The sequence below is a fragment of the Arthrobacter sp. CAN_A2 genome (genome assembly GCF_015752045.1).
Lineage (GTDB): Bacteria > Actinomycetota > Actinomycetes > Actinomycetales > Micrococcaceae > Arthrobacter_D.
The window spans coordinates 1-115,343 of record NZ_JADOUS010000009.1 but is presented as its reverse complement, the minus strand read 5'-3'; the positions used below and the strand labels follow the sequence as shown (position 1 = coordinate 115,343).

General features: G+C 69.7%; 102 protein-coding genes, 1 tRNA gene and 3 pseudogenes (1 of these 106 running past the window's edge). 38 read left to right on the top strand and 68 right to left on the bottom strand.

All coding sequences use genetic code 11. The features are described from left to right. From IWX63_RS13035 to IWX63_RS13020, 4 genes are all read left to right on the top strand, one after another. A protein-coding gene (locus tag IWX63_RS13035; RefSeq protein WP_199278591.1) for a putative RNA methyltransferase crosses the window boundary here: on the top strand, positions 1-112 show its 3' end. It extends 779 nt beyond the left edge of the window; only the last 112 of its 891 coding nucleotides appear in the window; its start codon lies off the left edge, out of view; its stop codon occupies positions 110-112. Positions 113-213: 101 nt separating this feature from the next. Beyond that, entirely contained in the window at positions 214-690 is a 477-nt protein-coding gene (locus IWX63_RS13030) for an NfeD family protein (protein WP_199278590.1), read from the top strand. 73 nt (positions 691-763) lie between these two features. Next, a complete protein-coding gene (locus IWX63_RS13025; protein ID WP_199278589.1) occupies positions 764-1,696 on the top strand; it encodes an SPFH domain-containing protein in 933 nt (310 codons plus the stop codon). A 264-nt stretch (positions 1,697-1,960) separates the two neighbouring features. Beyond that, on the top strand, positions 1,961-2,308 hold the full coding sequence (locus IWX63_RS13020) for an RNA polymerase-binding protein RbpA (RefSeq protein ID WP_104179673.1): 348 nt from the start codon (positions 1,961-1,963) through the stop codon (positions 2,306-2,308). 69 nt (positions 2,309-2,377) lie between these two features. Here the strand turns inward: IWX63_RS13020 and IWX63_RS13015 are convergent, their stop codons facing one another. The 18 genes and pseudogenes from IWX63_RS13015 to IWX63_RS12930 all read right to left on the bottom strand — a co-directional run bounded on the left by IWX63_RS13015 (position 2,378) and on the right by IWX63_RS12930 (position 23,425). Further along, positions 2,378-3,103, bottom strand: a complete 726-nt coding sequence (locus IWX63_RS13015) for a polyprenol monophosphomannose synthase (protein WP_199278588.1) — start codon at positions 3,101-3,103, stop codon at positions 2,378-2,380. 416 nt (positions 3,104-3,519) lie between these two features. Next, positions 3,520-5,160, bottom strand: a complete 1,641-nt coding sequence (locus tag IWX63_RS13010) for an amidohydrolase (protein WP_199278587.1) — start codon at positions 5,158-5,160, stop codon at positions 3,520-3,522. 47 nt (positions 5,161-5,207) lie between these two features. Next, complete coding sequence (locus IWX63_RS13005) at positions 5,208-8,036, bottom strand: DEAD/DEAH box helicase (RefSeq protein WP_199278586.1); 2,829 nt, start codon at positions 8,034-8,036, stop codon at positions 5,208-5,210. A gap of 102 nt (positions 8,037-8,138) precedes the next feature. Continuing rightward, positions 8,139-8,924 (bottom strand): twin-arginine translocase subunit TatC, encoded by a 786-nt coding sequence (tatC, locus tag IWX63_RS13000; RefSeq protein WP_199278652.1) that lies wholly within the window; start codon positions 8,922-8,924, stop codon positions 8,139-8,141. Positions 8,925-8,992: 68 nt separating this feature from the next. Further along, a complete protein-coding gene (gene tatA / locus IWX63_RS12995) occupies positions 8,993-9,355 on the bottom strand; it encodes a Sec-independent protein translocase subunit TatA (RefSeq protein ID WP_199278585.1) in 363 nt (120 codons plus the stop codon). Positions 9,356-9,392: 37 nt separating this feature from the next. Further along, a complete protein-coding gene (locus IWX63_RS12990) occupies positions 9,393-9,755 on the bottom strand; it encodes a hypothetical protein (protein ID WP_199278584.1) in 363 nt (120 codons plus the stop codon). A gap of 9 nt (positions 9,756-9,764) precedes the next feature. Continuing rightward, entirely contained in the window at positions 9,765-11,753 is a 1,989-nt protein-coding gene (locus IWX63_RS12985) for a helix-turn-helix transcriptional regulator (RefSeq protein ID WP_199278583.1), read from the bottom strand. Positions 11,754-11,862: 109 nt separating this feature from the next. Continuing rightward, positions 11,863-12,258, bottom strand: coding sequence for an FKBP-type peptidyl-prolyl cis-trans isomerase (locus IWX63_RS12980; protein ID WP_199278582.1), 396 nt, complete (start codon positions 12,256-12,258; stop codon positions 11,863-11,865). Between the two features lie 44 nt (positions 12,259-12,302). Further along, a complete protein-coding gene (locus tag IWX63_RS12975; RefSeq protein WP_199278581.1) occupies positions 12,303-13,265 on the bottom strand; it encodes an FKBP-type peptidyl-prolyl cis-trans isomerase in 963 nt (320 codons plus the stop codon). Positions 13,266-13,455: 190 nt separating this feature from the next. Continuing rightward, positions 13,456-14,817: a Pup--protein ligase gene (gene pafA, locus IWX63_RS12970; protein ID WP_199278580.1), complete on the bottom strand. Its 1,362-nt coding sequence runs from the start codon at positions 14,815-14,817 to the stop codon at positions 13,456-13,458. Continuing rightward, positions 14,817-15,560 (bottom strand): proteasome subunit alpha, encoded by a 744-nt coding sequence (gene prcA / locus IWX63_RS12965; RefSeq protein ID WP_199278579.1) that lies wholly within the window; start codon positions 15,558-15,560, stop codon positions 14,817-14,819. Before prcA ends, pafA begins: the two co-directional genes overlap by 1 nt. Before the next feature lie 3 nt (positions 15,561-15,563). Beyond that, entirely contained in the window at positions 15,564-16,391 is an 828-nt protein-coding gene (prcB, locus tag IWX63_RS12960) for a proteasome subunit beta (RefSeq protein ID WP_199278578.1), read from the bottom strand. A gap of 3 nt (positions 16,392-16,394) precedes the next feature. Then, positions 16,395-16,604 carry a ubiquitin-like protein Pup gene (locus IWX63_RS12955; RefSeq protein WP_199278577.1) on the bottom strand — a complete coding sequence of 70 codons (210 nt, stop codon included), beginning with the start codon at positions 16,602-16,604 and terminating at the stop codon, positions 16,395-16,397. A gap of 46 nt (positions 16,605-16,650) precedes the next feature. Beyond that, entirely contained in the window at positions 16,651-18,216 is a 1,566-nt protein-coding gene (dop, locus tag IWX63_RS12950) for a depupylase/deamidase Dop (RefSeq protein ID WP_199278651.1), read from the bottom strand. Positions 18,217-18,293: 77 nt separating this feature from the next. After that, positions 18,294-19,976, bottom strand: a pseudogene (gene arc / locus IWX63_RS12945) (proteasome ATPase); the annotation flags it as partial. A gap of 298 nt (positions 19,977-20,274) precedes the next feature. Further along, positions 20,275-21,345: a tRNA (adenine-N1)-methyltransferase gene (locus IWX63_RS12940; protein WP_199278575.1), complete on the bottom strand. Its 1,071-nt coding sequence runs from the start codon at positions 21,343-21,345 to the stop codon at positions 20,275-20,277. Between the two features lie 107 nt (positions 21,346-21,452). Next, positions 21,453-22,619 carry a site-2 protease family protein gene (locus tag IWX63_RS12935; RefSeq protein WP_199278574.1) on the bottom strand — a complete coding sequence of 389 codons (1,167 nt, stop codon included), beginning with the start codon at positions 22,617-22,619 and terminating at the stop codon, positions 21,453-21,455. Continuing rightward, complete coding sequence (locus tag IWX63_RS12930; protein WP_334685858.1) at positions 22,616-23,425, bottom strand: HAD family hydrolase; 810 nt, start codon at positions 23,423-23,425, stop codon at positions 22,616-22,618. The genes IWX63_RS12935 and IWX63_RS12930 overlap by 4 nt, the downstream gene beginning before the upstream one ends. Positions 23,426-23,529: 104 nt before the next feature. Between IWX63_RS12930 and IWX63_RS12925 the strand changes: the two genes are divergently transcribed. Next, positions 23,530-24,420 (top strand): PAC2 family protein, encoded by an 891-nt coding sequence (locus IWX63_RS12925; protein ID WP_442859130.1) that lies wholly within the window; start codon positions 23,530-23,532, stop codon positions 24,418-24,420. 15 nt (positions 24,421-24,435) lie between these two features. Here IWX63_RS12925 and mshC read toward each other — a convergent pair whose 3' ends face one another. Beyond that, the gene (gene mshC / locus IWX63_RS12920) at positions 24,436-25,701 is read right to left on the bottom strand and encodes a cysteine--1-D-myo-inosityl 2-amino-2-deoxy-alpha-D-glucopyranoside ligase (protein ID WP_199278573.1); all 1,266 of its coding nucleotides are present in this window, start codon (positions 25,699-25,701) and stop codon (positions 24,436-24,438) included. 23 nt (positions 25,702-25,724) lie between these two features. After that, a complete protein-coding gene (locus tag IWX63_RS12915) occupies positions 25,725-26,549 on the bottom strand; it encodes an undecaprenyl-diphosphate phosphatase (protein ID WP_199278572.1) in 825 nt (274 codons plus the stop codon). Between the two features lie 50 nt (positions 26,550-26,599). Between IWX63_RS12915 and IWX63_RS12910 the strand changes: the two genes are divergently transcribed. Continuing rightward, on the top strand, positions 26,600-27,526 hold the full coding sequence (locus IWX63_RS12910) for an aldo/keto reductase (RefSeq protein WP_199278571.1): 927 nt from the start codon (positions 26,600-26,602) through the stop codon (positions 27,524-27,526). 67 nt (positions 27,527-27,593) lie between these two features. Here IWX63_RS12910 and IWX63_RS12905 read toward each other — a convergent pair whose 3' ends face one another. Next, positions 27,594-27,884: a hypothetical protein gene (locus IWX63_RS12905; protein WP_199278570.1), complete on the bottom strand. Its 291-nt coding sequence runs from the start codon at positions 27,882-27,884 to the stop codon at positions 27,594-27,596. A 40-nt stretch (positions 27,885-27,924) separates the two neighbouring features. On the opposite strand from IWX63_RS12905, the gene IWX63_RS12900 reads away from it, so the two are divergent. Beyond that, positions 27,925-28,158, top strand: coding sequence for a DUF5703 family protein (locus tag IWX63_RS12900; protein WP_199278569.1), 234 nt, complete (start codon positions 27,925-27,927; stop codon positions 28,156-28,158). Positions 28,159-28,191: 33 nt separating this feature from the next. Here IWX63_RS12900 and IWX63_RS12895 read toward each other — a convergent pair whose 3' ends face one another. The 4 genes from IWX63_RS12895 to IWX63_RS12880 all read right to left on the bottom strand — a co-directional run bounded on the left by IWX63_RS12895 (position 28,192) and on the right by IWX63_RS12880 (position 31,714). Next, a complete protein-coding gene (locus tag IWX63_RS12895; RefSeq protein WP_199278568.1) occupies positions 28,192-29,358 on the bottom strand; it encodes an acyl-CoA dehydrogenase family protein in 1,167 nt (388 codons plus the stop codon). 34 nt (positions 29,359-29,392) lie between these two features. Then, positions 29,393-30,694, bottom strand: coding sequence for a M20/M25/M40 family metallo-hydrolase (locus IWX63_RS12890; protein WP_199278567.1), 1,302 nt, complete (start codon positions 30,692-30,694; stop codon positions 29,393-29,395). 108 nt (positions 30,695-30,802) lie between these two features. Further along, complete coding sequence (locus tag IWX63_RS12885; RefSeq protein WP_199278566.1) at positions 30,803-31,165, bottom strand: cupin domain-containing protein; 363 nt, start codon at positions 31,163-31,165, stop codon at positions 30,803-30,805. Between the two features lie 465 nt (positions 31,166-31,630). Beyond that, positions 31,631-31,714 (bottom strand) — tRNA-Leu (locus tag IWX63_RS12880). Positions 31,715-31,972: 258 nt separating this feature from the next. Between IWX63_RS12880 and IWX63_RS12875 the strand changes: the two genes are divergently transcribed. Further along, positions 31,973-32,293 (top strand): hypothetical protein, encoded by a 321-nt coding sequence (locus tag IWX63_RS12875; RefSeq protein WP_199278565.1) that lies wholly within the window; start codon positions 31,973-31,975, stop codon positions 32,291-32,293. Positions 32,294-32,295: 2 nt separating this feature from the next. Here IWX63_RS12875 and IWX63_RS12870 read toward each other — a convergent pair whose 3' ends face one another. The 6 genes from IWX63_RS12870 to IWX63_RS12845 all read right to left on the bottom strand — a co-directional run bounded on the left by IWX63_RS12870 (position 32,296) and on the right by IWX63_RS12845 (position 39,203). Beyond that, on the bottom strand, positions 32,296-33,039 hold the full coding sequence (locus tag IWX63_RS12870) for a M50 family metallopeptidase (protein WP_334685857.1): 744 nt from the start codon (positions 33,037-33,039) through the stop codon (positions 32,296-32,298). Positions 33,040-33,049: 10 nt separating this feature from the next. After that, a complete protein-coding gene (locus IWX63_RS12865; protein ID WP_199278563.1) occupies positions 33,050-34,294 on the bottom strand; it encodes a kynureninase in 1,245 nt (414 codons plus the stop codon). Positions 34,295-34,490: 196 nt separating this feature from the next. After that, positions 34,491-35,450, bottom strand: a complete 960-nt coding sequence (locus IWX63_RS12860; protein WP_334685856.1) for a trypsin-like serine peptidase — start codon at positions 35,448-35,450, stop codon at positions 34,491-34,493. A 155-nt stretch (positions 35,451-35,605) separates the two neighbouring features. After that, on the bottom strand, positions 35,606-36,514 hold the full coding sequence (locus tag IWX63_RS12855) for a MaoC family dehydratase (protein WP_199278562.1): 909 nt from the start codon (positions 36,512-36,514) through the stop codon (positions 35,606-35,608). Further along, the gene (locus IWX63_RS12850; RefSeq protein ID WP_199278561.1) at positions 36,511-37,887 is read right to left on the bottom strand and encodes a 3-oxoacyl-ACP reductase; all 1,377 of its coding nucleotides are present in this window, start codon (positions 37,885-37,887) and stop codon (positions 36,511-36,513) included. Before IWX63_RS12850 ends, IWX63_RS12855 begins: the two co-directional genes overlap by 4 nt. A gap of 2 nt (positions 37,888-37,889) precedes the next feature. After that, the gene (locus IWX63_RS12845) at positions 37,890-39,203 is read right to left on the bottom strand and encodes an acetyl-CoA C-acetyltransferase (protein ID WP_199278560.1); all 1,314 of its coding nucleotides are present in this window, start codon (positions 39,201-39,203) and stop codon (positions 37,890-37,892) included. Positions 39,204-39,267: 64 nt separating this feature from the next. On the opposite strand from IWX63_RS12845, the gene IWX63_RS12840 reads away from it, so the two are divergent. The 3 genes from IWX63_RS12840 (at position 39,268) to IWX63_RS12830 (ending at position 43,568) form a co-directional block, all read left to right on the top strand. Next, complete coding sequence (locus tag IWX63_RS12840; protein WP_334685855.1) at positions 39,268-40,074, top strand: TetR/AcrR family transcriptional regulator; 807 nt, start codon at positions 39,268-39,270, stop codon at positions 40,072-40,074. After that, positions 40,071-42,200, top strand: coding sequence for an acyl-CoA dehydrogenase family protein (locus IWX63_RS12835; protein WP_199278559.1), 2,130 nt, complete (start codon positions 40,071-40,073; stop codon positions 42,198-42,200). The genes IWX63_RS12840 and IWX63_RS12835 overlap by 4 nt, the downstream gene beginning before the upstream one ends. Positions 42,201-42,899: 699 nt before the next feature. Then, positions 42,900-43,568 carry a polysaccharide deacetylase family protein gene (locus tag IWX63_RS12830; protein ID WP_334685854.1) on the top strand — a complete coding sequence of 223 codons (669 nt, stop codon included), beginning with the start codon at positions 42,900-42,902 and terminating at the stop codon, positions 43,566-43,568. A 37-nt stretch (positions 43,569-43,605) separates the two neighbouring features. Here the strand turns inward: IWX63_RS12830 and IWX63_RS12825 are convergent, their stop codons facing one another. From IWX63_RS12825 to glgA, 5 genes are all read right to left on the bottom strand, one after another. Beyond that, complete coding sequence (locus IWX63_RS12825; protein WP_199278558.1) at positions 43,606-44,826, bottom strand: NADP-dependent isocitrate dehydrogenase; 1,221 nt, start codon at positions 44,824-44,826, stop codon at positions 43,606-43,608. Between the two features lie 78 nt (positions 44,827-44,904). Continuing rightward, positions 44,905-45,687, bottom strand: a complete 783-nt coding sequence (locus IWX63_RS12820; protein ID WP_199278557.1) for a class I SAM-dependent methyltransferase — start codon at positions 45,685-45,687, stop codon at positions 44,905-44,907. Continuing rightward, on the bottom strand, positions 45,684-47,393 hold the full coding sequence (locus tag IWX63_RS12815) for a SulP family inorganic anion transporter (RefSeq protein ID WP_199278556.1): 1,710 nt from the start codon (positions 47,391-47,393) through the stop codon (positions 45,684-45,686). Before IWX63_RS12815 ends, IWX63_RS12820 begins: the two co-directional genes overlap by 4 nt. After that, positions 47,390-47,800, bottom strand: a complete 411-nt coding sequence (locus IWX63_RS12810) for an ArsR/SmtB family transcription factor (RefSeq protein WP_334685853.1) — start codon at positions 47,798-47,800, stop codon at positions 47,390-47,392. Before IWX63_RS12810 ends, IWX63_RS12815 begins: the two co-directional genes overlap by 4 nt. 206 nt (positions 47,801-48,006) lie before the next feature. Further along, a complete protein-coding gene (gene glgA / locus IWX63_RS12805) occupies positions 48,007-49,200 on the bottom strand; it encodes a glycogen synthase (protein ID WP_199278555.1) in 1,194 nt (397 codons plus the stop codon). A gap of 134 nt (positions 49,201-49,334) precedes the next feature. Here glgA and glgC point away from each other — a divergent pair, with 134 nt between their 5' ends. Both glgC and pepN read left to right on the top strand, forming a co-directional pair. Next, a complete protein-coding gene (gene glgC, locus IWX63_RS12800; RefSeq protein ID WP_199278554.1) occupies positions 49,335-50,579 on the top strand; it encodes a glucose-1-phosphate adenylyltransferase in 1,245 nt (414 codons plus the stop codon). 151 nt (positions 50,580-50,730) lie between these two features. Next, positions 50,731-53,343 carry an aminopeptidase N gene (gene pepN / locus IWX63_RS12795; RefSeq protein WP_199278553.1) on the top strand — a complete coding sequence of 871 codons (2,613 nt, stop codon included), beginning with the start codon at positions 50,731-50,733 and terminating at the stop codon, positions 53,341-53,343. Here pepN and IWX63_RS12790 read toward each other — a convergent pair. From IWX63_RS12790 to IWX63_RS12775, 4 genes are all read right to left on the bottom strand, one after another. Beyond that, a complete protein-coding gene (locus IWX63_RS12790; protein WP_199278552.1) occupies positions 53,328-54,404 on the bottom strand; it encodes a lipoate--protein ligase family protein in 1,077 nt (358 codons plus the stop codon). The two genes, pepN and IWX63_RS12790, sit on opposite strands and share 16 nt — an antisense overlap. Before the next feature lie 94 nt (positions 54,405-54,498). Continuing rightward, a complete protein-coding gene (locus tag IWX63_RS12785; protein ID WP_199278551.1) occupies positions 54,499-54,756 on the bottom strand; it encodes a type B 50S ribosomal protein L31 in 258 nt (85 codons plus the stop codon). 100 nt (positions 54,757-54,856) lie between these two features. Then, positions 54,857-55,699, bottom strand: a complete 843-nt coding sequence (locus IWX63_RS12780) for a TrmH family RNA methyltransferase (RefSeq protein WP_199278550.1) — start codon at positions 55,697-55,699, stop codon at positions 54,857-54,859. Between the two features lie 43 nt (positions 55,700-55,742). Next, positions 55,743-56,528, bottom strand: coding sequence for an ABC transporter ATP-binding protein (locus IWX63_RS12775; protein WP_199278549.1), 786 nt, complete (start codon positions 56,526-56,528; stop codon positions 55,743-55,745). Between the two features lie 191 nt (positions 56,529-56,719). On the opposite strand from IWX63_RS12775, the gene serB reads away from it, so the two are divergent. Continuing rightward, a complete protein-coding gene (gene serB, locus IWX63_RS12770) occupies positions 56,720-57,604 on the top strand; it encodes a phosphoserine phosphatase SerB (RefSeq protein WP_199278548.1) in 885 nt (294 codons plus the stop codon). 25 nt (positions 57,605-57,629) lie between these two features. On the opposite strand, the gene IWX63_RS12765 is transcribed toward serB, so the two are convergent. Both IWX63_RS12765 and IWX63_RS12760 read right to left on the bottom strand, forming a co-directional pair. Then, a complete protein-coding gene (locus tag IWX63_RS12765; RefSeq protein WP_199278547.1) occupies positions 57,630-58,379 on the bottom strand; it encodes an SDR family oxidoreductase in 750 nt (249 codons plus the stop codon). 50 nt (positions 58,380-58,429) lie between these two features. Beyond that, positions 58,430-59,167 carry a beta-ketoacyl-ACP reductase gene (locus tag IWX63_RS12760; protein WP_334685852.1) on the bottom strand — a complete coding sequence of 246 codons (738 nt, stop codon included), beginning with the start codon at positions 59,165-59,167 and terminating at the stop codon, positions 58,430-58,432. Between the two features lie 206 nt (positions 59,168-59,373). Here IWX63_RS12760 and IWX63_RS12755 point away from each other — a divergent pair, with 206 nt between their 5' ends. From IWX63_RS12755 to IWX63_RS12720, 8 genes are all read left to right on the top strand, one after another. Continuing rightward, positions 59,374-59,799: a DUF3099 domain-containing protein gene (locus IWX63_RS12755; RefSeq protein ID WP_199278546.1), complete on the top strand. Its 426-nt coding sequence runs from the start codon at positions 59,374-59,376 to the stop codon at positions 59,797-59,799. A gap of 52 nt (positions 59,800-59,851) precedes the next feature. After that, on the top strand, positions 59,852-60,091 hold the full coding sequence (locus IWX63_RS12750) for a hypothetical protein (protein ID WP_199278644.1): 240 nt from the start codon (positions 59,852-59,854) through the stop codon (positions 60,089-60,091). Next, positions 60,092-60,919: an SURF1 family cytochrome oxidase biogenesis protein gene (locus tag IWX63_RS12745; RefSeq protein ID WP_199278545.1), complete on the top strand. Its 828-nt coding sequence runs from the start codon at positions 60,092-60,094 to the stop codon at positions 60,917-60,919. It begins immediately after the preceding gene. Positions 60,920-61,378: 459 nt separating this feature from the next. After that, positions 61,379-62,749 carry a nucleotide sugar dehydrogenase gene (locus tag IWX63_RS12740; protein ID WP_199278544.1) on the top strand — a complete coding sequence of 457 codons (1,371 nt, stop codon included), beginning with the start codon at positions 61,379-61,381 and terminating at the stop codon, positions 62,747-62,749. A 25-nt stretch (positions 62,750-62,774) separates the two neighbouring features. Further along, a complete protein-coding gene (locus tag IWX63_RS12735; protein WP_199278543.1) occupies positions 62,775-63,770 on the top strand; it encodes an NAD-dependent epimerase/dehydratase family protein in 996 nt (331 codons plus the stop codon). A 20-nt stretch (positions 63,771-63,790) separates the two neighbouring features. Beyond that, positions 63,791-65,329, top strand: coding sequence for a polysaccharide deacetylase family protein (locus IWX63_RS12730; RefSeq protein WP_199278542.1), 1,539 nt, complete (start codon positions 63,791-63,793; stop codon positions 65,327-65,329). A gap of 70 nt (positions 65,330-65,399) precedes the next feature. Then, on the top strand, positions 65,400-66,161 hold the full coding sequence (locus IWX63_RS12725) for a hypothetical protein (protein WP_199278541.1): 762 nt from the start codon (positions 65,400-65,402) through the stop codon (positions 66,159-66,161). 50 nt (positions 66,162-66,211) lie between these two features. Next, positions 66,212-67,546, top strand: a complete 1,335-nt coding sequence (locus tag IWX63_RS12720) for a glycosyltransferase family 2 protein (protein ID WP_199278540.1) — start codon at positions 66,212-66,214, stop codon at positions 67,544-67,546. Positions 67,547-67,592: 46 nt separating this feature from the next. Here the strand turns inward: IWX63_RS12720 and IWX63_RS12715 are convergent, their stop codons facing one another. Then, a complete protein-coding gene (locus tag IWX63_RS12715) occupies positions 67,593-69,191 on the bottom strand; it encodes an ABC-F family ATP-binding cassette domain-containing protein (RefSeq protein ID WP_199278539.1) in 1,599 nt (532 codons plus the stop codon). A gap of 167 nt (positions 69,192-69,358) precedes the next feature. Here IWX63_RS12715 and IWX63_RS12710 point away from each other — a divergent pair, with 167 nt between their 5' ends. The 3 genes from IWX63_RS12710 to IWX63_RS12700 are packed head-to-tail and all read left to right on the top strand — an operon-like array spanning position 69,359 to position 71,452. Further along, positions 69,359-70,000: a biotin transporter BioY gene (locus tag IWX63_RS12710; RefSeq protein WP_199278538.1), complete on the top strand. Its 642-nt coding sequence runs from the start codon at positions 69,359-69,361 to the stop codon at positions 69,998-70,000. Next, on the top strand, positions 69,993-70,685 hold the full coding sequence (locus tag IWX63_RS12705; protein ID WP_334685851.1) for an energy-coupling factor ABC transporter ATP-binding protein: 693 nt from the start codon (positions 69,993-69,995) through the stop codon (positions 70,683-70,685). The genes IWX63_RS12710 and IWX63_RS12705 overlap by 8 nt, the downstream gene beginning before the upstream one ends. Further along, positions 70,682-71,452: an energy-coupling factor transporter transmembrane component T family protein gene (locus IWX63_RS12700; RefSeq protein WP_199278536.1), complete on the top strand. Its 771-nt coding sequence runs from the start codon at positions 70,682-70,684 to the stop codon at positions 71,450-71,452. The genes IWX63_RS12705 and IWX63_RS12700 overlap by 4 nt, the downstream gene beginning before the upstream one ends. 49 nt (positions 71,453-71,501) lie before the next feature. Here IWX63_RS12700 and IWX63_RS12695 read toward each other — a convergent pair whose 3' ends face one another. From IWX63_RS12695 to IWX63_RS12655, 9 genes are all read right to left on the bottom strand, one after another. Next, positions 71,502-73,943 (bottom strand): HAD-IC family P-type ATPase, encoded by a 2,442-nt coding sequence (locus IWX63_RS12695; RefSeq protein WP_199278535.1) that lies wholly within the window; start codon positions 73,941-73,943, stop codon positions 71,502-71,504. Positions 73,944-73,985: 42 nt separating this feature from the next. Further along, a complete protein-coding gene (locus IWX63_RS12690) occupies positions 73,986-75,707 on the bottom strand; it encodes an ABC transporter permease (RefSeq protein ID WP_199278534.1) in 1,722 nt (573 codons plus the stop codon). Further along, on the bottom strand, positions 75,707-76,648 hold the full coding sequence (locus IWX63_RS12685; RefSeq protein WP_199278533.1) for an ABC transporter ATP-binding protein: 942 nt from the start codon (positions 76,646-76,648) through the stop codon (positions 75,707-75,709). Before IWX63_RS12685 ends, IWX63_RS12690 begins: the two co-directional genes overlap by 1 nt. Before the next feature lie 144 nt (positions 76,649-76,792). Beyond that, positions 76,793-77,122: a metal-sulfur cluster assembly factor gene (locus tag IWX63_RS12680; RefSeq protein ID WP_104120512.1), complete on the bottom strand. Its 330-nt coding sequence runs from the start codon at positions 77,120-77,122 to the stop codon at positions 76,793-76,795. Positions 77,123-77,189: 67 nt separating this feature from the next. Next, complete coding sequence (sufC, locus tag IWX63_RS12675) at positions 77,190-77,957, bottom strand: Fe-S cluster assembly ATPase SufC (protein WP_199278532.1); 768 nt, start codon at positions 77,955-77,957, stop codon at positions 77,190-77,192. A gap of 67 nt (positions 77,958-78,024) precedes the next feature. Further along, entirely contained in the window at positions 78,025-78,384 is a 360-nt protein-coding gene (locus IWX63_RS12670; protein WP_199278531.1) for a non-heme iron oxygenase ferredoxin subunit, read from the bottom strand. After that, positions 78,384-79,715: a Fe-S cluster assembly protein SufD gene (gene sufD / locus IWX63_RS12665; protein ID WP_334685850.1), complete on the bottom strand. Its 1,332-nt coding sequence runs from the start codon at positions 79,713-79,715 to the stop codon at positions 78,384-78,386. The genes IWX63_RS12670 and sufD overlap by 1 nt, the downstream gene beginning before the upstream one ends. 2 nt (positions 79,716-79,717) lie before the next feature. Further along, positions 79,718-81,190, bottom strand: a complete 1,473-nt coding sequence (gene sufB / locus IWX63_RS12660) for a Fe-S cluster assembly protein SufB (protein WP_199278530.1) — start codon at positions 81,188-81,190, stop codon at positions 79,718-79,720. After that, positions 81,190-82,047 (bottom strand): helix-turn-helix transcriptional regulator, encoded by an 858-nt coding sequence (locus tag IWX63_RS12655; RefSeq protein WP_199278642.1) that lies wholly within the window; start codon positions 82,045-82,047, stop codon positions 81,190-81,192. Before IWX63_RS12655 ends, sufB begins: the two co-directional genes overlap by 1 nt. A 161-nt stretch (positions 82,048-82,208) precedes the next feature. Between IWX63_RS12655 and IWX63_RS12650 the strand changes: the two genes are divergently transcribed. Genes IWX63_RS12650 through IWX63_RS12640 form a run of 3 tightly spaced genes read left to right on the top strand, consistent with a single transcriptional unit; the run spans position 82,209 to position 84,932 of the window. Then, entirely contained in the window at positions 82,209-83,159 is a 951-nt protein-coding gene (locus tag IWX63_RS12650; RefSeq protein ID WP_334685849.1) for an ABC transporter ATP-binding protein, read from the top strand. Further along, on the top strand, positions 83,156-83,956 hold the full coding sequence (locus IWX63_RS12645) for an ABC transporter permease (protein ID WP_199278529.1): 801 nt from the start codon (positions 83,156-83,158) through the stop codon (positions 83,954-83,956). The genes IWX63_RS12650 and IWX63_RS12645 overlap by 4 nt, the downstream gene beginning before the upstream one ends. Before the next feature lie 4 nt (positions 83,957-83,960). Then, complete coding sequence (locus tag IWX63_RS12640) at positions 83,961-84,932, top strand: COX15/CtaA family protein (protein ID WP_199278528.1); 972 nt, start codon at positions 83,961-83,963, stop codon at positions 84,930-84,932. A gap of 43 nt (positions 84,933-84,975) precedes the next feature. On the opposite strand, the gene IWX63_RS12635 is transcribed toward IWX63_RS12640, so the two are convergent. After that, on the bottom strand, positions 84,976-85,875 hold the full coding sequence (locus IWX63_RS12635) for a dihydrodipicolinate synthase family protein (RefSeq protein WP_199278527.1): 900 nt from the start codon (positions 85,873-85,875) through the stop codon (positions 84,976-84,978). Positions 85,876-85,943: 68 nt separating this feature from the next. Continuing rightward, positions 85,944-86,888, bottom strand: coding sequence for a heme o synthase (locus IWX63_RS12630; RefSeq protein ID WP_199278526.1), 945 nt, complete (start codon positions 86,886-86,888; stop codon positions 85,944-85,946). Between the two features lie 343 nt (positions 86,889-87,231). Between IWX63_RS12630 and tkt the strand changes: the two genes are divergently transcribed. The 6 genes from tkt to pgl are packed head-to-tail and all read left to right on the top strand — an operon-like array spanning position 87,232 to position 95,539. Continuing rightward, positions 87,232-89,418: a transketolase gene (gene tkt, locus IWX63_RS12625; RefSeq protein WP_199278525.1), complete on the top strand. Its 2,187-nt coding sequence runs from the start codon at positions 87,232-87,234 to the stop codon at positions 89,416-89,418. Between the two features lie 60 nt (positions 89,419-89,478). Then, positions 89,479-90,588, top strand: coding sequence for a transaldolase (tal, locus tag IWX63_RS12620; protein ID WP_199278524.1), 1,110 nt, complete (start codon positions 89,479-89,481; stop codon positions 90,586-90,588). 5 nt (positions 90,589-90,593) lie between these two features. Further along, a complete protein-coding gene (locus tag IWX63_RS12615) occupies positions 90,594-92,243 on the top strand; it encodes a glucose-6-phosphate isomerase (RefSeq protein WP_199278523.1) in 1,650 nt (549 codons plus the stop codon). 2 nt (positions 92,244-92,245) lie between these two features. Beyond that, the gene (zwf, locus tag IWX63_RS12610) at positions 92,246-93,790 is read left to right on the top strand and encodes a glucose-6-phosphate dehydrogenase (protein ID WP_199278522.1); all 1,545 of its coding nucleotides are present in this window, start codon (positions 92,246-92,248) and stop codon (positions 93,788-93,790) included. Next, a complete protein-coding gene (locus tag IWX63_RS12605) occupies positions 93,787-94,731 on the top strand; it encodes a glucose-6-phosphate dehydrogenase assembly protein OpcA (protein ID WP_199278521.1) in 945 nt (314 codons plus the stop codon). The genes zwf and IWX63_RS12605 overlap by 4 nt, the downstream gene beginning before the upstream one ends. Next, positions 94,721-95,539, top strand: a complete 819-nt coding sequence (gene pgl / locus IWX63_RS12600; RefSeq protein ID WP_199278520.1) for a 6-phosphogluconolactonase — start codon at positions 94,721-94,723, stop codon at positions 95,537-95,539. The genes IWX63_RS12605 and pgl overlap by 11 nt, the downstream gene beginning before the upstream one ends. 84 nt (positions 95,540-95,623) lie before the next feature. On the opposite strand, the gene secG is transcribed toward pgl, so the two are convergent. The 13 genes from secG to IWX63_RS12535 all read right to left on the bottom strand — a co-directional run bounded on the left by secG (position 95,624) and on the right by IWX63_RS12535 (position 110,110). Further along, positions 95,624-95,875 (bottom strand): preprotein translocase subunit SecG, encoded by a 252-nt coding sequence (gene secG, locus IWX63_RS12595; RefSeq protein ID WP_199278519.1) that lies wholly within the window; start codon positions 95,873-95,875, stop codon positions 95,624-95,626. A 53-nt stretch (positions 95,876-95,928) separates the two neighbouring features. Further along, positions 95,929-96,744 carry a triose-phosphate isomerase gene (gene tpiA, locus IWX63_RS12590; RefSeq protein ID WP_199278518.1) on the bottom strand — a complete coding sequence of 272 codons (816 nt, stop codon included), beginning with the start codon at positions 96,742-96,744 and terminating at the stop codon, positions 95,929-95,931. A gap of 130 nt (positions 96,745-96,874) precedes the next feature. Beyond that, a complete protein-coding gene (locus IWX63_RS12585) occupies positions 96,875-98,125 on the bottom strand; it encodes a phosphoglycerate kinase (protein ID WP_199278517.1) in 1,251 nt (416 codons plus the stop codon). A gap of 12 nt (positions 98,126-98,137) precedes the next feature. Next, positions 98,138-99,148: a type I glyceraldehyde-3-phosphate dehydrogenase gene (gene gap / locus IWX63_RS12580; RefSeq protein ID WP_199278516.1), complete on the bottom strand. Its 1,011-nt coding sequence runs from the start codon at positions 99,146-99,148 to the stop codon at positions 98,138-98,140. Between the two features lie 262 nt (positions 99,149-99,410). Next, positions 99,411-100,040 (bottom strand): superoxide dismutase, encoded by a 630-nt coding sequence (locus IWX63_RS12575; protein ID WP_199278515.1) that lies wholly within the window; start codon positions 100,038-100,040, stop codon positions 99,411-99,413. A 118-nt stretch (positions 100,041-100,158) separates the two neighbouring features. Continuing rightward, the gene (gene whiA, locus IWX63_RS12570; RefSeq protein ID WP_199278514.1) at positions 100,159-101,139 is read right to left on the bottom strand and encodes a DNA-binding protein WhiA; all 981 of its coding nucleotides are present in this window, start codon (positions 101,137-101,139) and stop codon (positions 100,159-100,161) included. Positions 101,140-101,149: 10 nt separating this feature from the next. Next, positions 101,150-102,175: a gluconeogenesis factor YvcK family protein gene (locus tag IWX63_RS12565; protein ID WP_199278513.1), complete on the bottom strand. Its 1,026-nt coding sequence runs from the start codon at positions 102,173-102,175 to the stop codon at positions 101,150-101,152. Further along, positions 102,175-103,074, bottom strand: coding sequence for an RNase adapter RapZ (rapZ, locus tag IWX63_RS12560; protein ID WP_199278512.1), 900 nt, complete (start codon positions 103,072-103,074; stop codon positions 102,175-102,177). The genes IWX63_RS12565 and rapZ overlap by 1 nt, the downstream gene beginning before the upstream one ends. A 115-nt stretch (positions 103,075-103,189) precedes the next feature. Continuing rightward, positions 103,190-105,226, bottom strand: coding sequence for an excinuclease ABC subunit UvrC (gene uvrC, locus IWX63_RS12555; protein WP_199278511.1), 2,037 nt, complete (start codon positions 105,224-105,226; stop codon positions 103,190-103,192). Positions 105,227-105,321: 95 nt separating this feature from the next. Beyond that, positions 105,322-105,990, bottom strand: a complete 669-nt coding sequence (locus IWX63_RS12550; RefSeq protein ID WP_199278510.1) for a lysophospholipid acyltransferase family protein — start codon at positions 105,988-105,990, stop codon at positions 105,322-105,324. After that, positions 105,977-106,642, bottom strand: coding sequence for an HAD hydrolase-like protein (locus IWX63_RS12545; protein ID WP_334685865.1), 666 nt, complete (start codon positions 106,640-106,642; stop codon positions 105,977-105,979). The genes IWX63_RS12550 and IWX63_RS12545 overlap by 14 nt, the downstream gene beginning before the upstream one ends. Positions 106,643-106,734: 92 nt before the next feature. Beyond that, on the bottom strand, positions 106,735-109,647 hold the full coding sequence (gene uvrA, locus IWX63_RS12540; RefSeq protein WP_199278508.1) for an excinuclease ABC subunit UvrA: 2,913 nt from the start codon (positions 109,645-109,647) through the stop codon (positions 106,735-106,737). Positions 109,648-109,732: 85 nt separating this feature from the next. Further along, a complete protein-coding gene (locus IWX63_RS12535; RefSeq protein WP_199278507.1) occupies positions 109,733-110,110 on the bottom strand; it encodes a GntR family transcriptional regulator in 378 nt (125 codons plus the stop codon). 126 nt (positions 110,111-110,236) lie between these two features. Between IWX63_RS12535 and IWX63_RS12530 the strand changes: the two genes are divergently transcribed. Further along, positions 110,237-110,884: an MBL fold metallo-hydrolase gene (locus IWX63_RS12530; RefSeq protein WP_199278506.1), complete on the top strand. Its 648-nt coding sequence runs from the start codon at positions 110,237-110,239 to the stop codon at positions 110,882-110,884. Positions 110,885-111,326: 442 nt separating this feature from the next. Continuing rightward, the gene (locus IWX63_RS12525; protein ID WP_199278505.1) at positions 111,327-111,614 is read left to right on the top strand and encodes a hypothetical protein; all 288 of its coding nucleotides are present in this window, start codon (positions 111,327-111,329) and stop codon (positions 111,612-111,614) included. A gap of 413 nt (positions 111,615-112,027) precedes the next feature. On the opposite strand, the pseudogene IWX63_RS12520 reads toward IWX63_RS12525, so the two are convergent. Continuing rightward, positions 112,028-112,663 (bottom strand): annotated as a pseudogene (locus IWX63_RS12520) (IS3 family transposase); the annotation flags it as partial. Positions 112,664-112,782: 119 nt separating this feature from the next. Between IWX63_RS12520 and IWX63_RS12515 the strand changes: the two are divergent. Next, positions 112,783-113,970, top strand: a pseudogene (locus IWX63_RS12515) (ISL3 family transposase); the annotation flags it as partial. A 300-nt stretch (positions 113,971-114,270) separates the two neighbouring features. Continuing rightward, on the top strand, positions 114,271-115,317 hold the full coding sequence (locus tag IWX63_RS12510; protein ID WP_334685848.1) for an IS110 family transposase: 1,047 nt from the start codon (positions 114,271-114,273) through the stop codon (positions 115,315-115,317). The last annotated feature ends 26 nt before the right edge of the window (positions 115,318-115,343 follow it).

The following is a 115,343-nucleotide window of genomic DNA, read 5'->3' as shown; positions in this document are numbered from 1 at the left end:
CGCCCCGCTGGAGGTCGCTGCACGCTTCACCGTGCAGGTCCTTGCACGGCCCGGGCACGCCGGTCGACGCGCCGGATGCACTGCGGTACCCGGCGACGGCACGGGTGGGTAACAACTCCGGCATCGGATCCACCGATCCCTAGGTTATGTCGGGGCTGTTTGCCATGATGGGACCAGCGCCTGTGTCAGGCGCGCCAAGGGAGGGGTTGCTCGATGGACTGGATGATCGCCAACGGCTGGATCCTGTGGCTGGTCCTGTTCCTGGGACTGGCCGTCGTGGAGACCCTCACCCTCGACCTGCTGTTCATCATGCTCGCCGTCGGGGCGCTGGCCGCCCTCGTGGCCGACTTCGCGGGCGCCGGGCCGGTCCTCCAGATCGTCGTCTTCGCAGTCGTGTCCCTGCTCATGATCCTGCTCGTCCGGCCCGTGGCGGTCCGCCACCTCAAGAGGGGGCCGGCCGACCAGCTCAACAACATCGACCGCCTCGTGGGCGCGGCGGCCATCGCCCTCGAGCCCGTGACCGCGCACTCCGGCACCGTGAAGATCGGCGGTGACACGTGGACGGCACGGTCGGCCGACGGCGCTTCCCTCCCGGCCGGGACCCGTCTGGCGGTTGCGAGGATCGACGGGGCCACGGCCGTCGTCGAGCCCGCGCTCGAGCGCCCCGCCCCTCCCGTCGCCGACCTGTGAATGCGCGCCGCCAGCTGTCACGCTCTCCGGTCCTACGGCCGGGCGGAGCGCACCACCACAACAAAGGGGATACATGAACGCCTCCGCCGGAACGATCGGGGTCACCCTCGTCCTGATCGTCCTCATCATCTTCGTCCTGGTCATCCTCGTGAAGGCCGTGCGGATCATCCCGCAGGCGCGCGCGGGCGTCGTCGAGCGCCTCGGCAAGTACCAGCGGACGCTGAATCCCGGACTGACCGTCCTGATCCCGTTCGTCGACCGGCTGCTGCCGCTGCTCGACCTCCGCGAGCAGGTCGTCTCCTTCCCGCCCCAGCCCGTGATCACCGAGGACAACCTGGTGGTCTCCATCGATACGGTGGTCTACTTCCAGGTCACCGACCCGCGCGCAGCCACCTATGAGATCGCCAACTACATCCAGGCCGTCGAGCAACTGACCACGACCACCCTCCGGAACGTGGTCGGCGGGCTGAATCTCGAGGAGGCCCTGACCTCGCGCGACCAGATCAACGGCCAGCTCCGCGGGGTCCTCGACGAGGCGACGGGACGGTGGGGCATCCGGGTGGGACGCGTGGAGCTGAAGGCGATCGACCCGCCCCACTCCATCCAGGACTCCATGGAGAAGCAGATGCGCGCCGAGCGCGACCGCCGCGCAGCCATCCTCACCGCCGAGGGCACCAAGCAGTCGCAGATCCTCACTGCGGAAGGTCAGCGCCAGGCCGCGATCCTCGCGGCCGAGGGTGACGCGAAGGCGGCGATCCTGCGGGCGGACGGCGAGGCGCAGGCCATCCACAAGGTGTTCGACGCCATCCACAAGGGCAATCCGACGCAGAAGCTCCTCGCCTACCAATACCTGCAGACCCTCCCCAAGCTTGCCGACGGCTCCGCGAACAAGCTCTGGATCATCCCGAGCGAGGTCGGCGAGGCGCTGAAGGGCATCGGCAACGTCCTCGGAACCACGACGCCCGACTCACCGTCCGACGGACCGGAGCTCATCACCCGCGATTGAGCGGGCCCGCGGGGACACGGTCCGGGAGCCCGGACGGTGGATCCCCAGTGGCGGTGGGTCCCTGCCTGTATAGTTAGGTGTTTACCCGTGCGCCCGGGAGGAACAACCCCGGGGCATGCGGTGTTGATACAGACAGCTTCCGCGCCGCCGTCCGGCGGCGGTGGTCCCGGACTGTGTCGGCGGCACGGGCCGGTCGATACTTCCGGTGAAACAGCAGCGGCAATGGTCCCCGGTGACGGGGGCAAGGGTGACTAGGAGAACAACATGAGCGATCGCAGCCTGCGTGGCATGCGCCTCGGTGCGCAGTCGATGGAAACGGAGTCCGGCGTCGAGCCTGCTCCCCGGCAGCGTGTGGAGTACCGGTGCGAGGATGGCGAGCGGGTCTTCGTGACGTTCTCCTCCGAGGCCGACATCCCGGCGACCTGGGTGTCGAAGACCGGCAAGGAAGCCCTCCTCGTCAACGGCGAGAAGCCCGACACCTCGAACGACAAGCCCGTGCGTACGCACTGGGACATGCTCCTCGAGCGGCGTTCGGTCGAGGAACTCGAGCAGATCCTGCAGGATCGCCTGACGATCCTCCGCGAGCGTCGCGGTGAGCGCCGGTCCGCGTAGACCGGACCAGCTCGCACAAGAAAGGCACCCGCTGCGGCGGGTGCCTTTCTTGTGCTGTCGTCCCCGGTCTCAGGCCCGGCCGCGGAGCGTGGCCCAGCGTGCCCCGAGCCCCCATCGGGTCACGTTGGCGATCGCCTCGAAAACGATGTTCCCGCTCATCTTCGAGTCACCGAGTTCCCGCTCCACGAAGGTGATCGGCACCTCGACGATGGTCAGGCCCAGGCGGGCGACCCGGAAGGTCATGTCGACCTGGAATCCGTAGCCCACGGAGTCCACTGCCGAGAGGTCGAGCGCCTCCAGCGTGGAGCGGCGGAAGACGCGGAACCCGGCGGTGATGTCACGGACCCGCAGGCCCAGCATGAGCCGGGAGTAGGTGCTCCCGCCGCGCGACAGGAGCTTCCGGTGCAGGGGCCAGTTGACGACGCTGCCTCCGCGGACCCAGCGGCTGCCGATCACGAGGTCGGCGCGGTGCACCGCGTCGAGGAGGCCCTGCAGCTGCTCGGGCTTGTGGGAGCCGTCGGCGTCCATCTCGACGAGGACGTCATAGTCCCGTTCCAGGGCCCAGCGGAACCCGGCGATGTAGGCCGCGCCCAGGCCCTCCTTACCCCTCCGGTGCAGCACGTGCACCTGGCCGTCCGCTGCGGCCGCGCGGTCTGCGAGGCCTCCGGTACCGTCCGGGCTGTTGTCATCCACGATGAGGACGTCCGAGGCCGGGACGGCGGCACGCAGGCGGGCCAGGGTTCCCGGCAGCGACTCGATCTCGTTGTAGGTGGGGATGATCGTGACGACTCGCACGCAGGTGGGGCCTTTCCATCGGGGTGCGCATCGCGCAGGGGATGCTCCGGACGCGGAGCCAGTCTGCAAGTATAGGCGACGGCCGCTGGGCCTCCGGGCAGGGCATTCGGGCAGGTCCCCACACCTTCGTACCGGTGCCCGCACGAATGCGGCCACCGTTTTCTACTGGCGTGTGGACCTGCCCTTGAATGCCGGCTCCGATGAGATGGGCAACGCGCGCCAGAAAGAAGGCCGATGCGCTGCGCTTGTGCGGAGACGAGCCAGGTTCCCTCCCGCAGGAGTTCCTCTAACCCGTTCTCACGAGCTTACGTGCTGTGGAGGACGTGTCAACAAGCCCCTGACCTGCGGAAACGTGTTCCGGTGCAGGTCAGGGGGCTGTTTCTTCCTCCGATGGATGTGGGGTGCCGGGCTCCGGGTCAGGCGTCCGCGAAGCCGTCCGCGGCGTAGAGGCGGTGCCCGTCGTGCACGGTTTCCAGGCACTCCGGTGCGTTCTCGGTATCGAGGGCCGGCAGCAGCGGCGTGCCCGCGCGAGGATCGGTGCTCCAGGACTGCACCCGGTTGTCCGGGGTCTGCACCATCAGTTCGTCGACCTTCCAGATCGCGAAGGAAGCGGGCGTCCCCGGCGCGAGCTGTCCCATCATGGGGCTGCGGCCGGCAAGCCGCCAGCTCGCGCGTGTATGGGCGATGAACGCGGCCCGCGCCGAGATGTTCTCCAAGGCGTTGCTGTGACGGAGGCAGGCCCGCACCGAGGCCCACGGGTCGAGCGGGGTGACGGGACTGTCGGAGCCCAGTGCCACGAGCACACCCGCGGACAGGAGCGACGCGAAGGGGTTCATGCCCTGGCGTCGTTCCCCCAGGCGCTGGGCGTACAGGCCGTCCTCGGCGCCCCAGAGAGCATCGAACGCGGGCTGGCCGCTGACGGCCACGCCGTAGTGGACCAGCGCGGCGATCGCGGCGTCGTCGGCGAGCTCCACGTGCTCCAGACGGTGGCGGGCGCGGCGGACCTCCTCCACGCCCAGCTCCCGCGCGGTCCGCTCGAGACCCCGCAGGACGACGTCGAGCCCGGCGTCCCCGATGACGTGGAAGCCGGCCTGGACGGTCTCGGCCGTCGCGGCGAGCAGGTGGCCGGCGACGGCGTCCTCGCCCAGGTAGAGCGTGCCCCGGCTTCCTGGCGCGTCGGTGTACGGCTCTCGCAGCGCGGCGGTGCGGGATCCGATCGACCCGTCGACGTTGAGGTCTCCTGCGAGGCCCGCGAGCCGGCCGCCGAAGTCCTGCATGAGCTCGCGGACGTCCTGGGGCGAGGACGTCAGCTGCGCCCAGTAGGGGATGACCTCGGGCAACGGCAGTTCCCGTGTCGGGCCGTCGATCGAGAGCAGTGTCTCGAGGTCCTCGACGGGCGCGATGTGCGGGGCGGCCATCTCCGTCAGCGCGACGTAGCCGCGGGACGCGGCGTGGAGCAGCGCCGCCTGCTGGTAGGTGCGCCGCTGGTCCGCCGACAGGCTCCGGGTGGCACGCCGGGCCGCCTCGTGGGCATCCCGGACCACGAATCCGTCGTCCCAGCCGTCCGTGCCCGCGAGGCCGAGGCCGGCCGCGAGCGTGCCCGAGACGGCGGCCGAGTGGATGTCGGCGCGCACGAGGTAGACGAGGGCGCCGTTACCGGCGCGGTCGAGCTCCCCGGCGGTCGGCACCCGGTTCTCCGGCCACCGGGACTCGTCCCAACCGAATCCGAGGATCGTGGAGGCGCCCGAGGACGCCGCCGCGGCCACCGCGTCGAGCAGTTCCTGCAGCGAACGGCACCCCGTGAGGTCGATCGAGCCGAGGGCGATGCCCGTCTCGGTGGTGTGCGTGTGGGCGTCGACGAACCCCGGGGCGATGAGCGCGCCGTCGAGGTCCACGGTCCGGACGTCCGGGCCGGTGAGGTTGGCGGCGGCGTGCTCGGTGCCGACCCACGCCACCGTCCCGCCGTCCACGAGCATGGCGGTGGCGAAGGGGTCGGCGGGGCTGTAGACGGACCCGTTGCGGTACAGGACGGGCGTGGGGCGCTCAGGAGGTGGCATGGCGGTGCAGGGAGGCTTTCTGTGGAGGGGGTGTCCGACGGCGGGGACTACTCGCTGATGTTCGAGTATGCCACCACGCCCCGACGAACCAGGGCGATCGCGCGCTTGCAGGTCTGCTGCAGGTTCCCGGGAAGGTCCGGCACCTTCGCGAGCTGGTCGAGGAGGTCGATGACCTGCTTCGACCAGCGCACGAAGTCACCGGCCGCGAGTTCGGTCCCGCTCAGGGCGGCCTGGAGGGACCGGCCCTGCGCCCACTTGAACATCGGCCACACGAGCGAGAGCTCCGGCTCCCCGGTGACGGGGAGCCGGTGCTGCTCCTCGACGTCGTTGAGCCGCGACCACCGGCGGATGATCGTCTCGACCGAACCTTCCAGCGCCACGCTCGGCATGACCGGGCGCAGTCCGCGCTCCTCACGCTTGGCCTGGTACACGAGCACGGTGATGACCGCGGCGAGCTCGGTCGCGTCGAGGTCGCCGAACGCCCCGTCCTCGATGCTGAGGGCGATCAGGAGGTCCTTCTCCCCGTAGATCCGCCGGAGCTTCTGGCCGGAGGCACTGACGGCGACACCGGCGTCGCTGTACTCGAGGTAGCCGTAGTGTCCGAGGACGTCCGAGACGCGGTCGAAGGTCTTGGCGATCGTGTTCGTGCGGCCCCGGATCTGGCCGGCGAGCCTGTCGGTCTCCCGGCGCAGTTTCCCCCACCGTTCGGCCCAGCGTGCGTGCTGTTCGCGTTCGCTGCACCCGTGGCAGGGGTGGGCGCGGAGGCGGCGCCGGAGGTCCGTGATCGCGCGTTCCTCCGCGGCCGCCGACGCCGAGTACCCGGCGGACACCCGATCGGCGCCCTGGCGGGGCGGCCGGTTCTCCTGCAGCGCGTTCCGGAGGGACGAGGTGAGGTCGCGCCGGTCCTTCGGGCTGCGCGCACTGAAGTGCTTCGGGATGCGGATGCGGGAGAGGACCTCGACGGGCCCGTCGAGGTCCTGCACCCCGACGCGGCGGATCTGCGTCTCGAGCGTGAGGACCGTGGGCCGGGGCTCCCGCGATGTGTCGCCGTCCAGCACCACGGCGAACCCCTGGCTCCGTCCGCCGGGCACGTCGATCACGTCCCCGGGCCGCAGCGATTCGAGCGAGGACTCGGCTGCGGATCGCAGGGTCCGGGACCTGTCCCGGGATGCCCGGGATTCCAGGTCGGACAGTTCGCGCCGCAGGTTCGCGTACTCGCGGAAATCCCCGAGGTGGCAGGTCATGGACTTCTCGTAGCCCTTGAGGGATTCCTCGCGACTGCGCACCTGCTTCGCGAGCCCCACCACGGAGCGGTCCGCCTGGAACTGCGCGAAGGAGGTCTCGAGGATCTCGCGGGACCGTCCCTGCCCGAACTGGGCCATGAGGTTGATGCTCATGTTGTAGGTGGGGCGGAAGCTGGAGTTCAGCGGGTAGGTGCGCCGGGAGGCGAGGCCGGCCACCGCCCCCGGGTCGGTGCCGGGCTGCCAGAGGACGACGGCGTGGCCCTCGACGTCGATTCCGCGGCGGCCCGCCCTGCCCGTGAGCTGCGTGTACTCCCCCGCCGTCACGTTCACGTGGGCTTCACCGTTGAACTTGTCGAGCTTCTCCAGCACGACGGTGCGGGCGGGCATGTTCACGCCCAGGGCCAGGGTCTCGGTGGCGAACACAGCCTTGACCAGGCCCGCGGCGAACAGCTTCTCGACGATCTCCTTGAAGGTCGGCAGCATCCCCGCGTGGTGGGCTGTGAAACCGCGGATGAGGCCTTCACGCCAGGTCCAGAATCCGAGGATCTCGAGGTCCTCCCGGGGGATGTCCATCGTGGCGGCGTCGACGGTCTCGCTGATCTCGTCGCGCTCGTCCTCCGTGGTGAGCCACAGCCCGGCGTGCAGGCATTGGGTGACGGCCACCTCGCAGCCGGCCCTCGAGAAGATGAACGTGATGGCGGGGAGGAGGTCCGAGCGATCCAGGGCTGCGATCACCTGGGGCCTCGTGGCGCGGCGGATCATCGTCGTCGGGGGCGGCCCGCCGCGACCGTTGCGCTGCTTGCCGCGCCGTCCTCCGCCACCCCAGCCGGCGCGCTGGTTCATCCGGATCTCGCTGCTGGCCAGCTCGAGCAGCTCGGGATTCACGTCGTACTGGTCGCGGGCGCCGGCGCCGGCGTCCGCCCCGGCTGGCGCCGCCTCGTCGAAGGCGATGTCGCCGGCGAACAGGTCCATCAGGTCCTGGCCGACCATGACGTGCTGCCAGAGGGGCACGGGCCGGTGTTCCGACACGACGACGTCGGTGTCTCCCCGCACGGTGTCCAGCCACGCGCCGAACTCCTCCGCGTTGGACACGGTGGCGCTCAGGGACACCAGCTTCACCTCGGTGGGCAGGTGGATGATCACTTCCTCCCACACGGCGCCCCGGAACCGGTCGGCCAGGTAGTGCACCTCGTCCATCACCACGTAGCCGAGGTTGTCGAGGGCGTCGGAATTGGCATAGAGCATGTTGCGCAGTACTTCGGTGGTCATCACGATCACGTCGGCGTCGCCGTTGATGCTCGTGTCCCCCGTCAGCAGTCCTACGCGGTCACTGCCGTGCACGGCGGCCAGCTCCGAGTACTTCTGGTTGCTGAGTGCCTTGATGGGCGTGGTGTAGAACGCCTTGAGGCCGTGCTGGAGCGCCATGAAGACGGCGAACTCGCCGACCACCGTCTTGCCGGCCCCGGTGGGTGCAGCGACGAGCACTCCCCTGTCCGCCTCGAGTGCGGTGCAGGCTTCCCGCTGGAACGGATCGAGGTCGAAATCGAGGGTCTGCTCGAAATGGAACAGCTGCGTCCGGGAGTGGTCCGTGCGGGCCCTTGCAGCTGCGTATCTCTCCGCGGGGGTGTTCATCGTTCCACCCTAGACGCTTCACAGGGGCCCGGCACGCGGCGCCATCGCGCCGGGCCCGGCGGTGGATCGCCCTTGCGGGAGTGCGGCCCGGCGTGTCTCGGCCTAGAGGGCGTCCAGGGGTGTGGCGCTGTCCGCGGTGGCCTCGACGGCCGCTTCGCGGGCCGCGGTGCGGCGGGCCCGGCGCTTGTCGTTGAGCAGGCACAGCCCGATCGCGACGAAGAACAGCAGCAGCAGGGGCACCGCGAGGTAGAACATGCTCAGCGCGTCTCCGCCGGGCGCCGCCATCGCGGCGAACAGGCACACCAGGAAGACGGTGATCCGCCACGCCTTGAGGATCTGCTTGCCCGAGACCAGCCCGACCATGTTCAGCCCGACCAGCACCACGGGCAGCAGGAACGCGATCCCGAATGCCAGCATCAGCCGCAGCACGAAGGTGAAGTACACCGAGACGCTGATGTAGTTGGAGAAGTCCTCCGGCGTGAACTCGGTCAGCACCCGCACCGCGTTGGGCAGGATCAGCCAGGCCAGGGCGATGCCGGCGAGGAACAGCGGGAACGCGACCGCGATGAAGGCCAGCGCGATCCGCCGCTCCTTGGTCTTCAGCCCCGGGGTGATGAACGCCCACAGCTGGTACAGCCACACCGGGCTGGAGAGCACCAGGCCCAGGAACACCGACACCTGGATGAGCAGGTCGAACGGGGACGCCGCACTGTCGAAGTTCAGCGACGCCGTGCGACCCTCCTGCCCGTTGATCGCGATGATCGGGGCCGCCAGGGCACGCAGCACCGGTTCGTAGACGAAGAAGCCCACCACGGTCGCGGCGATGACCGCGATCGCCGACTTGAACAGCCGGTTGCGGGCCTCGCGCAGGTGCTCCTTCAGGGCCATGCGCCCCTCGGGGTTGGCCTTCCTGCCGCGCTTGCGCGCGTGTGCGGGTGACACGGGGAGGATCCTGCCTACTGGCTGGTGTGCGGGTTACCGCTCTGCTGCGCCGGACCCGCCTGCCCCTGGCCGTCGGCGACCCGTGCATCGGTGGCCGGGGACGTGCCGTGGGGCTGCTGCGCCGGACCCTGCGGCTGGACGGGTGTCTGGTAGGTGGGCGTGTACGTCTGCGGTGCGGGGGTGTTCACCACACGGCCCTCCACGGGATCCGTGCCGGCCTCACCCGTGTTGTTCTCGTCCTTCATCTGCTTCACCTCGGACTTGAAGATGCGCAGGGACTGTCCCACGCTACGTGCCAGTCCGGGCAGCTTCGGCGCGCCGAACAGGACGATCGCAAGAACGATGATGATGACGATGTGCCAGCCTTCGAGCCTCATGCCCATTTCCTCTCGTTGGTTCACGCTCGAGTTTAGTTCACAGGTGGGGCATGTCCTGCAGGAGCTGCGGCTGTTCGCGCCCGGCCCGCGTCGCGACGCGCCGCGCACGCCGGTCGTCGATGCGGCGGGTCCTCGCCAGTGCGCGGGCCGCACGGACCGTGTCCGGTGCCGAGAAGACGGCAGGGACGGGGATGCCCGGCACGGCCGAGGGGGCCGCTCCCGCACGGTCGTCCGCGGCGTCGGCGGGGGGCACGTTCACCTGGAGGCGGTCCATCGCTTCCCCGAATTCACCGAGAGTTCGCATTCCGCGGCGGAAGACGCGGAAGCCGACGACGACGAGGAAGATCACGCTGACCGCCACCAGCGCAACCCACAGCACGATCCACATCCACCAGAGCATGGTCCCAGTCTAGGCCAGGGCCTGGTGCGCGCGGGCTGCCTCGAGCCACCGCAGGGTCTCCTCGCGCAGTCCGGCGGGAGCGATGACCGCCGCCGACCCTCCGAGTCCGGCCACGAGGCCCGGGATCCAGGTACTGGACGCCACTTTGAGGCGCGCGGCCAGTCGGTCCTCGCCGAGCTCCTGCACGGCGTCGGCGTTGTACTGCGCCGCGATCCAGCGGGCCCGCGGCTCGAGCAGCAGCGTGACGGCGAGGTCGGCGTCCCCGGAGCGGTAGGGCGAGACGCTCCGCCGGTCCTGGGCGAGGAACTCCTCGTCCAGGTCGGCGGTGGCCGGCTGATCCGTCAGGGTGGCGCGCTGGATTCGGTCCAGCCGGAAGTTCCTCAGTCCGTCGGAGTCGACGCTCCAGGCCTCGAGGTACCACGTGTCCTGGTGGAGGAAGATGCGGACCGGCTCGAGGAGGCGGTGCGTGATCTCGTCGCGTGTCGGCACGAAATAGTCGACGTCCACGCGCACGTTCGAGTGCAGGGCGGCCTGCAGCACCTCGAGCGTCGGGTCGACGTCGTCCTCCGTGAGCTTGGTGGCCACGGCCGTCCCGATGCGCGCGGCGTCACCGGTCGCGGCGGTGAGCTTGGTCTGGGCGCTGACGATCGCCTCGTTGTTCCGCATGCCGGGCAGCTCCCGGAGGGCCTGCAGCCCGACGACCAGGGAGCACGCCTCGTCCATGCTGAGCTTCACGGGCTCCGCCAGGTCGCGGGCGTTGGTGAGGTAGATCCTGTCCTCCTCGATGTTCACGTCCATCAGCCCGTCGGGGTAATGGCGCGGTCCGCTGACGAACAGCAGGTCGAGGTCCTTGGTCAGCTGGCCCTCGGTGACGTCGAACCTCCGCGCCGTGTCACCCACCTCCGCCCCCGGATGGGCCAGGAGGTACGGGACGAGGTCGAGCAGGCGGAGCAGGTGGTCCTGGGAGGAGGACTTGCGCCGGGGCGCGGGGCGGGCGCTTCCGGTGATCTCGAGGTGCTCCGGCGCCGCGAGGGCCGCCCCGTGGGCTCCGTCGAGGAGCCGGACGACCTCCGCGGCCAGGTCCTGCGGTTCCTCGACCCTGGCATTGGTGCCGAGGCCCGCGATGGTCGCGGCCATGGGGCTCGACGCCGCGTAGGGCACCCGGAGGACGTCCCACTCCTCCCCCGTCTGCACGAGCTCCGCGTCCTTGCGGACGCGCAGCACCTGGCAGGAGCCGGGACGCGCCGCGATGACGGCGGTCCGGTCGGGCTCGCTGCGGGACAGGGAGGAGAGCGTCTGGTTCATGTCGAAGGACGGCGGCACGTCGAAGGTGCCCTGGAGGATGACGGGCTCGCCGGTCATGCGCGAGAGGCGGAAGAAGCGTTCGGCCTTGCGCGTCGTGTCGAAGCCGACGACGTACCAGTGGCCGAAGCGCGCGCCCATCCCCCAGGGATGCACCGTGCGTACCTCCTCGCGGCCCGTGCTCGCAGCCCGGTACGGGAACCGGAGGGGGGCGCGGGAGGTCAGGGCCTGCCACACGGTGTCCCAGTAGGGCGCGTCCGTGGTGATGCGCGGCTGGATGAGCGGGGTGAGCTCGATGCCGCCGTCGATGCTGCGGGAGCTCAGTTTCCGCAGGGCGCGGGACGCCGCGGAGTCGAGCGACCCCTGGTCCCAGACTCCCGCTGCGAGATTGAGGACGGCGTACTCCTCGGGCAGGAAGGTCACGCCGCCGAGACGGTAGTCCTCGGCGCTGATCCGGTACCGCTGCACGGTGTTGTCGTTGTCGAACAACGCGTCCTCGCTGAAGGACTCCAGCGGGATGCCCTGCTCGCGCAGCGCCGCCTTGTCGCGGTCGAAGAGCTTCTCGCGGGCCGCGACCGACGTCGCCTCGCGGTAGAGGTCGATCTCCTCGAACAGTTCCTCCTTCGTGAACCCACGACGGCTCGACAGGAGCATGATCACGAGGGTGAGGAGGCGTTCGGTACGTTTTGCGGACACGGTGAAACCCTACCTTCACGGGGGCGACGGAAGGGACGCACACCGACCGTGGTCGACGTACGTCCCTTCCGTGTGGTGGTGCCGCGGTTCCGCGGCCGTGCAGGTGGTGCTAGCGGACGCCGAGCAGATCGACGACGAAGATGAGCGCCTCGTTCGGGCCGATCGCCGACCCGGCGCCGTTGGCGCCGTAGGCGAGCTCGGACGGGATCTCGAGGCGTCGGCGTCCGCCGACCTTCATGCCGAGGAGGCCCTGGTCCCAGCCCTGGATGACCTGGCCGACGCCGACCTTGAAGTCGAGCGGGGCCCCCCGGTTCCAGGAGGCGTCGAATTCCTCGCCCGTGGAGAAGGCGACACCGACATAGTGGGTGGAGACGGTGTTGCCCGGCTTCGCCTCGTCGCCGGTGCCCGTGATGATGTCCTCGATGACGAGGTCGGTGGGGGCGTCGTGGGCGGGGAAGTCGATCTCGGGCTTCTGCCGGTCGAATTCGCGGTGTCCGAATGACATGGATACTCCTTGGGTGCGATGGATGGGTGGTGTGCGGGCCGGTGCTACTCGGCGGCGGTCTTGCCGGTGATCTCGACGAAGAACACGAGGGTGCCGGAGGGGCGTCCCTCGGGAGCCGGGTCCCCGTAACCCCAGGCGCCGGGGATGACCAGGAGGACCTGGGAGCCGACCTTCTGGCCGGCGAGGCCCTTGGTCCAGCCCTCGATGACACCGGTGAGCGGGAACTCGGCGGCCTCGCCGCGCTCGTAGCTGGAGTCGAACTGCTCGCCGTCCTCCCAGCGCCATCCGCTGTAGTTGGCGGTGATGGTGTCCGACTCGGCGACCTCTTCGCCCGTGCCCTCCTTGAGGACCTTCACGACGAGGTCCTCGGAGGGCTCGTTGTCGGGGATGGTGACCGCGGGCGCGCCCTTGTCGTCGAAGGTGAACGTGGGCAGCTTGCCGTCGTCGTCGAGCTTCTTGACGTCCTCCGGGGAGAGCACCTCGGGCTCGGCCGGTGGCTGCTCGGCGGAGATGACCTTCAGGACGATCAGCTGCTCAGGGGTGGCCTGCTGGCCTTCCACGGGCTCCGGTGCGGGACGGGTGTAGGCCACCTGCGCGCCGACCTTCGACCCGGTCAGGACCTCGTAGAGCTCGGCGTCCTGCTCCTTCAGCATGTCGTCGACCGGGAGGACCTGGGGTTCGCCCTGGCTGTAGGTGTCACCGAGGACCTCGCCGTCCTCGGCGTTGAGGGAGACGAGCTGGTACATGACCTGCTCGCCGGCTTCGATGGCGTCCCCATCCCCCTCCACGACGGTCCTCGCGGCCACACCGGTGATGTCGAGCGGTTCATCGAACTCGACGGTCGGTGCCTCCTCGTCGGTCCCGCCCGAGACTTCGACCGACTCGAGGATCTCGGCGGCGCCGGCCGACGTCCCCGAGGAATCCCCCGTCAGGTCGTCCGTCGTCGGCCCGCCGCAGGCCGCCAGGGACAGCGTGAGCGCAAGAGAGGTTGCAAGTACTTTTCGCACGAAGCTACTTTCGGTTGGGTGTCCGGTCCAGGCCGCCCGTGGAACAAAGGGCCCTGATAAGCCTAACGGCAACGGGGGCACGGTTGCTCCTGTGAATCTGCTGGCAGCACCCTGTCAGCGTGCCGTCAGCGTCCCGTCAGTGGTGCCATGGGCGCGGCTGCGAGCAGGCTGCCGGCCGTCGTCGTCGGCCTCACAATTGCTGCAGGAGTGCCTCGACCCGCTCGTCGACGGAGGCGAAAGGGTCCTTGCAGAGGATGGTCTGCTGAGCTCTGTCGTTGAGCTTGAGGTGCACCCAGTCGACCGTGTAGTCGCGGTTCGCCTCCTTGGCACGCCGGACGAACTCGCCCCGGAGCCGCGCCCGTGTGGTCTGGGGAGGCACGTCCACCGCCTCCTTCACTGCCGTCTCCTCGACGACGCGGGCGGCTTCCCCCCGCGCCTGGAGGAGGAAGAACAGCCCGCGTGTGCGGGAGATGTCGTGGTAGGTGAGGTCGAGCTGCGCCGCCTTCGCCGAATCGAGGTCGTCGCCGGACCGGGCCAGGTACCGGTCGATCAGCTTCTTCTTGATCGCCCAGTCGACCTCCCTGTCGATGTGCGCGGTGTTCCCCGTCTCCACCGCGTCGAGGGCGCGCTCCCACAGGTCCAGCACTGCGGGCACGTGCTGGTTGTGTGCGCCGTTCCGCTCGACGAAGGCCGTCGCCCGCGCCAGGTACTCGCGCTGCATCTCGAGCGCCGTCATGTGGCGGCCGTTGGCGAGTTTGAGGAGCTGGCGGCCCGTGAGGTCGTGGGAGATCTCACGGATGCTGCGGATGGGGTTCTCCAGGCGGTAGTCGCGCATCAGCTCCCCCGCCTCGACCATCCGCAGCAGCAGGTCCACGGAACCGATCTTGAGCAGCGTGGTGGTCTCGGACATGTTCGAATCACCGGCGATGACGTGCAGCCGGCGGTAGTGCTCGGCGTCGGCGTGCGGCTCGTCCCTGGTGTTGATGATCGGCCGTGAGCGGGTCGTGGCGGAGGAGATGCCCTCCCACAGGTGGTCCGCGCGCTGGGAGAAGGCGTAGATGGACCCGGTCTGCGTCTTCAGGACCTTGCCGGCGCCGACGAGCAGCTGGCGCGTCACGAGGAACGGGATGAGGATGTCGGCGAGCCGGGAGAACTCGAGCTTGCGGGGTATGAGGTAGTTCTCGTGGCTGCCGTAGGAGTTGCCCGCTGAGTCGGTGTTGTTCTTGAAGAGGTAGATCCGGCCGTCGTAGCCCTCCTGCGACAGCTTCCGCTGCGCCTCGGAGACGAGGTCCTCCAGGATGAGCTCGCCGGCCCGGTCGTGGGCGACGAGCTGGGCGAGGTCGTCGCACTCCGCGGTGGCGTATTCGGGGTGGGACCCGACGTCGAGGTACAGCCGGGACCCGTTCGTCAGGAAGACGTTGGAGGACCTGCCCCAGCTGACCACCTTGCGGAAGAGGTAGCGGGCCACCTCCTCCGGGGACAGCGGGCGGGAGTTGGGCCCCGAGTAGGAGATCCCGAACTCGGTCTCTATGCCGAAGATGCGCCGGTCCATCAGGTGTCCTGTCCGCCCTGGAGCATGGTCTCGAGTTCGGGTCCGCCGATCCTGCGGAACGCGCGATGGCTTCCGCGCAGGGTGTCCGGGTCGCGTTCGAGGAACGCGACCTCGAGGACCGAGGAGTCGAGGGCGGGGAGCTCCGGCCGGTCGCCGTCGGCACCCGCGGGGGTGGCGGCGCTCGCGAGGGCGCGGGCAGCGGCGCGGACGCCTTCGGCCAGGCCGACGCCCGCGGACCAGGTGCCGCGGAGCGCGCCGACGACGGCGTCGGCCGCGCCGCCCATGACCACGAAGCCCGCCTCGTCGGCGATGGAGCCGTCGAAGGTGAGCCGGTAGAGGTGGTCGGCGTCCTGGGTGCGACCCACCTCGGCCACCACGAGCTCCACCTCGAAGGGTTTGCTCTCGGCCGTGAACACGGCACCGAGGCTCTGCGCGTACACGCTGGCGAGGCCGCGCGCCGTGACGTCCTGGCGCGCGTAGGAGTAGCCGCGGACGTCCGCATAGCGGACCCCGGCCTGGCGGAGGCTCTCGAACTCGTTGTACTTGCCGACCGCCGCGAAGGCGATGCGGTCGTAGATCTCGCCGAGCTTGTGCAGGGACGGCGACGGGTTCTGTGCGACGAGGGCGATCCCGTCCCGGCAGCTCATCACCACCACCGACCGGCCGCGCCCGATACCCTTCCGCGCGAAGTCGGCGCGGTCCTTCATCAGCTGTTCGGGCGAGACGTAGAACTGCTGGGTCATGGCCTATGCCTCCCGGCCCGCGGAGGAACGGGCATCGATGATGGTGTGTGCCACGGCTTCGAGGTCCCGCTCCGGGACGCGGCGCGTGCCTGCAGCGTCCACGACGTAGACCACGGGCCACAGGCCGCGCACGGTGTCCGGGCCGCCGGTCGCGGAGTCGTCGTCCGCCGCGTCGTAGAGTGCCTCGACGGCCACGCGGACGGCGGACGCCTCGTCCAGCCGCGGATTCCACAGTTTCTTGAGCGCCCCGCGGGCGAAGACCGAGCCGGATCCCACGGAGTGGTGCTCGTGTTCCTCGTAGCGGCCTCCCGTGACGTCGAACGAGAAGAGGCGGCCGAGATGCCGGTCGGTGTCGAAGCCGGCGAAGAGCGGCACGACGGCGAGGCCCTGCATGGCCATCGGGAGGTTCTGCCGGACCATCGCGGCCAGGCGGTTGGCCTTGCCGTCCAGGCTCATCATGGTCGCCTCGATCTTCTCGTAATGCTCCAGCTCCACCTGGAAGAGCCGCGCCAGGTCGACGCCGATGCCGGCGCTGCCGGCGATCCCGAGCACCGAGGAGTGGTCCGCGGGGAACACCTTCTCGATGTGGCGGCTGGCGATCACGTTGCCCATCGTCGCCCGCCGATCGCCGGCCATGAGCACGCCCCCCGGGAAGGTGAGCGACACGATCGTCGTCGCGTGCGGGGCCAGATGGGAGGCATCCGAGGACGACGTCACGGGCCCCAGGGTCCGGTTCGACGGCAGCATTGCCGGATGGTGCGCGCCCAGATAATCGGCAAAGGACGTCGAGGCGGCCCGTGGGACCGCTACCGCGGCATCATCCGGAAGCATCCGCTACTGGCCACCCTTCTGCACGAAGCCGCGGACGAATTCCTCGGCGTTGGATTCGAGGACGCCGTCGATCTCGTCGAGCAGGTCGTCGACGCCCTGGGTCTGGCCGGAGTCCTGCGCGGCAGCGGGCGGCGCGGGGGCGGGGTCGGGGAGTTCCTCCTCCTCCGCCGCGGAGGACGATCCGCCGGTATTTCTGCGGTCCTGTGTCGCCACGGTATCCACCCTTTCCGTAGTCGTGATCAGTTCGGAGGTCAGGCTCCTATGGTGCCACGCGCCGATCCGGGTCGCTCAACAATTGGGCGAGGAAATCCTCGGCATCCGTGGCTGCATCGAACAACGCCCCGGTGAGCGCCGCCGTGCCCCGCAGCGGTTCGCGGGTCTGGACGCGCTGCAGCCTCCGCTGGCCCGGGAGTTCGAAGATCAGCGAGTCCCAGCTGGCCCCTACCACCTCTGCGGGGTACTCGGCGATGCACCGGCCGCGGAAGTAGGCCCGCGTGTCCCGGGGCGGTTCGACGGCGGCGCGCGCGACGACGGCGGGGTCGACGAGCAGATCGACGTCGCCCCTGCGGGCCAGCCGCTGGTAGATGCCCTTCTCGGGCCGGAGGTCGGCGTACTGCAGGTCGATGAGCGCGAGGCGTGGGTCGGTCCACGCCAGACCGTCCCGGGCCCGGTACGCCTCGAGGACCTTCAGCTTCGCGATCCAGTCGACCTGCCGGGCGGCCTCCATCGGATCGCGCCGCAGCGTCACCAGCAGTGACTGCCAGCGGTCGACGACGTCGCGCGTCTGCCGGTCCGCGTCAGCGGGCAGCGCTGCCACGACCGCGTTGCAGTAGATCTCCTGCAGGTCCAGCGCGGTCAGGCTCCGCCCGTCCTTCAGCCGGACCTGCACCGTCAAGGAGGGGTCATGGCTGATGGCCTGCAGCGCCTCGACCGGGTCCTCGAGCTGCGGCACCGGCGCGAGGCCCTGCTCGATGAGGGAGAGGACGAGAGCGGTGGTGCCCACCTTCAGATAGTTCGACACCTCGCTCAGGTTCGCGTCGCCGATGATGACGTGCAGTCGCCGGTACTTCTCGGCGACGGCGTGGGGCTCGTCCCGCGTGTTGATGATGGGGCGCCGGACCGTCGTCTCGAGGCCGATCTCGTTCTCGAAGAAGTCGGCGCGCTGGCTGATCTGGAATCCGGGCTCCTGGTTGAGGGGACCGAGGCCCACCCGCCCGGCACCGCAGACGACCTGGCGTGAGACGAAGAACGGGATGAGCGCCTCCGCGAGCTTCGAGAACGGCACGCTCCGGGGGACGAGGTAGTTTTCGTGCGAGCCGTAGGACACGCTCTTGTTGTCCGTGTTGTTCTTGTAGAGGATCACGGGCGAGAAGCCGGGCGTGGTCCTGATGCGTTCCATCGCGGCGACGGCCACGTGATCCCCGGCGCGGTCCCAGAGCACGGCGTCGAGGGGGTTGGTTACCTCGGGCGAGGAATACTCCGGGTGGGCATGGTCCACGTAGAGCCGGGCCCCGTTGTTGAGCACCAGGTTCATGAGCACGGCGGCCTCGGCGGGCTCCCCGCGTTCGAGCGCGATCTGTTCGGCGCTGAGCTCCACGGGCTCGTCCGTCAGCTGGCTCGGGTGCGCGCTGCCGCGGTCCATCCTGAAGCCGCGGGCGTCGGTCAGCGGCGTCTCGTCCGTATAGTCCCAGCGGGTGCCCACGAGGTTGCCCAGCCCTTCGCGCAGGGTGGCGGCGTAGGCGTTGACCACCTGCGAGGACAGCAGCGTCGGATTCGCCGACGGCAGGGCCGGCGCGATGATGCCGTACTCGGTCTCGGTCCCCATGACGCGGTGGACGGAGATCCCGTCACCGACGGCGGGCAGCTCCCCCGGCTGTCCGACCGCCCGTCCGCCCGTGACGATCACAGATACTGGCCGGTGTTCGCCGTCGTCTCGATCGACTTGCCCGGTTCCTGGCCCGCCTTGCCCTGCACGATGGTGCGGATGTACGTGATGCGCTCGCCCTTCTTGCCGGAGATGCGCGCCCAGTCGTCGGGGTTCGTGGTGTTGGGCATGTCCTCGTGCTCGCGGAACTCGTCCACCACGGCCCGCATCAGATGCTCGATGCGCAGGCCCTTGCTGCCGTCGAGGAGGAGGTCCTTGATGGCGTACTTCTTCGCACGGTCCACGACGTTCTGGATGACGGCGCCGGAGTTGAAATCCTTGAAGTACAGCATCTCGGTGTCCCCGTTGGCGTAGGTCACCTCGAGGTACTCGTTGGACTTGTCCGTCGAGTACATCTGTTCGACCGTGCGCCGGATCATCTCGGCGATCGTGGTCTGCGGGTCGTTGCCGTTCTCGGCGAGGTCGTCCGCGTGCAGCGGCAGGTCCGCCGTGATGTATTTCGCGAAGATCTCGGCGGCGCCCTCGGCGTCGGGCCTCTGGATCTTGATCTTCACGTCCAGCCGCCCCGGCCGGAGGATGGCGGGGTCGATCATGTCCTCGCGGTTGGAGGCGCCGATGACGATCACGTTCTCGAGCTTCTCGACGCCGTCGATCTCGCTGAGCAGCTGCGGGACGATCGTCGTCTCGACGTCGGAGGACACACCGGTGCCGCGCGTGCGGAACAGGGAGTCCATCTCGTCGAAGAACACGACGACGGGGCTTCCGTCCGAGGCCTTCTCCCGTGCACGGGCGAAGATGAGCCGGATGTGGCGCTCGGTCTCGCCGACGTACTTGTCCAGCAGCTCGGGGCCCTTGATGTTCAGGAAGTAGCTGCGGATCTGCTCGACGCCGGCGCGCTCGGCCGCGCGGGCGGCCAGCGAGTTGGCGACGGCCTTCGCGATGAGGGTCTTCCCGCAGCCCGGCGGCCCGTAGAGGAGGATGCCCTTGGGCGGCTTGAGCCCGTGCTCCCGGTAGAGGTCGGGGTGCAGGAACGGGAGCTCGACGGCGTCGCGGATCTGCTCGATCTGCGGACCGAGCCCGCCGATGTCGCCGTACGCGATGTCCGGGACCTCCTCGAGCACGAGGTTCTCCACCTCGCTGCGCGGCACCTTCTCCAGGCCGTAGCCGGACTTCGTGTCGACGGCGAGGGCGTCGCCCACCCGGATCTTCTCGGCCTGGAGCGGCCCGCTGAGCTTGATCACGCGTTCGTCGTCCGTGCGTCCCACCACGAGCGCGCGGTCGGTGCCCATGAGTTCCTTGACGGTGACGATCTCCCCGGCGCGTTCGAAGCCGAGGGCCGCGACGATGGTGAGGGACTCGTTGAGGAGCACTTCCTGGCCGGGCGCGAGCTGGCGGACGTTGATGAGCGGGCTGACGGTGACGCGCAGCTTCCGGCCGGACTGCAGGATGTCCGCGGTGTCCTGCACCGTCGCCTCGGTGGTGGTGCCGGGCTCGGACGGGCGCCTCGGGTTCACCTGCATCACGGTGGCGAAGCTGAAGGGGGCCGCGCCTTCCTTCTCGAGCGCCGCCTTCAACCGGACGATCTCGGTGCGCGCGGCTTTGAGCGCGGTGACGAGCTTCCCGTTGTTCTGGGTGGCTGCCGCGAGGTGGCGGTCGATATGGCGCAGCTTGTCCCGCAGGACGTTCAGCTGGCGCTGTGCGGCGGAGTTGTCGACGAGCGGGTGGCTCGGCTCCCGCGAGCCGTGGGCTGGAGCGTGGTCATCGGATTCCGGCATTTCGGTTCGCCACCTTCGGTTCGACCTTCAGCTGTCGTTCGACCTTAGCGCAGACGCCTGTCCACGATGTGCAGTGTTGCTGCCCCGGGTTAACGCATGAGGCTCGGCGGCTTCTCCCCGTCACCGGAGGCCGGGACACGGCGGACACGGCGCGCGGCCACGGCACGCGCCCCCGGGAGGCCGCCCGGCACCGCCCGGGGACGGTGCCGGAGCACGGGGCGACCTACTCGACCGTGCCGCCGTCGGCGATCGCGTCGCGGCGGGCCTGGGCCTCCTCGGCGGGAAGGGAGCCCCGCTGGATGGTCGACGCCGCATCCCGGGCGACGCGGCGCAGCCTCTTGTCGGAGACCTCGCGCTCCCCCACGGCCTGCGGCGTCCAGGCGTTGAGGTCCTCCTCGCTGAACCCGGTCTTGGAGGGCCGGCGCTTCGGGGTGAAACCGACGGTACCCTCGGCCAGCCTGCGGGTGGTGAGCAGGAACCCGGTGTGGGCGACCATCCGGTGGTCGGGACGCACGGCGAGGCCCTCGAGGTGCCAGCCGCGCACCATGGACTCCCAACCCTCGGGCTCCGTGAAGCGGCCGTCCGCGCGGATGGCCTCGGCGGTGCGGGAGAGCTGGGTGACCGTGGCCACGTAGCTGATCCACACGCCCCCGGCGTTCAGCACGGTGGCGACGGCGTCGAGGCACTCCCAGGGCGCCAGCATGTCCAGGACCACACGGTCCACCGATCCGGGCTCCTCCTGGGCGAGGACCTGCTCCTGGAAGTCGCCGAGGGTGATCTGCCAGGCCGGGTGCGGTCCGCCGAAGATCGTCTCGACGTTGCCGCGGGCGATGTCAGCGAATTCCTCGCGGCGCTCGAAGGAATGCAGGTAGCCGTCGTCGCCCACGGCGCGCAGCAGCGAGATGGACAGCGCCCCGGAGCCCACGCCGGCCTCGACGACGCGCGCGCCCGGATAGATGTCGGCCATCGTGACGATCTGCCCGGCGTCCTTCGGGTAGACGACAGCCGCGCCGCGCGGCATGGACAGCACGAAGTCCGACAGGAGCGGACGGAGTGCCTGGTACAGCTGCCCGCTGGTGTTCTCCAGGATCGTGCCCTCGGTGGCGCCGATGAGCGCGTCGTGCTGGAGGAAGCCCTTGTGGGTGTGGAACGCACCGCCGGGCGTGAGGGTGATGGTGTTCATCCGACCCTTCTCGTCGGTCAGCTGCACGCGCTCGCCGGCGCGGAACGGTCCGCGGCGGGCCGCTGCGCCGTGCGGGCCTGCAGATGCTTCGGGTGTGGGGGTGGTGCTCATGGGTGGTCCTTCGGCGTGGGCCGGCGGGGCCGGCATGAATGGGGCATGGGTGGGGCGGGGATGAGGGGAGCGGATGGGGGTGGCTGGGCCTGGACCCGGGCGGTCGGTCAGGCCTCGGGCGAGGTCCCCGTGGCGCCCTTGCCCGTGATGGCCCGCACGACCGTCCGCTGGTGGAGCAGGCCGGTGACCGCGCCTGCACGGTTCACGACGGCGTACTCGCTGCCCTCGAGGCGCGCGAGGAACTGTACGAGCTCCTGTCCCTCCGCCCATTCCGGCACATACGCGCCGGCGGCGAGCCGCCGTGCGGCAGCGCTTGCCGCCGTGCCCGCCGCGGTGTCGTCGGGGACGGCCAGCAGTGCGGCGTCGTCGACCACGGCCTCCGGGACGCCGGACGGTCCGGTCAGGACGACCGCGGCGCCCGGAGTCTCCCGGAGGATGCGGCGGACGGCGAGCACGCTCGTACCCGCCGGGACGCCGACGGCACGTTGCTGCAGCCGTCCTGCGCTGATCGCGGGGAGACGCAGGCGCATCCGGGCGTTCGTGATGGCGGCCGTGGCACCCATCCACAGGAAGGCGCCCATGACCACGGCGATGAGGATGAACGTGAGGTCCGGGCCGCGGCCCTGGACCAGCGGGACCCCGACCACGAAGCCCAGGAGCAGGACCACGAGGACGCGTCCCGCCCAGCCTGCCGCCACGGTGCCCTTCTCCTGGCTCCCGGTGACGCGCCAGACCGCGCTCTCGACGAGGCGCCCGCCGTCCAGGGGCAGCCCCGGCAGCACGTTGAAGACCGCGACGAGCAGGTTGGCCCAGACCAGGATGGTCGTCAGCAGGTAGGCGACGCTGCCCGGTTCGAGCGCCTGGAGGATCCCCCAGCCGAGGCCGGCGAGCACGAAGTTCGCTGCGGGCCCCGCGAGGGCGACGAGGAGGGAACGCCCCGGTGAGGCGTTGAAGCTCGCGAACTGGGTGTGCCCGCCCCACAGGTTGAGCACGATCTGAGTGGTGGGCCAGCCGAAGGCGCGGGCGGTGAGGGCATGTGCCAGCTCGTGGATGAGCACGGACGCCGCGAGGAGGAGGGCGTAGCCGAGGGCGACCGCGTACGCACCGGCGCCGATCCCGGGGATGACCTGGGCGACGCGCGGCCCGAAGACCAGCACGATGAACGCGGTGATCACGAACCAGGACCAGGCGAGGACCACCGGGACGCCGGCGATCCGACCGAGCGGCAGACCGGCAGCGGCTTCCTGCCGCGGTGCGTCCTGGGGTGCGCTCACGCGACGTTCTCGCTGTCGTCGAACGCGTCCTCGACGTCGTTTTCGGCTGCAGGCAGCCCGGCTGCCGGGAGTAGGGCCGCGAGGTCCGCGGGCGTCCGTCCGGCGAGCGTGTCCCAGTCGGTGCGGCGCGCGTCCGGCGGCAGCGGCACGAAGTGCGGCACGGCGAGGGTGGTGAGCCCGGCGGCGAGGGCGGCGGTCACCCCGGGGAGGGAGTCCTCGATCGCGACCACGCCGTCCTTGCCGAGTCCCGGGTGATCGGCGGCCAGCAGGTCGAAGCCCAGCTGGTAGGCCTCAGGGTCGGGTTTGCCCGCGCTCACGCGGTCCCCGGTGACGAGGTGGGAGAACGTCCCCTCGGGCAGGTGCGCGGCGACCGCGCTCGCGAGGACGGTCTCGGACATGGTGACCATCGCGCAGGGGATGCCCTCGGCGTGCAGCGCGGCGAGCAGCTCCCGCGCTCCCGGACGCCAGGGGACGGCCGTGCCCACGTCGGCGGCGACGCGCCCGATCAGGTGGTCGATGATGTCGCGGATGCCGAGGTCCACGCCGGCCTGCTGGAGCTGTCCCGCAGAGAATTCCAGGGCCTGGCCGACGAGGGTGGTGGCCTGCTCGTCCGTCCATGTCCCGCCGTGTGCTTCGACGAGTTCCGTCTCGGCCCTGATCCAGTAGGGCTCGGTGTCGACGATGGTCCCGTCCATGTCCCAGAGCACGCCCCGCAGTCCGCCGGGGTTCCCGGCGGCGGTCGCCTGCCCGTCGTCGATCTCGTCGTGGGCAAGGATGTGCACGCTGCCGGTGGGGTGGGTTGCCATGCGTCCAAGTCTACGGTGGCGGCCCGACAGGACCGGCCCGCCGGGCCCGTCGCGGCTCCGGGTGCCCGCCTGACATCGCCGCGCACCGGGTTTAGGGTGAGAGCGTGGATAGCTTCGAAGAGAACCAGCCGACCGGCGTGCAGGATCTGTTCCAGGACGCCGACGAGCCCGAGCGCAGGATCACGATCATGCTCGCGGCCTTCGAGGGGTGGAACGACGCCGGTGAGGCTGCCAGCGATGCGCTGAAGTACATGGGCCGTTTCTTCGGCAGTGAGCGCATCTCGACCATCGACGCCGACGAGTTCTACGACTTCCAGTTCACCCGCCCCATGATCAAGCGGAACTCCTCGGGGCAGCGCCGCATCAAGTGGCCGAACACCCGCATCAGCAAGACCGTCGTGCCTCACTCGAATGTGGACCTGATCCTCGTCAACGGCGTCGAGCCGTCCTACAAGTGGCGTGCCTACACCGCCGAACTGGTGGGGCTGGCGAAGGAGCTCAACGTCGACTGCATCGTCCTGGTCGGCGCGCTCCTGGCCGACGTGCCCCACTCGCGTCCCATCCCGGTGACGGTCACCTCCGACGACGACGTCGTCCGGCAGAGCCTCGACGTCGAACCGTCCACGTACGAGGGGCCGATCGGGATCGTGGGAGTGCTGGCGGAGATGGGACTGCTCGCGGACATCCCCACCATGTCCCTGTGGGCCGCCGTGCCGCACTACGTGGGCCAGTCACCCTCACCGAAGGCGCAGCTCGCTCTCCTGAACAAGCTCGAGGAGATCCTGCAGATCGCGGTGGACACGCATGTGCTCACGGAGGAGTCGGAGGCCTGGGAGCGCGGCGTGGACGAGCTCGCCACGGAGGACCCGGAGGTCGCTGCATACGTGCGCCAGCTCGAGGAGGCCAAGGACACCGTGGACCTCCCCGAGGCCAGCGGCGAGTCGATCGCCCGCGAGTTCGAGCGGTACCTGAAGAAGCGCCGGCGCGAGCAGTAGGCCGGTTGTCCTGCTCTAGAGCCGGACACCGAGCAGGGCGTCGACGACGTCCCCGAGCGCCCGCCCACCGGTCCCGCCGGTGCCCTGCGTAGCAGCCCACGCGTCGATCGCGGCCAGCGCGGACGGCGCATCGAGGTCGTCCGCCAGATGCGCCCGCACCCGGTCGCGGATCTCCACGACGTCGTCCCGCGTCGCCGACCGTGCGGCCTCGCGCCACGTGGCGAGACGGCGGATCGCAGCATCGAGGACACCGTCCGTCCAGGACCAGTCCGAGCGGTAGTGGTGGGCGAGGATCGCGAGGCGGATCGCCGCGGGATCGACGCCCGCCTGGCGCAGCCTCGACACGAGGACCAGGTTCCCGCGCGACTTGCTCATCTTCTCGCCGTCGTACCCGACCATCCCGGCATGGGCGTAGTGCTGCGCCAGGGGCGTGCCGCTGGCGGCCCAGGCGTGGGACGCGCTCATCTCGTGGTGCGGGAAGACGAGGTCGGAGCCTCCGCCCTGCACGCTGAACGGGGACGGCAGGAACTGCTGGGCGATCACGGCGCACTCGATGTGCCAGCCCGGCCGTCCGTCGCCGAGCGACCCCGCGGGCCAGCTCGGCTCGCCGGGCCGTGCCGCGCGCCAGAGGAGCGGATCGAGCGCGTTGCGCTTGTGGGGTCGCTGGGGGTCCCCGCCGCGCTCGGCCGACAGCGCGAGCATCGTCCCGACGTCGAGGTGCGACACCTGGCCGAGGAACCAGCGTGCGGCGTCGTCCCGGTCGAGGGCGGCTGCCGCGTCGAGGGAGAAGTAGACGTCGCCGTCGGGTTCCCCGCCCTCCCCCGGCACCGTATAGGCGAGGTCGCGCCCCACCAGCTTCTCGACGATCGGGACGATCCAGTCGATCGACTCCACGGCACCGATGTAGTGGTCCGGCGGCAGGACGTTCAGCGCCTCCATGTCCTCACGGAACAGGGCGATCTGGTCCGCGGCGAGGTCCTGCCAGTCCACGCCGGTGGCGGTGGCCCGTTCGAGGAGGGGGTCGTCGACGTCGGTCACGTTCTGTACGTAGCGCACCGTGGAACCCGCGTCACGCCAGGTCCGGTTGAGGAGGTCGAAGGCCACATAGGTCGACGCATGGCCGAGGTGGGTGGCGTCGTACGGGGTGATGCCGCAGACGTACAGGCTGTGCTCCGGATGGTTCCCGAGGGGTGCGGGCTCCTGCAGCGCCGTGTCGAACAGGCTGATACCCGTCTGGGAGCCGTCGAGTACTGGGACAGGAGTCGAATTCCACGCAATCACACGGTCAACCTTACGTGCCGCTGTCAGGCACTGATGACGCCGAACCCGAGGAGCACGTACAGTGCGAGCCCGAGCAGGATGCGGTACCAGACGAAGAGTCCGTATCCGCGCGTGGTGACGTACCGCAGGAACCAGCCGATGATCGCGAACCCGACGACGAAGGCCACGATGGTGGCCAGGGCGGTTTCCGCGAGCCCGTACGGTCCGGTCTCGTCGTAGCTCTTCACGAGCTGGAACACGCCGCTGCCGAACACGGCGGGGATGGCCAGCAGGAACGAGTACCGCGCCGCGGCCTCGCGGGTGTAGCCCATGAGGAGACCGGCCGTGATGGTGCCGCCCGAGCGCGACACGCCCGGGATCAGTGCCAGTGCCTGTGCCAGCCCGTACAGGATGCCGTGCTTGTAGGTCAGGTTGCTGAGGTCGCGCGTCTGCCGTCCCACGGCATCGGCGATCGCCAGGATGATCCCGAAGACGATCAGCATCGTCGCGACGATCCACATGCTGCGGAACGAGCCTTCGATCTGGTCCTGGAACAGGAGCCCGAGCAGGACGATCGGCAGGCTGCCGATGATCACCAGCCAGCCCATGCGCGCATCCGGGTCGCTCCGCGGGACCGTGCCCCTCAACGCGCCGAACCAGGCCTTGACGATCCGGACGATGTCCTGCCAGAAGAACACGACGACGGCGGTCTCGGTACCCAGTTGGGTGATGGCGGTGAACGCAGCCCCAGGATCCTGCGCGTTCGGCAGGAACTCGCCCACGATGCGCAGGTGGGCGCTCGATGAAATGGGTAGGAATTCGGTTAGGCCCTGGACGAACCCCAGGATGATCGCTTCTATCCAATTCACCCTTACGACCCTAAGCCATGCGGGCGGGGACAGGCTTTAGGCTTGGCCTCATGCAACGGCGAAACGTGGGGACCAGCGGCCTGACCGTGTCCGCCCTGGGGCTCGGCACCATGAACTGGGGCCAGGAAGTGTCCGAGGAGGCCGCCCGGGAGCAGCTCCGCCTCTTCGCCGATGCCGGAGGCACCCTCGTCGAGACCGCGGCGCGCTACGGCGAGGGCCAGGCCGAGGCGATCCTGGGCGGTTTCATCGGCGACACCGTCGCCCGCTCGGAACTCGTCCTCGTGGTGCAGGGCGGCACGACCCGCACCGGGAGCAGGCGCCTCGACGGATCGCGCCGGGGCCTGCTCGATTCGCTCGACGCCTCCCTGTCGCTGCTCGGCACGGACCACGTCGACGTGTGGCTGGCGCCCTCCCCCGACCCTGCCGTCCCGCTCCAGGAGACGCTGAGCGCCCTGGAAGCCGCCTACGTGACCGGCCGCGCCCGCTATGTCGGCGTCTCCGGCTACGCGGGCTGGGAGTTCGCACGGGCGGCCGCCACGGCGTCCTTCCCGCTCCTCGTCAACGACGTCGAATACTCGCTCGTGAACCGCGGTGCCGAGCGGGACGTGGTTCCCGCCGCGGAGGCGTTCGGGGCTGCGGTGTTCGCCTGGGGGCCGCTGGGCCGGGGTGTCCTGACCGGCAAGTACCGCGGCAGGATCCCCACGGAATCCCGCGCAGCCTCCGACGTGTGGGCGCCGTACGTGGAGCCCTATCTCGCCGGGAAACCCCAGCGCATCACGGAGGCGCTGTGCACCGCGGCGCGGGGACTGGATCTGCAGCCCCACGAACTGGCCCTGCGCTGGCTCCTCCACCGACCCGGCGTGGCCTCTGCGATCGTCGGCGCCAGGACGCCGCAGCAGCTCAAGGAGATCCTCCAGGCCGGTGGCTCCCCCGTGGCCGAACCCATCGCCGCGGTCCTCGACGAGGTCTCTGCCTGACGGGTCCTGATGGGTCCTCACGGGTCCTGCCTGATGGGTCCGGACGGAGGAACCCCGGCCTGACGGGTCAGTTCTCTACTTCGGCCTCCACGAGGTCCGGGGCGTACTCGGCGTCGTCCTCATCCTCGGCGTCGTCCTCATCCTCGTCGTCGTCCGATTCCTCGTAGATCTCGAGGGGGGTGATCTCCCCGAAAGCGTCATAGAGCGCTTCCTCGTAGACCTCGAACGCGTCGGCGACGCCCACATACGCCGCTTCCACCGCCGGGTCGTCCTCGCGCCGTCGTGACGCAGAGGCCGCAAGGTGCTCTTCGAGGGCTGTCACGAGGGACTGGAGCGCGACACGCGGATCTATGCTCATGGCTAGACGGTATCGGTAAAGTGGACGGAATTGGAGGGATATGCGAGAACATTTTCTGAACGCGACGGCCGTCCGGGAGCGCGATTACGGGCGGCAGTACGAGTACCTGGTCCTGACGGTCAACGCCGGGGAACCGCTGCCCGCCGCCCGCAAACTCGTCACCGAGCACGCGGAGTACGGCAAGTGGGAACTCGAGCGCAGCTGCATCTACATGGGGGGCGGCCGGCGGTACTGGCTGCGGCGGAAAGTCCTCCGCGTCGAGCGCACCGCCTGAGCCCGGCCGCACCGACCGGGCCGCGTGAGGCCGTCAGCCCGACGGCGGACCCAGCAGTGCTGTCGCGACCGTCGACCGCGCGGACTCCTCGGTGGACGGATGGAACTGCCCGGCCAGGGCGTCGCGGTGGAGGCGGACCACCTCCGACGACGCCGAGAAGCCCGATCCGCCGCCCACATGGAGCGCCACCGTGGTGGCGGCCATCGCGGCCTCCACCGCGTGGGTCTTGAGCGTCACGAGGCGCGCGAACCACTGCGCCGCATCCCCCGAGCGTGCGTCCAGGTCCGAGGTGACCTGCCGGAGCTCGGCGTCCACCCCGATCCGCCGCATGGCGGGCCCGGCCAGCAGGCTCCGCAGTACCGGGTCGTCGGCCAGCGCACGGTCCCCCACGTGGCTCCGGCGCCGCGTCACCGAGCGCACCGCGAGGTCGAGTGCGCGGTCCGCGATGCCGAGGTAGACGGACGCGATCAGGGTCTCGAACGCCCCGAAGATCCCGAAGACCAGCGGGTCGGCGTTGGGCCCGACCGGCAATGTACGGAAGACCGCGTCCGGAGGCACGCGCACGCCGGCCAGGCGGGTGGTGTTGGACTGCGTCGCGCGCATCCCCAGCGGATCCCAGTCCTCGACGGTCTCCACCCCGGGCGTGCCGCGCGGGACGAAGGCGTGGAGGATGGCATCGTCTACGCCGTTCCCGCCGTCGAGCTTCCCGAAGACCCCGAGGCGGGTCCACACGGGCGAGAGGCTCGTGAAGACCTTCGTGCCGGTGTACGCGAGGCTGCCGTCGGCCAGGCGCTCCACCTTCGTGAGCGAGTCGAACAGGACGGCGTCGTTACCCGGCTCGGACACGCCGAACGCGAACACCTCTCCCCGGGCGGCCTCGTCGAGGACGAACCGCAGGGAGGAGTCGCCGCGGTCCGCGAGGAGCCCGGCGACGGCCGTCCAGACCAGATGCATGTTGATGCCGAGCGCCGTGGCCGGGGCAGCCGCCGCGAGCCGTCGCTGGGCCGCGGCGGCCCGCGCCATCCCGCCCGCCGCGCCGGGCGGCGTATCGGCCAGGAGGCGCAGGTACCCGACCGCGGTCAGCTCGTCGAAATCCTCCTGGAAGAAGGTGTTCGCCGCGTCGTAGACCGCCGCCCGTCCGCGGCACCGCTCGAGGAGGTCGTCGGGCAGGAGCAGCCGGACGCCATCCTTCGTCGTCATGGTCATGGCACCTCCCGCGGGGGACGGATCCTGCTCAGTAGGTGGTGAGCAGGCGGGCGAGCACCTTCGCGCCGAAGCGCAGCGAGTCCGTGGGGACGCGTTCGTCGACACCGTGGAACATCCCCGTGAAATCGAGTTCGTCGGGCAGCTGCAGGGGCGCGAAGCCGTAGCCCGTGATGCCGAGGCGGCTCAGCGACTTGTTGTCCGTGCCGCCCGAGAGCGTGTACGGGAGGACCTTCGTGCCGGGGTCCTCCGCGTGCAGGGCGTCGATCATCGAGTCGACGAGGTTGCCGGCGAACGGCACCTCGAGCGAGGTGTCCTTGTGTTCGTAGGTCACCTCGACGCCGTCGCCCGCCAGTCCGCGGATGATCTCCAGCACCTGGTCCTGCTGGCCGGGCAGCGTGCGCACGTCGATCAGCGCCTCGGCGGTGCCCGGGATCACGTTGTGCTTGTAGCCGCTCTTCAGCACTGTCGGGTTGGCGGTGTTCTGCAGGGTCGCCCCGACGAAACGCGCCACGGTGCCGAGCTCCTTGAGGAGTATGTCGGGGTTGTCCGGATCGAATTCGACACCGGTCAGCTCGGTGACGCCGTCGAGGAACTGCCGCGTGGTGGGCGTCAGTTCGATGGGCCAGGTGTGGTCGCCGATGCGCGTGACCGCCCGCGCGAGGGCGGTCACGGCGTTGTCGGTGTTGATCTGCGAACCGTGCCCCGCGCGGCCGTGGGCGACCAGGCGCAGCCAGGAGATGCCCTTCTCCGCCGTCTGGAGGAGGTAGGTCCGCTGGCCGCCGATCGTCGCGGAGAAGCCGCCGACCTCCGAGATGGCCTCGGCTGCTCCCTCGAAGACCTCCGGCTTGTTGTCCACGAGCCAGGACGCGCCATAGGCACCTCCGGCCTCCTCGTCGGCGAAGAATCCGAAGATGAGGTCCCGCTTGGGCTTGATGCCCTCACGCTGCATGGACCGCAGGACGGACAGGATCATGGCGTCCATGTCCTTCATGTCCACGGCGCCACGACCCCAGATCAGGCCGTCCTTCTCCTCCCCGCCGAAGGGGTCCACGGACCAGTCCTCCTTCTGAGCGGGGACCACGTCGAGGTGGCCGTGCACGACCAGGGCGGGCAGGGAGGGATCCGAGCCCTCCATGCGGGCGACGACGGACGTACGGCCGGGAGCGGCCTCGAACAGCTGCGTCGAGAGGCCTACCTCCTCGATCAGCCCGGCCGTGTACTCGGCGGCCTTCCGCTCCCCCGGTCCCGCGTTGTCCCCGAAGTTCGAGGTATCGATGCGGATCAGTTCCTGGCAGATCCTGACGACTTCATCTTCGGGTGTGATGCCCACGTGGTCCTCCTCGGTAGCGGTTACGCCACCAGCCTACCGAGAGAGGGTGCCCGGATCCGGCCGCCCTGCAGGCGGACACCCGTCCGCCGGCGTGCGGGGTCCCCGGACTCAGGGTCTGGCGTAGTCGGCGAATCCCTGCCAATCGATGAAGACACAGGGTGCGTCGCCCACCACCCAGGCGTCATGCCCGGGTGCCATGGCCGCGAAGTCACCCGGCCCGTACTCCATCTCTTCTCCGTCGTTCATGACGACCTTCATCCGGCCGGAGACGAAATATCCCATATGGGCGGCCTGGCAGCTGTCGGTCCCGGCAATCGGCTTCACGTGCTCCGACCAGCGCCAGCCGGGATGGAATGTGGCGCGGCCCACCGGGCCCCGTTCCGAGTCGACGAGTTGGAGTTGGCCCGTATCTCCCTCGAACGGACGCGTCTCCTCGGGCGCATCAAGGCTCTTCCGAACTAGACCTGGCATCGTGACCTCCTGTGGACGGTACTGCTCGCTTGTTGTGGTGAGGCAACGTGGGCTGCTGTCCGAGGATGTCCACCCTGACCGTGTGCTACGGCAGACGAGTGGATCTGGTGCAGTGGGGAGAGACGAGGTAATTCCGCCATGCGCTCGCATCCTGCGGCTCGGACAAAGCTCTCCACGCGGCTCCGGGACGGGACGTCCGGAGGGTTCTGTCTGTTGTGTGAGACCAGAATGGACCTGTCACACAGAGGGGTCAAGGGCACACCGGACGTAGCTGCCGCCGAACCGGCCGCCGAGGTCGCAGACGGATCGGATGGCCCGTTCCCCGACGTCGAGGAGCGATCGACTGTCCTGTCGGGTCCGGGTAGGACGACCCGGGCCTGCCGGTCCGTGCGTTCTCGTCCAGCGAGATCCGCAGGCGGACACGAAAAGGCCCCGGTCGGATTTCTCCGACCGGGGCCTCAACTGTGCGCGGAGGGGGACTTGAACCCCCACCCTCAATAAGAGGACTAGCACCTCAAGCTAGCGCGTCTGCCATTCCGCCACCCGCGCGGGTGGTTATTCACCGTAGAAACCGGCGAAAGCAACGAGAAATACTCTAACACGGCTTGGTCGTGGTTGTTGAATCGGCGGGAGCTCCGGCGTCGGTCCGGCATCCTTCCCCGCCCGACGGAGGTGTCGACGACATCTATACGCACCGCGGGTGTGATGGCAACTGTCCCTGCAGCCAGCATTCGCGGCCTCTCCTGCCTATGATTAAGGGACTACGGATCGGCTTCCGCGGTGCCTCCAGTGCAGGGAAGGAACGACATGGACGACGTGGACCAGACCAATTCCGACCGGGAACGCGACAGGAAGAGCCAGAAGAAGCGCGACCGGGAGCAGTACGCCCTGACCTCCGACGCCATGGAGCGCGCGAACATCTCGATCCGCGATCTCTGGGAGCACTATTTCAGCATGGGCGGAGGCGTCGACGAGTACGAGGTCACCGCCTATCTGCATGGCCTGATCGAGCTCCCTGAACACGAACGTGACTGCATCGCGCAGGCCGTCAATGAACTCTACGACGACCTCTGCCGCCAGCAGGGAGCCCCCTACAGTTCAGGGCACCTGCGCCGCGGCGACAGCTGACCTCAGGACGACGGCACCCCGGCGATCAGTACGAGCGGTCCGAGTGACAGAGCCACCGCCGCACCGATGACCAGCGCGAACATGCCGAGCCACACCGGCGACGGGATGCGGGTCTCCAGGCGGAGCAGGTGGGCGTCCGAGGTGGCGAGGTCCCGCCGTCGTACGTGGACCCGGACCACCTTCACCCAGTCGCGGCACGCGCCGACCAGTAGTGCGACGCCGAGCACCAGGCAGGCGTACCCGGCGGGCGCCGCTCCGCCGAACCAGACGAGGGTGAGCGCCACGGCAGCGCTGCCCCCGAGGATGAGCACGCCCTGCCCGTTCCGGATCAGGACGAGCGCCGCCACCAGGACCACCGCACTGAGGGACAGCGCCGCAGGCGCCCACCCGTGGGCGGTGCTCCGGAGGAGCACCGCCCCGACGACGGCCGGGACAGGGTAGCCCCAGAAGGTCGTGAAGGCCGCCCGCCAGCCCCGACGGCCGAGGCTCGTCGTCGTTCCCGAATGGTCGAGGCGGAGCGTGATTCCCGTGACGCGCTGCACGGTCAGCAGGGCGGCCGCCGCGTGGCCTAGCTCGTGGACCACCGTGACGAAGAGTCCGAAGATCCGCCACGAGCGCCGGGGCACCGATAGGACCACGGCCACCAGCACGATCACGACGAGTCCCGCGGTGCCCATCGCGGGTGGGGCCACCCTGAGGAAGCCGTCCGTGATCCGCTCCCAGAGCTGCCCCGGCAGGGTCTCCACCGTTGTCCCCCTACCCGTCTCCGCGCCCCGCAGCATCCAGGCGGGCGGCGATGGCCTCGACGGCGACCGCCACCTCGTGGAACGACGTGGACAGGGGCGACAGGCCGAGCCGGATCCCGTTCGGGTTGCGGTAGTCGGGGATGATGCCGTCCTGCCACAACTCGGACACCATCCCGGCGAACGCCGGGTGGTCGATGGTGATGTGGCCGCCGCGCGCCTGCGCAGCCCGCGGCGAGGCGAGGACCACGCCGTGCGGGGCCAGGACGGCATCGACGGCCTCGACGGCGAAGGCGGTCAGTTCCTCCGACTTCGCCCGGATCGCCCGCATGCCGACCTCCTCGATGAGGGCGAGCATGTCGCGCATCGGGAGCATGCCGATGATCGGCGGCGTGCCCGAGACCAGCCGCCGGACGCCGTCGGCAGGCCGGTACGCAGACCCCATGGCGAATGGGTCCGCGCTGCCCAGCCAACCGAGGATCGGCTGGTCGAGGGTCGCCAGGTGCCGCTCCGCGACATAGGCCCACGCCGGGGCGCCGGGTCCGCCGTTGAGGTACTTGTAGCTGCAGCCCGCCGCGAAGTCGACACCCCACGCGTCGAGGTCCGCCGGGACGGACCCGACCGAATGGCTGAGGTCCCACAGCACGACCGCGCCGGCGTCATGGGCGATCCTCGTGATGTCTGGCACGTCGGCGATGAACCCGGAGCGGTACGCCACATGGCTGAGCAGCACGAGCGCGGTCCGGGGGCCCACGGCGGCGGCGACATCCGCGGGCGTCGCGCCGCCGTCGTACGCGACGTCGATCCAGCGGAGGGTGAGGCCGCGCTCGCGGGCGATGCCCTCGACGATGAACCGGTCCGTCGGGAAGTTGTCGCGGTCGATGACGATCTCGGTCCGGCCGGGGCGTGCGGCCACCGCCGCGCGCGCGAGCTTGTAGAGGATCACGCTCGTCGAATCGGCTACGACGCACTGGCCCGCGGCCGCACCGAGCGCCACCCGGCCCAGCTGGTCGCCGACCTGCTCGGCCAGCCCGAGCCATCCCTCGTCCCAGCCGCGGATGAGGCGTCCGGCCCACTGGTCCCGGACGAAGGAGGTCAGACCGGCCATCGTCGCGGTGAGGGGGCGGCCGAGGGAGTTGCCGTCGAGGTAGGAGAGCACGGCGTCGTCCTCGGTGCCGAGGAAGAGCGTGCGGTGCTGGCCGAGGGGGTCTGCGGCGTCGAGCTCCGCCGCGCGGGTGGGGAGGTCGAAGCCGGTCATGCGCCCAGTCTAGGGGCGGCTGGGCCCAGTGGTGTCAGGCTCCAGGGGTGTCAGGCTCCAGGGGTGTCAGGCTCCAGGGGTGTCAGGCTCCAGGGGTGTCAGGGTCCAAGGTTCCCGAGCGGGAGTGCGGAACACCCGGACGACACACGGGCGGTCCCCCGCGAGGGGAACCGCCCGCGTGACTGTGCCGGATGGACTACCTGCCGGCCGCCGTGGAGTAGGCGGACTGGATGGAGCTGCCGAAGTACGGCCCGTACATCACGTTGCTCTGGGTGTTGTAGCCGAAGCTGTTCACCGAGTTCTGCGTCCCGGTGGAACCCGAGCCGACGAACCACGGGCCACCGGAGGAACCGCCGGTCATGTCGCACGGGATGCCCTGCGACTGGGTGCCTCCGACGCGGTCCGCCGAGGCCTTCCCGTAGCAGCTGTAGAGGCGCTCGCCGTTGAACGGCGACGCTGCGGGGTAGCCGTAGGCGCTGTAGGTGAGGCCGCGTGCCATGTTGAAGCCGATGCTCGACGCTCCGACGGTGGCGGAGAGCGTCCTGCCGTTGAGGGTGTTCATGACGGCGAAGGCGCCGTCGTAGCTGATGTCGTTGCGGGACACCCATTCGGTCGTCGAGACCAGTGACCGGGCGGTGAACTTGCCGTAGGGCGCGGAGCCGTTGTTGTACGCGGGGACGAAGACGAAGTTCGTGACCCAGCCGGTCGAGAGATCGTGCGTGCAGTGTCCTGCGGTGGCGACGACGCTCTGGTTCCCGCTCTGGACCGAGTTGCCGGAGCAGACGTAGTTCTGTCCGCCCTGGGTGAAGAACACCTTCCCGATGCGCGGGACCGACGACTGCGCGGCGGCGCGTGCCTCCACGACGGGCTCCTTGGGCGCCTTGGCCACCGACTGCTGCCCTGCCTTCGGCATGACCGAACGGCCCTCCGCGGCCCATCCCGAGTTGATCGTGTTGGCCGGCCTGGCGTTCTTCATCCTGTCCGCCGTCCAGTAGGCGTCGAGGGCCGCCTGGCCCTCGTTCTGCGCGTGGGACACGGTGGCGGCTTCGGCGAGGGGCGCCGTCGGTGCTGCCTGGACGGGACCTGCTGCCATCAGCGCTGACGCCATCAGGGCCGAAGCGGCGATCAGCCCTGCTTTGAGACCTCGAGAGTTCACGAAACTCCTCTTTCCATACAGTGGGGCCAGCCGTCGAGGGCTGGTAGTCGGAGTCTGCCCCGGCAACCGGGCGCCTGCCCAGCCCGAAGGGGGACTTCCGAGGAATTGCCCCCGAAAATCACCCCCAGTCTGGACAGGGCCCGGCCGGCATGCAACTATTCCGTGCGCACCCAGCCCGTGAAGTGGGGGCGGCGACGCGTCGAGGACCACCCGACCACGTCCGTCCGGCGCCCGGTGTGGTCGCCGGACCGGGCGAACGACGTCGTCACGCTCCCGGGCAGGAGCACGGGCGTGGCGAAATCGATGCGCCAGTCCAGGGCTCCGGACGGCGCGGGGACGGCCTCGTCCACCATGCGGGCGGCGAGGTACATGCCGTGCGCAATCGCCGCCTTCATCCCGAGTGCCCTCGCGCTCAGCGCGCTGAGGTGGATCGGGTTCCAGTCCCCCGAGATCGCGGCATAGCGCCGGCCCGTGTTCGCGGCGAGCCGCCAGACACCCGTGGGCGTGGGGGCGGTGAAGGCCGGCCGCTCCTCGTTCCTGCGCCCGTCCGGGCCGGCACTGTCGAGCCGGACACCACGCGCCAGGTAGACCGATCGGCCGGTCCATACGCGCTCGTCTCCCACATGCACGTCGATGACGACGTCGACCTGCGTCCCGGCGGGATGAGGCCGCAGGTGCTCCGCCCGGGCTACGACGTCGAGCGTCTCCGACGCGTCGAGCCGGCGCTCCTGGTGCACCTCGTTGCTGAGGTGCACCATGCCGAGCAGGGGTAGCGGGAAATCAGGCCGGGCGAGGACGCTCATGGCCACCGGGAACGCGAGCGTGTGGACGTAGGCCGAGGGCACCGCGTCCCGTGCCGCGGACCCGAGCACCTCCTGGAACCGGGTGAGGGAGCCGAGAGCCACGCGGACGCCGTCGACGCGGTGCTGCACGACGGGGACGTCGAGCGGGACGGCCGCCCGCCGCACCCTCCGCCGGGCAGCCAGCACGAGGGCCTGGCGGTAGAGCTCCGGCAGGGCCGGCACGCCGGGCAGCGTCACCTCCTGGCGGGGTGTCCCGCTCATTCACCCACCAGGTTCTGCCCGCACACCCGGAGGACCTGTCCGTTGATGCCCGCCGCGGCGTCGGAGGCGAGGAAGGCGATCGCCTCGGCCACGTCCCCGGGGAGCCCGCCCTGCTGCAGGCTGCTCAGCCTGCGGGCCACCTGGCGGGTGAGGGGCGGAATCTTCGCCGTCATGTCCGTCTCGATGAAGCCGGGGGCGACGGCGTTGATGGTCCGGCCGGCGCCGTCGAAGGAGGCGGCCTGCGCCCGGACCATGCCGATCACGCCGGCCTTCGACGCCGCGTAGTTGCTCTGCCCGCGGTTGCCGGCGATCCCGCTCGTCGAGGCGAGGCTGATGATGCGCCCCGTCGTGGAGAAGACCGCCGAGGCGAGGAGTTGCTCGTTCATGCGCAGCTGGGACTCGATGTTCACGGCGATGACCGCATCCCACCGGGGGACGTCCATGTTGGCCAGCAGCTTGTCCCGCGTGATGCCGGCGTTGTGCACCACGATGTCGAGGGTTCCGTAGCGCCCCCCGACGTGCTCGAGGATCCGGTCCGCCGCGTCGGGTGCGGTGATATCGATCTGCAGGGCGGTCCCGCCCACCCGGTTCGCGACCTGCGCGAGCTGCTCGCCGGCAGCCGGTACGTCGACCGCGACCACGCGGGCTCCGTCCCGGGCGAGGACCTCGGCGATCTTCGCTCCGATGCCACGCGCCGCTCCGGTGACCACGGCGGTCTTGCCCGCCAGCGGCTGGTCGGGCACGCCCTCCCCCAGCGCCGTCGTGGCGGCGGCGAGACCGGTGACGCTCTCCGCAGGCGTTCCCGACACCTCGATGAACTGGCCGTCCACGTACGCGCTCCTGCCGGAGAGGAAGAACCGGAGGGTCCCGAGTGTGGTGGCATCGGTCGTCGTCGCATCCCCGCGCAGGATGATGCCGTTGGCCGTGGCGCCGCCGCGCAGTTCATGGGCGACGGACCGGATGGCGCCCTCGACGCCCTGGCGTGCCGCCGCAGCTGCGGGGTCCGTGGTGTCCGCGGAGGAGCGGAAGACCGCCACCACGCGACCGCCCGGCACCAGCACCCTGGCGGCCTGCCCGAGCTCGAGCATGGGCGCCGCGAGGTCTGTGGGCGAGGCCGCCCGGTCGAGGACGACGACGGCGGCGCTGAGCTTCTCGCCCGGCAGCACGTGGCGCCGCACCTCCACGTCCCAGCCGAGCAGGACGTCGGCGAGCGCCTCCGCCCCGGGACCCGATCCGGTGACGAGCACCGGCTTCGATGCGATGGATTCCCCTGGGGCGTAGCGGCGCAGGACGGAGGGACGCGGCAGGCCGAGGGCCTTCGCGATCTTCCCGGGCAGCGGGGTGTTCACGAGGTCCAGGTAGTTGTCGGCCATGCCTACCTCGCCTCGAGGATCGCGACGACGCCCTGGCCGCCGGCGGCGCAGACGGAGATGAGGCCGCGCCCGCCCTTCTCGGAGAGGGTCTTGGCGAGCGAGGCGACGATTCGCCCGCCCGTGGCCGCGAACGGGTGGCCGGCCGCGAGGGAGGACCCGTTGACGTTGAGCTTCGCGCGGTCGACGCTGCCCAGGGCGCCGTCGAGCCCGAGGACGCGCTTGCAGTAGTCGGCGTCCTCCCATGCCGCGAGCGAGCTGAGGACTGTCCCGGCGAAGGCCTCGTGAATCTCGAAGAAGTCGAAGTCGTCGAAGGTGAGGCCGTTGCGCTGCAGCAGGCGGGGCAGGGCGTGGACGGGGGCCATCAGCAGGCCCTCCTCGCCGGTGACGAAGTCCACTGCCGCCGCTTCGGCGTCGACGATGGTGGCGAGCATCGGGAGGTTGTTGGCCCTGGCGTAGTCCTCGCTGCCGAGCAGGACGACGGCGGCGCCGTCCGTGAGCGGGGTGGAGTTGCCGGCGGTCATGGTGGCCGGGGTGTCGAGGCCCTTCCCGAAGACGGGCTTCAGGGTCGCCAGCTTCTCCAGCGACGTGTCCGCCCGGAGGTTGGCGTCCTTCGTCAGGCCGCGGTACGGCGTCATGAGGTCCGCGAAGAACCCGCGGTCGTAGGCGGCCGCGAGATTGTGGTGGCTGCGGTAGGCGAGTTCGTCCTGCGCCTCGCGTGTGATCTCCCAGGCCGCGGTGGTGAGTGCCTGGTGCTCCCCCATGGACAGGCCCGTGCGTGGTTCGCCCGTGGTCGGGGCGTTGGGTGAGAGGTCCTTCGGGCGGAGCGTGCCGAGGGCCTTGATCTTCTGCTGCGTGGTCTTGGCGCGCGAGAGGTCGAGCAGCACGCGGCGGAGACCCTCGCTGACGGCGATCGGGGCGTCCGAGGCGGAATCGACGCCGCCGGCGATGCCGGAGTCGATCTGGCCGAGCTTGATCTTGTTCGAGAGGCCGACGACGGTCTCGAGGCCCGTGGCGCAGGCCTGCTGCAGGTCGTATGCAGGCGTCTCGGGGGACAGCGCCGAGCCGAGGACGGCCTCCCTCGTGAGGTTGAAGTCCCGGGAGTGCTTCAGCACCGCGCCGGCAGCGACCTCGCCGATGCGCTCACCCTGCAGGCCGAAGCGCGCCACGAGGCCGTCGAGTGCGGCGATGAGCATGTCCTTGTTGGACGAGTAGGCGTAGGCACCGCCGGAGCGGGCGAAGGGGATGCGGTTGCCGCCGATGACGACTGCCGCGCGGGGTGGGAGGGCGGCGTTGTGCGCCCCGGCCTGATCTGCCATGGAAGAGCTCCTGGTGCGAGAGGGTGGATTACCGATACCTAGCGTACCTGATACGCTGGGTATCATGAAGCTTGCCCATGCCCTGAAGAGCGCCTCCGTGAAGACCGCCGGCGGCCTGGCTCCCGTACAGGACGGCAGGTCCAGCCGATGGGAGGGGCACAGGGCCGAGCGACGGCGGCAGCTGATCAAGACCGCACGGTGGGCCGTCGACGCCCTCGGCCCCGGGGCCTCCATGGAGGACATCGCCGCGGCCGGGGAGACCTCGAAGTCCGTGTACTACCGCTACTTCGGGGACAAGACCGGCCTGCAGCGGGCGATGGCGGAGGTGGTCATCGGCCAGATGCAGCAGAAGGTGCTCGACGCCGCGAAGGCCGCGTCCACTCCCCGGGAGGGCCTGTACGCGATGGTGCTCGCCTACCTGCAGATGGCGCAGACCTCGCCCAATGTCTACGCCTTCGTCACCCGGGTCGGTATCGCCGAATCCTCGGCGACGCCTACGCGCGCCTCCACGGCGGCGTCCACACCATCCTCCACGGCGGCCGACGACGGCCAGGACACCCTCGCGCACTTCCTCGCCGCGGTCACCGACATGATCGCGCGTCCCATGCGCGGCTACCTGCTCTCCCCCGACCGTCCCTCGGCGCCCGACGACGCCGCGCCGGAGTACTGGCCCGCGGCTGCGATCGGCATGGTCCGGGCGGCCGGCGAGCACTGGCTCTCATCCCCCGACTCCCCCGACAAACCGACCGAGGAGCAGATGGCCCGGCACATCACCGGCTGGCTCTTCGACGGCATCAGCCGCTACGAGGCACTCGTGCCACCGGCAGCCCCCCATCCCCCAACCCGCCAACGCGCGAAGGACACGCCATGACCCAGACCATCACCCGGCCGCAGCAGATCCCCGCCACGGCCGACATCAGGGACGACGAGCACGCCACCGTGGACACCGCCGAGCTCGGCGAGCTGCTCCTCGGCCGGTGGGCGCACATCCGCCGCACGGCGCGTGAACTCGCCGGCCGCCCCGAAGTGCAGAAGATCGAGGGCCTCACCCACACCGATCACCGGCTGCGCTGCCTGGACCAGCTCCACTACCTCGTGGAGCAGCAGGCCGTCCACCGGGCATTCCCCAAGGCGCTCGGCGGCAACGACGACCACGGCGGGAACGTCGCGGGCTTCGAGGAACTCGTGGTCGCAGATCCGTCGCTGCAGATCAAGGCGGGCGTGCAGTGGGGCCTCTTCGGCTCCGCGGTCATGCACCTCGGTACCGAGAAGCATCATGAGGCATGGCTCCCGGGCATCATGGACATGCGGATCCCCGGCTGCTTCGCCATGACCGAGACGGGCCACGGCAGCGACGTCGCGAGCATCGCCACCACCGCCACGTTCGACCCCTCCACCGACGAGTTCGTCATCGATACGCCTTTCCGCGCTGCCTGGAAGGACTACATCGGCAATGGCGCCATCGACGGCCGGGCCGCCGTCGTGTTCGCCCAGCTCGTCACCAACGGCGTCAGCCACGGCGTCCACGGTTTCTACGTGGAACTGCGCACCGAGGACGGCTCCTTCAAGCCCGGCGTGGGAGGAGAGGACGACGGCATCAAGGGCGGCCTCAACGGCATCGACAACGGCCGCCTGCACTTCACCGACGTCCGGATCCCCCGGACCAACCTGCTGAACCGCTACGGCGACGTGGCCCAGGACGGCACCTACACCTCTCCCATCGCATCCCCGGGGCGCCGCTTCTTCACGATGCTCGGAACCCTGGTGCAGGGCCGCGTCTCGCTCGACGGCGCGGCGGTGGCTGCGAGCAAGCTCGCCCTCACGGCCGCGATCACCTACTCGACGCAGCGCCGCCAGTTCAACGCATCCTCGAACCTCAAGGAAGAGGTGCTGATGGACTATCAGCGGCATCAGCGCAGGCTCCTGCCTCGCCTGGCCGCCACCTACGCCGCGTCCTTCGCACACGAGGAGCTCCTCGAGAAGTTCGACGGCGTCTTCTCCGGCGAACACGACACCGACGAGGACCGCCAGGACCTCGAGACCCTCGCCGCCGCGTTCAAGCCCCTGAGTACCTGGCTGGCACTCGACACCCTGCAGGAATGCCGTGAGGCGACCGGCGGCCAGGGCTTCCTGGTGGAGAACCGTTTCACGTCGCTCCGCGCGGACCTCGATGTGTACGTGACCTTCGAGGGCGACAACAACGTCCTGCTGCAGCTCGTCGCCAAGCGACTCCTGACGGACTACGCCAAGGAGTTCAAGGGCGTGGACTTCGGTGTCCTGGCCCGCTACGCGGTGTCCCAGGTCGCCGGCAGGACGCTGCACCGCTCGGGCCTGCGCCGTGTCGCCCAGACCCTCGCAGACACGGGCTCGGGCAAGAAGTCGGCCCTCGCGCTACGCGACGAGGAGACCCAGCGCGATCTGCTGACCGATCGCGTGCAGTCCCGGGTCGTCGATCTCGCCGCCGCCCTGCGGGGGGCGAAGGGCATGTCGCAGGAGCGAGCCGCCGCGCTCTTCAACGAGCACCAGAACGAGCTCATCGAGGTGGCCCACGCCCACGCGGAGCTGCTGCAGTGGGAGGCGTTCACACGCGGCCTCCACAGGATCACCGATCCGGGCACGCGTCAGGTCCTCACACGCCTGCGCGATCTGTTCGGCCTGTGCCTGATCGAGAAGGACCTGGCGTGGTTCCTCATGAACGGACGCCTCTCGGCGCAGCGTGCCCGTACCCTCGACAGCTACATCAACCGCCTGCTGGCGAAGATCCGCCCCCACTCCCTCGACCTCGTGGAGGCGTTCGGCTACGGCCAGGAGCACCTGCGCTCTGCGATCGCGAGCGGTGCGGAGCAGGAGCGGCAGGAGGAGGCCGCCGAGTACATGCGCCGGCGCCGGGCCAGCGGGGACGCGCCGATCGACGAGAAGACGCTGCTGGCCCGCGGGGCCCGCGAGAAGAAGCTGAGGAAGGCGCGGAAGGCGGCGCCGGCGCCCGCTGCGGGGTAGGGGCTCTGTGCCCCCATGTGATGGGCGGACGGGCCGCGTGAACCATGGGGACCTCCGGGTGGGGTGGAGCTCAGGAGCTCTGCGCACCGCCGGGGGTCCTCACCGTTCGCGTCATCGGAGCGCTGAGACAGCGTCGGCGGGAATGATCCCCGGGGCGGTGAAATCCTGGTTGTCCACGATGACCGTGGCCCGTTCCCAGGGTCGTACGGTGTCGAGATAAACGCGCTGACCGCCGACATACCGGTGCATCCGCCGGAGCGTGGACGACGATCGTGGGCCGATCGTGGATCCCGTCGACGAGGTCGGCGGTGAAGGAGGTCTTCCCACTGCCGTCGACGCCGTCGATCGCCACCAGGCGGCCGTCCGCTGGAAGACTGCCTCGAAGAGTGGTGAGCACCGAGCGCATGAATTCTCCCATGCACTTCATCATTCCTGAGCGTCAGGCGGCACAGCGTCAGGCAAGTAGTGTGAGATCTCAGCGTGGGTACCGGCTCGACCGTGCTCCGTGATTCTTCTGGGGGAAAGGGTTGCCATTTGGAGCGCCGGACATTCATCAGCGCGGTCGTCGCCGGAGGCGTGGGCCTGGGCCTCGCCGCATGCTCCCGGGCATCGGGTCTTCCTCCTGAGGCGATGGGTCCAGCAGCCCCTGCAGCACCGCCTCCTCCGACGTCCGCCTCACCACCACCCATACCGTCGCCCATGGCACCCAGCCCGACCCCGCCGGCCACGGCGCCTGCCGTGACGAAGGTGCCGCTCCCGGCAGGGGTGATCACCGGGCTGCCTACCTCGGAACAGGTTCTGGCCTGGACGGTCGACGACGGCTCGGACAGCGAGGTCGTCCGGCTCTACATCGAGTTCGCCCGCACGAGCGGCACCCGCCTGACCTTCTTCCTCAACGGCTCCTACCCGGGATGGTCCGAGCACGCGAAGCTGCTCCGACCGCTGGTAGCCTCCGGCCAGGTTCAGCTCGGCAACCACACGTGGTCCCACGCCGCTCTCACCAGCCTCAGCGATGCGGGCGTCGTCGCGGAGCTGCAACGCAACCACGACTTCATCGTCTCCACCTTCGGCGTCGACCCCCGCCCGTACTACCGCCCCCCGTACGGCTACCGGGACGCGCGGACGGACGCGGCGGCCGCTTCCATCGGGTACACCTCCCCCACCATGTGGTACGGGTCGCTGGCCGACTCGGAGCACCGGCCGGAGCAGGAGATCCTCGGTCTCGCCGGTGAGTGGTTCCTGCCCGCCCACGTGGTGATCGGACACCTGAACTTCCTTCCGGTCACGCGGGTCTTCCCCCAGCTCGAGCAGCTCATCACCGACCGCGGACTGACCACGGTCACCCTCAACGACATCTTCCGGTCCTGAGCGCGCTCGGATCGGGCACCCTAGCGGCGGGTCCCGGTCAGCGCCGGCGCTCGGCGAGGTTGTCCGCCACCACGGCCAGGAACTGCTCCGTGGTGAGCCATTCCTGGTCGGGCCCCACCAGCAGTGCCAGGTCCCTGGTCATGTGGCCCGCCTCGACGGTCCTGATGACGACGTCCTCGACGGTGCCGGCGAAATCGATGACGGCCGGGGTGTCATCCAGCTGCCCGCGATGCATGATGCCGCGGGTCCACGCGAAGATCGACGCGATGGGGTTGGTGGAGGTCGGTTCGCCCTGCTGATGCCGGCGGTAATGGCGGGTCACGGTACCGTGTGCAGCCTCGGCTTCCACGGTGGTGCCGTCCGGGGTCACCAGGACGGAGGTCATGAGACCCAGTGAACCGCACCCCTGGGCGACGATGTCCGACTGGACGTCGCCGTCGTAGTTCTTGCACGCCCAGACGTAGCCGCCTTCCCATTTCATCGCCGAGGCGACCATGTCGTCGATCAGGCGGTGTTCGTACGTGAGGCCGGCGGCGTCGAAGAGGTCCTTGAACTCGGTGTCGAATATCTCCTGGAAGAGGTCCTTGAACTGGCCGTCATAGGCCTTCAGGATCGTGTTCTTGGTCGAGAGGTACACCGGATAGTCGCGTTGCAGCCCGTAGGCGAAGGAGGCACGCGCGAAGTCGCGGATCGAGTCGTTGAAGTTGTACATCCCCATGGCCACCCCTCCCCCGTCCGGGTAGGTGACGACTGTCTGCCGGATCTCCTCGCCGCCGTCGGAGGGGACGAAGGTCATCGTCAGGGTGCCAGGGCCGGGGACCTTGAAGTTGGTGGCGCGATATTGGTCGCCGAACGCATGGTGACCGATGATGATCGGCTTGTTCCAGCCGGGAACGAGGCGGGGAATGGTGGAGATGATGATCGGCTCACGGAAGACGACCCCGCCCAGGATGTTGCGGATGGTCCCGTTCGGGGAGGCCCACATGCTCTTCAGGCCGAATTCCTCGACGCGGGCCTCGTCCGGGGTGATGGTGGCGCATTTGACGCCCACATTGTGCTCTTTGATGGCGTTGGCTGCGTCGATGGTGACCTGGTCCTCCGTCGCGTCGCGATTCTGGATCGACAGGTCGAAGTACAGCAGGTCGACGTCCAGGTACGGGAGGATCAGGCGGTCCTTGATGAACTGCCAGATGATGCGGGTCATCTCGTCGCCGTCGAGCTCCACGATGGGGCCGACGACCCTGATCTTCTCACTCATGCTGTGTCCTCTGGCGTAGATGTGATGGTGGGCGGGCCGGCCTGCCGAGCGGCGGGGCCGGTGCCTCACCGGCTGCTGCTACCGGCTCGTGCGTCGACCGGTCGGCTGCAGTCCTGGCGTGGTGGGCGTGCCCGACGGGATTCTCCGATCGCGCTCGGGGCCGTGCGTGCTCGTCGCGGGAGGCCGCGGGGATCCGTCAGGTGCTCGCCCCACGACGATGTGATCGATGGCCGGCCAGCTCTCTCCGGGGACGACTCGGGGATACGTACCGAAGGACTCGATCAGGAGCCCGGCCTCGGACAGCCATCGGCAGGCGCTTCTGGCGCTGACCATCGCCGCGTCCTCCCGGGGCGCCCCTGCGCCGGCCGGGCCCGGTGGCGTCTCATGTCCGACCAGCAGGAACCGGCCGCCCGGGACCAGGCCTGCCACCGCCCGGGCGATGACGTGTTCCATGGAGGGTGCGGGGACATCCAGGAAGGCGGCCAGGATCAGGTCCAGGCTCTCCGGTTCAGGAGCGGCGTCACGGGCGTCGGCGTTCGTCCACGTGAGGTCGTCGCTGATGCCTTCGGCGGAGGCCCGTTCGCGCCCTATGCGCAGCGCCTCCTCCGAGAAGTCCAGTGCCTCCACCCGCCAGTTCCTTCCGGCGAGCCACACCGCGTGCCGGCCGTCCCCGCAGCCGAGGTCCAGCGCGCGTCCGGGCGGGAGCTTCTCGAGTTCCCTGATGACACGGGGACTGGCCGGGGCCCACCCGGCGTCGACCTCCCGGTACCAGCGGTCCCAGGCCTCCACGCTGGGTCCAGGGACCACACGTCGTGTCCCCGGGTTCTTCCACGCGGGCTGCGTGCTCCCGGTGGCGGTCATGACGGCGATCCCGGGTGCGGTTCCGAGCGGGTGAACGCTGAGGGGTCCTGGCCGGGGAGGGCCGTGATCCGCGCGGCACGGCTGCGGGCGACATGGCTGCGGGCGTGCTCCACCGCCGGGTCCAGCTCGGCGAACAGGTGCTTGTGGTGGCGCAGGGACTCGAGCACCCCGACTCGGGTGACGAGGCGGAGGTGGCGGTCCTGGATACCCTTGATCAGCACGGTGATGCCGCGGCGCTCGAGGGCGGTGACGATGTCCGTGATGACCCGGGCGCCGGTCGCATCCAGCGCCTGCAGCTGGGACATGCGGATGATCACGACGTCCACGTCGCGGATCTCGTTGACCCGCTCCAGCACCCGTTCCGCGGCGGCGAAGAACAGGGCCCCGTCGAGGCGGAAGACGGCTATGTGGGCGTCTCCGTCCTGGGCCGGCCCCGGGATGGCTTCCCGGTGGACTCCGCTGGATCTCACCAGATTGCGCAGGGCGAAGAAGGCGGCCATCACGATGCCGATCTCCACCGCCTGGATCAGGTCCAGGGACACGGTGATCACCGCTGTCACGAAGAACACCACGGTGTCGGCGCGGGTCGAGCCGATGACGCTGCGCAGGGTGTTAACGGACACCATGCGTGCCGCGGTGACCATCAGTACGCCCGCCAGCGCTGCCAGGGGAATGCGCGAGACCGGACCGGTGGCGAGGTAGACGACCGCGAGCAGGACCAGGGCGTGCGTGATGGCTGCAAGTCGGGTCCGCCCTCCCGAACGGACATTCACCGCGGTGCGCGCGATGGCGCCCGTGGCGGGCATCCCGCCGAAGAAACCGGAGGCCACCGACGCCAGGCCCTGGCCGAACAGCTCACGGTCGGGGTCATAGGGGCCGGTGTCCGAGATGGAGGCGGCGACCCGTGCCGAGAGCAGCGATTCGATGGCCGCCAGGGCGGCGATGGTCGCAGCCGGTCCGGCAAGGGTGAGGATCAGGTCCCAGGTCAGGCCCGGTGCGGTCGGCGCCGGCAGGGAGTCGGGCAGCGCCCCGATCCGGGCCACCGGCAGGTCGGCGACCTCGGCCACGACGCTCGCCACGACGATGGCGATGATCGATCCGGGGATCTGGGGATGGACCCTGGGAGCAAGGATCATGATCAGTGCGACGACGGCGACGAGAGCCACGGGCGCGAGGAGTCCGACGAACGACGTCGTACCGAGCGCCTGGACCGCGGATACCGCGGCATTGCTGCTGGGCCCGGGATCCACGCCGAACGCGGAGGGCACCTGCTGCAGGAAGATGATGACCGCGATGCCGAGGGTGAATCCTTCGATCACCGGCCACGGGAGGAATGCCACGACCCGGCCCAGCTTCAGGATCCCTGCGACCACGACCATCAGCCCGGCCAGCACGCTCACCACGGCCAGCGCGCCCGGACCGTGAACGGCGATCACCGGGCCCAGCACGACGACCATCGCGCCCGTGGGCCCGGATACCTGGACATTGGAGCCGCCGAACACCGCCGCGACCAGGCCCGCGACCACAGCGGTGATCAGCCCACTGGCAGCTCCGGCCCCGGAGCTGACCCCGAACGCCAGCGCCAGCGGCAGGGCGACGATGCCCACCGTGAGACCCGCGATCAGGTCTCCCTTCCAGGTCCGCGGTGCCTGCGCATAGTCACGCAGCCCGGGCAGCAGGGGGCGGATGTTCGAGAGCACCCTCATGGAGTGCGGTCATCACCCGTCGGAGTCATGATCGACGCCCTGGTCAGGGCCGAGTACTCCAGGTTCTCCCTCGTGGCGTGCGGGACCTCCTCGAGGAGTCCCCGCGCGACGGCCAGCAGTTCCGCCACCCGCGGCGTGGCCAGGGTGTAGAACTGCTGGAGTCCTCGGCGCTCCGACGTCACCAGGTGATACCGGCGCAGTACCGACAGATGCTGCGACAGATGGGATGCCTCAAGGCCCGTCGCCAGCAGCAGGTCCGACACCGAGACCTCCGGTGCTGCAGACAGCAACTCCAGCACGCGGATCCGGACAGGGTGCGCCAGCCCCTTGAAGAGGTTCGCCTTCACCTCATAGAGGGGCGCGCGGAAATCTGCGAAGTCCTGGGTGCCCGGCTTCTGGTCTGACAACGTCGGACCCTCCGTTACTTGATTGAATGATGTATTCATCATATCAACGTCCGCGACGATGCGGAAGCCCGGATCAGGCGACGACGCCGGCGTGTCAGCCGGGGGCGGGTGTCAGCCGGTGACATGCCCGAGGAGATGGGAGACGAGGTTCAGACCGCCAGGGTCTCCGCTCCCTCGGGGGCCGTCCGAGCCGGGCGGATGGGGGGTCAGAGGACGCTGCGGTACACGCCGAGGGTCGTCTCCGCGATCGATCCCCAGTCGAAGTGCCGTTCCGCGCGCTGCCGACCAGCGGCACCCATCGCCGACGCCCGCGCAGGGTCCCCCACGAGGGCATTCAGCGCAGCGGCGAAGTCCCGGACGAACTTCTCCGGATCCAGGGGCGTCCCCGTGCCGTCCTGTACCTGTTCGAGGGGCACGAGGGTGCCGGTCACGCCGTCGTCGATCACTTCCGGGATGCCGCCGGTCGCCGACGCGACGACGGCGGCGCCGCAGGCCATCGCCTCGAGGTTCACGATCCCGAGGGGCTCGTAGATGGACGGGCAGGCGAAGACGGTGGCGTGGCTCAGGATCTGGACGACCTCCCGGCGCGGCAGCATCTTCTCGATGAGCACCACGGATCCCCGCTTCTCCCGCAGCTCCGAGATGAGCACCTCGGTCTCGGCGGCCAGTTCGGGCGTGTCCGCGGCTCCGAGGCAGAGGACGAGCTGGACATCGGCCGGCAGGTGCGCCGCCGCGCGCAGCAGATAGGGGACGCCCTTCTGCCGCGTGTTGCGGCCCACGAACACCACGCTCGGGCGGTCGGGGTCGATGCCGTGGGCGCGGAGGGCGTCGTCGTCCTCGTCGCGGGACCACTGGGCGACGTCGATCCCGTTGTGGACCACGTGGACCCTGCCGGGGTCGACGTCGGGGTAGCTGCGGAGGATGTCCGCCCGCATGCCGGCGGACACGGCGATGACGGCGGCCGCCGCCTCGTAGGACGTCTTCTCCACCCATGAGGACACCGCGTAGCCGCCGCCCAGCTGCTCCGCCTTCCAGGGGCGCAGCGGCTCGAGGCTGTGCGCGCTGAGGACGTGGGGGATGCCGTGCAGGAGGGACGCCAGGTGCCCGGCCATGTTGGCGTACCAGGTGTGGGAGTGGACGAGGTCCGCTCCCGCCATGGCGTCCAGCATCTGCAGGTCCGTGCCCAGGGTCTGGACGGCCGGATTGGCTCCGGCGAGGCCCTCCGGCACGCCGTAGGAGAGCACGGAGGCTCCGTGGTATTCCCCCGGCCGGGGCGCCCCGAAGGCGTGGACCCGGAGGTCGACCTGCGGCGCGAGGACCCTGCTGAGCTCCGCCACGTGCACCCCCGCGCCACCATAGATCTCGGGCGGGAATTCCTTGGTCACAATGTCTACTCGCACCCACCCAACGTAGTGCAGTGTGTCCGAGTCCTCTAGTGTGAAGAAACCGGAAGGGTTCCGGCCTGTGTTTACCGACGCTGATCGACCACCCATCGAGCAGGCAGAAACACTCAACGAAGAGCGGGGGGTCTCAAGTGGCGCCGAAGAAAGTACTGGCCGTGGTCCTGGCAGGTGGGGAAGGCAAGCGCCTCATGCCACTCACGGCGGACCGTGCCAAGCCGGCCGTCCCGTTCGCGGGCAGCTACCGGCTCATCGACTTCGCGCTGTCGAACCTGGTCAATTCCGGCTACCTCCAGATCGTGGTGCTGACGCAGTACAAGTCCCACAGCCTGGACCGGCACATCTCGGAGACGTGGCGGATGTCCACGCAGCTGCAGAACTACATCGCGTCCGTCCCGGCGCAGCAGCGCCGCGGCAAGAGCTGGTTCCTGGGCAGCGCAAATGCCATCTACCAGTCCCTGAACCTCATCCACGACGCCCAGCCGGACATCGTCGTCGTCATCGGTGCGGACCACGTGTACCGCATGGACTTCGAGCAGATGGTCGACGCCCACGTGAAGAGCGGCGCTTCCGTCAGCGTCGCGGCCGTCCGGCAGCCGATGAACCTCGTGGACCAGTTCGGCGTGATCGAGACGGACCCGGACGATCCCGGGCGCATCGCGGCGTTCGTCGAGAAGCCCAAGAGCACTCCCGGCCTCCCGGATGACCCCGACAGCTTCCTCGCCTCCATGGGCAACTACGTGTTCACCACCGACGCCCTGCTGAAGGCACTCGAGGACGACGCCGCGCGGCTGGACACCAAGCACGACATGGGCGGGGACATCATCCCCTACTTCGTGGAACGCAATGACGCCGCGGTCTACGACTTCACGACCAACGAGATCCCGGGCTCCACGGATCGCGACCGCCAGTACTGGCGCGACGTCGGCACCATGGACTCCTACTACGACGCCAACATGGACCTCATCTCCCCCTTGCCGCTGTTCAACCTGTACAACCTGCAGTGGCCCATCTACACCCGCCAGAGCGTCTCGCCTCCGGCCAAGTTCGTCCGCAGCGCGTCCGGCCGCTCCGGGGAGGCGCACGACTCGATCGTCTCGGCCGGCGTCGTCGTCTCCGGCGGCGCGGTGACCGCCTCCGTCCTTGCGACCGACGTGTTCATCGACGAGGCCGCGGAGGTCACGGGCTGCGTGCTCCTCGACAAGGTCAATGTCGGACCGGGGGCCGTGGTGCGGCGGGCCATCATCGACAAGAACGTCCGGATCCCCGCCGGCGCGACGATCGGCGTCGACGCGGACCTCGACCGCCGCCGCGGCTTCGCCGTCACCGACTCGGGGCTCACGATCGTCAGCAAGGGCCAGGTCATCCCGCCGAACTGATCGCCCCGACCCCCCTGAGGTGCGGAGAGGCTCCGGCATGCGCCGGGGCCTCTCCGCGTACCGGGCGGGTCCGATCCCCTCCGTCCGGACCGGGTCCGGGGACGTCGATCCGCCGGGAAGGGTGCCGGCGGACGCGTGGTTGAATGGCCGGATGGAGAACGAGAACCTGACCCGGGACGAGGCGGCTACCCGCTCGGCACTGCTGGAGACCGAGAGCTATACCGTCCACCTGGATCTCTCGCGGGCCCGGGACGCCTCCGAGCGGACCTACACCACCACGAGCACCGTGGTGTTCTCCTGCCGCGAGGCGGGGGCGTCCACGTTCCTCGACTTCATCGGGGAGGTCACCGGCCTCGAGGTGAACGGTCAGGTGCTCGACCCCGCCGCGGCCGGCGACGGCGCCCGCGTGCTGTTGCACGACCTCGCCGTGCACAACACCGTGACGGTCACCGGCCAGGCCCGCTACAGCACCAGCGGTGAGGGACTCCACCGCTTCGTGGACCCCGCCGATGGCGAGACCTACCTGTACACGCAGTACGAGCCCGCCGACGCACGCCGCGTCTTCGCGAACTTCGAGCAGCCGGACCTGAAGGCCACCTTCACGGTCAGCGTCGTCGCTCCCGCCGACTGGACGGTCGCCTCCAACGGCGCGGAGACCGGCGTCGGACCGCTCGACGACGAGGCCGACACCTCGACGGCCCGCTGGACCTTCGCGCCCACGCGGCGCATCTCCACCTACATCACCACCGTGCTGGCGGGCCCCTACCATCGGGAGGCAGACTCCTGGACCGGGGCGGCGGGCACGGCCGGCGAGGGCCTCGAGGTGCCACTGGCCCTGTACTGCCGCCGGTCACTGGCCCCGTCCTTCGACGCCGCCGAGATCTTCGACACGACCCGGCGCGGGCTGGACTTCTTCCACGACCTGTTCGACTACCCCTACCCCTTCGGCAAGTACGACCAGGCGTTCGTCCCGGAGTACAACCTCGGGGCGATGGAGAACCCCGGGCTCGTGACCTTCACCGAGAACTACGTTTTCCGGTCCGCGGCCACGGAGGCCCAGCGCGAGGCACGGGCCAACACGATCATGCACGAGATGGCGCACATGTGGTTCGGCGACCTCGTGACGATGACCTGGTGGGACGACCTGTGGCTCAAGGAGTCGTTCGCCGACTACATGGGCGCCCTCGCGGTGGCGGAGGCGACGCGCTGGAGCACCTCCTGGGTCAGCTTCGCGAACCGCCGGAAGTCGTGGGCGTACGTGCAGGACCAGCTCCCGACGACCCACCCGATCGTCGCGGACATCCCCGACCTCGAGGCCGCCAAGCAGAACTTCGACGGCATCACCTATGCGAAGGGCGCCTCCGTGCTCAAGCAGCTCGTGGCCTTCGTGGGCCGCGAGGACTTCACGACCGCCGCACGGCAGTACTTCCGGAAGCACGAGTACGGGAACACGACGCTCGCGGACCTCCTCGACGTGCTGGCCGTCGCGACGGGCCAGGACCTCGCCGCGTGGTCGCGCTCCTGGCTCCGGACCTCCGGCGTCCCCGCCCTCACCGCCGAGGTCACCGCCGACGACGGCGTCCTCACCGGGGTCACCATCGTCCAGGACGCCACGGACCCGGTGACGGGCCTGGACGAGCCCCGGCCGCACCGCATCCGGGTGGGCCTGTACTCCTTCGACGCCGAGGGCCGGCTCGTGCGCACGCGCGCCGAGGCCGTGACGGTCGACGCCGCCCGGACCGCCGTGCCGGTGCTCGTCGGTGCCGCCCAGCCCGACCTCCTGCTGGTCAACGACGACGACCTGACCTACGCGAAGCTCTCCTTCGACGAGCGGTCCCTCGCCACGCTCCTGACCTCGATCCACCGCCTGCAGGACCCCCTGGCCCGGGCCACGTGCCTCACCGCCTTGTGGTCCAGCACGAGGGACGCCCGCCTGCCGGTCGGCTCCTACCTCTCGGCCGTGATGCTCGCGGCGCCCGCTGAGGGCGGCGTGGGTGTGCTGCAGGTCCTGCTGGCCAATGCCGGCACCGCGATCGAACGCTTCGCCCCCGCCGGAGACCGCCCGGCGCTCCGCGACCGCCTCGGCGACTTCCTGGCGGACGGCCTGCGTGCCGCCGCGGCGGGATCCGACCTCCAGCTCGCCTGGGCCCGGGCGCTCGCGTCCGCGGCCCGCAGCGCCGGGCGCGCCGCCGACGTCGTACGCGCCGTGCTCGACGGCAAGGAGGGGATCGACGGCCTCGGCCTCGACGCCGAACTGCGCTGGCTCCTCCTGCAGGGACTCGCCGCGCAGCAGCGCGTCCGGGGCGGCGAACTCGAGGCCGAGCGGACCGCCGACCCGACGGCGTCGGGCCGCGTGGGCTTCACCCTCGCCTCCGCCGCGATCCCCGACGCAGCCATCAAGCGGGCCACGTGGGATGAGGCGGTCCACGGCGACCGGCTCTCGAACGAACTGCTCAGCGCCGCGGTCGAGGGCTTCATGCTCGGTTCGCACCTCCTGCTGGATCCGTACCGGGAGCCCTACTTCGAGGCCCTCCGCGGTGTCTGGGCGACCCGGGGCATCGAGATGGCGAGCAGGATCGTCCGTGGCCTGTACCCGGGACACCAGGACCTCGACGGCGAGCCCGGACACCACCCCGTGGTCCTGCGGACCGACGCCTGGCTGGACGCGAACCGCGACGCACCGGCGGCGCTGCGCCGCATCGTCGTGGAGGAACGCGACCATCTCTTCCGGTCCCTGCGGGCGCAGGCTCAGGGCACGCGGTAGAGCCACTCCTGGGTGCCGAACTTGTGCTCCACCAGGTCCTCGGCGCGGCGGAGGTCGTCGTCGGACAGGGAGACCTCCACCGCCCCGTACCGCTCGCGGAAGGTGTCCATCATGACCCCGATGATCTCCTCGCGGGCCAGCCCGGTCTGGCGACGCAGGGGGTCCACGCGTTTCTTGGCGCTCGTCGTCCCCTTGTCGGACATCTTCTCCCGGCCGATGCGCAGCACCTCGAGCATCTTGTCGGCGTCGATGTCGTAGCTCATGGTCACGTGGTGCAGCATCCCGCCGTTCGCGAGGCGCTTCTGGGCCGCGCCGCCGATCTTGCCGACCTCCGTGGCGATGTCGTTCAGGGGCTGGTACCAGGCCTGGATGCCGAGCCTCTGCAGGGCGTCCATGACCCAGGCATCGAGGAACGGGTAGGAGTCGGCGAAACTCATGCCGTCGACGAGCGACTGCGGCACGTAGATGGAGTAGGTGATGGCATTGCCGTGCTCCATGAACATTGCTCCGCCGCCGCTGATCCTGCGCACCACCGTGACCCCGTGCCGGTCCGTACCCTCCGGGTCCACCTCGTTGCGCATGGACTGGAAGCTGCCGATCACCACCGACGGCGACTGCCATTCCCAGAAGCGGAGGGTCGGGTTGCGTGATCCCGTGCCGACGTCGTGGGTGAGGACCTCGTCCATCGCGACGTGCATGGCCGTGGGCAGCGGCGTGGGAGGGATGATCTCCCACTGGTGGTCCGCGAAGCTCGAGGCCTTCCCCAGGGCGCGGCGGACCGCGGTGGCGATGGCCTCCGGTGAGAAGCCGAACAGGACGGCCGACGGGTCGAGCCGCTGGGTGATCGCAGCGGCGAGCTCGCCGGGAGCTGTGTCGGCGGGAAGACCCTCCAGCGCGGCATTGATGTCCAGCAGCGCCTCGTCGGGTTCGAGGAAGAAGTCCCCGTTGACCGAGACGCCCGTCAGGCGGCCTCCCTGCACGGTGAGGTCCACCGCCGTGAGTTTGCCGCCCGGGGTCTTGAATTCGCCGTGCAGGCGATCTGCGTCCGGTGCCTGTTCCATGGGTGCCTCCCTTGTGTGCTTAATCGGGAGAAGCCACGCCGGATGGGCGTGGCTTCTCCTTCGGACCGCGGTCCGGTGCTCGAGGTGAGCGGGTCTACTTCTTGGTGCCGAAGCCCTTGAAGCGCGCGTTGAAGCGCTCCACGCGACCGGCGGAGTCCATGATGCGCTGCTTGCCCGTGTAGAACGGGTGGGACTCCGAGGAGATCTCGACCTCGATGAGGGGGTAGGTGTTGCCGTCTTCCCACTCGATGGTCTTGGGCGAGCCGACCGTCGACTTCGTCAGGAACGCCTTGTCGGAGGCCAAGTCGCGGAATACGACCGAGTGGTACTTGGGGTGGATATCAGACTTCACGGGACTACCTTCTCTGGTTGCCTGGATTTTGCCAGGCACGGGGGATGAAAGGGTGGCGACAGCGCCAGCTGTCCATACTAGCGCAGGAGCGCCCATGGGGCTAAAGGACGGGCCGCGCGCCGTCGTACCTGCATTCCCAGAATGCGACCGCCGCCGCCGCGGCGACGTTCAGCGAGTCCACGCCACCGTGCATGGGGATGGTCAGGGCGACATCGGCGTCGGCCAGGGCACCGTCGCTCAGCCCGTCCCCCTCGGTACCGAGCAGGAGGGCGAGCCGCTCGTGGTCCCGCGCCGGGAATGCACCGAGCGGGACGGCCCCGGGGCCCAGGGCCAGTGCAGCGAGGGTGAAACCGGCGGCGCGCACGGCGGCGAGGTCTCCGGGCCAGGAGCTCAACCTGGCCCAGGGGACCTGGAAGACGCTGCCCATGCTGACGCGCACGGCCCTCCGATAGAGCGGGTCCGCGCTCCGCGGGCTGAGCAGCACGGCGTCGACGCCGAGTGCGGCAGCTGAGCGGAAGATCGCGCCCAGGTTCGTGTGGTCCACCATGTCCTCGATGATCACGACGCGCCGGGCGGAGTCCAGCAGCTCGCCGAGGGGCCGTGGTGCGGGCCGGTGCATCGCGGCGAGGGCGCCACGATGCAGGTGGAATCCCGTGATGGTCCCGAGTGTGGCTTCGGGCGCCACGAATGCGGGCACGGACGGGAAGCGGGCGAGGACGTCGGCCAGGTCGGGGAGCCACTTCGGCGCCAGGAGGAAGGACCGCGGGACGTGCCCGGCATCGACGGCCCGTCGGAGGACCTTCGGACTCTCGGCGATGTACAGCCCCTCCGCGGGCTCCTTCGCGAGGCGCAGCTGGACGTCGGTGAGCCTGCGGTAGTCCGAGAGCCGGGGGTCGTCGACCGCGTCGACCGCGTCGACCGCGTCGAGCGCGATGACGGACATCAGGACGCGGGCGCGTGCCGGGGCGCGCGTCGGGCTGCGCTGCTCACGCCCGCGCGACGGCGCTGTAGCGGCCGTTCTCCTCGCTGACCTTCAGGGCGACGTCGAACGCCGTGCCCAGGTTCTCCTCGGTCAGGACGTCCGCGATGGGTCCGGCCGCCACCACGACGCCGTCGCGCAGCAGCAGCGCGTGCGTGAAGCCCGGCGGGACCTCCTCGAGGTGGTGCGTCACCAGCACCATGGCGGGTGCTTCGGGATCGAGGGCGAGCTCGGTGAGCCGTTGCACGAGGTCCTCGCGTCCGGCGAGGTCCAGGCCGGCCGCCGGCTCGTCGAGGAGCAGGAGCTCCGGGTCCGCCATGAGCGCCCGGGCGATCTGGACGCGTTTGCGCTCCCCCTCGCTGAGGGAGCCGAAAGGGTGGTTCATGAAGCGGGACATGCCCCAGGTGTCGAGCAGGCGGAAGGCGCGTCGCTCGTCGAGGCGCTCGTACTGTTCACGCCACCGGCCGGTGACCCCGTAGGAGGCGGTCACCACGACATCCAGGACCGTCTCGTGATCGGGGACCTGGGAGGCGAGGGCCGCAGATGCGAGGCCGATGCGCGGCCGCAGGTCGAAGACGTCGACGGCACCCATGACCTCGTCCAGGATCCCGACGACGCCCCGGGTGGGGTGGAGCCGCGCCCCGGCGAGCTGCAGCAGGGTGGTCTTGCCCGCTCCGTTGGGGCCCATGACCACCCAGCGCTCACCCTCGTTGACCTGCCAGTCGATCTCATCGAGCAGGGTCTTGCCACCCCTGACGAGGCTTACTCCCGCCAGTTCCAGAACGTCACTCATGGTCCTAGACACTAGGCTAAGGAGCGGCCCCGTGGCGAAACCGGCAGGCTGCCCTCGATGCTTGTGCTCCGCCGGTGGCCCGTCGGGCGGGAGCGCCGGGTCCGCCTGCCGCCTCCGGACGCGCACAGGACGCCACGATCAGGGCCTCATGGGACACGGACGCCGGCACCGGCGCGGACAGGAGCGGGAGCATGCGGGACACGGCACGGGTGGTCGCCTATGCGAGGCGGCTCGACGACGGACACCGGGAGGACCTGCTCTCCGCCCTGCGGGGACTCGGCGCCGAGGTCACGGACACCTCGTCCGCGGGGACACCGACCTACTCCGTGCTGACCCTCGGCGTGGGACTCACCGCCCCGGCGTCGGAGGTGCGCGCCGGGCTGTCCCGGTGGACGGCGGCCTCCGGTATCGGCGCCGCACTGGTGCCGGCGCCGACCTACGCGCCCGGGCCGAAGCTGCTGATCATGGATGTCGACTCGACGCTGATCCGGCAGGAGGTCATCGAACTGCTCGCCGCGCACGCGGGCCGCGAGGCGGAGGTGGCCGCGGTCACGGAGGCGGCCATGCGGGGCGAACTCGACTTCGCCCAGTCGCTCCACCACCGTGTCCGGGCGCTGGAAGGGCTTCCCGCCGCCGTGATCGACGAGGTCGTGGCGCGCATCGAACTGAGTGACGGCGCCGAGGACCTCGTCGCCGCGTTCCTCGGTGCGGGTCATCGTGTCGGCGTCGTGTCCGGCGGCTTCTCGCAGGTGCTGGCCCCCCTCGCCGAACGCCTCCGCCTGTCCTTCGCGAAGGCGAACGACCTCGAGATCCTCGACGGCGTGCTGACCGGGAGGGTGGCGGGCGCCGTCGTCGACCGGCGCGAGAAGGCGCGCACCCTCCGCGCCGAGGCCGAGCGCGCGGGCGTGGAGTCCGCGGCGGTGATCGCCGTCGGCGACGGGGCGAACGACCTGGACATGCTGGGGGCGGCGGGACTCGGGGTGGCATTCAACGCGAAGCCTGCCGTCCGCGCCGCGGCGGACGTCGCCCTGGACCTCCCGGACCTGGACGTCGTCCGCCACTTCGCCGGGCTGTGACCCGGGCTGCGTCCTGAGCGGCGGGTCAGCTCTTGGCGAGGAAGTCCTGGGCGCCGCCCACGTACTCGGTGTGGCCCGTGGGGACGTCCGCCGTGACCATCCGGACGATCTCGGTCGCGAACTCCGCGACCGAGTACAGCCGGCCCGCCTCCTGGCGCCGCGCCTCGATGGCTCCGGGGGTCGCACGATCCAGCAGCGTCGCCGTGACCGTCCCCTCGATCATGTCGCCGGACACGACGACGAGGGAGATCCCCTTCTCCTCCAGCTGGGGGATCCGGGCGCGCAGGGCGTCCTCACCGGCCCGCTTGCTGCGTGCAACGGGCTCATAGGCGTCCATCGTCTCGACCTTCTCGATGAAGTGCGCCTGGTGGCTGGTGATGAAGACCACCCGGGAGCCCGCGGGCATGATCTCCGTGGCGGCCTCGAGCATGGCGACCTGCGCGTCGCGATTGAGCTTCAGCGCGTAGTCCTCCCCCATCCCGGTCTCCATGCCGCCGGATGCGTTGAGGACCAGCAGGTCCAGCCCGCCGAAGGTCGAGACCGCGGCCTCGACCAGCGCCGCAGGACCCTCCGGCGTCGTCAGGTCCGCGCCGACCGCGACGGCCCTGCCGCCGGCCGCCTCGATCCCTGCGACCACCTTGTTGGCGCGCGGCGCCTTCTGACGGTAGTTCACGACGACGGCGGCGCCCTGGGCGGCGAGCTGCTGGGCGACGTCGGCGCCGATGCCGCGGGATGATCCGGTGACGATTGCTGTGGTTCCCTCGAGGGTGGCCATGGTGCTCCTTCTGGTGGGCTGTGGAAGTGGTGGTGGGGGTCCGGACGTGCCTAGTGGCCCATACCGAGTCCGCCGTCGACGGGGATGACGGCACCGGAGATGTAGCCCGCGGCGTCGCCGGCGAGGAAGGACACGACGCCCGCCACCTCCTCGGGCGAGGCGAAGCGGCCGGCGGGGATGGTGGCGAGGTAGCCCTTCCGCGTGTCCTCGGGCAGCTCGGCCGTCATGTCGGTGTCGATGAACCCGGGGGCGACGACATTGGCCGTGATGCCCCGCGAGCCGAGCTCGCGCGTCAGGGACCGGGCGATGCCGATGAGTCCGGCCTTCGAGGCGGAGTAGTTGATCTGGCCCGGCGCCCCGTACAGGCCCGTGACGCTCGAGATGAGGATGACGCGGCCGCGCCGGAGGCGGATCATGCCGCGCGAGGCCCGCTTGACGACCCGGAATGCTCCCGTGAGGTTCGTGTCGATGACGTCCGTGAAGTCGCTCTCGCTCATGCGCATGAGCAGGGTGTCGCGTGTGATGCCCGCATTCGCGACGAGCACCTCCACCGGCCCGTGCTCGGCCTCGACCTGCGTGAACGCCGCGTCGATCTGCTCCTCCCTGGTGACATCGGCCCGCACACCGAGCATCCCCTCGGGAATCTCACCATTTCGGTAGGTGATGGCAACCTTGTCGCCGTTGGCTACGAATACCTTGGCGATGGCAAGGCCGATCCCGCGGTTGCCTCCGGTGATGAGGACACTGCGGCCGGACGCCGTCGTACTGCTGTCTGCACCAGGTGCCAAGGGGGTAACTCCTCTGTCTTTGGGCCGAAAGGGGTCCACGTTGTTCATGCCGACCACCGCGCGGTCGCTCCGGACGGGCATTCCAGCCCGCTCGGACCTCCCCCGTGGCCATCGGTCAGACTGTCCCGACGATCCTAGCGGCGCATCCCTCGACTTCGGGAACGGGGCCCGGAATGAGACAATAGAGGGAGTCTTTTTGGAGTGTGATGAGTAAGCAAACGAAGCACAACACAGACGTCCACAGCATCTCCGACGCGAAGGAATCCCACAGCGACGAGATGCGCATACGCATGATCCGCTACACCGTGTCGATGAGCATCCGTCTCGTCTGTTTCGTCCTGGTCTTCGTGGTCCCGTACGTATGGCTGCAATGGGTGATGATCGCCGGGGCGGTGTTCCTTCCGTACTTCGCCGTGATCGTCGCGAACGGCGGCAGCGACACCAGCAACATCCGTCACAGCGAGGCCCTGATCGATCGTGCCCCGGTGCGTGAGATCGAGGCGAAGGTGGTCGACGCCGGTCCCGACGACGGCGACGACGTCCTCAGTGGCGAGATCATCGACGAACCTGCGGGCCCGGTCCATCACGGTTCCCACGATGCAGGCGGCGTCAGGCCCGACACCCGTGCCTGACACCCACTCCACGTCCCAGCCCGCGGCCGCTCCTGCGGCCGCGGGCCTCGGTCTGTTCGGGGTACCGCGGCCGGACCCGGGAGGGTCCCCCGTCTGCTCACGCAAGGGGTGCAAGAACGACGCCCGGTGGCAGCTGCTGTGGAACAACCCGCGCATCCACACCCCTGAGCGCCGCAAGGCCTGGGCCTCCTGCCCGGATCACGTGGCGTGGTTCGAGGAGTACCTGCGGGATCGCGGGCTCTGGAAGGAGACCCTGCCCCTGACCGCCGACCGACCGATGGAGACCCGCTAGGTGTTCCGCTACTTCTTCTCAGCCCGCTGGCTCGGCTGGCTCGCCATGGTCATGGTGCTGGCCGCCGGGTGTGTGGGACTCGGACGGTGGCAGCTCGACCGGCGCGAGGCCGTCGTCGAGGACATCCAGCGCATCGAGGCGAACTACGACGCGGCGCCGGAGCGGTACGTCCCGGGGGCGAACAGCCTCGATTCCTTCGATCCCGCCCGCGAGTGGACGCCGGTGACCTTCACCGGGACGTACGACGTCGAACACCAGGTCGTGGCGCGGAACCGGCCGCTCAACGGCCAGCCGGGGTACGAGGTCCTGACCCCGCTCCGGCTCGAGGACGGGACCGCCGTCATCATCGATCGCGGCTGGTTGCCCATCGGCAACGCAGAAGCGGGACGGCCGGACGAGATCCCGGCCCCGCCTGCAGGGAGGGTCGAGGTCACCGCGCGGATCAGGCCGGGCGAACCCGAGGTGAACCGTGGCGCCCCCGAGGGCCAGGTCGCGTCCGTCCACCTCCCGTCGCTCGCCGGGAGCCTGGACTACCCCCTGCAGGATGCCGCCTACGGCCTGTTGGCGCTGGAGCGGCCCGCCGCAGCCGAGACCCCGATCGCCGCGCCGAAGCCATCCATCGACGAAGGGCCGCATCTCTCCTACTCGCTGCAGTGGTTCGCCTTCGGCATCCTCGCCTTCGTGGGCCTCGGGTACGCGGCGCGTCAGCAGCGCAGGAACGACGCCGAACAGGACGGCACCGCCCCCCGCCGGCCGGCCCGCCGGCGTCGCCGCCCCTCCTCGGAGGAGGAAGAGGACGCCATCCTCGACGCGCGCGGCATCCGCTAGGGATCACCCTCTTCCGTCGGCCGCCCGCGCCCCACGCCCGGCCGGGCGCATCCGACGACCACCCGAGCGTCTCCCCATGACCCGGAGCAGGTAGTCCGGCCAGGCGCCGGGACGCACGGATACGCGAGCCCGGGCCGGTCGCCGACCATGCACCCACCCTGACGACCCGACCCGGCACCGCCGTGCCCAGTATCGCGGTGCCTGTCGCGTCAGTAATCGCAAGTGCCAGATGCGTAGCTGCGTCCCGATCCCAAGTGGTACGTGCGAGTGTTTCACGCCGGAGTCGCGTGGAATGCACTCGTGCGCAGGGTGAAGCCCCTTCATAGAGTGACGACTGCGGCGATGAAACCACTGCAGCCGCGAATTCCCTGTGGCTCCAGGCTAGGAAACCGCGCACCCGTATCCGAAAGTCGTCTTCCGAATCGGCGCCGGGATCCACGCTAGATAAAGGATGAAATTATGACTGGAAATCTGGTTGCTGGTCCGAAGTTGTGGAGCAGGCGAAAGGGGACGAAACTCCTCGAGGCCCCCACCTCGACGACCGAGGCGGCGCAGAATCAATCCGAGCACGAATTCGACTTCGACGTCGCCATCGTCGGTATGGGCTACGTGGGGCTCCCCACATCGCTGGCCTTCAGTGCGGCCGGCGCACGCGTCCTCGGCGTCGATGCCAGTCCCGCCCGCCTCGACGTGATCCGCAGCGGTCGGGCGGACCTGGTGGACTCGGACCGCGAGCGCCTGACGCAGGCGCTCGCCGAACCGTCCTTCGAACTGACCTCGGACCCGTCGCGGCTGTCCCGCGCGGCAGCGGTCATCATCTGCGTCCCCACTCCCGTGGATGCCTATCTCGTCCCCGACCTGCGCATCCTGAGCCAGGCCTGCCAGACCGTTGTCGAGAACGCCGTCAGCGGCCAGCTGCTGCTCCTGACCTCGACCACCTATGTCGGCAGCACCCGCAACCTCCTGGCAACCCCGCTGGCCAAGCGCGGCCTGATCCCGGGGAGCAATATCCACGTGGCATTCAGCCCGGAACGCATCAATCCGGGAACCGACAGTTTCGCGCACGAGGACGTCCCCCGCGTCGTCGGCGGGATCACGAACAGCTGCACGGAGGCCGCGGAGGCGCTCATCGGCACCTATACCCGCCTGGTCCACGTGGTGAGTTCGGCGGACGCCGCGGAAATGACGAAACTCGTCGAGAACACCTTTCGCGCCGTGAATATCGGACTTGCGAATGAATTCGCCGACATGGCGAATTCATTGAAGCTCGACGTCATGGAGGTGATCAATGCGGCGGCCACGAAGCCCTACGGTTTCATGGCCTTCACGCCGGGCCCCGGGGTCGGCGGCCACTGCATCCCCTGTGATCCCCACTACCTGCTCTGGCAGATGCGGCGGCTCCGGCTGTCCACGCCGGTGATCGAGCAGGCGATGAACGCCATCGCGGCCCGGCCGGGCAGGGTGGTGGACCGCATCCGCAAGATCCTCTCGGATCGCGACAAGAGCCTCCACGCTGCGCGGGTCCTGGTGGTGGGCGTCGCCTATAAGCCCGACGTGGAGGACCTGCGCGAATCCCCGGCGCTCGAGATCCTCGAGAGCCTCATCGAGGAGGGCGCCGTCGTCGCATACCACGACCATCTGATCCCGAGCCTCCGTCTCGGAGACGGGAGCGTCCTGGAGCACCACGCGGACCCGGCAGCGTTCGACGCCGACCTGGTGCTCATGCACACCGCGCACAGCTCCGCGGACGTCAGCTGGATCACCCCCGAGGTCAACGTGCTCGACTCGACCTTCCGCCTGCCTCACGCATCCAACATCATCAACCTCTAATCCAACTGGCTGGGAGCATCACGACATGAGAACTGTAATCACGGGCGGCGCCGGGTTCATCGGTAGCCACCTCACCGAGTACCTGCTGAACGCCGGCGACAGCGTGACGGTCCTGGACAACCTGTCCACCGGAGCGAACGAGAACCTCAAGGGCAGTTGGGACCACCCCGCCTTCACGTTCCGCGAAGGCAGCATCCTCGATCGGGACGTGGTCCGGGAGGTCATCGGCGCGTCCGACCGCGTCTTCCACCTGGCTGCAGCGGTGGGCGTGCACCTGATCGTGGACCACCCGCTCGAGAGCCTCCGCACCAACATCCATGGGACCGAGGTGGTCCTGGACGCCTGCCTGGAGGCCGGGGTCGACCTGCTCCTGGCATCGACGAGTGAGATCTACGGCAAGAACACCGCGGACCGCCTGTCCGAGGACTCCGATCGCATCCTCGGCTCTCCGCTGAAGTCACGGTGGACCTACGCAGCGGCGAAGGGCATCGACGAGGCCTTCGCCCACGCCTACTGGCGCGAGTTCGGCCTCAACGTGTCCATCGTCAGGTTGTTCAACACCGTGGGACCGCGCCAGACCGGCCGCTACGGGATGGTGGTGCCGAACCTCGTGGGGCAGGCACTGAGGGGTGAACCCCTGACCGTGTACGGCGACGGACTGCAGACGCGCTGCTTCTCCTACGTGGGAGACGTCGTCCCGGCGATGGTCCGTATCGCCGAGGAGCCGGCGACCCGCGGGCTCGCCGTCAATCTCGGCGGACTGCAGGAGATCTCGATCCTCGAGCTGGCCGAGAAGACCATCAAGCTGCTCGGAAGCAGCAGCGTGATCAACTTCGTCCCCTACGAGCAGGCCTACGGCCAGGGTTACGAGGACATGCGCCGCCGGGTCCCCGACAACTCCCTCGCCGGTCGCCTCGTGAGGTTCAAGCCGACGACAACCGTGGACACGATCATCCTCAAGGTGGCCAAGGCGATGTTGTCCGCGGCCCCCGGCGGGGTACCCGCCGGAGCCACCCGGTGAGGGGAATCCGACGGGGAAGGATGAACGATCCCCCGTCGGGGGGATGGTCGGGCCCGGTGCAGGACCGGGCCCGCGGCTACCCCGTGCCGCCCCGGCCCGGGGTTGCCGGCGTGCTGGTCCTGGCTGCACTCCTGCTCTGCGGGTCAGGCGTCGGAGCGTCCCCGGCGCACTCCGCCCTCCGCGCCGGATCAGTGGTCGGAGCCGAGGAGCCGGCCCCGCGAACGATCGTCAGCCTCACGTTCGACGACGGCAACGACGATCAGTTCGACGCTGCGAGGGTCATGGACGATCACGGTCTCAAGGGCACGTTCTACGTCCCGTCGGGCCTGCTCGCCGATGAGCCGGAGCCAGGGGATCCTCCCCCGACCACCATGACGGTCGACCAGGTGCGCGCCCTGCAGGCCGACGGCCACGAGATCGGCGGCCACACGGTCACCCACCAGGAGTTGACGACGCTGGCCCCGGAAGAGGCCCGGCGCCAGATCTGCAAGGACAGGAACAACCTGATCGACCTCGGACTGAGGGTCACCAGCTTCGCCTACCCGTTCGGCGCCGCAACCGGTGAGACCGAGCGCCTGGCTGCCGAGTGCGGCTACAACAGCGCCCGCGCGCTGGGGGACCTCCTCAGCCCGGATGTCCCTGGCGCCGTCAGCACCTGCGCCGGCTGTCCGGTCGCGGAGACGATGCCGCCGGCCGACCCGTTCCGGACCAGGGCCCCGAACCAGCAGGAGAACACCTGGACGCTCGCGGACCTGCAGGACACCGTCACCAATGCCGAGACCACCGGGGGGTGGCTGCAGCTGACCTTCCATCACGTCGACGACACCGGCAGCGCGCTCGCGGTGCCGCCGTCCGTGTTCGAGGCCTTCGTGGTGTGGCTCGCAGCCCGTGAGGAGTCCGGCACGGTGGTGAGGACCGTCGACGAGGTGGTCGGAGGACCGGTGAAGGCCGCAGTGGACTCCCCCGCCCCGCCCCGCACCGGCAACCTGGTCCGCAACGCCGGGCTCGAGGCGTTAGCCCCTGACGGTTCCCTCCCCGCGTGCTGGCAGAAGGCAGGCTTCGGTGAGAACCAGAGGACCTTCGCCCTGGAGGGGGCGCCTCGCACGGGCGAGGTCGCCGCGCAGGTCTCACTGAGCGACTACGTGGACGGTGACGCGAAACTCGTCCCGACCATGGACCTGGGTACCTGCGCCCCGGCGGTCGACCCGACCAGGGCCTACGACCTCGGCGTCTGGTACCGATCGAGCGGAGAGACGCAGTTCGAGATCTACACCCGGGACTGGGACGGGACGTGGTCGTACTGGGCCTCCAGCCCCGCCTTCCCCGCCTCCGACGAGTGGTCCCACGCGACGTTCACCACGCCCGCCGTTCCCGAGGGGATCGACGGCATGAGCTTCGGCCTGAACGTCATGCAGGAGGGAACCCTGGAGACGGACGACTACAGCCTCGAGACGAGTCTGGAGTGGTCCGATTACCTGGGCCGCAGTCTCGATGCCACGTGGACGCAGCTGTCCGGTGCCGTGCTGCGGCCGATGGAGAGCCTGGGGCTCAGGCTATGAGCACCGACAGACCGACGAGCGCGATGACAACCGAATCCGGCATCAACGAGCAGCAGCAAAGGACACGGGCGTGGAAATTCTGAAACGAACGTCACGGCGCATCATCCTGGTCGCGATCACGGCGGTGGCCCTGCTCGTCGTCGGGACGACGGTGATCGCCACCTCACAGGCGCAGCAGAAGTACCCGTGGCACACGAACATCGTGTCCACGACGTTCTGGGTCGGTGAGATCCACGACGCCGCGGCATCCGACGGCAGCCAGGAGTACTCGACCTACGACTCGCGGTGGATGGAGAGCTACGGGGGGTGCGACGGCGTGAGGACGGCCGCCGGATGCCAGACCGAGCAGAGGGTCGCCGCGAACGGCTACTTCCCCAGCAGCATGACGCCGCGGGAGAATCCGTTCTACCTCGACCTGCCGTTCGACGACGTCAACCACCCGGCCGCGTTCGCGGACCGCCGCTCGGTGATCCCCTGGGCGGCCGGGGATGCCGCCGGCAACCCCTCGATCACGGCGGACCGGAACTACAGCTTCATGAAGAACCGCTGGGTGAAGCTCAGGAAGGGGTGGTCGGTGTGCTACGGGCAGATCCAGGACGCTGGGCCGGCGGTGTACAACGACCGCGAGTACGTCTTCGGACACGACGACCGGCGTCCTGCGAGCACGGAATACAACGGGGCCGGCCTCGACGTCTCGCCCGCGCTGAACGGCTGCCTGGGCTTCAACGGACTCAATGACAAGAACGACCGCGTCGACTGGCAGTTCATCGATGAGGCGGATGTACCGGACGGCCCGTGGAAGCGGATCGTCACCACGAGCCACGTCCGATGACCGGGCGGCGGAACCGATCCGCGCGGCCCCTGACGAAGTAACGGAGAAACATGGACTTCCTGACAGTTCTGCTGGTGGTACTGCTGGTCGTTGGTCTCAGCACCACATTCTGGGGCCTCGTCGGCGCGGGCCGCGGCCTGGGCGAGGCGCTGCGGCGCGCCAACGCCGCACCTCGCGCCCTGCCTCCGCCTGGAACTCCCCCGGTGAGCGGGGTGGCGGTCCTGATCGCAGCCCACAACGAGGCGGCGTCCATCGAGAGGTCGATCAGCGCGGCAGCGGACCTGGTGGCACCGAACAACATCCACGTGGTCTCCGACAAATCGACCGACGCGACCGTCCCGATAGCCCGGAACCTGGGGGTCAATGTCCTCGACCTGCAGATCAACCGCGGCAAGGCGGGAGCCCTCGCCGAGGGCATCCGGTACTTCGATCTCTGTGACCGCTTCGACGTCGTGCTGATCCTCGACGCCGACACGCGACCGACCAGGGACTATCTGACGACGGGGCTCCCGCTCTTCGCGGACCCGGGAGTCGTAGCGGTGGCGGGCCGGGCGAAATCGATCGTGGGAACGGGTAAGCGGCCGTTGCTCGGCCGGTTCCTGGTCGCCTACCGCGACAGGCTGTACCTGATCGTCCAGCTCCTGCTGAAATACGGCCAGGCGGCCAAAGCCGCGAACGTGGTGAACATCGTCCCGGGCTTCGCCAGCATGTACCGCACCTCCGTCCTCGAGCACATCGACGTGGCAGGGCGGGGGCTCGTGATCGAGGACTTCAACATGACGTTCGACGTCCACGCCCGGAAGCTCGGACGCATCGCCTTCCACCCCTCGGCCGCGGTCGCCTACACGGAGGATCCGGACAATCTCGGGGACTACATGCGCCAGATCCGGCGCTGGAATCTCGGTTTCTGGCAGACCGTCCGGCGGCACCGGTTCCGGTTCACCAAATTCTGGGTCAATCTGTGGATCCACATCGTCGAGATCGTCGTCAGCGGGATCCTGCTGCTGTCCGTACTGCCGCTCCTGGCCCTCTCCCTCATCGCCGACGCGATCCCGGGGTCGATGCAGCAGGCGCCACCGGTCCTGGAGTGGCTTACCGAGGCGGTTCCCCTGGGGGCCGTCCTCCTCGGTGTCCTGCTGCCGGACTTCCTGCTCTCGATCTTCGCCGCGATCCTCCTCAAACGGCCGGTGTACCTGCTCTTCGGGTTGCTGTTCCCGCTCGTGAGGATGCTCGACGCCGGCATCTGCCTGAGCCAGATCCCGAAAGCCCTGCTGCCGGACCGGACGAGCGGGGTCTGGACGAGCCCCCGACGGCGTGCGGAGGGCACGCACGCCTCTGCGCGCGCCATCCGCGGGCTCGACACCAACACCGTCGACGCAGCGTGAGGACTGCTCGCCGGTCCGCCGGTCCGGGTTGCCCGGTCGGTCGGGCCTAGGCGAGGGTGACGAGTTCCAGGTAATCGTCGTTCCACAGGTCCTCGACGCCGTCCGGCAGGAGGACGACCCGCTCGGGATCGAGTGCGTCGACAGCGCCCTCGTCGTGGCTGACCATGACCACGGCGCCGCTGTAGTTCTTGAGGGCACCGAGGATCTCGGCACGGCTGGCAGGGTCGAGGTTGTTCGTCGGTTCGTCCAGGAGGAGCACGTTCGCCGAGGACGCCACGATCGTCGCCAGGGCCAGGCGTGTCTTCTCGCCTCCGGAGAGCACACCGGCCGGCTTGTCGACGTCGTCGCCGGAGAAGAGGAAGGATCCCAGGATGCCGCGCACCTCGGCGTCCTGCATGTCCGGGGCCGAGGACTTCATGTTCTCGAGCACCGAGCGCTGCGTGTCGAGCGTCTCGTGCTCCTGCGCGTAGTAGCCCACCTTGAGGCCGTGGCCCGCGACGACCTTGCCCGTGTCCGGTGTGTCGACACCCGCGAGCATCCGCAGCAGGGTCGTCTTCCCCGCACCGTTGAGTCCGAGGATCACCACCTTGGACCCGCGGTCGATCGCCAGGTCCACATCGGTGAAGATCTCCAGCGATCCGTACGACTTGCTCAGTCCCTCCGCCGTCATGGGCGTCTTGCCGCACGGCGACGGATCGGGGAAGCGCAGTGCTGCGACGCGGTCCGAGGTCCGCACGGCGTCGAGATTGCCGAGGAGCCGTTCGGCGCGCTTGGCCATGTTCTGGGCGGCGACGGCCTTCGAGGCCTTCGCCCGCATCTTGTTGGCCTGGTCCATGAGGACGTGTGCCTTCTTCTCGGCGTTGGCGCGCTCGCGTTTCCGGGCGCGCTCATCGGTCTCCCGCTGGAGCTGGTAGCGCTTCCAGCCCATGTTGTAGATGTCGATGGTCGCCCGGTTGGCGTCGAGCTGGAACACCTTGTTGACGGTCGCCTCGAGCAGTTCGACGTCGTGGCTGATGACGATCAGGCCGCCCTGGTGGTTCTTCAGGAACTCCCGGAGCCAGGCGATGGAGTCGGCGTCGAGGTGGTTGGTGGGCTCGTCGAGGAGCATGGTCTCGGCGCCGGAGAAGAGGATGCGGGCGAGTTCGACGCGCCGGCGCTGGCCGCCCGACAGCGTCTTGAGGGGCTGGTTGAGGATGCGCTCGGGCAGTGACAGGTTCGACGAGATCGACGCCGCCTCGGCCTCCGCCGCGTAGCCGCCGCCCGCGAGGAAAGCGGACTCGATGCGGTCGTAGCGCGCCATCGCCTTGTTGCGCACGGAGGTCTTGTCGCTGGCCATGTCCTCCTGGGCCTGGCGTAGCTCGCTGACGACCTCGTCGAGATTTCGGGCCGAGAGGATGCGGTCGCGCGCGAGCTGCTCCATGTTCGGCGTCCTCGGGTCCTGCGGCAGGTAGCCGATCTCACCGGAACGCGTCACCGTACCGCCGGCGGGGAGGGCCTCGCCCGCCAGCACCTTCGTGAGCGTCGTCTTGCCGGCGCCGTTGCGCCCGACGAAGCCGATCTTGTCGCCCTTGTCCACGCGGAAGGACACCCCGTCCATGAGCAGGCGGGCACCCGCTCGCAGCTCCAGGTTCGATACGCTAATCACGGTGAGGCCTTTCACTGGTGCCGGAGACGGCGTTTGTTGTAGGAATCCCACAAAGGATCCCCTGATGACCGGCGCTAGTCTCGGTACAGAAGCAGTTACGGCTGGAGGAAGTCGACAAATCACCGGATCAGCCGGTGCGACTCCGGCCCGCTGAAGGAGCGTGCGCCATGCAGCCAGCCGAGAAGACCACCGCCGAGCCGGTCAGCAGCCGTCGATCGTCCGTACGACTGCCCGGACGACGGTGGGATGCCACCGATCTCTCGCTGGTCGCGGTCTTCGCCGCCCTCATTGCCGCCCTCGCAATCCTACCCGGTATCCCGGTGGGCCCGCTCGGCGTCCCCATCACGCTCCAGACCCTCGGGGTGATGCTCGCGGGGATCGTCCTCGGACCGGCACGTGGAACGGCCGCCGTCCTGCTCTACCTGGTGGCCGGACTGATCGGGCTGCCGGTCTTCAGCGGTTTCAGCGGAGGCTTCGGCGTCCTCGCCGGACCGTCCGCGGGATACCTCGTGGCCTTCCCCCTCGCCGCACTCGTCGCCGGGCTGCTCGCCGTCGTCGTCCTGCGCCGGCAGCGCTTCCGGGCACCCCTCCTCTTCCTCGCGTGCCTGGCCGCGAGCCTGGCGACCATCCACCCCCTCGGCATCGCGGGCCTCGTGATCAACGCGGGACTGCCCCTGCGGGATGCGATCATCGTGGACGCCGCCTACCTGCCGGGCGATGTGCTCAAAAACATCCTGGCCGCGGTCATCGCCGTGTCGGTGCACCGCGCCTTCCCCCGGCTCCTTGCCGGGCGCGCCTCCCGTGATTGAGTTCACCGGTGCACAGGTGCGCGTGGACGGCGGACGGACCATCCTCGAGGCGACCCTGACGCTCCACGAGCGTCGTATCTCGGTGATCGGCGCCAACGGGTCCGGCAAGTCGACCCTGCTGCGCCTCATCAACGGCCTGCTCGTCCCGTCGACCGGCTCCGTCACCGTCCTCGGCCGGGACACACGGACGGCGGGGCGGGCGGTCCGGCGCGCCGTCGGCTTCGTGTTCACCGATCCCCTCTCGCAGCTCGTCATGCCGACGGGCCGCGAGGACGTGGAGCTGTCCCTGCGCACCCGGAAGCTCGCGCCCGCCGAGCGTCGACGGCAGGCCGAGGACGTCCTGCGGCGCTTCGGCGTGGACCACCTCGCCGACCGCAGCATCTACGACCTCTCCGGCGGCGAACGGCAGATCCTGGCGCTCGCCGTCGTGCTGGCGGTGGAGCCGCGGATCCTCGTGGCCGACGAACCGACCACGCTCCTGGACCTGCGCAACGACGCCCGGGTCCGGACCGTCATCGCCGGCCTCGAGCAGCAGGTGGTCTTCACGACGCACAACCTCGACTTCGCCCTCGAGGCCGAGAGGACACTCGTCGTCGACGACGGGGCCGTCGTCTTCGACGGCGTGCCCGCCGACGCCGTGGCCCACTACCGCTCGCTCGCCGGGCGGCCGGTGCGCGGCGCATGAGGGGCTTCGGCAGCACGATGGGCCTCTACGAGCCCGGCCACGGATTCCTGTACCGCACGCCGCTCCCGGTCAAGGCCGCAGCGTCCCTCGCCTGCGCCGGCACCGTCCTCGCGTGGCGCTCGCCGTCCGTCACCGGCACAGCGCTGGTGCTGACCGTCGGCGCGCTGGTCGTCGGGGCGCGACTGTCCCCTGTGCGGATCCTCCGGATGCTCCTGCCGGCGGCACCCGTCCTCGGGGTCCTCGCGCTCTACCAGGTGTTCCTGCAGGGCTGGCCCGCCGCGTTCGCCGTGGTGGGCGGGATCGTCGCCTGCCTGCTCGCGGCGCGGGCCCTGACGCTCACGACGCCGACCCAGGACATCCTCGACGGCGTGGTCCGGCTGGCCCGCCCCTTCCGCCGGCTGGGCGCCCAGCCGGAGCGCTTCGCCCTCGCGCTGTCCCTCATGCTGCGCAGCATCCCCTACCTCGCCGGATTGTTCGTCGATGTCCGGGAGGCCGCGAAGGCGCGCGGGCTCGAACGCAGCCCACGGGTCGCGGTGACCCCCCTGGTGATCGGCGCCGTCGCCTACGCGCACAGGACCGGCGAGGCCCTTGCGGCGAGGGGGCTGGGGGACTACGACGACGAGGACCCCGACGGTGACGATCAGGTCGGTGACGATCAGGTCGGCGAAGAGCGGGACGGCGAAGAGCGGGACGGCGGCGAGCGGGACGGCGGCGATCGGGACGGCGGCGATCGGGACGGCGGCCTCGACCCGGCACCGGGAGCGTAGGACACACCGGACCGTGGGTACGGTGGCTGCGGCCGCGCCGGGAGGCCGGTCAGGACCTGATCCTGCGATGCACGACCTCGAGGACCAGGCTGGCCGCGACGGACGCGCCGACGGACACGAGCACCAGCTCCGGCGAGGGTACCTCGAGGTGGAGGAAGGCGCGGGGGGCGGGCAGCGACAGGATCAGGGGCAGGCCGGCGTAGGCTGCGACGACGATGCCCGCCGTGGTCCTGGTGAACGGCCGGGCGAGCACGACGAGCACCCAGAGGGCGCTGAGCGTCAGGGTGATGACCGCGACGGTCTGGATCTCCGCGGTGGAAGCACCGGCGTCACCGTGTGCATACACGACGGCGCCGATCACCGCGAGGGCCACCACGATGCCCGAGGGTACGCACCACCGGGCCACTCGCCGCAGGAATCCGGGGCGGTACAGCCGCGTGTTCGGCAGGAGTCCGAGCACCAGTGCAGGGAGGCCGATGGTCAGCCCGTCGACCACGGCCAGCTGCCGCGGCAGGAACGGGAACGGCCAGAGCACCACACCGAAGACCAGGGCGAGCAGCACCGCGTAGACGGTCTTCGACAGGAAGAGCTTCGCGAGCCGCTCGACATTCGCGATCACCTGCCGCCCCTCCCCCACGATGCCCGGAAGCCGAGCGAAGCCGCCGTCGAGCAGCACCAGGTTGGCGACGGCCCTCGCCGCCGGGGCACCGGACCCCATGGCGATGCCCAGGTCCGCGTGCTTGAGGGCCAGCGCGTCATTGATGCCGTCCCCGGTCATCGCCACGGTGTGCCCGAGTGACTGCAGCGCGAGCACCATGGCCTTCTTCTGGTCCGGCGAGACGCGGCCGAAGACGTTCTCCGTCCTGAGGACCTCGGCGAAGGCCTGCGGCTCGTCGGGGAGCGCCCGGGCGTCCACACCGTGCAGGTCACCGGGTAGATGCACCTCCCGGGCGACCGCCAGCACGGTGCCCGGATCATCGCCGGAGATGATGATCACGCGGACTCCCTGCTCACCGAAGTAGTGGATGGTGTCCGCTGCGTCGGCGCGGACGCGCTCACGCAGCACCGCCATCGCGACGGGTCGCAGGCCGTCGGGCAGGGCCGGCGCCGTCGCACCGCCGGTCGGGGGCAGCGGCCGCGGCGAGTGCGCGAGGATCAGGGTCCTGCTCCCGGCGGCGGCGATCTCCGAGGCCCGCGCCACGATGCTGCTCCCCGGACCGGCCGCGCCCAGCACGACATCCGCTCCGCCGAGGACCCAGGAGCCGCACAGGCTGCCCTCGCCGAACTGGGCGCCGCTCCACCGGTGGCGGCTGGAGAACGCGACCGTCGCCTCCGGCGGGGTGCCGGCGGTCCAGGCGCCGGGGACCCCGGATCCGATGGCCAGGGCCGTCGCGTTGGCCGCCGGGTCCGTCGCGAACCAGGCGAGGGCCTGCTCCCACCCGGCCCGCGCGCCGTCCACCGGTTCCAGCCGGTCCAGGGCGAACGAGCCCTCCGTCAGCGTCCCGGTCTTGTCGACGCACAGGACGTCCACGCGGGCCAGTCCCTCCACGGCCGCGAGTTCGTGGATCAGTACGCGCCGCCGGGCGAGTCTCCCCGCCCCGACGGCGAGGGCCACCGACGTCATGAACACCAGCCCGGCCGGCACCATCGCGTTGATGCTCGCCACAGCGGTGATGGTCGCGTCGCGCCACGCCCCGCTCGACAGCGCCGCGGACCATCCCCCCGCCGCCTGCATCTGGCCGTTGACGACGATCACCGAGAGCGGGACCAGGGCGAGGGAGATCCAGTGGATGACACGGCCGATCGACCGCCGCAGCTCGCTGCCGACGAGCGAGAACTGCCGGGCCTCCGCGGTGATCCTCGCAGCATAGGACTCGGCGCCGACGCCGATGACCCGTGCCAGCCCCGCACCGGCGACGATCGTGGAGCCGCTCATCAGTTCACGCCCGACCGTCGCGGCCACGGGCACGGCTTCGCCGGTGAGGAGCGATTCGTCCACCTCCAGTTCACGGCACTCGACGATCTCGGTGTCCGCGGGCACCTGCTCCCCGGGACGGAGCACGAGCAGGTCGTCGAGGACGACGGCGTCGACCGCGCACTCGGTCTCGACGCCGTCACGCCGCACGAACGCCCGCGGGGCGTTGAGCACGGCCAGGCGCACCAGGGCGCGCTTGGCTGTGAACTCCTGCACGACACCGATGAGCGTGTTCGCGACGACGAAGAACCCGAACAGGGCGTCCTGCCACGCTCCGAGCAGCAGCAGGGCGAGGAAACACCCCCCGACGACCGCGTTGAAGAGGGTGAGCACGTTGGCCTGCAGGATGCCGGCGAAGGAGCGCCCGGTGGATTCCGGGCTGGAATTGACGAGCCCCCGATCCGTGCGATCCAGCACCTCGGCCGTGCTCAACCCGGGCCATGCGCCCACGCTCGCGAGGCCACTGTCCCGGCCGGGCGCAGTCGCGGGCGCCCGGCCGGTCCGGTCAGCAGCCATCCACCCGAGGGCCGTCGTGCTTCATCCCGGCGAGCAACGCCATCACGGTGTGACCGGTTCCCAGCGGAACCGGCGGACCGCGAGTGCCCCGGCGGCGGCGGCCCACAGCGCCAGCACGAGGACATCCAGCCACGGCACCGGTGTGCCCGCAGGATCCCAGGCTGCAGCCAGCCCGTTCTGCAGGTGCTTGAGCGGGAACAGCGAACCGACGGTGCCCATCCATGCCGGTCCGTCGTTCAGGAACACGTCCGAGAAGAAGGAGAGGAGGAAGAGGACGGCCAGCCCCACGGTACCGACCGCCCGCGCGCTGGGCACCAGGGTGGTCATCAGGAACCCGCAGGCCGCCAGGCTCAGGGAGCCGACCAGGAGGACCACCAGGCCGAGCAGCAGCCCGGCCGGACCGATCCTCAGGCCGAACGCCACCGCTCCGAGCAGGAGGATCCCTGCGAGGATGACCAGCGTCAGCGCGAGTCCCGCGACGGTCCTCCCGGCGAGGTAGCCCAGGACCGGCAGCGGTGTCCCCCGCATGCGCTTGAGGAGACCGGTGTCGCGCGCCCGGGCGACTCCTTCGGCGAGATTCATGAAGAGGGCGACGCCCGCACCCCAGGTGACCATGCTGGCGCCGATCACCAGCGCCGCGGGCCGCCCGTCGGCCAGGGTGTCGCCCGGCTGGACGGTGACCAGGAGCGCGAACAGGCCGACCGGCATGACGACCGAGAAGAACACGTCGCCCGGCCGCCGGGCAGCGCCGCGGAGCGCCGCCACGGACTGGCCTGCGAGGAGTACGAGTGCGGAGGGCCGGCGGACAGTGACCGCGACCAGCCCCGGCGAGGTGACCCCGTCGGACGACGACCGTGACGGCGACGACGCCAGTGACGACGACAGTGATCCGGCGGGATCCGGTGGCGGCGAGGGACGGACCGGGCGCCGTCCTGTGGGGCCGACCCGGTGGGAGCGGTACCGTTCCCACCGGAAGGCACCGAGACTGACGAGCGTGCCCGCGACGAGCCACGCTCCGACGACCGCGAGCTCTGCCGGATTCCAGCCGTCTCCCGGGAGGTAGGGGTTGAACTGGTCCCGGAGGGAGTCGGCGTAGGGCTTGAGCGGGAACACGGATGCGACGGTATCGAGCCAGGCCGGCAGGCCGGCCCCTACGAAGAAGAGCCCCGAGATGAAGGAGAGCACCACGGCGGAACCGATCGACGCCGCCTCCGCGATGGAGGCGCTCCGGCTCAGCGATCCGATCGCGAGGCCGACGGCCGAGAACGCCGTCGTCCCGACGACCAGCGTGACAGCCGTGGCGAGGAGTGTCTCCGTCTGCAGACGCACCTCGTAGAACAGCACGCTGAGCAGCACGGTCACCACGAGGGAGCCGAGCGCGAACAGCAGGGCCGCGCCGATCTGCCCGAAGAAGTAGCCCCAGGCCGGGAGTGGCGTCCCGCGGAGGCGCTTCAGCACCCCGGTCTCCCTGGCCTCCGCGACCGAGATCGCCACCGGCGGCAGGGTGGCGAAGAAGGTGCCCATCGCGATCGCGATCGGTGCGGCGAACTGCATGACCCGCACGCCGTCCTGACCCACCGCGTCATTGCCTGTGAGCACGCCGAGCAGGAAGAGCCAGAGCAGCGGCATCGCGAAGGTAAAGATCAGCACCACCTGTGTCCGCCAGAGCGCCAGGACGGCGTGCACCAGTTGGTCGCGTGCCATCGAGGCGGCGCCCACCCCCACGGAGGCCACTCGCACGGCGCCGCCTGCGACCCCGCCCATCACGCCCTCCCCGGTGGTGCGGCGGCGTCCTCCCGCTCGGCCGCTGTCACCGAGCCCACGAGCGCCAGGTAGGCGTCCTCGAGCGAGGGACGGCGGACCTCGAGTGCCGGGAGCTCGATCCGGCGTTCGAGCGCCCAGCCCGAGAGGGCGTGCAGCACCGCTGCCGGCTGCATCGTGGACAGCGTCCACCCCGCTCCGTCGGGGACGGGCGTACCACCCAGCTCGGGCAGGCCCGTCACGGGGGTATCACGCGGCAGGCGGAAGGAGACGACGACGCTGCGCTGTCCGGCGGTCAGCTCCGCCGGTGTCCCCAGCGCCACGACCCGGCCCTCGACCATCACGGCCACCCGATCGGCGAGGTGCTCCGCCTCGTCGAGGTAGTGCGTCGTCAGGAGCACGGTCTTGCCCGTGTTCCGCAGGCCTTCCACCAGCTCCCACGCCTGGTGCCGCGCGGAGGGGTCGAACCCGGTCGTGGGTTCGTCGAGGAACAGCATGTCGGGATCGCCGACCAGGCCGAGTGCCAGATCGAGCCGGCGACGCTGGCCGCCCGAGAGCGTCTTGACCCGCGCCTTCCGCTTCTCGGAGAGACCCACCTGGTCGATGAGGGCGTCCGCCGCCAACCGGCGCGGGTAGAGACCGCGCTGCAGGTTCACCAGTTCCATCACGGTGAAGTCGTCCTCGAACCCCGCGTCCTGCAGCACGATCCCGATCCGCTCGAGGAATGCGCGGGCGTGCGTCGCCGGATCGAAGCCGAGCACGGACACCGTGCCGGAATCGGCGCGCCGGTGTCCCTCCAGGATCTCGACGGTCGTCGTCTTCCCGGCGCCGTTCGGCCCGAGGAGGGCGAACACCTCCCCGGCTTCCATGGTGAAGGACACGCCGTCGACCACGACGAGGTCGCCGTAGGACTTCCGGAGATCCCGGACCTCTACCGCCGCCATCCTGTGTCCCCCTGGTCGGTTGTCTGCGACCAAGGGTAGGGGCCCCGGTGCACACCGATCAGGGCCGAAGGACCTCCGGGTGTACGACGGAGGGGTGGTTCCAGCCGCTGCTGGAACCACCCCTCCGTCGTACTGTCGATCCGCTCAGATGTTGAAGCCGAGCGCGCGCATCTGGTCGCGACCGTCCTCGGTGATCTTCTCGGGACCCCACGGCGGCATCCATACCCAGTTCAGGCGCCACTCGTCCACGACGCCGTCGAGCGCCTGACCGACCTGCTCCTCGAGCACATCGGTCAGCGGGCAGGCCGCGGTGGTGAGGGTCATGTCGATCAGGAGGGCGCCGTCCTCCGCGTACTTCAGGCCGTACAGGAGACCGAGGTCGACGATGTTCACGCCGAGCTCCGGGTCGATCACGTCCCGCAGCGCTTCCTCGATGTCATCCAGCGCCGTCTGCGCCTGCTGCACATCACTCATCGAACTCTTCCTCTCAGGCTGGTGTCATGCGGTCGGCGCGCAGGACGCGCCGGATGGTGCGGTGGTGCTACGCCTCGACCGGGGTCTGGGCAGTGAACCGATCGTAGCCCTCTTCCTCGAGGCGGTCCGCGAGTTCCGGTCCGCCCTGCTCGGCGATCCGGCCGGCGACGAAGACGTGCACGAAGTCCGGCTTGATGTAGCGGAGGATCCGCGTGTAGTGGGTGATGAGCAGCGTGCCCATCTCACCCTTGGCGTGCTCGCGGTTTACACCTTCGGAGACCACCTTGAGGGCGTCGACGTCGAGGCCGGAATCGGTCTCGTCGAGGATCGCGAACTTCGGGCGGAAGAGCTCGAGCTGGAGGATCTCCACGCGCTTCTTCTCGCCGCCCGAGAAGCCCTCGTTGACGTTGCGCTGGGCGAAGTCCGCGTCGATGCGCAGCTGGGCCATGGCGGCCTTGACGTCCTTGGTCCAGTGGCGCAGGCTCGGCGCTTCGCCGTCCAGGGCCGTCTTGGCCGTCCGCAGGAAGTTCGTCATCGTGACGCCGGGCACCTCGACCGGGTACTGCATCGCGAGGAAGAGCCCGGCGCGGGCCCGCTCGTCGACGCTCATCGACAGGACGTCCTCGCCGTCGAGCGTGATCGTACCGCTGTCGACCTTGTAGCGCGGGTGCCCGGCGATGGTGGACGCGAGGGTCGACTTGCCGGACCCGTTGGGGCCCATGATGGCGTGGGTCTCGCCGGTGTTGATCGTCAGCGTGACGCCGTTGAGGATCGGGATGTTGCCCTGCTCGGTGTCGATGCTGACGTGCAGGTCCTTGATTTCAAGTGTGGACATCGTGTTCTTTCTCCTTCGCCTGGCTGTCCAGGAGGTGTGCAGGAAGTAGGTGGGGGTGCGGCGACCGCTAGCCGAACTGCGGTGCGGCTGCTCCGTTGGTGACCGTCGTGACGTCGACGTAGACGTTGCCGTCGTGGATCTCCAGTGCGAAGACCGGCACCGGTTCGTAGGCGGGGAGCTGCAGCGGGGCGCCGCTGCGCAGGTCGAACTGCGATCCGTGCCCCCAGCACTCGATGGCGCACCCCTCGACCTCGCCCTCGGACAGCGAGATGTCCGCGTGCGAGCAGGTGTCGCCCAGCGCGTGGATCTCACCGTCGGAGTCGCGGACGATGACGACGGGGTAGTCGTCGATCAGGACGCGCAGCGCCTGCTTGACCTGGATGTCGTCGACGCTGCAGATCAGCTCCCCGCGGGGTGCCTCGGCCATCAGAGATTGCCCGCCGCGAGTTCGCGCTCGACCGACTCCGAGAGCCGCTCCTCGAGCGCGGGGACCTTGATCTGCTGGATGACCTCGGTGAGGAAGCCGCGCACCACGAGGCGTCGGGCCGTGACCTCGGGGATGCCACGCGCCATCAGGTAGAAGAGGTGCTCGTCGTCGAACCGGCCGGTGGCACTGGCGTGGCCGGCACCCTCGATGAGACCCGTCTCGATCTCGAGGTTGGGGACCGAGTCCGAGCGCGCGCCGTCCGTGAGGATCAGGTTGCGGTTGGTCTCGTAGGTGTCCGTGCCCTCGGCCGCCTTGCGGATGAGGACGTCCCCCACCCAGACGGTGTGCGCGTCCTGGCCCTGCAGCGCGCCCTTGTAGGTGACGCGGGACTTGCAGTTGGGGACGGCGTGGTCCACCAGGAGCCGCTGCTCGAGGTGCTGGCCGGCGTCGGCGAAGTACAGGCCGTACATCTCGACCTCGGCGCCGGGCGCGGTGAAGATCGACGACGGCGTGAGGCGCACGAGGTCGCCGCCGAGGCTGACGACCACGTGCTTGTACCGGGCGTCGCGTCCCACCTTCGCCTGCTGCGAGGACACGTGCACGGCGTCGTCGTCCCATTCCTGGACGCTGACGACGGTCAGCTCCGCGCCGTCGCCCACCATGATCTCGACGTTCTGGGCGAGCGTGACGGACCCGGAGTGGTCCAGGACCACGACGGCCTTCGAGAAGGCCTCGGCGCGGATGAGGATGTGCTGCGCGGCGGCGGCGGGCGAGGTCCCCGTGACGCGGACCATCACCTCGCCGTCGGCCACCGTCTCCCGCGGGATGGTGATGACCGTGGCCTCGCTGAAGGCGTTCCAGGCGGCGGCCGAGACGCGGTCCTCCGGCGTCGCGGCCGAGCCGAGCCGGGCGTCGCTGCGATCCACGGTCTCGACGGTGACGTTGCCGGCACCCGTGACCGCGAGCGCGGGCGCCGCACCCGTCAGCTCGTCGGTGTGCAGGCCGCGCAGGCGCTTGAGCGGCGTGAACCGCCAGTCCTCCTCGAAGCCGGTCAGCGTCGGGAAGTCCGCGAGGTCGAAGGACCGGCGGCGCTCACCGCGGGAGGCCTCGGGGATCACGGGCGCGTTGCCATGGCTGTGCTTCTTCAGTCCGTGCTGCTCGGTGCCGTCGTCCCCGCCGGGCAGGCTCTCGCCCTCCTCGGTGAAGCCGTCGATCGCGGACCCGGAGCCCGTGGGCGCGCCGAGGCGCGCCGTCCCGTCGAGGTCACCGGGACCGGTCTCCTCGCCCTCGGGCGGGTACTCGGTGTGGTCCATCTGGGTGGTCTCAGTCATTGCTAGCCCACGGCCCCTTCCATCTGCAGTTCGATCAGCCGGTTCAGCTCGAGCGCGTACTCCATCGGCAGTTCCCGGGCGATCGGCTCGATGAAGCCGCGCACGATCATCGCCATGGCCTCGTCCTCGGGGAGCCCGCGGGACATGAGGTAGAACAGTTGCTCCTCGCTGACGCGCGACACGGTGGCCTCGTGGCCCATGGTGACGTCGTCCTCGCGGATGTCCACGTACGGGTAGGTGTCCGAGCGCGAGATGGTGTCCACCAGCAGCGCGTCACAGCGGACGGTGTTGGCCGAGTGCCTGGCCCCCTCCCGTACCTGGACGAGCCCCCGGTAGGCGGCACGTCCGCCGCCGCGCGCCACGGACTTCGAGATGATCGAGGACTTGGTGTTGGGCGCGATGTGGACCATCTTCGATCCCGTGTCCTGGTGCTGCCCTTCACCGGCGAAGGCGATCGAGAGCGTCTCGCCCTTGGCGTGCTCACCGACGAGGTACACGGCGGGGTACTTCATGGTGACCTTGGAACCGATGTTGCCGTCGATCCACTCCATGGTGGCGCCCTCGTGGGCGATGGCGCGCTTGGTCACCAGGTTGTACACGTTGTTCGACCAGTTCTGGATGGTGGTGTAGCGGACGCGGGCGCCCTTCTTCACCACGATCTCGACGACGGCCGAGTGCAGGGAGTCGGAGGTGTAGATCGGGGCGGTGCAGCCCTCGATGTAGTGCACGTAGGAGTCCTCGTCCGCGATGATCAGCGTCCGCTCGAACTGGCCCATGTTCTCCGTGTTGATGCGGAAGTAGGCCTGCAGGGGGATCTCGACGTGGACGCCCTTGGGCACGTAGACGAACGAGCCGCCCGACCAGACGGCGGTGTTCAGCGACGCGAACTTGTTGTCGCCCACGGGGATGATCGAGCCGAAGTACTCCTTGAAGATCTCCGGGTGCTCGCGCAGCGCGGTATCGGTGTCCAGGAACAGGACGCCCTGGCGTTCGAGGTCCTCGCGGAGCTGGTGGTAGACCACCTCGGACTCGTACTGGGCCGCGACGCCGGAGACCAGGCGCGCACGCTCGGCTTCGGGGATGCCGAGCTTCTCATACGTGTTCCGGATGTCCTCGGGGAGGTCCTCCCACGTGTTCGCCTGCTTCTCGGTAGAGCGCACGAAGTACTTGATGTTGTCGAAGTCGATGCCGGAGAGGTCTGCGCCCCAGGCGGGCATGGGCTTGCGGTCGAAGTACTTGAGGCCCTTCAGGCGGAGATCGAGCATCCACTGGGGCTCGTTCTTCTTGGCGGAGATGTCGCGGACGACGTCCTCGCTGACGCCGCGGCGCGCGTTGTCGCTCGCCTCGTTCTTGTCCGCCCAGCCGTACTGGTAGGTCCCGATGCCCTCGAGCTCGGGGTTCTTCTCGAGGATGTCGCTGATCACCGACTCCGGCACTGCCGATGCAGCTGGCTTGCGGTCTACTTGATCCGTCATCACGGCCTTCCTTGCTGATGGATGGATAACGTTGCTGGATTGCTGGGTGGAGCGGTGTCCGGGACCGCCTGCGCGGGTCCGGGTGCGTCCGGGTCGACCGGCGCGGCCGGGGCCGCCGTCGTCCGTCCCAGGGGAATGTGGGTGGTGCAGACGTGCCCGCCGCCGGCAAGGGTGGAGAGCCGCCGGACGTCGACGCCGAGCAGGCGGGCGAAGACGCCGGTCTCCTGGTCGCAGAATGCGGGGAACGCCGACGCCAGTCCCTGGATGGGGCAGTGACCCTGGCACAGCTGCACGCTGAGCATCACCGGGCGGGTCGCCGGCACCGTCCGGGGTCCGCCTCCCTGAGGGAGGCCCACCGTCTTGGTGGATCCGACGAAGCCGTCCGTGGTGAGGGCACCCGCGAGGGCGTGCGCCCGGTCGGCGAGGTCGGGGCCCGCGGCCTCGACGATCGGCCGGTACCGCTCCTCCATGCCGGAGAACCGCGTCCGGGCGAATTCCTCGATGGCTTCCGGGCCCGCCGCCTCGCCGAGCCGGGCGAGCGCTGCGACCGCGATGTCGAGGTAGTCGTTGCCCATCTTGGACTGGCCGCGCCGGCTGAGCACGTAGCGCCGGGCCGGGCGGCCCGCGCCGGTGGCCGATCCGCGCACCCGCTTGACCTCGATGAGGCCGTCGGAGGAGAGCGCGTCCAGGTGGCGCCGCATGGCGGCGGGCGTGAACCCGAGGCGGTCGCCGAGCTCGGCGGCGCTGACGGGGCCGCGTTCGAGGACCGCCGACAGGACCCGGTCCCGGGTCCGCTCGTCGGAGTCCGGCGACACGATCTGGGCCGTGCGACCCGGCGTCCGGACGTCAGGGGAGATGGCCGCCGGGACGGCGCGGGGTGATGCGGTCACGATCCATTCCCTCCGTCGGCGACAAAATACACAACATAAGCATGACCTAATGTATTCCGCCCCACCACTTAGGCGAGGCTACCCATCGGCCCCGGCGTCCCGCCTACTACCTGCCGTAGAATAATCGGGTGCCGACATCTTCCCCCGCCCTCGAGATCGATGGTCTCGTCAAGGACTTCGGCCCGGTGGGCGCCCTCGACGGCCGGATGGTCCGCGTGCTCGACGGCGTCAGCCTGCGGGCAGAGCACGGCGCCGTCACCGTCCTGCTGGGAGCCAACGGCGCCGGCAAGACGACGACCCTCGAATGCGCGCAGGGGCTGCAGCGTGCCAACGGTGGCCATGTGCGGCTGCTCGGCGAGGATCCGTACCGGGCCACGCCGCAGTTGCGGGCGCGCGTCGGGGTGATGCTGCAGGACGGCGGGCTCCCGCCGTCGGTGCGTCCGCTCGCCCTCCTGCGCCACGTCGCGTCCATGTACGCGGATCCCCTGCCGGTCGACGCCCTGGCGGAGCACCTGGGCCTCGACGGGTTCGGCGCCGTCTCCATCCGGCGGCTCTCCGGCGGGCAGAAGCAGCGCCTCGCCCTCGCCTGCGCCCTGGTGGGACGCCCCGAGGTGGTCTTCCTGGACGAGCCGAGTGCCGGCCTCGACCCGCAGTCCCGCACCATCGTGTTCGACCTCATCCGGGAGCTCCGCGCCGACGGCCTGGCCGTCATCCTCACCACCCACCTGCTCGATGACGCGCAGAGGCTCGCCGACTACGTCTACATCATCGAGGGCGGCCGCACCGTCGCCGAGGGCACCGTCGCCGAGCTCACGGCGGACACCGAGTCCGACGGCACGCGCGAGCTGCGCTTCGAGACCGTACCGGGCCTGTCGTTCCCGCCCGGCCTCCTCCCCCATCTGCTCCAGCGCGAGACGGAGCCGGGGCAGTACGTCCTCCGGGGACCGCTCACGGCCGACGACGTCGCCCAGCTGGCGCGGTGGTGGGACGCCTGCGGTGTGATGCCCACATCCATCTCCATGGCACCGCGCTCGCTCGAGGACGTCTTCCTCGACATCTCCGGACGGAGCATCCGATGACCCTCGACGCACCGGTCCCCGCCGGCACCCCGGCCCGGGCCGTCGCCCCGATCGGCGGGACCGCGGCCTCGCTGCCCCGGCGGGTGCTGCGCCACGGCGCCTACGAGGCCCTCGCCATGCTCCGCAACGGGGAGCAGCTCGTCCTTGCGATCGTGCTGCCGCTCCTGGCGCTCACGGCCCTGGTCATCACCCCGCTGCTGGATGCCTACGGACCGGACCGGATCGACATCGCCGCTCCCGGCGTCCTCGCCCTCTGCACCATGTCCACGGCCTTCACGGGCCAGGGCATCGCGACGGGGTTCGATCGCCGCTACGGCGTGCTGCGCTTCCTGTCGACGACGCCGCTCGGCCGGTCGGGGCTGATCCTCGGCAAGGCCGTCGCGGTCGCCGTCGTGCTCGCCGTCCAGCTCGTGGTGATCGGCGGTGCCGCCGCCCTCATGGGCTGGTCGCCGGCGCCGGCGGGGATCCTGCCCGCGGCACTGCTGCTGCTTCTCGGCTCGGCGGCCTTCACCGCGCTCGGGCTCCTCGTGGCCGGCACCCTCCGGCCCGAGGCGACGCTCGCGGTCACCAACCTCGTCTGGATCCTGCTCGCGGCCGCGGGCGGCGTGATCATCCCGGCAGCGAGCCTCCCCGCTGCCGCCGAACCGTTCATCTCCGTCCTGCCCTCCGCCGCCCTGGGAGACGGCCTCAGGACCGCCCTGGTGAACGGCGTCCTCGATCCCTTCGCGTGCCTCGTGCTCCTCGCCTGGGCCGCCCTCGCTAGCCTGGCGGCCATCCGCTGGTTCAAATGGAGCTGACAGCATGACTCTTCCCGCGCTCTCCCGCCTCACGGACGCCCTTCCCCGCACCACCACCCCGCTCGTGCGGCGGCTGGCCGTCGCCTCCCTCGTCTCGCAGATCGCCATCGTGGTGACCGGTGGCGCCGTGCGCCTCACCGCCTCGGGGCTCGGCTGCCCGGAGTGGCCGCGCTGCACGGCGGACTCGATCGTCACCACGCCGGAGATGGGCTTCCACGGGGTGATCGAGTTCGGCAACCGGCTCCTGACCTTCGTCCTCGTCCTCATCGCCGTGGCCATGATCGCCTCCGTCCTGGGCATGCGGCGGGAGCGCAAGGACCTGTTCCGCCTGTCGATCGGCCTGTTCCTGGGCATCCCGGCGCAGGCGGTCATCGGTGGCATCACCGTGTGGACGGGACTGAACCCCTGGGTCGTGGGGCTGCACTTCGTCGTCTCCATGATCCTCGTGGCCGTCGCGACAGTGCTCGTCAACCGGGCCCGGCTCGACACGGAGCAGTACCGGGCCGGGCGCGCGCCTGCCGCACCGCCGCTGCTGCGCCAGCTCCTGCTGACCTCGACCGTCCTCACGTCGATCACGATCCTGCTCGGCGTCGTCGTGACGGGGTCCGGCCCGCACGCCGGCGACCACGGGGCCGCCCGCAACGGGCTGGACTCCGACCTCGTGACACGCCTGCACGCCCTCCCGGTGTACCTGCTGGTCGCCACGGTGGCCCTCGCCGTCGTCGTCGCCTACCGGTCCGGCGTCCACGCGAAGCTGCGCAGGGCGCTGGTCCTGCTCGCCGCGATCGTGCTGGTCCAGGGCGCCATCGGATACGTGCAGCACTTCCTCCACCTGCCCATCGCGCTCGTGGCGCTGCACATGCTCGGCGCGTCGCTGCTCATGGCCGCGGCCGTCCACGCCCAGTACACCGGGACCACGCGGAAGACCCTCCCGGGGACGCCGGCCGGGACCAGGGTTCCGCAGGCCGTCTCCTAGGGTCGGCGCAGTACCCTCCCCACCCCACCGGCCACGTCACCGGTCAGTCGTCGTCGAACTCCGCCTCGAGGACGTCGAGGAGCCGCCCGAGTTCGCGCAGCTCGGAGCCCGGGCTGGGCAGCAGGGGCGGGCGGGGATCCCCGGCGGCGATGCCGCAGGCCCGGGCCAGGAGGTGGAGGCCGCTGATCCTGCGCAGCCCGGCCACGTGGTCCACGAGGGGCGCGAGCACATGGCGGACCCGCTCGGTCTCCGCCCGGTCCCCGGCGACGACGGCCGCACGGAGCCGGGAGTAGTAGTCCGGCAGGAGTGCCGCCGGCCCGCTGTGCCAGGCGTCGGCCGCGACCTCGCCGGTCATCATCAGGAGGTCGCCGCTCACGCCATGGCTGAACGGCGCGGAGACGAGCCGGGCCAGTTCGGCGTACCGGGCGTTGAAGCTCGGGGCATCCGCGGCGGTGTCCTTGAACGCGACGACATCCGGCAGGGCAGACAGTTCGGCCACCACCTGCAGCGAGTAGTCGAACTGCGTGGTGCCCGGATTGTTGTAGAGGCAGATCGGCAGGTCCGTCGCCTCGTCCACCGCGCGGACCTGCGCCAGGACCTCGTCGTCGGTGAGGGGGACGTAGGACACCGGGGACAGCACCAGGCCGGCCGCTCCCGCCGCTTGCGCGTCCGTCGCGGCGTCGAGCACCTCGCGTGTGCCGACCGAGCTGATGCCCACGGCCACGGGCAGCCGACCGTCGACGGCCTCGATGGCGGTGCGCGCCACCCGGGCCCGCTCGCCGCGGTCGAGGTAGGCGAAGCTCCCGGAGGAGCCGAGGACCGTCAGTGCATCGACGCCGGAGGAGGCGAGTCCGTCCGCGAGTCCGCGGAGGTCCGCGAAGGACACGGAGCCGTCCGGGAGGAACGGGGTGAGGGGGTAGGCGATCAGGCCGGTGAAGTCCATGGGTGCAAGCCTAGGGCCAGCGCCCCCTGATCAGGCCGGGACTCCAAAATGAAGCCGGCATGTCCGGATCAGGACAGGACTGCCGTCCCGACGAAGGGATCGATGGCCAGGGCGAGGAAGAGGACCGTCAGGTAGCTGATCGAGCCGTGGAAGACCTTCATCGCGGCCTTCGGGTGCAGCTCTCCGCGGTGGGCGAGTGAGTGCAACCGGTGGGACTCGCGGATGAACCAGGCGCCGCCGGCGATCGCGGCGACCGTGTAGACCCAGCCCGCGCCGGCCGGGATCAGGAGGAGCGAGCAGGCCACCATGGCCCACGCGTACAGGACCACCTGGACGGAGACCGCGCGGGCACCGGCGATCGCGCCGAGCATCGGCACGTTGGCGGCGTTGTAGTCGTCGCTGTACTTCATGGACAGTGGCCAGTAGTGCGGGGGCGTCCAGAGGAAGATGATGAGGAACAGCACGACGGCGGGCCACTCGATCGCGTTGGTGACCGCGGCCCAGGCGATCAGGACGGGCATGCAGCCGGCAGCGCCGCCCCAGACGATGTTCTGCGACGTGCGTCGCTTGAGGACGAGCGTGTAGACGACCACGTAGAGGAAGATCGCCGCGACGCCCAGCATCCCGGCGAGCGGGTTCGCTCCGAACCAGAGCACGGCGATCGCGACGACGCCGAGGATCCAGGAGAAGACGAGCGCCTCCCGTGGCGTCACCTCGCCGGTGACGAGCGGCCGGTTCTCCGTGCGGTGCATCAGCTTGTCGATGTCACGGTCGATGTAGCAGTTGAACGCGCCGGCGCTCCCCGCCGCGAGGGCGCCGCCGACCATGGTGGCCAGGATCAGGCCGACCGGAGGGAATCCCCCCTGCGCGAAGATCATGGTGGGGAGGGTGGTCACCAGGAGAAGCTCGATCACGCGAGGCTTGGTCAGCGCGAGGTAGGCCTTCGCTTTGCGACCGAAACCCTGACGGGCCTGCGGGGGACGTGCCGGAGCAGGAGCCTGCTGGGTCTTCACAAGGCAACACTTTCGTTTCTTCCGGAGTAAAAGACAAGCTCCATCATACCCTTTTACGTTCTGTAGAAATCGGTGGGAGGATCCTGCGCCTCCGCCTCCCCTCGCGGCCACGGACTGTGACGGACGACATTGTTCGACTCCCACGTCCCTCGGCAGGCCGGACGGGATAGTGTGGGATGGAAAGCCCGCTGCGGAAGTATGCCCGGAATAAGTGGTCCCGGCTCAGTGCTGTTCCCGGTCGGAGCTGAAATTCGCAGGATTCATTGGTGAACGGCCAGCCCGACGGCGTGCCTGGAGGCACTCTCCCGTCGATGGCCGTTCCGGACAGAGAGGGCCCGGAAACGTGCCACAGACGCATGAGCAGGAACTGACCTGGACCGACCTCGACCGGAAGGCGGTCGACACGGTCCGCATCCTCGCGGCGGACGCCGTCGAGAAGGTGGGCAACGGGCACCCGGGGACGGCCATGAGCCTCGCTCCGGCAGCCTACCTCCTGTTCCAGAAGCTCATGCGGCACGATCCGTCGGATCCCGAGTGGACGGGACGCGACCGCTTCGTCCTCTCCCCCGGCCACACCTCGCTCACCCTCTACATCCAGCTCTTCCTGTCGGGCTACGGGCTCGGGCTCGATGACCTGAAGGCCCTGCGCACCTGGGGCTCCCTCACCCCCGGCCACCCCGAGTACCGCCACACCAAGGGCGTGGAGATCACCACGGGCCCCCTCGGCCAGGGCCTCGCGACCTCGGTCGGCTTCGCCTACGGCCAGCGCCGCCAGCGCGGCATGTTCGACGCCGACGCCCCCGCGGGCACCAGCCCCTTCGACCACACCATCTGGGTCATCGCCTCCGACGGCGACCTGCAGGAGGGCGTGACCTCCGAGGCGTCCTCGCTCGCCGGCCACCAGCAGCTCGGCAACCTCGTGGTGCTCTACGACGAGAACCACATCTCCATCGAGGACGACACCGACATCGCGTTCACCGAGGACGTCCTCAAGCGCTACGAGGCCTACGGCTGGCACACGCAGCGCGTCGACTGGACGAAGACCGGCGAGTACGTCGAGGACGTCGCGGAGCTGTACTCCGCCCTCGTCGCGGCCAGGAACGAGACCTCCAGGCCCAGCATCGTGTCGCTGCGGACCATCATCGGGTACCCGGCGCCGAACAAGCAGAACACCGGCAAGATCCACGGCTCGGCCCTCGGCGCGGACGAGGTCGCCGCCCTGAAGGAAGCCCTCGGCTTCGACCCCGCCAACCACTTCGACGTCGACCCCGAGGTCCTCGAGCACGCACGCGGGGTCGTCCGGCGCGGCTCCGAGGCGCACAGCGAATGGCAGGAGGGCTTCGACGCCTGGAAGGCCGCGCACGCCGACGAGGCCGCCCTGCTCGAGCGCATCCAGACCCGCACCCTGCCCGAGGGCTGGGAGGAGAGCCTGCCGACGTTCGAGGCGGGCAAGGACATGTCCACGCGCGCCGCGTCCGGCAAGGTCCTCACCGCGATCGGCCCCGCACTCCCCGAGCTGTGGGGCGGCAGCGCCGACCTCGCGGAGTCGAACAACACGACGATCGAGGGGTCGCCGTCGTTCATCCCCGAGAGCCGCCAGACCAAGTCCTGGTCCGGCAACCAGTACGGTCGTGTGCTGCACTTCGGCATCCGCGAGCACGCTGCCGCCGCGATCGTCAACGGCATCGTGATGCACAGCAGCACGCGTGCCTTCTCCGGCACCTTCCTCATCTTCAGCGACTACCAGCGGCCCGCCGTGCGCCTCGGCGCCCTCATGGGCGTCCCGGCCATCTACGTCTGGACCCACGACTCCATCGGACTGGGCGAGGACGGCCCCACGCACCAGCCCGTCGAGCAGCTCTCCTCGCTGCGCACCATCCCCGGGCTCGACGTCGTCCGACCGGGTGACGCGAACGAGGTCGCCGTCGCCTGGCGCACCATCCTGGAGAACACCGAGAACCCGGCCGGCCTCGTCCTGACGCGCCAGAACATCCCCACCTACGAGCGGGGCGAGGGTGCCGCCGAGGGCGGGACGTTCGGCTCGGCCGAGGGCGTCGCGAAGGGCGGCTACGTGCTCGCCGAGGCGACGGACGGCTCCCCCGACGTCATCCTCGTCGGCACCGGCTCCGAGGTGCAGCTCGCCGTGGAGGCCCGCACGGCCCTCGAGGCGCAGGGCATCTCGGCCCGCGTCGTGTCGATGCCGTGCCTCGAATGGTTCAACGCCCAGGACGCCGGCTACCGCGAGAGCGTCCTCCCCCGCACGGTCCGGGCCCGCGTGTCCGTCGAGGCGGGCGTCGCGCAGAGCTGGCACGGGATAGTCGGCGACGCCGGACGCATCGTGTCCCTCGAGCACTTCGGCGCGTCCGCCGACTACAAGACCCTGTACCGCGAGTTCGGCATCACGGCGGAGGCCGTCGTCGCCGCCGCGAAGGACTCCCTCGAGGCGGTGGCCGCCGATCCCCTGGCCCCCAACGGCTCCCCGGCCCTGCCGTCGGGCCACCGCGCAACGGAGACCGGCGACCAGCAGTAACTCCCCCGTTCCACCCGTCCAGCACACATCTTCCGCGGCAGCGGACAAGGAGCACACATCATGACAACCCCCACAGCCGATCTCTCGGCCGCCGGCGTATCCATCTGGCTCGACGATCTCTCCCGGGAGCGCATCAACTCGGGCGCCTTCAAGCACCTCATCGAGGACCTCGACGTCGTCGGCGTCACCACCAACCCGAGCATCTTCGCGGCGGCCCTGAAGAAGGGCGAGTCCTACGCCTCCCAGGTGGGCGCCCTCGCGGAAGCCGGCGCGGACGTCGACCAGGCCGTCTTCGACATCACCACCCACGACGTGGCCCAGGCCTGCGACATCTTCGCGGCGGAGGCCAAGCGCACCAACGGCGCCGACGGTCGCGTCTCCATCGAGGTCGACCCGCGGCTCTCCCGCGACACCGCGGGGACCGTGGCCGAGGCCAAGCGACTGCACGCCAAGGTGCAGCGCACCAACGTCCTCATCAAGATCCCCGCGACCGTGGAGGGCCTGGAAGCGATCACCGCGACCCTGGCCGCCGGCATCAGCGTCAACGTCACCCTGATCTTCTCCCTCGAGCGCTACCGCGCCGTCATCAACGCCTTCATGCTGGGCCTCGAGCAGGCCCGCGAGAACGGCCACGACCTCTCGAAGATCACCTCTGTCGCGTCCTTCTTCGTCTCGCGGGTGGACGCCGAGGTCGATGCACGCCTCGATGCGATCGGCACGGACGAGGCGAAGGCGCTCAAGGGCAAGGCGGGCCTCGCGAACGCCCGCCTCGCCTACCAGATCTTCGAGGAGCAATTCTCCTCGGAGCGCTGGCAGGTCCTGAAGGCCGCCGGCGGCAACGCGCAGCGCCCCCTCTGGGCGTCGACGGGCGTCAAGGACCCGAACCTCCCGGACACGCTCTACGTCACGGGCCTCGTCGCGCCGAACGTCGTCAACACGATGCCCGAGAAGACGCTCGAGGCCATGGCGGACCACGGCGTCGTCGAGGGCGACACCGTCAGCGGCAGCTACGACGATTCCAACGAGACCCTGAACCGGCTCGACGCGATCGGTATCTCCTACGACGAGGTCGTCGAGCAGCTCGAGACCGAAGGCCTCGACAAGTTCGTCACCAGCTGGACCGAGCTCCTCGAGACCGTCCAGGCCGCCCTCGACGCAGCGGAGGGCTGATCCCGATGGGCTCATTCGCACTCACCGCCACCGGTGCCGCCCTCGCGGCGGTCGAATCCGCCGTGCCGGCGCTCGTGAAGGACCGCTTCGCCTCCCGCCTGATGGCGAAGGACGCGACACTCTGGGGCAGGGAGGCCGAGCCGGAGGCCTCGGTCCGCCTGGGGTGGATCGACCTGTTCAACGGCTCGCGCGCGCTCCTGCCGGAGATCGCGGCACTCCGCGCCGACCTCGCAGCCGAGGGCGTCGACCGGATCGTCCTCTGCGGCATGGGCGGCTCCTCGCTCGCGCCGGAGGTCATCACCAGGGAGGCCGGCGTCCCGCTCGTGGTCCTGGACGCCACCGACCCCGACCAGGTGCGCGCAGCCCTCGTGGAGGACCTGCAGCGCACCGCGATCGTCGTGTCCTCGAAGTCGGGGTCCACGGTCGAGACCGATTCGCAGCGCCGGCTGTTCGAGCAGGCGTTCACGGACGCCGGCATCGACGCGGCCTCGCGCATCATCATCGTCACCGACCCCGGGTCCCCCCTGGACGAGGCGTCGCGGAAGGCCGGCTATCGGAAGGTCTTCAACGCCGACCCCGGCGTCGGCGGCCGCTACTCGGCACTCACCGCATTCGGGCTGGTGCCGTCCGGCCTCGCCGGCGCGGACATCGAGACGCTGCTGACGGACGCGGAGGACAGCGCGGAGTTCCTGGGTGACGACGTCGACGACAACGTGGGCCTTCAGCTCGGCGCCGTCCTGGGCGGGACCCTCCCGCTGCGGGACAAGATCGTCTTCGCGGATGCAGGTTCGGGCCTGCCCGGATTCGCCGACTGGGCCGAGCAGCTCATCGCCGAATCGACCGGCAAGCTCGGCACCGGCCTGCTCCCCGTCGTCGCCTCCGGCGACGCGCCGGAACTGGCGGACGTGGCGGACGACGTCCTGCCCGTGTTCCTCGCCCCGATCGACGAGGCGCCCGAGGACGAGCCCACCGGGGGCACGCACGTCACCGTCAGCGGCACCCTCGGCAGCCAGATGTTCGTCTGGGAGTACGCGGTCGTCGTCGCGGGCCGCCTGCTCGGCATCAACCCGTTCGACCAGCCCGATGTCGAGGCAGCCAAGAAGGCGGCCCGCGGCCTGCTCGACGCGCAGCCGGAGGCGGCCCCCGCCGCCTTCGTCGACGGAGTGGTCGAGGTCCGCGGCGACGCCGACCTCCTCGGCCCCTCCAAGACGGTCTCCGAAGCGCTCCAGGCGCTCCTCGCCACCCTCCCGGTGAACGGCTACCTCTCCGTCCAGGCCTACCTGGACCGCCACAGCCAGGCGGACCTCGAGGCCGTCCGCGCCCCGCTCGCAGCAGCCACCGGCCGTCCGGTCACCTTCGGCTGGGGTCCGCGCTTCCTGCACTCGACCGGCCAGTACCACAAGGGCGGCTCCCCCATCGGCGTCTACCTGCAGCTGACCGGGGCGGCCGCCGCCGACCTGACGATCCCCGGGCGCCCCTTCACCTTCGGGGAGCTCATCACCGCGCAGGCAGCCGGTGACGCCCAGGTGCTCGCCGATCACGGCCGTCCTGTCCTCCGCCTGCACCTGACGGACCGCGCGGCGGGCGTCGCACAGCTGCGGGACGTCATCTCCACCCTCACCGGACCCGGCCAGGGTCACCACGAGAACGGCTGAGCATGCCTGACAGCACCACGGCGAAAGCCTCCAACCCCCTGCGGGATCCGCGCGACCGCCGGCTGAGCCGGATCGCCGGGCCCTCCTCCCTGATCCTGTTCGGGGTGACGGGGGACCTCGCCCGCAAGAAGCTCATGCCTGCGGTCTACGACCTCGCGAACCGGGGGCTCCTGCCGCCGAGCTTCGGCCTGGTGGGCTTCGGCCGCCGCGAATGGTCGAACGAGGAATTCGTGGAGCAGGTCCGCGAGTCCGTGACGCAGTACGCCCGGACGCCGTTCAACGAGACGGTCTGGAAGCAGCTCTCGGCGGGCATCCGCTTCGTGCAGGGCAACTTCGACGACGACGAGGCGTTCAAGAACCTCCGGGAGACCATCGAGGAGCTGGAACAGAGCCGGGGGACGCGCGGCAACCACGCCTTCTACCTGTCCATCCCCCCGAACGCGTTCGAGACGGTGTGCCAGAAGCTCTCGGAGCACGGCCTGGCCCAGCCCGACGACGGACAGTGGCGCCGCGTGGTCATCGAGAAGCCCTTCGGGCACGACCTCGAGTCCGCCCGGGAACTGAACAGCATCGTCGAGGAGGTGTTCCCCCCGGACTCCGTGTTCAGGATCGACCACTACCTCGGCAAGGAGACGGTGCAGAACATCCTGGCGCTGCGCTTCGCCAACCAGCTGTTCGAGCCGCTCTGGAACGCGAACTATGTCGACCACGTCCAGATCACCATGGCCGAGGACATCGGGATCGGCAGCCGCGCGGGGTACTACGACGGCGTCGGGGCCGCCCGCGACGTCATCCAGAACCACCTGCTCCAGCTCCTCGCGCTCACGGCGATGGAGGAGCCGATCTCCTTCGACGCCGACCACCTGCGTGCCGAGAAGGAGAAGGTGCTCGCCGCCGTCGTCCTGCCCTCGGACCTCTCGGGCCGGTCGGCCCGCGGCCAGTACGAGGCCGGCTGGCAGGGCGGAGAACGCGTCAACGGGTTCCTCGAGGAGGACGGCATCCCCGCCGACTCGGCCACCGAGAGCTTCGCCGCGCTGCGCCTGGACATCCATACGCGCCGCTGGGCCGGGGTGCCGTTCTACCTCCGTGCCGGCAAGCGCCTCGGCCGCAGGGTCACGGAGATCGCCGTGGTGTTCAAGCGTGCGCCGAACCTGCTGTTCCAGGACCACCACGATGAGGACTTCGGGCAGAACGCCGTCGTCATCCGTGTGCAGCCGGACGAGGGCGTGACCATCCGCTTCGGCTCGAAGGTCCCGGGGACGCAGACCGAAGTCCGTGACGTGACCATGGACTTCGGCTACGGGCACTCCTTCACGGAGTCCAGCCCCGAGGCGTACGAGCGGCTCATCCTCGATGTCCTGCTCGGCGAACCGCCGCTCTTCCCGCGCCAGCAGGAAGTGGAGCTGTCCTGGAAGATCCTCGACCCGTTCGAGAAGCACTGGGCGTCGCTCGACGCCCAGCCGGAAGCCTACGTGCCGGGCAGCTGGGGGCCCGCATCCGCCGACGAGCTGCTCGCAGCCGATGGACGAACCTGGAGAAGGCCATGATCGTGGAACTGCCCGACACCACCACCTCGAAGGTGTCGAAGGAACTGATGGCCCTGCGGGACAGCGGCGGCGTCGTCGCCCTCGGGCGCGTGCTGACGCTGGTCGTGATCACCCGCTCCGGCTACGAGGAGGAGGCGATCGACGCCGCGAACCAGGCGAGCCGGGAGCACCCGTGCCGCATCATCGTCCTGGCCGGGGAATCCCCGGACGAGCCGACGCGGCTCGACGCCCAGATCCGGGTGGGCGGCGACGCCGGGGCGTCGGAGGTCGTCGTCCTGCGCGGCTACGGGGAACTCTCGGAGGAGAACGAGTCCCTCGTGTCGGCACTCCTGCTGCCGGACGCGCCGATCGTCGCGTGGTGGCCCCACGGGGTGCCGGACGCCGCGTCGCGGACCTCGATCGGCAGCATCGCCCACCGCCGGATCACGGATTCGGCCAACGAGAAGGACCCGACGGCGGCGCTGTTCAACATCAGCAGCACCTACGCGGCGGGTGACACCGACCTCGCCTGGACGCGCCTGACCAACTGGCGGATCCAGCTCGCGGCGGTCCTCGACCAGCTGCAGGGCGACCAGCCCGTCACCGCGGTCACCGTCGAGGGAGCGTGCGACTCCCCCAGCACCGTGCTGCTGGCGGCCTGGCTCACGAAGGCCCTCGACGCCCCCGTCACGATCGTCGCCGGCCCCACCGGGACCGGACTCCAGCGCGTGCGCCTGACACGGAGCGGCGGCGACATCGAGCTGCACCGCCCCGACGACGACGTCGCCGAGCTGTACCAGCCGCATCAGCCCGTCCAGCGCATCTCCCTGCCGCGCCGCGGACTGCGGGACTGCCTCGCCGAGGAGCTGCGGCGCCTCGACCCCGACGAGGTGTTCGGCGAAGTCATCACCGAGGGCCTTGCCCGAACCAACCTGAGGAGTGTGCGAACGAGTGAGCGCTGAACCGAAAGTCAGCATCCATCCGACCCAGGGCTCCCTCGCGGCGGCCGTCGCCGCCCGGCTGATCACCCGCCTCGTGGACGTACAGAGTGAGCGGGGCACCGCGACCGTGGTGCTCACGGGCGGCTCGATCGGCACCGCTGCCCTCGAGGCCGTGGCGGAATCCCCCGCGCACACGGCGGTGGACTGGGCCAACGTGCACTTCTGGTGGGGTGATGAGCGCTTCCTGCGGGCCGAGGACCCCGAGCGCAACGCCGTCCAGGCCCGCGCGGCCCTGCTGGACCGCATCGCCGTGGATCCCGTGAAGATCCACGAGTTCGGCACGAAGGACGAGTTCCACGACGAGGATGCCGCCGCCGTCGACTATGCGGAGCAGCTCGCGGCCGCGGCGCAGGCGGAACTGGCCGCGGACGAGGGCATCGTGCAGCCCGATCCCCGCCTGCCCCGCTTCGACGTCCTCCTGCTGGGTGTCGGCCCGGACGCGCACGTCGCGTCCCTCTTCCCGGAGATGGCCGGGATCCGCACGCGGGGCGAGACGACGGTCGGCGTCGCCGATGCGCCGAAGCCACCGCCGCAGCGCGTCTCGCTGACCCTCGAGGCGATCAACACGGCGCAGGAGGTGTGGCTCTCGGTCAGCGGCAGCGACAAGGCCGGCGCGGTGGGCCTGGCACTGGCCGGAGCCGGACACGTCCAGGTTCCCGCCGCCGGGGCCCGGGGCCTGAAGAAGACCCTGTGGCTGATCGACCAGGACGCGGCACAGAAGCTGCCCGGCCGCCTCATCGACCACGACGACGACGGGACGTCCGACTGACGGGTTCCCGGGACGACGACGAAGCCCCCGCTTCCAGCTGGAAGCGGGGGCTTCGTCGTCGGACGAGGAGTGTGGCGGGGCGGTCTAGGACTCGCCCGCGAACCGCTGGATGAGGCCGAGGGCGACGATGATGACGCCCCATGCCAGCCCGAGCGCCACGGTGAAGCGGTTGAGGTTCCGCTCGGCCACTCCGGAGGATCCCATGCTCGAGGTCATGCCACCGCCGAACATGTCCGACATGCCACCGCCGCGTCCCTTGTGGAGCAGGATCAGCAGGGTCAGCAGGAGGCTGGTGATCCCGAGCAGGACGAGCAGGATGATACGAAGGATTTCCACGGGGCCCTTTCAAGGCTCGGTAGCCGCTCGGTGGAGCGGCCGGCGCACGGAACTTAGTCTGTCACCAGATGCTGTTCGAACCTGACAATACTAGCAAACTCGGATACATCGAGGCTCGCGCCGCCCACCAGGACGCCGTCCACGTCGCGTTCCCTCAGGATGCTCGCCGCGTTGGCCGCCTTCACCGATCCTCCGTACAGGAGGCGGGTCCTCGCGGCGGTGTCGGTGTCGAACAGCGAACCGAGTTCGGCGCGGAGGGCGGCGCACATCTCCTGCGCATCCTCGGGTCCGGCGACCTCTCCCGTGCCGATCGCCCAGACGGGCTCGTACGCGACGACGAGGGACGCCGCCTGCTCGGTCGACAGCCCCGCCACACCCCGGCGGAGCTGCTCGAGGGTGTGCTCCACGTGCGTCCCGGCCTGGCGGATCTCGAGCCCCTCGCCGACGCACAGGACGGGGACCAGTCCGTGGCGGTAGGCCGCCTGCACCTTGCGGTTCAGCAGCTCGTCCGACTCGGAGTGGATGGTGCGGCGCTCCGAGTGGCCGACGAGCACATAGGTGCAGTCGAGCTTGCCCAGGAACTGCCCCGAGATGTCGCCGGTGTACGCGCCGGAATCCTCCGGGGAGAGATCCTGTCCGCCGTACACGACCTCGAGGGTGTCACCCTTGACGAGGGTCTGCACACCGCGCAGGTCGGTGAACGGCGGGAAGACGGACACCTCGACGCGCGAGAAGTCGTGGCCCGCGTCCTTCAGGGTCCAGGCCAGCTTCTGCAGGAAGGTGATGCCCTGCATGTGGTCCAGGTTCATCTTCCAGTTGCCCGCGATGAGCGGCCGGCGGTCGAAGGCGCCGTTGGTCGAGGTGGTCATCGTCGTACTCCATCTGTTCGTTCCATGGCGGCGGGATCCGCGCGGCCGGGGCCGGGCGGATCCCGCCATTCCTGTGCACCCGGGGCCGGGCGGCTGGTCCTGCGTTGGCGGCCTGACCCGGATCGTCCCGCTAGTCGCGGGCGAGGGCGGTCAGGCCGGGGAGCTCCTTGCCCTCGAGGTACTCGAGGCTGGCACCGCCCCCCGTGGAGATGTGCCCGAACTGCTCGTCGGTGAAGCCGAGGCCGCGCACGGCCGCGGCGGAGTCACCGCCGCCGACCACGGTCAGGGCGCCATTCGCCTGGGCGTCGACGAGGGCCTGCGCCACGGCGCGTGTCCCGTCCGCGAAGGCGTCGAACTCGAAGACGCCCATGGGCCCGTTCCAGAACACCGTCTTCGCTTCGGCGATGTTCGCGCCGAAGTCCTGGCCGGTCGCAGGGCCGATGTCGAGCCCGATCCCCGCAGCGCCGAAGGCCCCCGCCTCGATGGCGTCCGCGGCGGCCACGCCGGACCCTGCGTCGGCCGCGAACTTCTCGGCCACGACGATGTCGGTGGGCAGCACGAACTGTGTGCCGTCCCGCGACGCGCGCTCGAGGTAGCCCCGCACGGTCTCGATCCGGTCCTCCTCCAGGAGGCTCGCACCGACCTTGTGGCCCTGGGCGGCGAGGAACGTGAACACCATGCCGCCGCCGACGAGGATGCGGTCGGCGGTGCCGATCAGGTTCTCGATCACGGCGAGCTTGTCGGACACCTTGGACCCGCCGAGCACCACCACGAAGGGCCGCTGCGGGTCCTTCGTCAGCTTCTCAAGGACCACTAGCTCGGCCTTCACAAGGTCGCCCTGATAGGCGGGGAGCAGGGCAGCGACGTCGAACACGCTCGCGTGCCTGCGGTGCACGGCACCGAACGCGTCGTCCACATACGCCCCGTCGGGGCCCGCCAGATCGGCGAGCTCACGGGCGAATGCGGCACGCTCGGCGTCGTCCTTGCTGGTCTCACGGGCATCGAAGCGCACGTTCTCCAGCAGGAGCACCTCACCGTCGGAGAGGGCCGCGGCCGCGCTGCGGGCGCCCTCCCCCGTGGTGTCGGGCGCCAGGATGACGGGGAAGTCCGCCAGGTCCCGGAGGACGTCGGCCGCCGGCTTGAGCGAGTACTTCTGCTCGGGCGCGCCCTTCGGCCGTCCGAGGTGGGCCATGACGATGACGGCGGCCCCCGCCTCGCTCAGCTTGCGCAGAACGGGCAGGGACGCGCGCACGCGGCCGTCGTCGGTGACCGACAGGTCCGGGACCTCGCCCTCCAGGGGGACGTTGAGGTCGGAGCGGACGAGGACACGACGTCCCCGGACCCCTTCGGCGAGGAGGTCGTCGAGCGATGCGTAAGCCACGGGCGGGACCGCCTAGGAGAGCTTGGCAGCGACGATTTCGGTCAGGTCGACCAGGCGGTTCGAGTAACCCCACTCGTTGTCGTACCAGCCGACGACCTTCACCTGGTTGCCGAGGACCTTGGTCAGGCCGGAGTCGAAGATGCAGGACGCCGGGTCCGTCACGATGTCCGAGGACACGATGGGGTCCTCCGTGTAGGAGAGGTAGCCCTTGAGCGAGCCGTCGGCCGCGGCAGCCTTGTAGGCGGCGTTGACTTCCTCGGCCGTGACCTCGCGCCCCACGGTGACCGTGAGGTCGGTCGCGGAGCCGGTGGGCACGGGGACGCGGATGGCGTAGCCGTCGAGCTTGCCCTTCAGCTCGGGGAGGACGAGGCCGATGGCCTTGGCGGCACCCGTGGAGGTGGGGACCATGTTGATCGCGGCGGCACGCGCGCGGCGCAGGTCCTTGTGGGGGCCGTCCTGCAGGTTCTGGTCGGCGGTGTACGCGTGGATGGTCGTCATGAGGCCGCGCTCGATCCCGAAGGAGTCGTTCAGGACCTTGGCGAGGGGGCCCAGGCAGTTCGTGGTGCACGAGGCGTTCGAGATGATGTGGTGGTTCTCGGGGTCGTAGTCGCCGTCGTTGACGCCGAGCACCACGGTGAGGTCCTCGTCGGAGGCGGGAGCGGAGATGAGGACCTTCCTGGCCCCGGCGTCGATGTGCTTCTGCGCGTCGGCGGCCTTCGTGAAGAACCCCGTGGACTCGATGACGATGTCGACGCCGAGGTCCTTCCAGGGCAGGTTCGCGGGATCGCGCTCGGCCAGGACCTTCACGCGCTTGCCGCCGACGACGAGGTCACCGCCGTCGACCTCGACGGAGGCCTTCAGCCGGCCGGTGACGGAGTCGTACTTCAGCAGGTGCGCGAGGGCCTCAGGGCTGGTGAGGTCGTTGACCGCGACGATCTCGAGGTCGGCTCCCTGCTCGAGGACCGCACGGAAGTAGTTGCGGCCGATGCGGCCGAAGCCATTGATTCCAACGCGAGTAGTCACTGGTTTCCATCTCCTTCATAGGTGGTGCCGCCTTGCTGACCCCTCTCGGGCGATGCCGGCGACGAATAGATCTGTACCGGGCACACCTTCGTGCCGAAAATCTCGGGTCCTGCTGGTCCTGCAGAGGCGGCGTACGCCGGAGCGGTACCGGGATGCGAGTCCCTGCACCGCTCCAACCTTACTCAGCGCGGCCCCCGCCACGCACTCGTGACGCCGGCCGTCCGACCGGAGGGGCGCGAGGCCCATCCGACGGGTAGGGCGGTCAGGCCCCGGGGGTGATGAGGGTTGATGCCCCCGTGCGTGCCGCCTGGAAACGCGCCTGCACGTCGGCCCAGTTCACCAGGTTCCACCAGGCCTTCACGTACTCGGGCTTGACGTTGACGTAGTCGAGGTAGAAGGCGTGCTCCCACATGTCGAGCATCAGCAGGGGGATGGTGCCCACGGGGACGTTGCCCTGCTGGTCGTAGAGCTGCTCGATGACGATGTTCCTGCCCAGCGGCTCGTAGGCGAGGACGGCCCACCCGGAGCCCTGCAGCGACGTGGCCGCGGCGGTGAAGTGCGCACGGAACGCGTCGAAGGACCCGAACGCGTCGTCCAGGGCAGCAGCGAGCTCGCCCTCGGGCTTGTCGCCTCCCTCGGGGGACATGTTCTTCCAGAAGATGCTGTGGTTGATCACACCGCCGACGTGGAAGGCCAGGTCCTTGGAGAGCTTCGGGATGGTCCCGAACTCGCCTTTTGCGCGGGCCTCGGCGAGCTGCGCGAGGGCGTCATTGGCGCCCTTGACGTAGGTGGCCTGGTGCTTGGAGTGGTGCAGTTCCATGATCCGGCCCGAGATGTGCGGTTCCAGGGCGGCGTAGTCGTAGTCAAGATCCGGCAGTACGTATTCGCTCACGTAGTCCTCCATGTAGTGATCTCGGCACCCGCGCGGTCGGCGGACCCGCAGGGAGTCCGGACGGCAGGTGTCCCGCTCGATCAGAAGCGGGTTTGCTGTTCCATCCTATGCACTCAACTCACTCGTCGAGCATGTCCGCGGTCACATTCGCATCGGTGCCCGGGATCCCGATGTCCGAGGCCCTCTTGTCCGCCATCGCGAGCAGGCGGCGGATCCGGCCGGCGATCGCGTCCTTGGTCATCGGGGGGTCCGCGAGCCGGCCGAGTTCGTCGAGGCTCGCCTGCTTGTGGGCCACCCGCAACTCGCCCGCGTAGCGCAGGTGGTCGGGGACGCCCTCCCCGAGGATCTCCAGGGCGCGCTCCACGCGGGCCCCGGCGGCGACGGCGGCCTGGGCCGAGCGGCGCAGGTTGGCGTCGTCGAAGTTGGCAAGGCGGTTGGCGGTGGCGCGGACCTCCTTGCGCATGCGCCGCTCCTCCCACACCATGAGGGCATCGTGGGCGCCCATGCGGGTCAGGAGGGCGGCGATGGTGTCGCCGTCGCGGATGACCACGCGGTCGACGCCACGCACCTCGCGGGCCTTCGCCGCGATGTCGAGCCGGCGGGCCGCTCCCACGAGGGCGAGGGCCGATTCCGGTCCCGGGCACGTGACCTCCAGCGACGAGGACCGTCCCGGCTCGGTCAGGGACCCGCGGGCCAGGAACGCACCGCGCCAGACCGCCTCGGCGTCCGCCGTCGAACCGTTGACGACGGCGGACGGGAGGCCGCGGACGGGCCGGCCCCGGCTGTCGAGCAGCCCGGTCTGGCGGGCGAGGGACTCGCCGTCGCGGACCACCCGCACCACGTAGCGGTTGCCACGCTTGAGGCCGCCACCGGTCACGACGATGATCTCGCTGTTGTGGCCGTACACCTCGGCGATGGCGGCGCGCAGCCGGCGGGCCGTGGACGCGAGGTCCACCTCGGCCTCGATGACGATCCTGCCGGAGATGATATGGAGTCCCCCGGCGAATCTCAGCAGCGCGGACACCTCGGCCTTGCGCACCGAGGACTTCTTGACGTCGAGGTGCGACAGCTCCTCTTTGACGTCGGCGGTCAGGGCCACAGATACACTCCTAGATCTCCCCGAACATGTCGTTGTAGGACGTCGCCAGCCGCAGCGGATCATGCACGGGTTTGCCGGTCGAAACTCCCACTCTACCGAAGACGGCGCGCCCGCCCATCCCGGCGACGGCTCTCTCGAACTCCCTCCGGTCCGCCACCACCGAGGGGTCCACGAGAACGACGTCGACCGTCAGCTCCGGCGCGTACCGCGAGATCACGGTGAGGTGGTCGATGGCGCTCATGCCCAGGGTCTCCCGGGTGTCGTTGCTCAGGTTCATGGTGAGGCACCGCCGGGCGGAGGTGCGGCACAGTGCGTCCCGCAGTTCCGGCAGGAGCAGGTGCGGCAGGACCGAGGTGTACCAGGAGCCGGGCCCGAGGACGATCCAGTCGGCCAGCTCGACCGCCTCCAGGGCGTCCTGGCACGCCGGGGCGTCGTCGGGGACCAGCCGTACGTTGCTCACGTTGCCGGTGTCCGCGGCGACCGCGAGCTTCGCCTGCCCGGACACCGTCGTGACGCGCAGCGACCCGCCGACCTCGCTCAGCACGTCGCCCTCGATGGTCAGGGGCACGCTCGCCATGGGCAGGACGCGGCCGCGCGCACCGAGCAGCGCGCCCGCCCACTGCAGGCCGGCGACGGGGTCGCCGAGCAGCTCCCACAGCGTGACGATCAGGAGGTTCCCCATGGCGTGGTCGTTGAGCGATCCCTCCGTACCGTTCCTGGAGGAGAAGCGGTGCTGCATGACGTCACGCCAGGTGCGTCCCCAGTCGGTGTCGTCGCACAGGGCCGCCAGCGCCATCCGCAGGTCGCCCGGGGGCAGCACCCCGAGTTCGCGCCGCAGCCGCCCGGAGGATCCGCCGTCGTCGGCCACCGTCACGATCGCGGTCAGGTCCTGCGTCAGCAGCCGCAGCGCCGACAGGGACGCCGAGAGCCCGTGGCCGCCCCCGAGGGCGACGACCGAGGGACCCGCGCCCTGGCCCTCACCCGAGCGGCGCGCGGCCGGCGGGACGAGCGGCAGCGGTCCGGAGATCACCGCCACTACTCACGCCCGAGGTCGCGGTGGTGGGCCGAGACCTGCACGCCGGGCAGTTGCGCGAGCCGCTGGGCCATCTCCTCCGTCACGGCCACCGAGCGGTGCTTCCCGCCGGTGCAGCCGACGGCGATGGTCGCGTAGTGCTTGTTCTCACGGCGGTACCCGTCCAGGACGGGGACCAGGGCGTTCACGTACCGGTCGATGAAGTCCCCCGCGCCCTGCGCGCCGAGCACGTACTCGCGCACCGGTGCGTCGAGGCCCGTCTGGGGGCGCAATGCCGGCACCCAGTGCGGATTCGGGATGAAGCGCACGTCGGCCACGTAGTTGGCGTCCACGGGGAGCCCGTACTTGAAGCCGAAGCTCATGACGTTGAGGCGCAGCACGATGGGACCGGCATCGGAGAACAGCTCCGTCACGGTGGTGGCGAGGGCATGCACGTTCAGCTTGGTCGTGTCGACCACGACGTCGGACGAGTGCTTGAGCTCCTTCAGGACCTCGCGCTCGGCGGCGATGCCGTCCAGGATCCTGCCGTCGCCCTGCAGGGGGTGCGGTCTGCGGCCCTGCTCGAAGCGCCGCACCAGGACGTCGTCGTCGGCGTCCAGGAACAGGACGCGGTGGTGGACGCCCGCGGCCCGGAGTGCGTCCAGCGACGCCTTGATGTCGCTGAAGAGCTCCTTGCCGCGCACGTCGACGACGACCGCCAGCTTCGGGATCGACTGCGGTGTGCGCGCCACGAGCTCCGTCAGGGTGGTGAGCATCTGGGGCGGGAGGTTCTCGACGACGTACCAGCCGTGGTCCTCGAGCGCGTTGGCGGCCGTGCTCCGGCCGGCGCCCGACATACCGGTCACCACCAGCAGTTCGGACTCGGTGGGTTTGACCGGCGTCAGGCTCATGGCCTCAGTCATCGTGATGGATCCGTTCCGGCTCGACGGGGCTCCCGGTGGTCCGGCGTTCCCTGGTGTGTGCATTCACGTGTGTGCATTCCCGGCGGCACGACTGGCCGCCGTGCCTTCAGCCTAGCTAATCCTCGACGATCTCGCCCGTGGCCATGTTCACGGCCGGGGCGGCTGCCTCGTCCGTCGTGAGCGACGTGCGGATCGTCCGGGCGAGGGCGGGGCCGACGCCCGGGACCCCGACGAGCTCGTCGACCGTGGCGGCACGGATCTTCTTGACCGACCCGAAGTGCTTGAGCAGGGCCTTGCGCTTGGCTGGTCCCAGCCCGGCGACCTCGTCGAGCGCCGACGCCGTCATGGACTTCCCGCGCTTCTGGCGGTGGAACGTGATGGCGAAGCGGTGCGCCTCGTCGCGGATGCGCTGCAGCAGGAACAGCCCCTCCGACGCCCGCGGCAGGACGACCGGGAACTCGCTGTCCGGGACCCAGACCTCCTCCAGCCGCTTCGCGAGACCGACCACGAAGACGTCGTCGATCCCGAGGTCCTGCAGCGCACGGCCGGCGGCCGCCACCTGGGGCGGGCCGCCGTCGACGACGACGAGGTTCGGCGGGTAGGCGAACCGGTTGCGCGTGATCGCCGTCGTCGTGTCCCGGATGGGCTCGCCCCGGTCGTCGACGTCGGGGTGCTCGAGGACGGACGCGGCGTCGTCGACCGGGTCGACGTCCGGGTCGGGGGCGGCGGCGTCACGCGGCGCCCCGGCCTTCCCGACGAGGTAGTTGCGGAAGCGGCGGTAGATGACGTCGTACATGGACGCGGTGTCGTCCCGTGCGGCGTCGCCCGTGATGGAGAACTTGCGGTACTCGGACTTCCGCGGGAGGCCGTCCTCGACGACCACCATGGACGCGACCACGTTGGTGCCCTGCACGTGCGAGATGTCGAAGCACTCGATGCGCATCAGCGGCTGGGGCAGGTCGAGCGCCTCCTGCAGCTCCTGCAGTGCGGCGGACCGCGTGGTGATGTCGCCGGCCCGGCGGCTCTTGTGCAGGCGCAGGGCGTCCGCGGCATTCTGCTCGACGGTGCCCATGAGGGTGGCCTTGTCCCCGCGCTGCGGCACCCTCACCTCGACCCGGGAGCCGCGCAGGCCCCGCAGCCACTCGGTCATCTGGTCCTCGTTGCTGGGCAGGACCGGCACGAGGACCTCGCGCGGGATCTGTTCGTTGCTGCCGCTGCCCTCGCCGTACACCTGCTGCAGCAGGTGCTCCACGAGGTCCGAGGTGTCCATGTCCTCGACCTTCTCCACGACCCAGCCGCGCTGGCCCCTGATGCGGCCGCCACGGACGTGGAAGACCTGGGCCGCGGCCTCCAGGTCGTCCTCCTTGAGGGCGAAGATGTCGGCGTCGGTGTCCTCGCTGAGGACGACGGTGTTGCGTTCGAAGACCCGGCGGAGGGCGGCGATGTCGTCACGGAGGCGGGCCGCGGACTCGTAGTCCAGTTCGGCGACCGCCTCGCCCATCTTCCGCTCCAGGCCGGCGATGAACTTCTTCGCCTCCCCGGACATGAAGTCGCAGAACTCGCCGGCGAGGGCCTTGTGGTCCTCCGGGCTGATGCGCCCCACACACGGCGCCGAGCACTTGTCGATGTACCCGAGGAGGCAGGGGCGGCCGGAGCGTTCCGCGCGCTTGAACACCCCGGTGCTGCAGGTACGGACCGGGAAGACGCGGAGCATCGTGTCCACGGTCTCGCGGATGGCCTTCGCGGGGTAGAACGGCCCGAAGTAGCGCGTGTCCTTCTTCTTGTCACCGCGCATGACCTGCACGCGCGGGTACTTCTCCCCCATGGTCACGGCCAGGTAGGGGTAGGACTTGTCGTCGCGGAACATCACGTTGAACTGCGGATTGAACTCCTTGATCCACGTGTACTCGAGCTGCAGCGCCTCGAGCTCGCTCCCGACGACGGTCCACTCGACGCTCGCCGCGGTGAACACCATGCGGCGCGTCTTGGCCAGCAGACCCTGGGGGCTGGCGAAATAGGAATTCAGGCGCGAGCGGAGGTTCTTGGCCTTGCCCACATAGATGACCCGGCCATGCTCGTCGCGGAAGCGGTAGACGCCCGGGTCGACGGGGATCTCGCCTGTCTTCGGCCGGTAGGTTACTGGGTTCGCCACGTCCTTCATCCTAGGGCCGGGCGGTGACACCACCCCACCCGGAGCCCGGCGTTCCGCTCACCGCTGACGGGCCGCACGACCGATCGGCGGACGCGCTACTCCGCGGGGGGACTCTGGTTGTAGGAGCCCACGCGCTCCTGGCCCGTCAGTGCGGCGATGCCGTCCATGATGGCGTCGGTCGCGCTCCGGCGCGCGGGCAGCGGGTGTCCCGGTCCGGTCTTCGCGAAGACGAGCGGCTCCCCGATGCGCAGGGTGAAGTGCTGGGGTCGGAGGCCCTTCCCGCCTGCCGGCTGCAGCGCGTCGGTGCCGATCAGGCCGACGGGCAGCACGGGCGCCCCGGTGGTCAGCGCGAGCCAGCCGACGCCGGTCCTCCCCCGGTACAGCCGCCCGTCACGCGAGCGGGTCCCCTCCGGGTAGATGCCGACGCCGTCGCCCTGCTCGAGGAGGTCCAGCAGCGTCCTGAGCGCCTGCACGCTCGCGGCCTGCTGGCCGCGTTCGACGGGGATGGACCCCACACCTTCGAAGAACCCTTTCATGAGGGCTCCCTTCACCCCTGTCCCGGTGAAGTACTCGGCCTTCGCGAAGAACGCCACCGGTCGGGGCATGAGGGCCTGCACCAGGACGCTGTCGAGGAAGGACAGGTGGTTCGGGGCGACGATGAACGGGCCGTCCTCCGGCACGTTGCGGAGCCCTTCGACGGTGGGCCGACACAGGCCGGCGATCAGGCCGCGCGTGGCGCTGCGGGTCAGGTCATAGATGCCCACGGAGCACCTCCAGCAGCGCGTCGGCGGACCCGACGACGGCGGCCGCCCCGGCGGATTCCAGCTCGCCGGGCGCGGCGAAGCCCCAGGCGACGCCGATGCAGGCCAGTCCGTTCGCCGTGGCGCCCTCGACGTCATGGCGGCGGTCGCCCACCATCACGGCACGACCCGGGGTGGCGGCGTCGAACCCGTGGTGCTCGAGGGCGGCCCGGATGATGGGGGTCTTGCCTCCGGACGTCGCTGCCTCGTCCCGCGGTGAGCCGTGGACGGAGGAGAAGAGGTGCCGGAGTCCCTGGACGGCGAGGAGTTCCTCGGCCAGCCACTCGGGCTTCTGGGTGGCGACCGCGACGGTCGCACCGCCGTCGAGCAGTGCTTCCACGCACCGATCGATCCCCGGGTAGGGGCGGCTGCGGGACATGCCGGTGGCCACGTAGCCGGCGCGGTAGGTCGCGACGACGTCGGGGACCCGCGAGGCGGGCACGCCGGCGGTCGCGGTCAGCGAGTGGACCAGGGACGGCCCGATCATCGCCTGGAGCGCGTCATCCGGCGGGACGGGGAATCCGTGGTGCTGCAGGGCGGAACTGATGCCTCCGGTGATCGCTCCTGCCGGGTCGACGAGGGTTCCGTCGAGGTCGAAGAGGATCAGCGAACGCATATCTGCCACCGGGCAAGCTTGCCATAGCACCGGAGGGCAGGGGTCATCCCTGCTTTCCCTGGTCGTCCGGCGCCGGACCGATAGCAGTGCCGCTACCCGGCGGCCTTGGCGAAGAGTTCCTTCAGGAACGTGCCCGTGTAACTGCGCTCGTTCTTCGAGACCTGCTCCGGCGTCCCGGTCGCGATGATCTGCCCGCCGCCGGAACCGCCGTCGGGCCCGAGGTCGATCACCCAGTCCGCGCTCTTGATGACGTCGAGGTTGTGCTCGATCGTGATGACGGTGTTGCCCTTGTCCACGAGGCCCTGCAGCACCAGCAGGAGCTTGCGGATATCCTCGAAGTGCAGGCCGGTGGTCGGCTCGTCGAGGACGTAGATGCTGCGTCCGTTGGAGCGCTTCTGCAGCTCGCTCGCGAGTTTCACGCGCTGCGCCTCGCCGCCGGAGAGCGTGGTGGCGGGCTGTCCGAGCCGGACGTAGCCGAGGCCCACCTCCACGAGGGTGTTCAGGTGCCGGGCGATCGGGCTGAAGGCCGCGAAGAACTCGGCCCCTTCCTCGATCGGCATGTTCAGGACATCGGCGATGGTCTTTCCCTTGTAGTGCACCTCGAGCGTCTCGCGGTTGTACCGCGCCCCGTGGCACACCTCGCAGGGGACGTAGACGTCGGGCAGGAAGTTCATCTCGATCTTCAGCGTGCCGTCGCCGGAGCACGCCTCGCAGCGGCCGCCCTTGACGTTGAAGGAGAACCGCCCGGGCAGGTAGCCGCGGACCTTCGCCTCGGTGGTCTCGGCGAAGAGCTTCCGGATGTTGTCGAAGACGCCCGTGTAGGTCGCGGGGTTGGAGCGCGGGGTGCGGCCGATGGGGCTCTGGTCCACGTGGATGACCTTGTCGAGGTGCTCCAGCCCGTCGATCCGCTTGTGCCGCCCGGCCACCTGCTTGGCTCCGTTGAGCTTGTTGGCGAGCACCTTGTAGAGGATGTCGTTGACGAGGGTCGACTTGCCCGACCCGCTGACGCCGGTGACGGCGGTGAGCACCCCGAGGGGGATCGTGGCGTCGACGTTCGTGAGGTTGTGCTCGCGGGCGCCGATCACCTTCAGCTGGCGTGACCGGTCGATCTTCCGGCGCTTCTTCGGGATCTCGATCTTCCGGCGCCCCGAGAGGTAGTCGCCGGTCAGCGACCTCTCGTTGGTGAGCAGGTCCTCGAGGAGGCCGGAGTGCACCACCTCGCCGCCGTGCTCGCCCGCGCCCGGGCCGATGTCCACGATCCAGTCCGCCTCGGCGATGGTGTCCTCGTCGTGCTCGACGACGATGAGCGTGTTGCCGAGGTTCCGCAGGCGCGTCAGCGTCTCGATGAGCCGGCGGTTGTCGCGCTGGTGCAGGCCGATGGACGGCTCGTCGAGGACGTAGAGCACGCCGACGAGGCCGGAGCCGATCTGGGTGGCGAGGCGGATGCGCTGGGCCTCGCCACCGGACAGGGTCCCGGAGGCTCGCTCGAGGTTGAGGTATTCGAGTCCGACGTCGAGGAGGAACGTCAGGCGCGCCTGGATCTCCTTGAGCACCTGGTTGGCGATCTGGGCCTCGCGGCCGGTCAGGACGAGGTTGTCGAGGAAGTCCGCGCAGTCCCGCATCGGCATCGCGGAGACCTCGGCGATGTTGCGGCCGTTGATCAGCACCGAGAGCGAGGCCGGGTTCAGCCGGGCGCCGCCGCAGGTGGGGCACGGGATCTCCCGCATGTACTCCTCGTAGCGGTCCCGCGAGGCCTCGGACTCCGTCTCCGTGTGCTTGCGCTGGATGTACTGGATGGCGCCCTCGAAGCCCGTGCTGTACTTCCGCTCCCGGCCGAACCGGTTCTTGTACTGCACGACGACCTTGTGGTCCTTGCCGTACAGCGCGGCCTCGCGGGCGCGGTCCGGCAGCTTGCGCCAGGGCGTGGTGACGTCGAAGTTCAGCTCGGAGGCGAGGCCCTGGAGCAGCCGCGTCCAGTACTCGAGGGTCGCCGTCCCGAGCGACCAGGGCGCGATCGCGCCGTCGGCGAGGCTGAGGTCGGGGTTGGGGACCACGAGTTCCTCGTCGACCTCGAGCTTGGTGCCGATGCCCGTGCAGGCGGGGCAGGCACCGAAGGGGTTGTTGAACGAGAAGGACCGCGGCTCGACCTCGTCGATGGCCAGCGGGTGCTCGTTGGGGCAGGCCAGGTGTTCGGAGAAGGCGTGCAGGCGCTTGGCGTCGTCCTCGGGAAGGTCCACGAACTCGGCGAGGACACGGCCGTCGGCGAGCTTGAGGGCCGTCTCGACGGAGTCGGTGAGGCGCTGCCGGATGCCGCTCTTCACCACGAGGCGGTCGATGATGACCTCGATGGTGTGCTTGTACTGCTTGCCCAGCTTGGGCGGATCGCTGAGCTGGATCAGCTTGCCGTCCACCCGGGCCCGCGAGTAGCCCTTGGCCGTGAGCTCCTGGAAGAGGTCGACGAACTCGCCCTTGCGGGCCCGGACCACGGGCGCGAGGACCTGGAAGCGCGTCCCCTCCTCGAGTTCGAGGAGCTGGTCCACGATCTGCTGCGGGGTCTGCTTGGCCACCGGCTCGCCGCAGACCGGGCAGTGCGGGCGTCCGACGCGCGCCCACAGCAGGCGCATGTAGTCGTAGATCTCCGTGATCGTGCCCACGGTGGAGCGGGGGTTCTTGCTCGTGGACTTCTGGTCGATCGAGACCGCGGGCGAGAGGCCCTCGATGAAGTCGACGTCGGGCTTGTCCACCTGCCCCAGGAACTGCCGTGCGTACGCGGACAGCGATTCGACGTAGCGCCGCTGTCCCTCCGCGAAGATGGTGTCGAACGCGAGCGAGGACTTGCCCGATCCGGAGAGGCCGGTGAAGACGATCATGGCGTCGCGCGGGAGGTCGAGATCGACGTTCCGCAGGTTGTGTTCGCGTGCACCCTTGACGATCAGCCGGGACAGGTCCTGGGGAGCGGGCTCCGGATTGTGGGCGTGCTGCTCAAGAGAATTTGCTATAGACACCAGACAACTGTATGAGAAAAGCCGTTCGAAAGCATATTCGAATAGTCCCGGATCCGCGCTGGTGCGGGGGCTCCGATCGTGCCGTTCACGCTCGGCGCAATGCCGCCCTCACCATGGCGACGGCTTCGGCCTCCGGCACCCCCGTGGAGCGGACGACGGCGGCGAACCCGTCGGCGGCGTCGGCCACCCGGCGCCGGGCGGTGTCTCCTCCGGCGGCGATGACGGTCCCGGCCCGGCCCCTGGTCGCGACGACGTCGGCCTGCTCCAGTTCGCGGTACACACGGGCCACGGTGTTGGCGGCGACGCCGAGGTGGGTGGCGAGGCCGCGCACGGGCGGCAGGCGCGTGCCGACGGCGGCCTCGCCGGAATTGGCTGCGTCCAGGATTGCCTGTTTGATCTGCTCGAACGGCGGCACGGTGCTCTGCCTGTCCAGCCTGAGCCACCGGGGGATGCCCTGCTCCACGCCCTGTTCCTTCCGTCACGGATCCGAGGGCCCCGACCGGCCCGTCCTCCTGAGACCCTACCGCCGTGGGGACCCTCCGCCGGGCCCGCTCGCCCGGTGCCCGGACGCCCTGCCTACACTGTGCTCATGACCGAGCCCCTGCATGACCTCAGCGCACTGACGATCCGCAGCATCTCCGTGTCCGAGATGGACAACAACGTGTACCTGCTCACCTCGAAGTCGAGTGGCGCCCAGGTGCTGATCGACGCCGCCGACGACGCCCCGGCGATCCTCGGGCTCCTGGCCGACGCGCAGGAGGACACCGACGCCGAGGCGCGTGTCGCGCTGATCGTCACGACCCATTCGCACTGGGACCACGTCCGGGCGCTGGCCGAGGTCAGGGAGTCCACGAAGGCCCGCACCGCGGCCGGGGAGGACGACGTCGCCGACATCGCCGTGGCGACGGACGTCCCGCTGAAGCACCACGACGTGGGGTCCTTCGAGGGCTTCGAGCTGGAAGCCATCCACCTGCGCGGGCACACGCCCGGCTCGGTCGCGCTCCTGTACCGCGACCCCCACGGGCCCGCGCACCTCTTCACGGGCGACTCTCTGTTCCCCGGCGGCCTCGGCAACACGCAGGGCGATCCCGACCGCTTCGCGTCGCTGTACGAGGACGTGGTCACCCGGATCTTCGATGACCTGCCCGACGACACCCTCGTGCACCCGGGCCACGGCAGGGGCACCACGCTCGGGGCGGAGCGCCCGCACCTGGTGGAATGGCGCGACCGCGGCTGATGACCGCCCTCGCCGAGCGTGTCGGCGGCCGGTCACGCGGAAGGGGGACACGCCCCCCGGGCGACGCAGGGCGCCTGGACATCCGCACCGAAGACATGCATGCATGTCTTCGAGCCGAGTACCCACGCCTCGGCCGCTCAGGAGGAGTCACGCTCTGGCCGGACCTCAAACGCCGGTTATCGGACAGTCTCGAGCAGAACAACTTCCAGGCGTGAGATCGATTGCGAGACCGTTTCGGGGCTGATGCGCAGTAGGATGAGACGCTCGTCATGCGTTGACCGCGTTATCCGATCCGAATAGGAAATCCGTCGTGCCGACACTGCGTGCTACCCGATCCAGGGTGGCTCGAGCCCTGTCCACGACCGCCGTACTGCTGGTCCTTACCGGTTGCTCGTTCGCCGACCCACCACCCGATGCCGGGCAACCCGCCGCAGAATCACCGATGAGTTCGGCACCCTCCGGCGAGTCAGCCACCGACCCGGCCGTCGACACCGTCGACGACGTGTGTGCTCGCATCGTCGCGGTGGTGCGCACAGCACCAGAACAGTTAGGCACAGACCCGCTGGGCCTGCTCTTCGAAATCGATGAGATCGCCAAGACAGCCCCGCCGGAGCTGGCCAGCCAAATCGCTGAGTTCCGTGATGCTGTCGAGAGCTTCCGGCAGGGCGACGAATCACTGATCAGTGTGGTGCGCAAAGCCCAGGAACTGCAGGATCGTTGCTCCGCTTGACCAGCAAGCAGTCCCTTCCGGGGATGAACGGTACCCGGACCCGCGTTCCTCGTACTCATCGGGGGATCTTCTTCTGCTTTGTCGAGAACATCCGAGGTGAGATGCATTGCTGGGACGCGACGTTGTTGCGGACTCCCCCACCGATGCTGGCCCCACCGACCTATCACCACGCCCTGACCTCCGTCCGACCAATGGGGCCTTTGACTGGACGGCCGGTGGGCAGCCGGCGATACACACGGGCGCACATACAAGGGGTTAGCAAAATCCGTGGCACTCACTGCAAACCGACGACGACGATTCGCACGTGCCGTGCACCCCACCCTCAAGCCCACTGCCTGTTGCACAACCACGCAGTGCCCAACGGGTCGTTTGTGCCACCCTCTGAACCGCTCTGGGTTTGATGGAGACTCGCGTTATGTGATTCCCAGCAGCTGATTGTGGTTGGTTTGGCCAGCATAGAACGCCTGCTCGAACTCCGCGGGTGGGACATCGTCGAGGTAGCCGTGGAGGCGTTGGGTGTTGTGCCAGTGAACCCATCCGAGGGTCGCTAGCTCGAGGTCCTCGACCGTTTTCCACGGACCAGGGCGGGCTGGACCACGGACGAGTTCGGTCTTGTAGTATCCGTTCACCGTCTCCGCCAGGGCGTTGTCATAGCTATCGCCGACGGTCCCGATCGAAGGCGTCGCACCAATTTCCGCGAGGCGTTCCCCGTAGCGAATCGACGTGAATTGGCTGCCCGCGTCGCTGTGGCACCGAAGATCCTCGTGGTGAGTACCTCGTGACCAGCGAGCCATCTCGATCGCGTCGAGGACCATCTCGGTGCGCATGTGCGACGCGCACCGCCAACCGACGATCATCCGCGAGTACGCGTCGATGATGAAGCAGACGTACGCGACGCCGGCCCACGTCGGGACGAAGGTCAGGTCGGTCACCCACAGCCGGTTCGGCGCCGTTGCAGTGAAATGTCGTTTCACCAGATCCGGGTGTCTTATTGCGACCGGATCCGGCCGCGTGGTCTTCACCCGCTTCGTCCTCGTTGCTCCTTTGATGGCTCTTCGTAATTGAGAGTGCGGGCGGAGTGGTCGGGGTGGGCGCGTCGGTCACGGGATAGGCGTCGAGGCCTTCCGATCATGGAAGTTCCTACGCTCGCCATCCGAAAGACCTCGACGTGTTCAACGCTACCTTTGTTCGCCCTGATCTGACGACGTTCTGCCGCCTCGACGAGCTCGGCCTGATAGCCATCGGGCAGCATCTGGACCCTGGGCGGGCGGTGATCGAGTGCCGTGTCCTTGAGTCGGATCCGTGGTGCCGCGGATGCGGGACCGAAGGCACCCCGCGGGACACCGTGACGCGCCGTTTGGCGCATGAACCGTTCGGACACCGGCCCACGACCCTGCTGGTGCGGGTGCGCCGTTACCGGTGCGGGCACTGCGGTCGCACCTGGCGGCAGGACACAGATCTGGCCGCTAAGCGTCGGGCGAAGATCTCCCGTCGCGGAGTGCGGTGGGCGCTGTTCGCGATCGTGGTCGATCACCTCACCGTGTCTCGGGTCGCGGCCGGGCTCGACGTGTCCTGGAGTGCCGCGAACAGCGCGGTCCTGACCGAGGGCAAGCGCCACTTGATCGATGACCCGCACCGGTTCGACGGGGTGAGTGCGATCGGCGTCGATGAGCACGTGTGGCGGCATACCCGGCGCGGCGACAAATACGTCACGGTCATCATCGATCTGACGCCGATCCGCAAGAAGACGGGCCCGGCACGGCTACTGGACATGGTTGAGGGCCGATCCAAGCAGGTGTTCAAGCAATGGCTCGCCGACCGGCCGCAGGCCTGGCGGGACGGCGTGGAAGTCGTGGCGATGGATGGGTTCACCGGGTTCAAAACCGCCGCCTCCGAAGAGCTCCCGGACGCGGTACCGGTCATGGACCCGTTCCACGTGGTCCGACTCGCCGGCGACGGCCTGGACCGGTGCCGGCAACGCGTCCAGCAGGCCACCACCGGGCATCGGGGCAGGGCCGGGGATCCGCTGTATCGTGCCCGGCGGACCCTGCATACCGGCGCGGACCTGCTCACCGACAAACAGAACACACGCCTTGATGCTGTCTTCGCGACCGAGGAACACCTCGAGGTCGAAGCGACGCGGGGCATCTATCAGCGGATCGTCGCCGCCTACCGGGAACCGGACAAGAGACGCGGCAAGGACATGATGCGGGCCGTCATCAACGCGGTCACCAGCGGCGTCCCGGCCGCGCTGACCGAGGTTCGCCGTCTCGGCCGGACCCTGAAACAGCGCGCCGCGGACGTCCTCGCGTTCTTCGACCGCCCCGGCACCAGCAACGGCCCCACCGAGGCGATCTGTGAGTGTGGGGGTAGCCGGTCTGGGACTGGCTGGTCAGGATGGTGTTGGTCGTGTCGATCCGAGCGTGACTCTCGAGGCAATTGGCCCGCAGTCGCGGTGTCTTCCCATTGAATTGTCCGCCCGGACTGGCGCGGCCGGCACCTATCCGGCCCACCTCGGTGACTTGATCAGGAGACTGCCCGACCTACTCGGTCGTGGCTCATCACAGATTTGTCCCGGAGTGACTTCTCCCCGGACCGGTACCGGCCGCTTGGCGACCATGACCCGATCCGTCTCAAGGAAGGAGCGTCGGTCGCCATGGCTATCGTCGCGCATACACACCCATTCGTCATCGGCGTGGACACCCACGCCCGCAACCATGCTCTCTCGATCCTGGCCGGCCCTCACGGCGAGAAGATCGACGAAGCCCAGTTCCCAGCAACACCAGCCGGTCTCACGCGAGCCCTCGCATGGGTCAATCGCCGTACCGGAGGCGACCTCGACGCGCTCTGGGTGATCGAGGGCACCGGAACCTACGGTGCCAGGCTCACTCGAGTCGCCGTCGACGCCGGATACCTCGTCGTCGAAGCGCCGCGGATGAATGCGCGAGCGAACCGGGGAATCGGTAAATCCGATCCGCTCGATGCTTATCGCATTGCCGCAGCTGCCCTTCCCGTGGACGTGACTCAGCTGCGGCACCCACGATCAGACGACGGAGTGCGAGCAGCCGTCCGGATCCTGCTTGCCTCCCGGGACCACATGAGTACAGAACGCACCGCGACGATCAATGCCCTGACAGCGCTGCTTCGTGTGAGCGACCTCGACATCGACGCCCGGCGCCCACTGACCGCCGGGCAGATCACCACCATCGCCGCCTGGCGGTCCCGGAAGGAGGACCTCGCCGAAGCAACGGCACGCTGGGAAGCCATCCGACTCGCCAAGCGCGTCGCGACTTTGGATAAGGACCTCAAAGAAATCACCCAGCGAATCACCGTCCTGATCCGGCGGAGCCCTGCCAGCAGCCTCCTCGACCAGCCCGGTATCGGACCCATCACCGCGGCCGTGGCACTGACCTCGTGGTCTCATCTGGGCCGTATCCGCAATGAAGCAGCCTTCGCCAGTCTCGCCGGCGTGAACCCCATCCCCGCGTCCTCAGGCAACACCACGCGTCATCGAATCAACCGCGGAGGCGACCGCCGCCTGAACCGGGCACTACACATGGCCATCGTCACCCGGATGCGCATGGACCCCCGCACCTGCACGTACGTCGAACGACGGACAGCACAAGGCAATACCGGCCCTTCGCATTTAGGCGTGGTTGGTTCGTTTCGCGCGGTAGGGGCGGTGGCCGCCGGCAGCGAGTAGGCAGCGGAGTCTGTAGTTGGTGAAGT

Excerpts from the sequence above, each read along its gene's own strand:
- IWX63_RS12845 (WP_199278560.1), bottom strand. The coding sequence starts at position 39,203 with ATGGCAGATCAGGCCGGGGCGCACAACGCCGCCCTCCCACCCCGCGCG.
- sufB (WP_199278530.1), bottom strand. The coding sequence starts at position 81,190 with ATGACGGATCAAGTAGACCGCAAGCCAGCTGCATCGGCAGTGCCGGAG.
- IWX63_RS12875 (WP_199278565.1), top strand. The coding sequence starts at position 31,973 with ATGGACGACGTGGACCAGACCAATTCCGACCGGGAACGCGACAGGAAG.
- IWX63_RS12640 (WP_199278528.1), top strand. The coding sequence starts at position 83,961 with ATGACTCTTCCCGCGCTCTCCCGCCTCACGGACGCCCTTCCCCGCACC.
- sufC (WP_199278532.1), bottom strand. The coding sequence starts at position 77,957 with ATGTCCACACTTGAAATCAAGGACCTGCACGTCAGCATCGACACCGAG.
- IWX63_RS12815 (WP_199278556.1), bottom strand. The coding sequence starts at position 47,393 with ATGAGGGTGCTCTCGAACATCCGCCCCCTGCTGCCCGGGCTGCGTGAC.
- IWX63_RS12825 (WP_199278558.1), bottom strand. The coding sequence starts at position 44,826 with ATGAGTGAGAAGATCAGGGTCGTCGGCCCCATCGTGGAGCTCGACGGC.
- IWX63_RS12930 (WP_334685858.1), bottom strand. The coding sequence starts at position 23,425 with ATGGCAACCCACCCCACCGGCAGCGTGCACATCCTTGCCCACGACGAG.
- IWX63_RS12885 (WP_199278566.1), bottom strand. The coding sequence starts at position 31,165 with ATGCCAGGTCTAGTTCGGAAGAGCCTTGATGCGCCCGAGGAGACGCGT.
- IWX63_RS12680 (WP_104120512.1), bottom strand. The coding sequence starts at position 77,122 with ATGAGTGATGTGCAGCAGGCGCAGACGGCGCTGGATGACATCGAGGAA.
- IWX63_RS12910 (WP_199278571.1), top strand. The coding sequence starts at position 26,600 with ATGCAACGGCGAAACGTGGGGACCAGCGGCCTGACCGTGTCCGCCCTG.
- prcB (WP_199278578.1), bottom strand. The coding sequence starts at position 16,391 with ATGCTTCCGGATGATGCCGCGGTAGCGGTCCCACGGGCCGCCTCGACG.
- prcA (WP_199278579.1), bottom strand. The coding sequence starts at position 15,560 with ATGACCCAGCAGTTCTACGTCTCGCCCGAACAGCTGATGAAGGACCGC.
- IWX63_RS12685 (WP_199278533.1), bottom strand. The coding sequence starts at position 76,648 with ATGGCGGCGGTAGAGGTCCGGGATCTCCGGAAGTCCTACGGCGACCTC.
- IWX63_RS12850 (WP_199278561.1), bottom strand. The coding sequence starts at position 37,887 with ATGGCCGACAACTACCTGGACCTCGTGAACACCCCGCTGCCCGGGAAG.
- sufD (WP_334685850.1), bottom strand. The coding sequence starts at position 79,715 with ATGACTGAGACCACCCAGATGGACCACACCGAGTACCCGCCCGAGGGC.
- IWX63_RS12605 (WP_199278521.1), top strand. The coding sequence starts at position 93,787 with ATGATCGTGGAACTGCCCGACACCACCACCTCGAAGGTGTCGAAGGAA.
- IWX63_RS12635 (WP_199278527.1), bottom strand. The coding sequence starts at position 85,875 with ATGGACTTCACCGGCCTGATCGCCTACCCCCTCACCCCGTTCCTCCCG.
- tal (WP_199278524.1), top strand. The coding sequence starts at position 89,479 with ATGACAACCCCCACAGCCGATCTCTCGGCCGCCGGCGTATCCATCTGG.
- IWX63_RS12835 (WP_199278559.1), top strand. The coding sequence starts at position 40,071 with ATGACCCAGACCATCACCCGGCCGCAGCAGATCCCCGCCACGGCCGAC.
- zwf (WP_199278522.1), top strand. The coding sequence starts at position 92,246 with ATGCCTGACAGCACCACGGCGAAAGCCTCCAACCCCCTGCGGGATCCG.
- IWX63_RS12755 (WP_199278546.1), top strand. The coding sequence starts at position 59,374 with ATGAGTAAGCAAACGAAGCACAACACAGACGTCCACAGCATCTCCGAC.
- IWX63_RS12780 (WP_199278550.1), bottom strand. The coding sequence starts at position 55,699 with ATGTCCGTCATCGCGCTCGACGCGGTCGACGCGGTCGACGCGGTCGAC.
- IWX63_RS12830 (WP_334685854.1), top strand. The coding sequence starts at position 42,900 with ATGGCACCCAGCCCGACCCCGCCGGCCACGGCGCCTGCCGTGACGAAG.
- IWX63_RS12865 (WP_199278563.1), bottom strand. The coding sequence starts at position 34,294 with ATGACCGGCTTCGACCTCCCCACCCGCGCGGCGGAGCTCGACGCCGCA.
- IWX63_RS12690 (WP_199278534.1), bottom strand. The coding sequence starts at position 75,707 with ATGGGCGGGGTCGCAGGCGGCGCCGTGCGAGTGGCCTCCGTGGGGGTG.
- IWX63_RS12980 (WP_199278582.1), bottom strand. The coding sequence starts at position 12,258 with ATGTCATTCGGACACCGCGAATTCGACCGGCAGAAGCCCGAGATCGAC.
- IWX63_RS12695 (WP_199278535.1), bottom strand. The coding sequence starts at position 73,943 with ATGGCTGCTGACCGGACCGGCCGGGCGCCCGCGACTGCGCCCGGCCGG.
- IWX63_RS12820 (WP_199278557.1), bottom strand. The coding sequence starts at position 45,687 with ATGACCGCCACCGGGAGCACGCAGCCCGCGTGGAAGAACCCGGGGACA.
- IWX63_RS13025 (WP_199278589.1), top strand. The coding sequence starts at position 764 with ATGAACGCCTCCGCCGGAACGATCGGGGTCACCCTCGTCCTGATCGTC.
- IWX63_RS12710 (WP_199278538.1), top strand. The coding sequence starts at position 69,359 with ATGCAGCCAGCCGAGAAGACCACCGCCGAGCCGGTCAGCAGCCGTCGA.
- IWX63_RS12990 (WP_199278584.1), bottom strand. The coding sequence starts at position 9,755 with ATGCTCTGGTGGATGTGGATCGTGCTGTGGGTTGCGCTGGTGGCGGTC.
- IWX63_RS13030 (WP_199278590.1), top strand. The coding sequence starts at position 214 with ATGGACTGGATGATCGCCAACGGCTGGATCCTGTGGCTGGTCCTGTTC.
- IWX63_RS12840 (WP_334685855.1), top strand. The coding sequence starts at position 39,268 with ATGAAGCTTGCCCATGCCCTGAAGAGCGCCTCCGTGAAGACCGCCGGC.
- IWX63_RS12525 (WP_199278505.1), top strand. The coding sequence starts at position 111,327 with ATGAGTTCGGCACCCTCCGGCGAGTCAGCCACCGACCCGGCCGTCGAC.
- tatC (WP_199278652.1), bottom strand. The coding sequence starts at position 8,924 with ATGGCCCTGAAGGAGCACCTGCGCGAGGCCCGCAACCGGCTGTTCAAG.
- tatA (WP_199278585.1), bottom strand. The coding sequence starts at position 9,355 with ATGAGGCTCGAAGGCTGGCACATCGTCATCATCATCGTTCTTGCGATC.
- IWX63_RS12855 (WP_199278562.1), bottom strand. The coding sequence starts at position 36,514 with ATGAGCGGGACACCCCGCCAGGAGGTGACGCTGCCCGGCGTGCCGGCC.
- IWX63_RS12545 (WP_334685865.1), bottom strand. The coding sequence starts at position 106,642 with ATGCGTTCGCTGATCCTCTTCGACCTCGACGGAACCCTCGTCGACCCG.
- dop (WP_199278651.1), bottom strand. The coding sequence starts at position 18,216 with ATGGGGACCGAGACCGAGTACGGCATCATCGCGCCGGCCCTGCCGTCG.
- IWX63_RS12615 (WP_199278523.1), top strand. The coding sequence starts at position 90,594 with ATGGGCTCATTCGCACTCACCGCCACCGGTGCCGCCCTCGCGGCGGTC.
- tpiA (WP_199278518.1), bottom strand. The coding sequence starts at position 96,744 with ATGACCACCTCGACCAACGGCGCCTTCGACCGCCGGCCGCTCATCGCG.
- IWX63_RS13010 (WP_199278587.1), bottom strand. The coding sequence starts at position 5,160 with ATGCCACCTCCTGAGCGCCCCACGCCCGTCCTGTACCGCAACGGGTCC.
- IWX63_RS12700 (WP_199278536.1), top strand. The coding sequence starts at position 70,682 with ATGAGGGGCTTCGGCAGCACGATGGGCCTCTACGAGCCCGGCCACGGA.
- IWX63_RS12900 (WP_199278569.1), top strand. The coding sequence starts at position 27,925 with ATGCGAGAACATTTTCTGAACGCGACGGCCGTCCGGGAGCGCGATTAC.
- IWX63_RS12670 (WP_199278531.1), bottom strand. The coding sequence starts at position 78,384 with ATGGCCGAGGCACCCCGCGGGGAGCTGATCTGCAGCGTCGACGACATC.
- IWX63_RS12730 (WP_199278542.1), top strand. The coding sequence starts at position 63,791 with ATGAACGATCCCCCGTCGGGGGGATGGTCGGGCCCGGTGCAGGACCGG.
- IWX63_RS13005 (WP_199278586.1), bottom strand. The coding sequence starts at position 8,036 with ATGAACACCCCCGCGGAGAGATACGCAGCTGCAAGGGCCCGCACGGAC.
- IWX63_RS12735 (WP_199278543.1), top strand. The coding sequence starts at position 62,775 with ATGAGAACTGTAATCACGGGCGGCGCCGGGTTCATCGGTAGCCACCTC.
- IWX63_RS12790 (WP_199278552.1), bottom strand. The coding sequence starts at position 54,404 with ATGGAACAGGCACCGGACGCAGATCGCCTGCACGGCGAATTCAAGACC.
- IWX63_RS12530 (WP_199278506.1), top strand. The coding sequence starts at position 110,237 with ATGACCGAGCCCCTGCATGACCTCAGCGCACTGACGATCCGCAGCATC.
- serB (WP_199278548.1), top strand. The coding sequence starts at position 56,720 with ATGCGGGACACGGCACGGGTGGTCGCCTATGCGAGGCGGCTCGACGAC.
- IWX63_RS12740 (WP_199278544.1), top strand. The coding sequence starts at position 61,379 with ATGACTGGAAATCTGGTTGCTGGTCCGAAGTTGTGGAGCAGGCGAAAG.
- IWX63_RS12940 (WP_199278575.1), bottom strand. The coding sequence starts at position 21,345 with ATGAGCACCACCCCCACACCCGAAGCATCTGCAGGCCCGCACGGCGCA.
- IWX63_RS12720 (WP_199278540.1), top strand. The coding sequence starts at position 66,212 with ATGGACTTCCTGACAGTTCTGCTGGTGGTACTGCTGGTCGTTGGTCTC.
- pafA (WP_199278580.1), bottom strand. The coding sequence starts at position 14,817 with ATGGACCGGCGCATCTTCGGCATAGAGACCGAGTTCGGGATCTCCTAC.
- pepN (WP_199278553.1), top strand. The coding sequence starts at position 50,731 with ATGGAGAACGAGAACCTGACCCGGGACGAGGCGGCTACCCGCTCGGCA.
- IWX63_RS12645 (WP_199278529.1), top strand. The coding sequence starts at position 83,156 with ATGACCCTCGACGCACCGGTCCCCGCCGGCACCCCGGCCCGGGCCGTC.
- rapZ (WP_199278512.1), bottom strand. The coding sequence starts at position 103,074 with ATGACTGAGGCCATGAGCCTGACGCCGGTCAAACCCACCGAGTCCGAA.
- IWX63_RS12765 (WP_199278547.1), bottom strand. The coding sequence starts at position 58,379 with ATGGCCACCCTCGAGGGAACCACAGCAATCGTCACCGGATCATCCCGC.
- IWX63_RS13020 (WP_104179673.1), top strand. The coding sequence starts at position 1,961 with ATGAGCGATCGCAGCCTGCGTGGCATGCGCCTCGGTGCGCAGTCGATG.
- IWX63_RS12775 (WP_199278549.1), bottom strand. The coding sequence starts at position 56,528 with ATGAGTGACGTTCTGGAACTGGCGGGAGTAAGCCTCGTCAGGGGTGGC.
- IWX63_RS12510 (WP_334685848.1), top strand. The coding sequence starts at position 114,271 with ATGGCTATCGTCGCGCATACACACCCATTCGTCATCGGCGTGGACACC.
- IWX63_RS12905 (WP_199278570.1), bottom strand. The coding sequence starts at position 27,884 with ATGAGCATAGATCCGCGTGTCGCGCTCCAGTCCCTCGTGACAGCCCTC.
- IWX63_RS12895 (WP_199278568.1), bottom strand. The coding sequence starts at position 29,358 with ATGACGACGAAGGATGGCGTCCGGCTGCTCCTGCCCGACGACCTCCTC.